114 protein-coding genes, 1 other RNA gene, 1 riboswitch and 2 other annotated features (2 of these 118 running past the window's edge) are annotated in these 115,343 nt (G+C 33.9%); of the genes, 16 read left to right on the forward strand and 99 right to left on the reverse strand.

Annotated features, from left to right (window positions below):
• The 8 genes from alaS to EQM13_RS10860 all read right to left on the reverse strand — a co-directional run.
• Positions 1 to 560, reverse strand: partial view of an alanine--tRNA ligase gene (alaS, locus tag EQM13_RS10830; protein ID WP_128752670.1) — the beginning only. It extends 2,080 nt beyond the left edge of the window; the window shows 560 of its 2,640 coding nt (coding positions 1-560); the start codon lies at positions 558 to 560; its stop codon lies beyond the left edge, outside the window.
• A gap of 126 nt (positions 561 to 686) precedes the next feature.
• Positions 687 to 1,856 carry an AI-2E family transporter gene (locus EQM13_RS10835; RefSeq protein ID WP_071139098.1) on the reverse strand — a complete coding sequence of 390 codons (1,170 nt, stop codon included), beginning with the start codon at positions 1,854 to 1,856 and terminating at the stop codon, positions 687 to 689.
• Between the two features lie 73 nt (positions 1,857 to 1,929).
• Positions 1,930 to 2,094: a hypothetical protein gene (locus EQM13_RS18255; RefSeq protein WP_161567228.1), complete on the reverse strand. Its 165-nt coding sequence runs from the start codon at positions 2,092 to 2,094 to the stop codon at positions 1,930 to 1,932.
• Positions 2,095 to 2,135: 41 nt separating this feature from the next.
• The gene (locus EQM13_RS10840) at positions 2,136 to 2,663 is read right to left on the reverse strand and encodes a PRC-barrel domain-containing protein (RefSeq protein ID WP_071139096.1); all 528 of its coding nucleotides are present in this window, start codon (positions 2,661 to 2,663) and stop codon (positions 2,136 to 2,138) included.
• A gap of 336 nt (positions 2,664 to 2,999) precedes the next feature.
• On the reverse strand, positions 3,000 to 6,101 hold the full coding sequence (locus tag EQM13_RS10845; protein WP_128752671.1) for a type I restriction endonuclease subunit R: 3,102 nt from the start codon (positions 6,099 to 6,101) through the stop codon (positions 3,000 to 3,002).
• Positions 6,098 to 7,237: a restriction endonuclease subunit S gene (locus EQM13_RS10850; protein ID WP_128752672.1), complete on the reverse strand. Its 1,140-nt coding sequence runs from the start codon at positions 7,235 to 7,237 to the stop codon at positions 6,098 to 6,100. The genes EQM13_RS10845 and EQM13_RS10850 overlap by 4 nt, the downstream gene beginning before the upstream one ends.
• The gene (locus tag EQM13_RS10855) at positions 7,234 to 8,802 is read right to left on the reverse strand and encodes a type I restriction-modification system subunit M (protein ID WP_128752673.1); all 1,569 of its coding nucleotides are present in this window, start codon (positions 8,800 to 8,802) and stop codon (positions 7,234 to 7,236) included. The genes EQM13_RS10850 and EQM13_RS10855 overlap by 4 nt, the downstream gene beginning before the upstream one ends.
• A gap of 4 nt (positions 8,803 to 8,806) precedes the next feature.
• Positions 8,807 to 9,028, reverse strand: a complete 222-nt coding sequence (locus EQM13_RS10860; protein ID WP_013810668.1) for a helix-turn-helix domain-containing protein — start codon at positions 9,026 to 9,028, stop codon at positions 8,807 to 8,809.
• 837 nt (positions 9,029 to 9,865) lie between these two features.
• On the opposite strand from EQM13_RS10860, the gene EQM13_RS10865 reads away from it, so the two are divergent.
• From EQM13_RS10865 to EQM13_RS10880, 4 genes are all read left to right on the forward strand, one after another.
• Positions 9,866 to 12,160 (forward strand): phage/plasmid primase, P4 family, encoded by a 2,295-nt coding sequence (locus EQM13_RS10865; RefSeq protein WP_240663031.1) that lies wholly within the window; start codon positions 9,866 to 9,868, stop codon positions 12,158 to 12,160.
• Between the two features lie 265 nt (positions 12,161 to 12,425).
• Positions 12,426 to 13,325, forward strand: a complete 900-nt coding sequence (locus EQM13_RS10870) for a phage major capsid protein (protein WP_128752675.1) — start codon at positions 12,426 to 12,428, stop codon at positions 13,323 to 13,325.
• 75 nt (positions 13,326 to 13,400) lie between these two features.
• Positions 13,401 to 13,604: a transposon-encoded TnpW family protein gene (locus tag EQM13_RS10875; RefSeq protein ID WP_114217871.1), complete on the forward strand. Its 204-nt coding sequence runs from the start codon at positions 13,401 to 13,403 to the stop codon at positions 13,602 to 13,604.
• Between the two features lie 57 nt (positions 13,605 to 13,661).
• Entirely contained in the window at positions 13,662 to 15,314 is a 1,653-nt protein-coding gene (locus tag EQM13_RS10880) for a recombinase family protein (protein ID WP_128752676.1), read from the forward strand.
• A gap of 107 nt (positions 15,315 to 15,421) precedes the next feature.
• Here the strand turns inward: EQM13_RS10880 and nifU are convergent, their stop codons facing one another.
• Genes nifU through EQM13_RS10900 form a run of 5 tightly spaced genes read right to left on the reverse strand, consistent with a single transcriptional unit; the run spans position 15,422 to position 18,280 of the window.
• Positions 15,422 to 15,856 (reverse strand): Fe-S cluster assembly scaffold protein NifU, encoded by a 435-nt coding sequence (nifU, locus tag EQM13_RS10885; protein ID WP_071139095.1) that lies wholly within the window; start codon positions 15,854 to 15,856, stop codon positions 15,422 to 15,424.
• A gap of 2 nt (positions 15,857 to 15,858) precedes the next feature.
• Positions 15,859 to 17,034: a cysteine desulfurase NifS gene (nifS, locus tag EQM13_RS10890; RefSeq protein ID WP_240662923.1), complete on the reverse strand. Its 1,176-nt coding sequence runs from the start codon at positions 17,032 to 17,034 to the stop codon at positions 15,859 to 15,861.
• Positions 17,034 to 17,489 carry an RrF2 family transcriptional regulator gene (locus EQM13_RS10895; RefSeq protein WP_128752677.1) on the reverse strand — a complete coding sequence of 152 codons (456 nt, stop codon included), beginning with the start codon at positions 17,487 to 17,489 and terminating at the stop codon, positions 17,034 to 17,036. The genes nifS and EQM13_RS10895 overlap by 1 nt, the downstream gene beginning before the upstream one ends.
• Complete coding sequence (locus tag EQM13_RS18260; protein WP_159429029.1) at positions 17,473 to 17,643, reverse strand: hypothetical protein; 171 nt, start codon at positions 17,641 to 17,643, stop codon at positions 17,473 to 17,475. The genes EQM13_RS10895 and EQM13_RS18260 overlap by 17 nt, the downstream gene beginning before the upstream one ends.
• The gene (locus EQM13_RS10900) at positions 17,621 to 18,280 is read right to left on the reverse strand and encodes a hypothetical protein (protein ID WP_071139092.1); all 660 of its coding nucleotides are present in this window, start codon (positions 18,278 to 18,280) and stop codon (positions 17,621 to 17,623) included. The genes EQM13_RS18260 and EQM13_RS10900 overlap by 23 nt, the downstream gene beginning before the upstream one ends.
• Positions 18,281 to 18,383: 103 nt before the next feature.
• Between EQM13_RS10900 and EQM13_RS10905 the strand changes: the two genes are divergently transcribed.
• Positions 18,384 to 19,703, forward strand: coding sequence for a hypothetical protein (locus EQM13_RS10905; RefSeq protein WP_071139091.1), 1,320 nt, complete (start codon positions 18,384 to 18,386; stop codon positions 19,701 to 19,703).
• A gap of 1 nt (position 19,704) precedes the next feature.
• Here EQM13_RS10905 and EQM13_RS10910 read toward each other — a convergent pair whose 3' ends face one another.
• From EQM13_RS10910 to EQM13_RS11110, 41 genes are all read right to left on the reverse strand, one after another.
• Entirely contained in the window at positions 19,705 to 19,977 is a 273-nt protein-coding gene (locus EQM13_RS10910; protein ID WP_071139090.1) for a DUF3343 domain-containing protein, read from the reverse strand.
• Between the two features lie 171 nt (positions 19,978 to 20,148).
• On the reverse strand, positions 20,149 to 21,105 hold the full coding sequence (locus tag EQM13_RS10915) for an L-threonine 3-dehydrogenase (protein ID WP_071139089.1): 957 nt from the start codon (positions 21,103 to 21,105) through the stop codon (positions 20,149 to 20,151).
• A 298-nt stretch (positions 21,106 to 21,403) separates the two neighbouring features.
• The gene (leuS, locus tag EQM13_RS10920; protein WP_128752678.1) at positions 21,404 to 23,815 is read right to left on the reverse strand and encodes a leucine--tRNA ligase; all 2,412 of its coding nucleotides are present in this window, start codon (positions 23,813 to 23,815) and stop codon (positions 21,404 to 21,406) included.
• A 42-nt stretch (positions 23,816 to 23,857) separates the two neighbouring features.
• Positions 23,858 to 24,064, reverse strand: a binding site (T-box leader).
• A 57-nt stretch (positions 24,065 to 24,121) separates the two neighbouring features.
• Positions 24,122 to 25,513 carry an asparagine--tRNA ligase gene (gene asnS, locus EQM13_RS10925; protein WP_128752679.1) on the reverse strand — a complete coding sequence of 464 codons (1,392 nt, stop codon included), beginning with the start codon at positions 25,511 to 25,513 and terminating at the stop codon, positions 24,122 to 24,124.
• Positions 25,514 to 25,577: 64 nt separating this feature from the next.
• Positions 25,578 to 25,817: a binding site (T-box leader), on the reverse strand.
• A gap of 25 nt (positions 25,818 to 25,842) precedes the next feature.
• Positions 25,843 to 27,168 (reverse strand): replication-associated recombination protein A, encoded by a 1,326-nt coding sequence (locus EQM13_RS10930; RefSeq protein WP_114218016.1) that lies wholly within the window; start codon positions 27,166 to 27,168, stop codon positions 25,843 to 25,845.
• 51 nt (positions 27,169 to 27,219) lie between these two features.
• Positions 27,220 to 28,284 carry an ornithine racemase Orr gene (gene orr / locus EQM13_RS10935; RefSeq protein ID WP_128752680.1) on the reverse strand — a complete coding sequence of 355 codons (1,065 nt, stop codon included), beginning with the start codon at positions 28,282 to 28,284 and terminating at the stop codon, positions 27,220 to 27,222.
• A 51-nt stretch (positions 28,285 to 28,335) separates the two neighbouring features.
• Positions 28,336 to 29,703, reverse strand: a complete 1,368-nt coding sequence (locus tag EQM13_RS10940; RefSeq protein ID WP_128752681.1) for a GlmL-related ornithine degradation protein — start codon at positions 29,701 to 29,703, stop codon at positions 28,336 to 28,338.
• Positions 29,700 to 31,916 carry a D-ornithine 4,5-aminomutase subunit OraE gene (gene oraE, locus EQM13_RS10945; protein ID WP_128752682.1) on the reverse strand — a complete coding sequence of 739 codons (2,217 nt, stop codon included), beginning with the start codon at positions 31,914 to 31,916 and terminating at the stop codon, positions 29,700 to 29,702. Before oraE ends, EQM13_RS10940 begins: the two co-directional genes overlap by 4 nt.
• Positions 31,916 to 32,281 carry an ornithine aminomutase subunit alpha gene (locus EQM13_RS10950; RefSeq protein WP_071139082.1) on the reverse strand — a complete coding sequence of 122 codons (366 nt, stop codon included), beginning with the start codon at positions 32,279 to 32,281 and terminating at the stop codon, positions 31,916 to 31,918. Before EQM13_RS10950 ends, oraE begins: the two co-directional genes overlap by 1 nt.
• A 15-nt stretch (positions 32,282 to 32,296) precedes the next feature.
• The gene (ortB, locus tag EQM13_RS10955; RefSeq protein ID WP_128752683.1) at positions 32,297 to 33,715 is read right to left on the reverse strand and encodes a 2-amino-4-oxopentanoate thiolase subunit OrtB; all 1,419 of its coding nucleotides are present in this window, start codon (positions 33,713 to 33,715) and stop codon (positions 32,297 to 32,299) included.
• Positions 33,715 to 34,023, reverse strand: a complete 309-nt coding sequence (ortA, locus tag EQM13_RS10960; protein WP_071139080.1) for a 2-amino-4-oxopentanoate thiolase subunit OrtA — start codon at positions 34,021 to 34,023, stop codon at positions 33,715 to 33,717. The genes ortB and ortA overlap by 1 nt, the downstream gene beginning before the upstream one ends.
• A 35-nt stretch (positions 34,024 to 34,058) precedes the next feature.
• A complete protein-coding gene (gene ord / locus EQM13_RS10965) occupies positions 34,059 to 35,111 on the reverse strand; it encodes a 2,4-diaminopentanoate dehydrogenase (RefSeq protein WP_128752684.1) in 1,053 nt (350 codons plus the stop codon).
• A gap of 209 nt (positions 35,112 to 35,320) precedes the next feature.
• Positions 35,321 to 36,727: a sigma-54 interaction domain-containing protein gene (locus tag EQM13_RS10970; protein ID WP_128752685.1), complete on the reverse strand. Its 1,407-nt coding sequence runs from the start codon at positions 36,725 to 36,727 to the stop codon at positions 35,321 to 35,323.
• Between the two features lie 30 nt (positions 36,728 to 36,757).
• Complete coding sequence (locus tag EQM13_RS10975) at positions 36,758 to 38,065, reverse strand: sensor histidine kinase (RefSeq protein ID WP_128752686.1); 1,308 nt, start codon at positions 38,063 to 38,065, stop codon at positions 36,758 to 36,760.
• 8 nt (positions 38,066 to 38,073) lie between these two features.
• Positions 38,074 to 38,763, reverse strand: a complete 690-nt coding sequence (locus EQM13_RS10980; RefSeq protein WP_071139076.1) for a response regulator transcription factor — start codon at positions 38,761 to 38,763, stop codon at positions 38,074 to 38,076.
• A gap of 15 nt (positions 38,764 to 38,778) precedes the next feature.
• Positions 38,779 to 39,519 (reverse strand): peptidoglycan editing factor PgeF, encoded by a 741-nt coding sequence (pgeF, locus tag EQM13_RS10985; protein WP_071139075.1) that lies wholly within the window; start codon positions 39,517 to 39,519, stop codon positions 38,779 to 38,781.
• Between the two features lie 23 nt (positions 39,520 to 39,542).
• On the reverse strand, positions 39,543 to 40,001 hold the full coding sequence (gene nrdR / locus EQM13_RS10990; RefSeq protein WP_071139074.1) for a transcriptional regulator NrdR: 459 nt from the start codon (positions 39,999 to 40,001) through the stop codon (positions 39,543 to 39,545).
• 66 nt (positions 40,002 to 40,067) lie between these two features.
• Positions 40,068 to 40,313 carry a YlmC/YmxH family sporulation protein gene (locus EQM13_RS10995; RefSeq protein ID WP_114218024.1) on the reverse strand — a complete coding sequence of 82 codons (246 nt, stop codon included), beginning with the start codon at positions 40,311 to 40,313 and terminating at the stop codon, positions 40,068 to 40,070.
• Between the two features lie 94 nt (positions 40,314 to 40,407).
• Entirely contained in the window at positions 40,408 to 41,253 is an 846-nt protein-coding gene (gene sigG, locus EQM13_RS11000; RefSeq protein WP_454665253.1) for an RNA polymerase sporulation sigma factor SigG, read from the reverse strand.
• A gap of 3 nt (positions 41,254 to 41,256) precedes the next feature.
• Positions 41,257 to 41,970 carry an RNA polymerase sporulation sigma factor SigE gene (gene sigE, locus EQM13_RS11005; protein ID WP_071139072.1) on the reverse strand — a complete coding sequence of 238 codons (714 nt, stop codon included), beginning with the start codon at positions 41,968 to 41,970 and terminating at the stop codon, positions 41,257 to 41,259.
• Positions 41,971 to 41,972: 2 nt separating this feature from the next.
• On the reverse strand, positions 41,973 to 42,878 hold the full coding sequence (gene spoIIGA / locus EQM13_RS11010; protein WP_071139071.1) for a sigma-E processing peptidase SpoIIGA: 906 nt from the start codon (positions 42,876 to 42,878) through the stop codon (positions 41,973 to 41,975).
• 159 nt (positions 42,879 to 43,037) lie between these two features.
• Positions 43,038 to 44,129 (reverse strand): cell division protein FtsZ, encoded by a 1,092-nt coding sequence (gene ftsZ / locus EQM13_RS11015; protein ID WP_071139070.1) that lies wholly within the window; start codon positions 44,127 to 44,129, stop codon positions 43,038 to 43,040.
• Between the two features lie 13 nt (positions 44,130 to 44,142).
• Positions 44,143 to 45,384: a cell division protein FtsA gene (gene ftsA / locus EQM13_RS11020; RefSeq protein WP_071139069.1), complete on the reverse strand. Its 1,242-nt coding sequence runs from the start codon at positions 45,382 to 45,384 to the stop codon at positions 44,143 to 44,145.
• A 53-nt stretch (positions 45,385 to 45,437) separates the two neighbouring features.
• On the reverse strand, positions 45,438 to 45,782 hold the full coding sequence (locus tag EQM13_RS11025) for a small basic family protein (RefSeq protein ID WP_071139068.1): 345 nt from the start codon (positions 45,780 to 45,782) through the stop codon (positions 45,438 to 45,440).
• A gap of 1 nt (position 45,783) precedes the next feature.
• Complete coding sequence (locus EQM13_RS11030) at positions 45,784 to 46,512, reverse strand: DUF881 domain-containing protein (RefSeq protein ID WP_071139067.1); 729 nt, start codon at positions 46,510 to 46,512, stop codon at positions 45,784 to 45,786.
• A 15-nt stretch (positions 46,513 to 46,527) separates the two neighbouring features.
• Entirely contained in the window at positions 46,528 to 47,253 is a 726-nt protein-coding gene (locus tag EQM13_RS11035; RefSeq protein ID WP_071139066.1) for a DUF881 domain-containing protein, read from the reverse strand.
• A gap of 10 nt (positions 47,254 to 47,263) precedes the next feature.
• Complete coding sequence (locus tag EQM13_RS11040) at positions 47,264 to 48,034, reverse strand: cell division protein FtsQ/DivIB (RefSeq protein ID WP_161567229.1); 771 nt, start codon at positions 48,032 to 48,034, stop codon at positions 47,264 to 47,266.
• 61 nt (positions 48,035 to 48,095) lie between these two features.
• Complete coding sequence (gene murA, locus EQM13_RS11045) at positions 48,096 to 49,352, reverse strand: UDP-N-acetylglucosamine 1-carboxyvinyltransferase (RefSeq protein WP_071139064.1); 1,257 nt, start codon at positions 49,350 to 49,352, stop codon at positions 48,096 to 48,098.
• Between the two features lie 80 nt (positions 49,353 to 49,432).
• Positions 49,433 to 50,536, reverse strand: coding sequence for an undecaprenyldiphospho-muramoylpentapeptide beta-N-acetylglucosaminyltransferase (gene murG, locus EQM13_RS11050; RefSeq protein WP_128752688.1), 1,104 nt, complete (start codon positions 50,534 to 50,536; stop codon positions 49,433 to 49,435).
• A complete protein-coding gene (gene ftsW, locus EQM13_RS11055; RefSeq protein WP_128752689.1) occupies positions 50,533 to 51,645 on the reverse strand; it encodes a putative lipid II flippase FtsW in 1,113 nt (370 codons plus the stop codon). The genes murG and ftsW overlap by 4 nt, the downstream gene beginning before the upstream one ends.
• Positions 51,623 to 53,002, reverse strand: coding sequence for a UDP-N-acetylmuramoyl-L-alanine--D-glutamate ligase (murD, locus tag EQM13_RS11060; protein ID WP_240662924.1), 1,380 nt, complete (start codon positions 53,000 to 53,002; stop codon positions 51,623 to 51,625). The genes ftsW and murD overlap by 23 nt, the downstream gene beginning before the upstream one ends.
• A 29-nt stretch (positions 53,003 to 53,031) precedes the next feature.
• The gene (gene mraY / locus EQM13_RS11065; protein WP_200795988.1) at positions 53,032 to 53,997 is read right to left on the reverse strand and encodes a phospho-N-acetylmuramoyl-pentapeptide-transferase; all 966 of its coding nucleotides are present in this window, start codon (positions 53,995 to 53,997) and stop codon (positions 53,032 to 53,034) included.
• Between the two features lie 21 nt (positions 53,998 to 54,018).
• The gene (locus tag EQM13_RS11070) at positions 54,019 to 55,488 is read right to left on the reverse strand and encodes a UDP-N-acetylmuramoyl-L-alanyl-D-glutamate--2,6-diaminopimelate ligase (protein ID WP_128752691.1); all 1,470 of its coding nucleotides are present in this window, start codon (positions 55,486 to 55,488) and stop codon (positions 54,019 to 54,021) included.
• Positions 55,489 to 55,562: 74 nt separating this feature from the next.
• Positions 55,563 to 57,749: a stage V sporulation protein D gene (locus tag EQM13_RS11075; RefSeq protein WP_071139059.1), complete on the reverse strand. Its 2,187-nt coding sequence runs from the start codon at positions 57,747 to 57,749 to the stop codon at positions 55,563 to 55,565.
• Positions 57,750 to 57,763: 14 nt separating this feature from the next.
• Positions 57,764 to 58,237, reverse strand: a complete 474-nt coding sequence (locus EQM13_RS11080; RefSeq protein WP_083381758.1) for a cell division protein FtsL — start codon at positions 58,235 to 58,237, stop codon at positions 57,764 to 57,766.
• Positions 58,238 to 58,257: 20 nt separating this feature from the next.
• Complete coding sequence (gene rsmH, locus EQM13_RS11085) at positions 58,258 to 59,190, reverse strand: 16S rRNA (cytosine(1402)-N(4))-methyltransferase RsmH (protein WP_071139163.1); 933 nt, start codon at positions 59,188 to 59,190, stop codon at positions 58,258 to 58,260.
• A gap of 15 nt (positions 59,191 to 59,205) precedes the next feature.
• Entirely contained in the window at positions 59,206 to 59,637 is a 432-nt protein-coding gene (mraZ, locus tag EQM13_RS11090) for a division/cell wall cluster transcriptional repressor MraZ (RefSeq protein ID WP_071139057.1), read from the reverse strand.
• 208 nt (positions 59,638 to 59,845) lie between these two features.
• Complete coding sequence (gene lgt, locus EQM13_RS11095) at positions 59,846 to 60,589, reverse strand: prolipoprotein diacylglyceryl transferase (RefSeq protein ID WP_071139162.1); 744 nt, start codon at positions 60,587 to 60,589, stop codon at positions 59,846 to 59,848.
• Positions 60,590 to 60,614: 25 nt separating this feature from the next.
• Entirely contained in the window at positions 60,615 to 61,883 is a 1,269-nt protein-coding gene (yfmH, locus tag EQM13_RS11100; protein ID WP_206172685.1) for an EF-P 5-aminopentanol modification-associated protein YfmH, read from the reverse strand.
• Between the two features lie 16 nt (positions 61,884 to 61,899).
• Positions 61,900 to 63,165: an EF-P 5-aminopentanol modification-associated protein YfmF gene (yfmF, locus tag EQM13_RS11105; protein ID WP_240663032.1), complete on the reverse strand. Its 1,266-nt coding sequence runs from the start codon at positions 63,163 to 63,165 to the stop codon at positions 61,900 to 61,902.
• A 117-nt stretch (positions 63,166 to 63,282) separates the two neighbouring features.
• Positions 63,283 to 63,747, reverse strand: coding sequence for a YhcN/YlaJ family sporulation lipoprotein (locus EQM13_RS11110; protein WP_128752694.1), 465 nt, complete (start codon positions 63,745 to 63,747; stop codon positions 63,283 to 63,285).
• Between the two features lie 391 nt (positions 63,748 to 64,138).
• Here EQM13_RS11110 and ychF point away from each other — a divergent pair, with 391 nt between their 5' ends.
• Positions 64,139 to 65,230: a redox-regulated ATPase YchF gene (gene ychF / locus EQM13_RS11115; RefSeq protein ID WP_128752695.1), complete on the forward strand. Its 1,092-nt coding sequence runs from the start codon at positions 64,139 to 64,141 to the stop codon at positions 65,228 to 65,230.
• Between the two features lie 72 nt (positions 65,231 to 65,302).
• Here the strand turns inward: ychF and EQM13_RS11120 are convergent, their stop codons facing one another.
• The 3 genes from EQM13_RS11120 to pduL all read right to left on the reverse strand — a co-directional run bounded on the left by EQM13_RS11120 (position 65,303) and on the right by pduL (position 67,073).
• A complete protein-coding gene (locus EQM13_RS11120) occupies positions 65,303 to 65,617 on the reverse strand; it encodes an FtsX-like permease family protein (protein ID WP_071139053.1) in 315 nt (104 codons plus the stop codon).
• A 208-nt stretch (positions 65,618 to 65,825) separates the two neighbouring features.
• Positions 65,826 to 66,479: a deoxyribose-phosphate aldolase gene (deoC, locus tag EQM13_RS11125; protein ID WP_128753488.1), complete on the reverse strand. Its 654-nt coding sequence runs from the start codon at positions 66,477 to 66,479 to the stop codon at positions 65,826 to 65,828.
• A 21-nt stretch (positions 66,480 to 66,500) separates the two neighbouring features.
• Entirely contained in the window at positions 66,501 to 67,073 is a 573-nt protein-coding gene (pduL, locus tag EQM13_RS11130) for a phosphate propanoyltransferase (RefSeq protein ID WP_128752697.1), read from the reverse strand.
• Between the two features lie 658 nt (positions 67,074 to 67,731).
• Between pduL and EQM13_RS11135 the strand changes: the two genes are divergently transcribed.
• Entirely contained in the window at positions 67,732 to 68,385 is a 654-nt protein-coding gene (locus EQM13_RS11135) for a hypothetical protein (protein WP_128752698.1), read from the forward strand.
• Between the two features lie 83 nt (positions 68,386 to 68,468).
• On the opposite strand, the gene EQM13_RS11140 is transcribed toward EQM13_RS11135, so the two are convergent.
• From EQM13_RS11140 to nadE, 7 genes are all read right to left on the reverse strand, one after another.
• On the reverse strand, positions 68,469 to 69,065 hold the full coding sequence (locus tag EQM13_RS11140) for a flavodoxin family protein (RefSeq protein WP_071139051.1): 597 nt from the start codon (positions 69,063 to 69,065) through the stop codon (positions 68,469 to 68,471).
• 4 nt (positions 69,066 to 69,069) lie between these two features.
• On the reverse strand, positions 69,070 to 69,606 hold the full coding sequence (locus tag EQM13_RS11145; RefSeq protein ID WP_071139050.1) for a folate family ECF transporter S component: 537 nt from the start codon (positions 69,604 to 69,606) through the stop codon (positions 69,070 to 69,072).
• 66 nt (positions 69,607 to 69,672) lie between these two features.
• A riboswitch (THF riboswitch) is annotated at positions 69,673 to 69,765 on the reverse strand.
• Positions 69,766 to 69,792: 27 nt separating this feature from the next.
• Positions 69,793 to 70,734 (reverse strand): restriction endonuclease, encoded by a 942-nt coding sequence (locus tag EQM13_RS11150; protein WP_114218047.1) that lies wholly within the window; start codon positions 70,732 to 70,734, stop codon positions 69,793 to 69,795.
• Positions 70,735 to 71,373 (reverse strand): TIGR01906 family membrane protein, encoded by a 639-nt coding sequence (locus EQM13_RS11155; RefSeq protein WP_128752699.1) that lies wholly within the window; start codon positions 71,371 to 71,373, stop codon positions 70,735 to 70,737.
• 70 nt (positions 71,374 to 71,443) lie between these two features.
• Positions 71,444 to 71,617, reverse strand: a complete 174-nt coding sequence (locus EQM13_RS18400; RefSeq protein ID WP_170177313.1) for a hypothetical protein — start codon at positions 71,615 to 71,617, stop codon at positions 71,444 to 71,446.
• 135 nt (positions 71,618 to 71,752) lie between these two features.
• Positions 71,753 to 72,499: a YebC/PmpR family DNA-binding transcriptional regulator gene (locus tag EQM13_RS11160; protein WP_071139047.1), complete on the reverse strand. Its 747-nt coding sequence runs from the start codon at positions 72,497 to 72,499 to the stop codon at positions 71,753 to 71,755.
• A gap of 75 nt (positions 72,500 to 72,574) precedes the next feature.
• On the reverse strand, positions 72,575 to 73,303 hold the full coding sequence (gene nadE / locus EQM13_RS11165) for an NAD(+) synthase (RefSeq protein WP_128752700.1): 729 nt from the start codon (positions 73,301 to 73,303) through the stop codon (positions 72,575 to 72,577).
• Positions 73,304 to 73,550: 247 nt separating this feature from the next.
• Here nadE and pepV point away from each other — a divergent pair, with 247 nt between their 5' ends.
• The 3 genes from pepV to EQM13_RS11180 all read left to right on the forward strand — a co-directional run bounded on the left by pepV (position 73,551) and on the right by EQM13_RS11180 (position 75,796).
• Positions 73,551 to 74,942 carry a dipeptidase PepV gene (pepV, locus tag EQM13_RS11170; RefSeq protein ID WP_071139045.1) on the forward strand — a complete coding sequence of 464 codons (1,392 nt, stop codon included), beginning with the start codon at positions 73,551 to 73,553 and terminating at the stop codon, positions 74,940 to 74,942.
• A gap of 141 nt (positions 74,943 to 75,083) precedes the next feature.
• Complete coding sequence (locus tag EQM13_RS11175; protein ID WP_071139044.1) at positions 75,084 to 75,443, forward strand: sulfite exporter TauE/SafE family protein; 360 nt, start codon at positions 75,084 to 75,086, stop codon at positions 75,441 to 75,443.
• Positions 75,440 to 75,796, forward strand: coding sequence for a sulfite exporter TauE/SafE family protein (locus tag EQM13_RS11180; RefSeq protein WP_071139043.1), 357 nt, complete (start codon positions 75,440 to 75,442; stop codon positions 75,794 to 75,796). Before EQM13_RS11175 ends, EQM13_RS11180 begins: the two co-directional genes overlap by 4 nt.
• Before the next feature lie 43 nt (positions 75,797 to 75,839).
• Here EQM13_RS11180 and EQM13_RS11185 read toward each other — a convergent pair whose 3' ends face one another.
• The 5 genes from EQM13_RS11185 to yunB all read right to left on the reverse strand — a co-directional run bounded on the left by EQM13_RS11185 (position 75,840) and on the right by yunB (position 79,653).
• Entirely contained in the window at positions 75,840 to 76,232 is a 393-nt protein-coding gene (locus EQM13_RS11185; RefSeq protein ID WP_240662925.1) for a CoA-binding protein, read from the reverse strand.
• Between the two features lie 66 nt (positions 76,233 to 76,298).
• On the reverse strand, positions 76,299 to 76,946 hold the full coding sequence (locus tag EQM13_RS11190; protein WP_071139041.1) for a YigZ family protein: 648 nt from the start codon (positions 76,944 to 76,946) through the stop codon (positions 76,299 to 76,301).
• 121 nt (positions 76,947 to 77,067) lie between these two features.
• On the reverse strand, positions 77,068 to 77,526 hold the full coding sequence (locus EQM13_RS11195) for an NUDIX hydrolase (RefSeq protein ID WP_128752701.1): 459 nt from the start codon (positions 77,524 to 77,526) through the stop codon (positions 77,068 to 77,070).
• Between the two features lie 126 nt (positions 77,527 to 77,652).
• Entirely contained in the window at positions 77,653 to 78,951 is a 1,299-nt protein-coding gene (gene hflX, locus EQM13_RS11200; protein ID WP_128752702.1) for a GTPase HflX, read from the reverse strand.
• Between the two features lie 48 nt (positions 78,952 to 78,999).
• Positions 79,000 to 79,653 carry a sporulation protein YunB gene (yunB, locus tag EQM13_RS11205; RefSeq protein ID WP_083381770.1) on the reverse strand — a complete coding sequence of 218 codons (654 nt, stop codon included), beginning with the start codon at positions 79,651 to 79,653 and terminating at the stop codon, positions 79,000 to 79,002.
• 161 nt (positions 79,654 to 79,814) lie between these two features.
• Here yunB and EQM13_RS11210 point away from each other — a divergent pair, with 161 nt between their 5' ends.
• A complete protein-coding gene (locus EQM13_RS11210) occupies positions 79,815 to 82,817 on the forward strand; it encodes a penicillin-binding protein 1A (protein WP_128752703.1) in 3,003 nt (1,000 codons plus the stop codon).
• Between the two features lie 29 nt (positions 82,818 to 82,846).
• On the opposite strand, the gene spoVAE is transcribed toward EQM13_RS11210, so the two are convergent.
• From spoVAE to EQM13_RS11265, 11 genes are all read right to left on the reverse strand, one after another.
• Positions 82,847 to 83,203 (reverse strand): stage V sporulation protein AE, encoded by a 357-nt coding sequence (gene spoVAE, locus EQM13_RS11215; RefSeq protein ID WP_071139036.1) that lies wholly within the window; start codon positions 83,201 to 83,203, stop codon positions 82,847 to 82,849.
• Between the two features lie 13 nt (positions 83,204 to 83,216).
• Entirely contained in the window at positions 83,217 to 84,236 is a 1,020-nt protein-coding gene (gene spoVAD / locus EQM13_RS11220) for a stage V sporulation protein AD (RefSeq protein ID WP_071139035.1), read from the reverse strand.
• A 2-nt stretch (positions 84,237 to 84,238) separates the two neighbouring features.
• Positions 84,239 to 84,688, reverse strand: coding sequence for a stage V sporulation protein AC (spoVAC, locus tag EQM13_RS11225; RefSeq protein ID WP_071139034.1), 450 nt, complete (start codon positions 84,686 to 84,688; stop codon positions 84,239 to 84,241).
• A gap of 20 nt (positions 84,689 to 84,708) precedes the next feature.
• The gene (locus EQM13_RS11230) at positions 84,709 to 85,143 is read right to left on the reverse strand and encodes a stage V sporulation protein AB (RefSeq protein ID WP_071139033.1); all 435 of its coding nucleotides are present in this window, start codon (positions 85,141 to 85,143) and stop codon (positions 84,709 to 84,711) included.
• Between the two features lie 23 nt (positions 85,144 to 85,166).
• A complete protein-coding gene (locus EQM13_RS11235) occupies positions 85,167 to 85,781 on the reverse strand; it encodes a stage V sporulation protein AA (RefSeq protein ID WP_071139032.1) in 615 nt (204 codons plus the stop codon).
• A gap of 223 nt (positions 85,782 to 86,004) precedes the next feature.
• Positions 86,005 to 86,763, reverse strand: coding sequence for an RNA polymerase sporulation sigma factor SigF (gene sigF, locus EQM13_RS11240; RefSeq protein WP_071139031.1), 759 nt, complete (start codon positions 86,761 to 86,763; stop codon positions 86,005 to 86,007).
• Between the two features lie 5 nt (positions 86,764 to 86,768).
• Positions 86,769 to 87,209: an anti-sigma F factor gene (spoIIAB, locus tag EQM13_RS11245; protein WP_071139030.1), complete on the reverse strand. Its 441-nt coding sequence runs from the start codon at positions 87,207 to 87,209 to the stop codon at positions 86,769 to 86,771.
• Between the two features lie 12 nt (positions 87,210 to 87,221).
• Positions 87,222 to 87,557 carry an anti-sigma F factor antagonist gene (spoIIAA, locus tag EQM13_RS11250; protein ID WP_071139029.1) on the reverse strand — a complete coding sequence of 112 codons (336 nt, stop codon included), beginning with the start codon at positions 87,555 to 87,557 and terminating at the stop codon, positions 87,222 to 87,224.
• A 155-nt stretch (positions 87,558 to 87,712) separates the two neighbouring features.
• On the reverse strand, positions 87,713 to 88,756 hold the full coding sequence (locus EQM13_RS18530; protein WP_159429026.1) for a C40 family peptidase: 1,044 nt from the start codon (positions 88,754 to 88,756) through the stop codon (positions 87,713 to 87,715).
• 97 nt (positions 88,757 to 88,853) lie between these two features.
• Entirely contained in the window at positions 88,854 to 91,418 is a 2,565-nt protein-coding gene (gene mprF, locus EQM13_RS11260) for a bifunctional lysylphosphatidylglycerol flippase/synthetase MprF (RefSeq protein ID WP_161567230.1), read from the reverse strand.
• Positions 91,419 to 91,451: 33 nt separating this feature from the next.
• Positions 91,452 to 92,213: a tRNA threonylcarbamoyladenosine dehydratase gene (locus tag EQM13_RS11265; protein ID WP_128752706.1), complete on the reverse strand. Its 762-nt coding sequence runs from the start codon at positions 92,211 to 92,213 to the stop codon at positions 91,452 to 91,454.
• A gap of 163 nt (positions 92,214 to 92,376) precedes the next feature.
• Here EQM13_RS11265 and EQM13_RS11270 point away from each other — a divergent pair, with 163 nt between their 5' ends.
• The 5 genes from EQM13_RS11270 (at position 92,377) to EQM13_RS11290 (ending at position 96,223) form a co-directional block, all read left to right on the forward strand.
• Positions 92,377 to 92,883, forward strand: coding sequence for a DUF2284 domain-containing protein (locus EQM13_RS11270; protein ID WP_128752707.1), 507 nt, complete (start codon positions 92,377 to 92,379; stop codon positions 92,881 to 92,883).
• Positions 92,884 to 93,140: 257 nt separating this feature from the next.
• Positions 93,141 to 93,698, forward strand: coding sequence for an RNA polymerase sigma factor (locus EQM13_RS11275; RefSeq protein ID WP_128752708.1), 558 nt, complete (start codon positions 93,141 to 93,143; stop codon positions 93,696 to 93,698).
• Positions 93,699 to 93,705: 7 nt separating this feature from the next.
• Positions 93,706 to 94,653, forward strand: coding sequence for a DUF4367 domain-containing protein (locus tag EQM13_RS11280; RefSeq protein ID WP_206172687.1), 948 nt, complete (start codon positions 93,706 to 93,708; stop codon positions 94,651 to 94,653).
• An 83-nt stretch (positions 94,654 to 94,736) separates the two neighbouring features.
• The gene (locus tag EQM13_RS11285) at positions 94,737 to 95,168 is read left to right on the forward strand and encodes a cell agglutination protein Mam3 (RefSeq protein ID WP_114218066.1); all 432 of its coding nucleotides are present in this window, start codon (positions 94,737 to 94,739) and stop codon (positions 95,166 to 95,168) included.
• Positions 95,169 to 95,575: 407 nt separating this feature from the next.
• A complete protein-coding gene (locus EQM13_RS11290; RefSeq protein WP_128752710.1) occupies positions 95,576 to 96,223 on the forward strand; it encodes a hypothetical protein in 648 nt (215 codons plus the stop codon).
• 517 nt (positions 96,224 to 96,740) lie between these two features.
• Here EQM13_RS11290 and rnpB read toward each other — a convergent pair.
• From rnpB to EQM13_RS11385, 19 genes are all read right to left on the reverse strand, one after another.
• Positions 96,741 to 97,134: RNase P RNA component class A (rnpB, locus tag EQM13_RS11295), an RNA gene on the reverse strand.
• Between the two features lie 87 nt (positions 97,135 to 97,221).
• Positions 97,222 to 97,947: a zinc ribbon domain-containing protein gene (locus EQM13_RS11300; RefSeq protein WP_161567232.1), complete on the reverse strand. Its 726-nt coding sequence runs from the start codon at positions 97,945 to 97,947 to the stop codon at positions 97,222 to 97,224.
• 17 nt (positions 97,948 to 97,964) lie between these two features.
• Positions 97,965 to 99,065 (reverse strand): Nif3-like dinuclear metal center hexameric protein, encoded by a 1,101-nt coding sequence (locus tag EQM13_RS11305; protein WP_083381755.1) that lies wholly within the window; start codon positions 99,063 to 99,065, stop codon positions 97,965 to 97,967.
• Positions 99,052 to 99,750, reverse strand: a complete 699-nt coding sequence (locus tag EQM13_RS11310; RefSeq protein WP_071139024.1) for a tRNA (adenine(22)-N(1))-methyltransferase — start codon at positions 99,748 to 99,750, stop codon at positions 99,052 to 99,054. Before EQM13_RS11310 ends, EQM13_RS11305 begins: the two co-directional genes overlap by 14 nt.
• Before the next feature lie 55 nt (positions 99,751 to 99,805).
• On the reverse strand, positions 99,806 to 100,921 hold the full coding sequence (gene rpoD / locus EQM13_RS11315) for an RNA polymerase sigma factor RpoD (RefSeq protein WP_071139023.1): 1,116 nt from the start codon (positions 100,919 to 100,921) through the stop codon (positions 99,806 to 99,808).
• Positions 100,922 to 100,945: 24 nt separating this feature from the next.
• The gene (dnaG, locus tag EQM13_RS11320; RefSeq protein ID WP_071139022.1) at positions 100,946 to 102,775 is read right to left on the reverse strand and encodes a DNA primase; all 1,830 of its coding nucleotides are present in this window, start codon (positions 102,773 to 102,775) and stop codon (positions 100,946 to 100,948) included.
• 86 nt (positions 102,776 to 102,861) lie between these two features.
• Complete coding sequence (locus tag EQM13_RS11325) at positions 102,862 to 103,878, reverse strand: deoxyguanosinetriphosphate triphosphohydrolase (RefSeq protein WP_071139021.1); 1,017 nt, start codon at positions 103,876 to 103,878, stop codon at positions 102,862 to 102,864.
• Between the two features lie 145 nt (positions 103,879 to 104,023).
• Positions 104,024 to 104,851, reverse strand: coding sequence for a pyruvate, water dikinase regulatory protein (locus tag EQM13_RS11330; RefSeq protein ID WP_071139020.1), 828 nt, complete (start codon positions 104,849 to 104,851; stop codon positions 104,024 to 104,026).
• Positions 104,852 to 104,862: 11 nt separating this feature from the next.
• Positions 104,863 to 105,510, reverse strand: a complete 648-nt coding sequence (locus tag EQM13_RS11335) for a helix-turn-helix transcriptional regulator (RefSeq protein ID WP_306341338.1) — start codon at positions 105,508 to 105,510, stop codon at positions 104,863 to 104,865.
• Positions 105,511 to 105,666: 156 nt separating this feature from the next.
• Positions 105,667 to 107,748: a glycine--tRNA ligase subunit beta gene (gene glyS, locus EQM13_RS11340; protein WP_128752711.1), complete on the reverse strand. Its 2,082-nt coding sequence runs from the start codon at positions 107,746 to 107,748 to the stop codon at positions 105,667 to 105,669.
• Positions 107,741 to 108,628, reverse strand: coding sequence for a glycine--tRNA ligase subunit alpha (gene glyQ / locus EQM13_RS11345; protein WP_128752712.1), 888 nt, complete (start codon positions 108,626 to 108,628; stop codon positions 107,741 to 107,743). The genes glyS and glyQ overlap by 8 nt, the downstream gene beginning before the upstream one ends.
• A gap of 310 nt (positions 108,629 to 108,938) precedes the next feature.
• The gene (locus EQM13_RS11350) at positions 108,939 to 109,379 is read right to left on the reverse strand and encodes a DUF4342 domain-containing protein (RefSeq protein ID WP_071139017.1); all 441 of its coding nucleotides are present in this window, start codon (positions 109,377 to 109,379) and stop codon (positions 108,939 to 108,941) included.
• Complete coding sequence (recO, locus tag EQM13_RS11355) at positions 109,380 to 110,141, reverse strand: DNA repair protein RecO (protein WP_071139016.1); 762 nt, start codon at positions 110,139 to 110,141, stop codon at positions 109,380 to 109,382.
• 18 nt (positions 110,142 to 110,159) lie between these two features.
• The gene (era, locus tag EQM13_RS11360; protein WP_071139156.1) at positions 110,160 to 111,044 is read right to left on the reverse strand and encodes a GTPase Era; all 885 of its coding nucleotides are present in this window, start codon (positions 111,042 to 111,044) and stop codon (positions 110,160 to 110,162) included.
• 4 nt (positions 111,045 to 111,048) lie between these two features.
• Positions 111,049 to 111,456 carry a cytidine deaminase gene (locus EQM13_RS11365; protein ID WP_071139015.1) on the reverse strand — a complete coding sequence of 136 codons (408 nt, stop codon included), beginning with the start codon at positions 111,454 to 111,456 and terminating at the stop codon, positions 111,049 to 111,051.
• 10 nt (positions 111,457 to 111,466) lie between these two features.
• Positions 111,467 to 112,498 carry a DUF3048 domain-containing protein gene (locus EQM13_RS11370; protein WP_071139014.1) on the reverse strand — a complete coding sequence of 344 codons (1,032 nt, stop codon included), beginning with the start codon at positions 112,496 to 112,498 and terminating at the stop codon, positions 111,467 to 111,469.
• Complete coding sequence (locus EQM13_RS11375; RefSeq protein WP_128752713.1) at positions 112,495 to 113,205, reverse strand: diacylglycerol kinase; 711 nt, start codon at positions 113,203 to 113,205, stop codon at positions 112,495 to 112,497. The genes EQM13_RS11370 and EQM13_RS11375 overlap by 4 nt, the downstream gene beginning before the upstream one ends.
• Positions 113,206 to 113,215: 10 nt before the next feature.
• Positions 113,216 to 113,680 carry an rRNA maturation RNase YbeY gene (ybeY, locus tag EQM13_RS11380; protein ID WP_128752714.1) on the reverse strand — a complete coding sequence of 155 codons (465 nt, stop codon included), beginning with the start codon at positions 113,678 to 113,680 and terminating at the stop codon, positions 113,216 to 113,218.
• On the reverse strand, positions 113,681 to 115,343 hold the 3' portion of the coding sequence (locus tag EQM13_RS11385) for an HD family phosphohydrolase (protein ID WP_128752715.1). Its footprint extends 422 nt past the window's final position; 1,663 of the gene's 2,085 nt are visible here — the last part of the coding sequence; its start codon lies beyond the right edge, outside the window; it ends in the stop codon at positions 113,681 to 113,683.

Below are 115,343 nucleotides of genomic sequence, written 5' to 3' on the forward strand. Positions count from 1 at the left end.
CAATCGGGCTTACCGCAACCATACTCTTCTCCTCTGTCTATATAAATTTCCGAACAAGGGCCGCAAGGTCCTAATTCCAGCTCCCAAAAATTATCCTCTTTATCCAATCTTACAATTCTATCCTCAGGTACATTTATTTTCTCATTCCATATTTTATATGCTTCCTCATCATCTTTATATATGGAAACCCAAATAAGTTCCTTAGAAACTTCCATTCTTTCGGTAATAAATTCCCACGCCCATTTTATCGCATCTTCCTTAAAATAATCCCCAAAGGAAAAGTTCCCCAGCATCTCAAAAAATGTACCATGCCTGTCAGTCTTCCCTACATTTTCAATATCCACTGTTCTGACACATTTCTGACAAGTAACCACCCTTTTCCCCGGAGGAGTTTTGAGTCCGGTAAAATAAGGTTTCATGGGAGCCATCCCTGCATTTATAAGTAATAAGCTTTTATCATCCTTAGGGACAAGAGAAAAGCTTGGTAAAATCAAATGATTCTTTTCTTTAAAAAAATCAAAAAATTCCTTTCTTATTTCATTTAACCCGATATTTTTCATATGAATACACCTCTCATTTTAGCTTTCAGCAATATGTAAATTAAACCAACTACAAAAAACTCGTCCCAAATCAAACGGACGATACGTAAGTTCTGCCTTATAAATAGGATTATAAGTTAAAAGCTATTATTTGTCAATAATCTGATTTTTATTTAACTTCTCCATGAAAAACGAAAATACTATTTTCCCTACGGCTACAGCCGGAACTGCAAGAACCATTCCCCATATTCCCATAATCTCGCCTCCTATTATTAATGAAACAATAACGGTAATAGGATGAATTCCTATGCTTTCTCCGATAATCTTAGGGGTTATAAGATCATTTTCAATCTGTTGAATTACAGTAAAAATTATTATAACCCATAAAGCTTTCAATGGACTATCTAAAAGGGCAAAAATCACTGCAGGAATAATTCCTATTACAGGGCCGAAATAGGGAATTATATCTGCAATTCCGGCAATGAGACCTATAACAAGTCCAAAGGGAATTTTTAAGATCAGCAAAGCAATAGTGGTGGACACTCCAATAAATATTGCCACTATAACCCTTCCTCTTATAAATTCGCCCAAAGCTTTATCTATTTCTTTCGATAATCTTGAAAAATCCTGCCTCTTATCCTTAGGCACCGTAATATATATTTTGTTTTTAATGGAATCCTTATCTAATATCAAATAGAACGTAAATATGGGAACCAAAATAATCGATGTAATTTTAGGGAAAATATCCATCATTGAACTTGTAATCTTTTTTATATTTTCACTCAAAATATTCCCCATATTTTCCGCGTTACCCATAACCGCTTGTTCAACTCCCTGAAGCTGAGGAGGCAAACTATAAATACTTGAATAATATCTATCATAAATATTATTTAAAAAATCAAATATTCTGTTAAGATATAGGGGAAGTATTTCCATGAGTTTTTTAGCTTCTTTTGTAATATTGGGAATAATCGTTAATGATAATATAACTATAACTCCCAGAATTATAGCATAAACAATGAGTATCCCAAGGCTTCTTCGAATTTTCCTTTTTTCAAAAAAATTTACTATCGGGTTAAATAAATATGCCATAATAACAGAAAAGATAAACATTCCAAATAGATTGGATAAAAAGCTATACTTATTCAGTATTTTATATATAAGATATATAAAAGTTATAAATATTAATACAAAAAAAACTTTCCTTACGTTTATTTTAATCCTTTTATCTTCATTAACATATTTATTTCCAATATTTATAAGGTAATATATCAAAAAGAACAGAAATGCCAATAGTAAAATCAATATTCCCGTCATTAAAGGACTTTTTACATTAATTGTTTTTCCTCTCCTTATTAATGTATTTTAAAGGCAGCCCAAAAGCTGCCCGTTACCAAAGGGACATTATCCCGTTTCTTATATTATAAAATGCTCTTCTCGTGCTTCTCATCATTTTTCTCTTATGCATCGGATCCATCCTGTTTACGGCAGCCATTCCAAAAACTGCTCCTAATATGCTTCCTACCCACATACCGGTTTTAAATCCATTATTCATCTTTTTCACTCCTTTTAAATTTATATCCTTAGTTTGCCACACTATCTTCCCTCTAATTCTAACAGTTTTTTGTAATAATCTTTTCCGTTGTCAATTATGTCTTTTATTTCTTCTTTAACTATTATATTTTTATCTTTAACTTCATGGCTTATATTTAAAGGAATAAAGCTTCTTCCATTAATAATATCTTCTATTACTCCTTCAGTAATAATAAAACCGGATATCCCACCGTCTTCTTTATTAAATATATAATCTTTTATATACCCTATAAATTCTCCCTTTTCTGTAATTACCTCTTTATCTATAAAGCAATCAATTTTTATACCCTTTTTTTCTTTATAATCTTCTTTTTCAGCCCTATTTAAATTTATAATCATAGAATCTTTCCCTATATCCTCTATTCCCTCAAAAGGAATTATAATTTTTTTTCTAAATATCTTTCCGTCCTCTATAACGAGGCTATCTATATATTTATTATCCTCAGTACATAATACGTTTTTTAATGTACCTATGGGTACATTATCTCTGTCCACAATTTTTAATATTGAAAATTGGCTATATCTTATCAATTAAATTCCCCTTTTCAATTTCTGTTATATTTTTATTATTTCACTTATTAATAAATTTATTAAAATAAGAAAAATTTCTATTGAAAAATTATAATGTAACTTTTTTTTGAAACTCATTTACAGAAAGCTCTCTTTAATCAATATCTTATAAGCAAGAACTTTCCTATTCGTTATAAAAAAAGCTGCCGAAAGAAGCGTTCACTTAGGGATTGAAGAAAAACTTGAATGAACAGCTTCAAGCGGGGCAAAAAGAGACCAGTCACAATCAGGCATGAATGCTTGAAGTGACTGGTTTTTTATTAAAGATATTTTTTTGAATTAGTGATTGATATTAATCTATATCAAACCTAAATACTTTTCAAAGAATATCATCAGTTTTTCGATAATTCCTTGTTTTTTCGCAGCTCTGCCTCCGCCAAAGCGAGATACAGGTGGCATGATTTTATCAATGGCTGTACCGGTTGTTTTAAGCATTCCATCTCGGAAAGCATTATCGATGAATCGGCGGGTTTCTTCAGGCTTTAATTTCTCTTCTTCTATAATTGCTGAAATATCCGCTTCCTTACGCTCATGGAGGAATTTTCGCCAATCCTCATCCACTTTGGTCGATACATTGACTTGCTCTATAAAACGCTCGATAAGTTCTTTCTTACTTCGAAGTTCAATACTCGAATTGATAGCCTTATCAATGGTCGTAAGAATGGTTTTATCCTTGCAGTTGGATTGTTGATATTTAGCTACAAGCATAAGGATGTAGTCAATATTTACCTCTATCTGCTTGACCAGTTCAATCTCAAAAACTATGTCATCATTGATAGTTTCTTTGTCACCATCAGTACCTTTTCTATATTCCTGATACAGGTCAATATAAATGCTCTGATAGTCCTGAAAATCCCTTTCAGATAAAATCTCATTTCCTTCAAAGTCATCGAAAGAAGTAAGAATATTTCTGAGCCTGAGTATTGCTCCATATAACCTGATAAAGTCTTTTTCCGCTTCTTCTCCGAGAATAGGTTGTCCAAGGGGATACTGTGTTGTAAGAGTTGTAATCAATTCAGCATAGCCCGGCTTATACTCACCTTTGTCATCATAGCCGTTATAGTATTCTTCGTATGTTTTTAGCAGTACAATACCGCCAGCATCCTTATTGCCGAATAGTGCAATAGCTTTATCTGTTTCTTCTTTCAAATCTCGGAAACAAACGATATTACCATAGGTCTTAACGCTGTTTAGGATGCGGTTAGTTCTTGAAAAAGCCTGAATCAGTCCATGCTGTCTCAGGTTTTTATCTACCCATAGCGTATTTAGGGTTGTTGCATCAAAGCCTGTCAGGAACATATTAACAACAATCAATATATCGATCTCCCGATTCTTTACACGAAGAGAGAGGTCTTTATAATAATTCTGGAACTTATCCGAGGAAGTATCGTAATTTGTGCTAAATGTGGAATTGTAATCTCGGATAGCCGCCTCAAGAAAATCTCTGGAGCTCTGGTCAAGGTTTTCCATATTAAAATCCTCTTCAGGCAACAGTCCATCTGGCTCCTCCTCATTTGCACTAAAACTGAAAATAGTTGCAATGGTAAGGTTACGGTTCTTTTCCGCTATCTGCTTCTTAAACTCATTATAGTATCTGATTGCCATTGGGATGGATGCAGCAGCAAATATGGAGTTGAAACCGGCAACTCGCCTTGTTTCACGCTTTTCTATCATCTTTTTAGGGTTATGCTTATCTGCTTCTTCCCATTTCGCAGAGAATGTGTAATAACTGTTGCGCTTGGTCTTCTGATCAAAGTGTTCAAGAACGTAAGAAACAATTTCACTGATTCGCTGTGGATCTGCTAAGGCTTTTTCTCTATCTATGCTATAGACTTTTTTATCATTAACGTAATCAGGCATCTTAATGGTATTGATAAAATCTATTCTAAAAGGCAGAACATTCCCATCATTGATGGCATCCACAATGGTATAGGTATGTAGCTTTTCTCCAAAGGCCTGCTCAGTTGTACGAAGCAGTGGGTTACCTCCTGAACTGGCATTAGCGGCAAAAATCGGAGTTCCCGTAAAGCCGAAGATATGGTAGTTCTTAAAACTCTTCGTGATAGCTTGATGCATTTCGCCAAATTGGGAACGGTGGCACTCATCAAAAATCAGTACCACATGTTTCTTGTAAATATCATGCTGTTTGTTTTTTCGAATAAATATATCCAACTTCTGAATAGTGGTTACAATGATTTTGTATTCATGAGGATTTCCTTTTTCATCCCTGTCTTCCAATTGTCTTTGAAGAACTCTTGTAGACGTATTACCGTTAGCTGCCCCCTTTTCAAAACGGTCATATTCCTTCATAGTCTGATAGTCTAGGTCTTTACGGTCAACAACAAACAATACCTTGTCTATATAAGGCAAGGCAGAAGCTAATTGGGCTGTCTTAAAACTGGTCAATGTCTTACCAGAGCCTGTTGTATGCCAGATATATCCTCCAGCTGCAGTTGTGCCCATCTTCTTGTAGTTGGTTGATACTACAATGCGTGATAATATACGTTCTGCAGCAGCTATTTGATAAGGACGCATTACAAGGAGCAGATCTTCAGATGTAAATATACAATATTTTGTTAGTATATTTAAGAGGGTATGCTTGGCAAAAAATGTTTTAGTAAAGTCCACAAGGTCAGGAATAATTTTGTTATTTGCATCTGCCCAAAAGCTGGTAAATTCAAAGCTGTTGCTTGTTTTTTTGCTTCTTCGACGTTCACTGCTGCTTTGCTCCTTGATATGAGCGTTTCTTGTGGTGTTGCTATAATACTTTGTATGGGTGCCATTTGAGATTACGAATATTTGCACATACTCAAATAAACCAGAAGCCGCCCAAAAGCTGTCACGTTGGTATCTTTTTATCTGGTTGAAAGCTTCACGGATAGCAACACCACGACGCTTTAACTCTACATGAACTAGTGGAAGTCCATTTACAAGGATTGTTACATCATATCGGGTTTCATGCTTGCCACTCGCTTCTTCGTATTGATTAATAACCTGCAAACGATTGTTATGGATATTCTTCTTATCCAAAAGGTATATGTTCTTTGTTGTTCCATCTTCACGTTTTAGAATCTGGATATGGTCATCCTGAATTTTTCTGGTTTTTTCAACAATACCCTCATTTGTATTGGCAATACATTCTGTGAAAAATCTATCCCATTCACTGTCAGTAAAGGTGAAGTCATTAAGCAGTTCAAGTTGCTTTCGGAGATTTGCTATCAATGCAGCTTCATTGTGCACTGAAATATATTCATATCCTTGGGAAGTCAGTTGCCTAATAAACTCCCGCTCAAGTTCTGCCTCGCTCTGATACTTTTCAGGACGGACATTGTATTCAGCTGCATATTCAGCAACAACTGTTGCTTCATCAGTACTTGCAACGATGTTGTATATACTCATGATGTCACCTCCTTGAAAGATAACAGTTTATCTCTGTAATATTCATATTGCTTTTGCCGTGCTTCGATTTCGGCAGGAATGCCGCTGGTTAAGTCGTTGCAGAGAGCGTCAAAGCGATCTAGGATAGCTACGATGCGCTCTTGTTCTTCTAAGGGTGGGACAGGAATTTTAGCCTTTGAAATATTGTCATTATATAGCCTTGCAATAGTTCCCCCAGTAGATATTGACCAAGGCTTCATCGCATAGCAATAATATAGATATTTATTTAACACTTTACTCTCATCATTATCAATCCACACAATATTAGAATCTTGGTAATAAGCTGGTTTTCCATCATAAATTACTGTTCTTCCGATTGTTCCAGCAGCAGATATAAGAATATCGCCTTTTTTAGGGAAAGAAAATGCTTTTCGGTATTCATCATATTTTTCCTGTGAAATAAAAGCATCTGGTTCTTTTCCAAATGTCCCAATTTTAAAGAATGGAACATCACCAACTGGACTTGTTTCTGCTTTCATAATACGCTTACACATACAAACAGGTCCAATTTCCCCCAATGTCATCCACTTGATATCGGGGTTATTACCAAACGTAAGCAGCAAATCTCTATAATACTCATACTGCTTTCTTCTTGCTGTAAGCTCTGCTGTAAGCTCTGCTGTAAGCTCTGCTGTAAGCTCTGTGAAATTATCCAGAATACGGACAATTTCCTCTTGCACTGGCTTAGGAGGAAGAGGGATTGGAATTTTATTTAATACTGTTTGTGTTAAACTAGGTACGCCTCCAGCTGTATTTAGTCTCTCAATTCGTTGGGATTGCAGATAATAAAAAACAAACTTAGGTTCAATAATCTCAGTATTAATTTCTGTGTAAAAGAGTGTATCCACTGTCCAGAATGGTTCCTCAACAAAATATAACTTATCAATTGATCCTTTTCGTGGGATAAGCACTGAAGGTTTGTCATAGGCAAATTGGTTTATGTAAGTAATAACGCCACCCGAACCATAGACGGGTATACTACCTTCCGCAATATGCTTATAGTCTTTGCCATTTCTAATTCTTAAAACTTGTCTTAGTTCTTTAAACTCAACCCCATCTGGACAAAGTTCAGCAATCAATTCATCTAACTTACTCATTTGCCCACCTCAATTTCCGCAATAATCTTATCTATTTCTTCCCTCAAAACCTGCTCTCTCGCCACAATCTTTTCTATCTCAGCATTGAGGGCGACAATATCAATCTTTTCTCTCGTATCCTCTTGTTCAACATAGGTAGAAACAGACAGGTTATAATCCTCTTCAGCAATTTCGCTGTTTGGCACAAGCCTAGCAAAATGCTCAATATCTTTTCTATCTTTGAATGCGTTAAGAATGGTCTCAATATTTTCCTGTGTTAGTTTGTTGTTATTCGTAACCTTGACAAATTCCTTTGATGCATCGATAAATAAGGTACTATTTTCTGATTTAGATTTCTTTAGAACCATAATGCAGGTAGCAATGCTGGTACCATAAAACAAGTTATCCGGTAACTGAATGATACAGTCGATGTAGTTATTATCAATCAGGTACTGCCTGATTTTCTTTTCGGCACCACCGCGATACATTACACCGGGGAAGCATACAATAGCCGCTGTTCCGTTTGTTGCAAGCCAAGAAAGACTGTGCATAATAAAAGCAAGGTCTGCCTTGGATTTAGGAGCCAATACTCCAGCTGGAGAAAAGCGAGGGTCATTAATCAAAATAGGATCATTGTCGCCCTTCCATTTAATGGAGTAAGGTGGATTTGATACAATGGCTTCAAAAGGCTCATCGTCCCAATGGTGAGGATCTGTTAGTGTGTCCCCAAGGGCAATATCAAATTTGTCATAATCAATATCGTGCAGGAACATATTGATTCGGCACAGGTTGTAGGTTGTAATGTTGATTTCTTGACCGAAGAAACCTTGACGTACATTTTCTTTTCCTAAGATTTTTGCAAACTTTAGCAGTAGAGATCCAGAACCGCAAGCGGGGTCATATACCTTGTTGACTTCAGTTTTTCCTACTAATGTTAAGTGGGTAAGGAGTTCGGAAACTTCCTGTGGCGTATAGTATTCACCGCCACTTTTTCCGGCATTGGAAGCATACATACCCATTAAAAATTCATAGGCATCACCAAATGCATCTATGGTATTGTCTTTGTAATCTCCCAGCTTCATTTCTCCAACAGAATTCATTAGCTTAACCAGCTTTTCATTACGCTTTACTACAGTGTTTCCTAGCTTATTGCTGTTAACATCAATATCATCAAACAAGCCTTTGAAATTATCTTCACTCTCTGTTCCTTGGGCAGATGCTTCTATATTACTGAAAATCTGTTCTAGTGTTTCATTTAAGTTTTCATCGTCCTTTGCGCGAGCTCGGACATTTTCAAAAAGCTCGCTGGGTAAGATAAAGAAGCCTTTTGTCTTAACTAAATCCTCTCGTGCCTGTTCTGCTTCTTCGTCGGATAGCTTAGCATAATCAAATTCCGTATTGCCAGCTTCCCATTCTCCGGCGTTAATATAGGCAGTAATATTTTCAGATATGTAGCGGTAAAACAGCATTCCTAGAACATATTGCTTAAAGTCCCATCCATCTACACTGCCTCTTAAATCATTTGCCATATTCCATATCGTGCGGTGCAATTCCGCCCGTTCCTGTTCTTTTCTGTTATTTTCCATAACTCTACTCCCTTTCTTCAACCATATTAGGCACTAATTCCATGATATCTTTAAAATCAACGCCAAGTGCCGTACAAACCTTTACAAGAACGTCCATACTGACATATTCGTTTTTAGAAAGCTTTGAAATTGACGATGGACTTATTCCCGCAGCAGCTTGTAAATCTTTCTTCTTCATATCGCGGTCTATCAACAATTTCCAAAGCTTTTTATAGCTAACGGTCATCTTGGTCACCTCTTTATATCTTTTTTCCATTATAGCACATTTTCTTCAAACATAACATGATAATTCTGTGTTTGTGAAGTAATTTTACAATGTTAACAAAGATAATGATAGTTGTGTATGCCTTTCATTTTTCTCTTTTATTCAAATAAATACTTTTAGACAAAAAAGTCGGAAAGCCCATTGTAAGACTCAAACTATAGCTTTCAGCCTTCTTAAATTAAATATCGCTTTAGCTCAAATTTGAGCAAAAGCATAAGCATTACAGCCGTCTTTACCTTAGAAAAAAGACAGGCTGTTTTTTTATTTTAGGGTTTCGAATCAATAAAATTCTTCGCTTATGAATGAGGAAGAAAGATATTTTTCTAAAATCCTCAACTAATGTGTTCTACCAAGGCTATAAGGTGAGAGGAAAAATAATCCCCATTAGCTTCCAAGTTAGAAATTTAATGAGGTATTTAGCTAAGGGGTTAATAATTTCGGCTATTAGCAGAGGAAAGCAATTCACAGAAATATTTGTTCCGGTACTCAAACTGCAGGCTTGTGTCTTGTGGATGACGAGAGGAAATTACCTTAAATAATACTCTTTGGATTTGCCTTTCTTATGCACTACAAAAGAAAGCATAGTTTTCTCTCACTGCTCCTTGACAACTGAATATCCCGAAATGCAAGAGATACTTCAAGCAGAATATGCCATGACGATAATTCCGAGCGTATTCCTTGAAAGATAACGAGGTTGTGTCAAACAAGGCAAACCCTCTGGAACAGTAGCGTTTCGGGTCATTTATAACAGGCAAGGAGGTGAAGTAACTGAAAACAAAATATGATAACTTGCCACAGGTGCTTAAAGATAAGCCACAGTTTTGCTGTTGGAAATATGAAGAACGAAGTGGTAGAAAAACCAAAGTTCCCTATAACCCAGTAACGGGAAAAAGGGCAAAACCAAATCAACGTGGTACCTTTAAAGATTTTAGTTCGGCGGTAGCTGCTTTAAGTGATTATGACGGTATGGGATTTTTGGTGGGTAATGACATATGTGTTATCGACTTAGATGATTGCTTTGATAGTGGTGGTAAGCTTAAGCCTGTTACCCAAATTGTTGTAGAGGCTTTTAGTGGTTGTTATATGGAACACAGTCCATCTGAAAAAGGGCTTCATATTTTCTTTAAGGCCACAGGCTATGACTTTGACAAAACAAAATACTATATCAACAACAGAAAGCTGGGAGTTGAGGTCTATGTGGCTGGAGCAACGAACCGCTTTGTTACCGTAACAGGCAATGTATATGCAGATGGTGATATAGCGGAGAAATCGAATGAACTACAGATGATACTAGACAAGTATATGCTACGTCCTGCCCCTGTGAGACAACTTCTGGATACAGAAAGTCAATCCTATCTGTCTGACAAGTCTGTTATTGAGAAGGCATTAAAATCGGCAAATGGAGAAAAATTTAAAGCATTATGGCAGGGTGATACATCTGGCTATGCTTCTGCCAGTGAAGCTGATTTGGCACTTTGCGGTATGCTGGCATTTTGGTGTGGCAGGGATATTGGACAGATGGACAGACTTTTCCGAAAAAGCGGCTTAATGCGGGATAAATGGAATAGACCACAGTCCGGCAGTACTTATGGAATGATAACCATAGAAAAAGCAATTGCAAATGCTACTGAAATATACAAACCAGGTGGTAAGCGTTCATCAGCTACAGAGGATTTTGGTGAATGTTCCCTTACTACTTTAAAGCCTGAAAACAATGAGCGTTACCCTTGGACAGACATTGGAGCAAGCAGGCTGTTTGCCGATTATTATAAGTCTTTTGTCCGCTATGTTCCCGAAAGGAAGATGTGGTTTTGCTATGAGAACGGGATATGGATTCCCGATATTGGCAATCTCAAAGTAATGGAAATGTGTAAATCATTGGCTAACCAACTACTAACCTATGCTTTAACGATTCAGGATGAACATCAAAGAAAGGCATACATTGACTATTGCCGAAAGTGGCAGTTAAGAAGATACCGAGAAACGGTGCTTAAGGATGCACAGAGCGTATATCCCATATCAATGGCCGAATTTGACCAAGACCCGCAGGTGCTCAACTGTTCCAATGGAACCTTGTTTTTAACATCCATGGATTTTCATCCCCACAACAGCGAGGACAGACTTACAAAGATATCTGGTGTTAAACATGACCCAGAAGCAAAAAGTGAGCGATGGGATAGATTTATTCATGAGATTATGAGCGGAGATGAGGAAAAGGCAAAATTCCTCCAAAAAGCCTTTGGCTACAGTATCAGCGGAGACACTCGGTATGAATGTCTGTTTGTTCTCTATGGTGCCACAACTCGAAATGGTAAAGGTACGCTATGTGAGAGCGTTCTTAAGGTGTTAGGCAGTTATGGCTGTACCGCAAGGCCGGAGACTATCAGTCTGAAAAAGAACAATAATAGTTCAAGTCCAAGTGAAGATATTGCCCGGCTTGCAGGAGTACGCTTTGTGAATATCTCCGAACCTAGCAGAGGACTTGTCTTAAATGCTGCACAGGTAAAAAGCATGACGGGTGGTGACACCATCAACGCAAGATTTCTACATGAGAATTCTTTTGACTTTTCGCCAAAGTTTAAGCTGTATATCAACACTAATTATCTGCCCGTTATTACGGATATGACGTTGTTTTCCAGTGGCAGAGTGGTAATTATCCCTTTTGAACGACACTTCGATGAAAACGAGCAGGATAAAAACTTAAAACGCGAATTCGCCAAACCGAAGAATCAGAGCGCTATCCTCAACTGGCTAATTGAAGGCTACCAGCTGTTGAAAAAGGAAGGATTGAATTTACCCGATTCCGTCAAGACAGCCACGGATGCTTACAAGCATGAAAGCGACAAGATAGCATTGTTCTTTGAAGATGCCTTGGAAGAAAGTCCAAACAGTGAGGTGCGGACATCCGAAGTGTATGCCCGATATCAGCGGTGGTGTAGTGCCAATGGCTGTTATTCGGAGAATGCAAGAAACTTTAAACAAGCATTAACAGCTATTGCCCGTGTGGAGCGGAAACGACCACGTTCTGGTGGTGGAATGACCACAATGCTTATCGGCTATAAACTGACTGAAGAAGAATTTTTTCTTATTTAAACACAGTGTAGCAGCTTGTAGCAAGAAAAACAGGTTATATAAAAAATCACTCTCGTATAGAGAGTTTAGTTTTTACCTGCTACATCTTGCTACAAAGCTTAAAACCACTGGATACAACTCCATGTGTTAATACCTACCCCCTAGGGGAGTTCAAATCTCCACACCTTTTCATCTGGAAAACGGGCGTGGGGCAATGCGTAAAAAAACGCGGTTTCAAACAGGGTATATACCCCACAATCGAATTAAATTTAGGAGGTAAACGATTATGGCAACATCAACAACTTATAATAGAGCGTTTTGGAACGTTATGAAAGGAAAAGACGAAAATTATCAGAATCTGAACGAGGGGTACGATAATGTCGGAGCATATGTCGCACCAGATGAATTCAGGGAAGGTTTTAACACTGCTTTGGCAAAGGAGAATATATTCCGCAGATTTGCCACTGTTATCAATCTATCTTCTGCAGAAGGTAAAATTCAAGCGGTATCCTCAACGGGTACAGCAGATTGGGTTGAAGACGGGGATCCAATCCCTGAAAGTGCCGATACATTTACACAGTTTCTGGTGAAATCATACAAGCTGGCATCTCTTGTCAAGCTAAACCGCTCATTTGTCACCGATATGAACTTTAATCTTGAAAAATATTTGATGGGTGATTTTGCGAAGCGTTTTGGCAAGGCTGAGGAAAATGCATTGCTTAATGGAAATGGCACAACACAGCCAACAGGTATACTTACGGCAGACGCAGATGTAGCTACAGCAGACAGTGTTACCATTTCTTTTGATGAGATTACTTCTCTGTACTTTTCATTAAAAGATGAATATCGCAACAACGCTGTGTTTATCATGCACGACAATACTGCCATGCTTCTTAGAACTCTCAAGGATACAAGCGGCAGTTATCTGTGGAACTCTTCCGATAATACCATATTCGGAAAGCCTGTAATTACCTCTCCATATATGCCTACGGTATCAGCAGGAGCAAAAAGCATTGTATTTGGAGATTTATCATACTACTGGCTGATTGAGCGTCAGTCAATAACCATAAAGAAATTAAGTGAGTTATATGCATTGCAGGGGCAAATTGGTTTTTCTGCTTACGAGAGATTGGATGGGAAGCTAATTCAACCAGATGCTCTGAAAATATTACAAATAAAAGCTTAAATAATGGATTAGGCACTGGGTCATCAATTCGGCTCAGTGCCAGTTCCTTCAAAACATCGGACAGGAGGTCACGATATGGAAAACCAAATTAACAGCCACACAACCAAATCCGATATCGGAGATACGGTCTATGTGGTGGAATCACGAGTAAGTGATTCAGCAAAGGAAAGTGCATATTCCAAGCTGAAACGGCTGATTACAGTCAACGCAAAAAACCTTTCAAAGTTATCAGATAGTTCAGATAAATCCATGGAAATCAACTCGACTTCTTCAAGGTAGTACGGTAATATACATAGTGCTAAACCGCTTGAAGACTGTCGGAAATGGAGGATAAAAATGAATAGACAGTCAACATTTAGCACTATACGTAAATCAACATTAACATTTGAAGAAGCAAAAATTACTGCTCTGTACTGCAGGCTCTCACGTGATGATGAGCTTGCCGGAGACAGCAACAGTATAGTAAACCAAAAGGCAATTCTAAAAAAATATGCTGAGGACAACGGTTTTCGCAATATCGAATTTTATGTGGATGATGGAGTCAGTGGAACAACTTTTGATCGACCAGACTTTAACCGCATGATTGCAGATGTAGAGTCCGGTAGAGTCGGAACGATCATCATCAAGGATATGTCCCGTTTTGGCAGGGATTACCTCAAGGTAGGCTATTATACAGAGATTATGTTTCCTGAAGCAGATGTGCGATTCATTGCTATTAACAACGGTATTGATAGTGCAAACCAAGCAGACAGTGACTTTACACCGTTTCTTAACATTATTAATGAATGGTACGCTAAGGATACTAGCAAGAAAATCCGTGCTGTGTTCAAATCCAAGGGACAGTCAGGCAAGCCACTCTGCACCAATCCGCCTTACGGTTATATTAAAGACCCTGAAGACAAGTTGCACTGGATTATAGATGAGAAAGCCGCCGAAGTGGTCAGAGATATTTTCCGACTGTGCATGGCTGGCTTTGGACCCACGCAGATAGCAAAGCAACTTGAAAAGCGATGCATTGATACGCCTACGGTTCATCTACGCAAAATGGGTATTAACACTCCAGCAAGACCACCTGAAAACCCATATGCTTGGTCGGCTCGTACCGTAGCAGATATTCTGGCTAAAATGGAATATCTAGGTCACACGGTGAATTTCAAGACTTCTAAAAAATCCTACAAGAGCAAAGTCAAGATATTGAACAATCCAGAAGATTGGATGGTTTTCAAAAATACCCATGAAGCAATTATCGATGAGGGCACTTGGGAAACAGTGCAGAAAATCAGAGATGGCAAGCGAAGACCATCACGATTAGGTGAAATGGGAATGCTTTCAGGTATGATGTTCTGTGCCGACTGTGGGGCGAAGCTGTATCAGGTTAGAGGAAAGGGATGGTCACGCGATAAGGAATACTTCGTTTGTGCTACTTACCGCAAGAAAAAGGGGATGTGCAGTTCACACCAGATACGCAATGTTGTGGTGGAACAGCTTTTGCTGGAGGACTTAAGACGTGTAACCTCCTTTGCCAAAGACCATGAACAGGAATTCATCCGTATAGTTATGAATAATTCAGAAAAGGAGCTTGCCAAAGAACTCCGCCAAATTCAAAAGGAGTACGAACAAGCACAGGCTCGTATTGCTGACATAGACAAAATCATTCGAAAGCTATATGAGGACAATGTGATGGGCAAAATTCCCGAAGAGCGTTTTTACAAGATGTCGGCTGAATATGAAGCTGAGCAGAAGGCTCTGGAAGAAAGGATAACCAAATTAAAGCATACCATTGATACAGTAAATGAACAGTCCCTCAATACCGACCGCTTTTTGGCACTGGTTAAAAAGTACACAGAAATTACAGAATTGGATGCAGAGATTATTCGAGAGTTCATTGACAAAATTATAGTATTTAAGGCTGAAAAGGTAGATGGCCGCAGAACTCAGCGGATTCAAATTTTCTATAACTGCATTGGCGCTATCGACTTACCAAACTAAACGAAAAAACGGCATAGCCGAATATCAACGACTATGCCGAATTTTTCAGGAATTATAAATCCCTATCTGACCGCTCCTAATATCAGCAGTTTTTTTATTTTGATCTATTATTCTATTTTACACCCGTGAAAATCATCATTTTCCGGTACAAAATCCTCCAATCCCTTAATATGGACATTATTTTTTTTCGAATAATCCAATAAAGCAGATTTCACAGCCTGTTCGGCCAAAACGGAACAATGCATCTTCACAGGAGGAAGTCCGTCCAATGCTTCTGCTACAGCCTTATTTGATAATTCCATGGCTTCGTCTATGCTCTTACCCTTAATCATTTCTGTAGCCATACTGGAAGATGCAATGGCTGAGCCGCATCCAAAGGTTTTAAATTTAACATCCTCAATCTTATTGTCCTTAATCTTCAGGTACATTTTCATTATATCTCCGCATTTGGGATTCCCTACTTCTCCGATTCCATCTGCATCTTCTATTTCTCCAACATTCCTTGGATTTCTAAAATGATCCATTACTTTTTCTGAATACATGATTATCTCCCCTTCCTCTCGTCGTATAACGGCGACATAGCTCTCAACCTCGCCACAATTTCTGTCAGTTTCTCAACTACATAATCAACATCCTCTTCCGTATTAAAATCCCCTAAAGTAAGCCTTAAAGAGCCATGAGCAATTTCATGAGGAAGGCCGATAGCTAAAAGTACATGAGAGGGATCAAGAGACCCTGATGTACAGGCTGATCCGCTGGAACCCGCAATTCCTTCCATATCAAGGCTTAGAAGAATAGATTCTCCTTCAATAAATCTGAAACAAAAATTAGCATTGCCGGGAAGCCTTTTTTCCTCATCTCCATTTAATCTCACATAATCTATATTATCAAATATGCCCTTTATGAGTCGTTTCCTCAGCTTAGTTAATTTTTCATTATGTTCGTCAATATTTTCATAGGCTAATTCAATTGCTTTTCCCAAGCCAACTATGTAAGGAACATTTTCCGTTCCTGCTCTTCTATTCCTTTCTTGGGCCCCTCCCGAAATAAGAGGATCAATTTTAACTCCTTGCCTTATATATAAAGCTCCTATTCCTTTCGGTCCATAGAATTTATGAGCAGACAATGACAATAAATCAATATTTAATTCGTTTACATCTATTTTTACATTTCCTATGGCTTGGACGGCATCCGTATGAAAATATATACCCTTTTCTTTTGCTATTTTTCCTATTTCAGCTATAGGTTGAATAGTGCCTATTTCGTTATTGGCAAACATTATTGAGATTAGGATGGTATCATCCCTTATGCTTTCTTTCAGCTGATCTAAATTTATAAATCCATATTCATCAACATCAAGATAGGTTACCCTAAACCCTTGTTTCTCTAAATATTGACATGTATGAAGCACTGCATGATGCTCAATTTTAGAAGTAATTATGTGATTTCCTCTTTTTCTGTTAGCATAGGCTATTCCCTTAATAGCCCAGTTATCCGATTCGGAACCGCAACTCGTAAAAAATATTTCCTGAGGTTTAGCATTAAAAACCTTGGATACCTTTTCCCTCGCTCTTTCTATAGCATTTCTTGATTGACCGCCAATAGAGTAAATACTGGATGGATTTCCGTATTTATCGGTAAAATAAGGCATCATCGCCTCTAATACTTCTCTTTTAATAGGAGTTGTTGCCGCATTATCCATATAAATATATTTTGACATCATACTTCCTCCTGAATTCTCTTTTTCTTTTTTTGTAGTATATTTTCCTGTTCATCAATCATATCCTGTAAAGTAATTGAATCGATTACATTATAGATACTATCTCTGATTCTCTGCCAAATTATTCTTGTAACACAATATTCTTCTTTTTCGCAAACATTCATCTCTTCATCTATGACACATGCTGCAGGCGCTAAATTACCTTCTAAAGATCTAAGTATGCTTCCAACGGTTATATCTTTGGGATGTTTACTTAACATATATCCTCCTTGAGCCCCTCTTACGCTTTGCAAGAGCCCGTCTCTTTTAAGTACCGCAACTAATTGTTCAAGATAATTTTCCGATAGACCTTCCTCTTCGGCAACACTTTTTAAAGATATAGGTCCCTTTCCGTAATTATAAGCTAATTGAAACATCGTTTTAAGACCATACCTTCCCTTAGTTGACAATTTCATTTTCCCGCCCTCCAATTCCAACCAAATAACTTGGCAATTCATTATAAGTATATTCTAACCCTTTATTTTTGTCAACATTCACAGTTCTAAAAATTTTCAATAAAAAAAGAGGAGTCTCTACTCCTCTGTCCTTAACATTCTTCTGAATTTTCATCCTCCAGGTCTTCTTCCCCTTCATCGAAAAGGTCGTCAAACTGAGGTGGAAAGAAATCAGGAAACTCCTCTTCTTCAAAACCATCACAAATATCACCGGGACTAAATTCTTCACATTCCGGAGGTTCTGGACAAAATCCCAATGTAGGTATTAGCAGTTGAACAGTTCCTACAATTTTAATGATTATAAACGTCCCAACCGCAAATGTAACTTTATTTCCAGTCTGCAAAGGCTGCCCTAATAATAATGAACTGGTTTCAACAACAACTCTGAATTCAAATTCATCTCTCGCATCTGGAATAAAGAGAACTACATCTTTATAAATATCAGGCAAAAATCCTTCTACTACACTTCCATCAGTTGTTATTACCTCAAAAGGTATTCTTAAAGTAAACTGTACTCTCCTAAAATGAGGTCTACCCTCTATATCTGTTACTACCAAGGTCCCGGGCACAATAAATCCAGGTCTAAATGATATATGACTAAAAGTTCCGCTTTCCAGTAAAACTTCAACTGTCGGGAAGCACTCCCTTTGTTGGCAGTGTGCATATACTTTGTCCGCTATGATACAATCCACTTCAAAAGCTCTATTCTGTGCATCAGGATCATAAAAACTGGATTTAGTTATTTTTTTCATATATTTCACTCCTTTCAATTTAATAAATACACTTTTACTTTCATATTATGAATTAAGCAGAGTTTTGTGATAATTTTATTTAAATATTAAGGGGGGAATAAATGTGGTTTTAAAAATACAAAATGGCTTTTTAATAAAAAGTCTTCAAGGCAGATATTACTTTTTTCAACTAAGAAAAAACAGAAAACTTGTATGTTCAATATTTGATAACAAAAACAAAAAAAACAGATCCATGTTACTTGTGGAAGATGAACGAATAATTGATTTCGCCGCAGATATTGATGAGGAAGATAGGATTCATCTGATTTACATTAATAATGAAGGACATTTAACTCATTACACATTTAAAAATGAGGAGAATGAAAAACCTAAAAAAGAATATATTACAAAATTAGATACTCGATCCAATATCTATTCAAATTTAAATTTCAAATTACAAAAAAATAATATTATTATTTTATACTCCTGTTCAAACGTAATAAATCCCAATATATGGTCTATTCATCAGATAATAAAAAGTGAAAAAATCAAAAAATCTACTGTTATAAATACTATTTCAGAAAAATTTTTCAGTCCTTTCTTTATGGACTTAGACAATCTGGGAAATATTCATTTAATTTATAGGGCCAAGGACATTAATTCAAACCATATATATTATACCTATTATAACGTATATATAAATAAATGGAATCCTACACCCGAAAAGATATCAACATTAAATAATGACAATATTTTCCCTTATCTTTTTATAGACACTCAAAATAATATTCATATCTTATGGGAAGAATTAATCAATAAAGATTATATTTTAAAATCAAAAATGTTATCTTTAACAAAATCAAACAACTTTAAATGGGTATCAACCTCTATTCCAACTATCAGAAACTGTGCTTATATTCCTATAATGCTGGAGGAAAATGGCATACTTAAAATAATATTTTCTGATGGAGAAAAAATTAAATGTATTTGTTCTCCCGATTATGGACTGTCTTGGAAATATGAAAAAGAAGCTACAGCGGAAAATGAAAATATGTACTTTATATTTTTTAGAAATAATTCTTCTAACTTTAATGAAAAAAATAAGATAAATAATATTTATGTAAAATTAGATAATAGTATATCCTTCTATTTCAGTGAAATACAGGAAGATTTCAATACAGCAGAAAAAAGAGAAATAGATAAAGTACAAAAAGAAGAAACAAATAAAGAGACAGACGAAGAAAAATTTTCATCTGTCGAAGATAGTGCTTTAGAATCTTTTAAAAAAGAAACCGAAATAAAAATAGAAGAAATTTCAAATTATATAAAAGATAATATAAATATACTATACTCAAAAACATCAAGTCTTGAATCCAAAATAGAGGAAATAAAAGAAATCCTAAATAAAAATGAAAAAAAGAAAAGGTTTGGATTGTTCAAATAATTTAATTTATCCTTTTAATAATATTCTTTCCTTCCTTTCTTTCAAAACTAAATGTACCAAAGATTTCGATACTTAATTCTTTAGCTTCATTTTCTATAATGCTTAAATCATTTAAGTTATAGAATTTGATTGAATAACTACATCCAGCCTGTATTTCACAAGGAGTTGATACAAGATGAAATTTATTTGAATCTAATATATCCAATACGTAATGAAGTTTTACAGCATGATTTCTGGATCTGATTACAGTTAAATAATATTTTCTACCTGCCATTAAATGTCCACTCCCTTATGATAAATGCAGAAATAATGTATGACATATATTACTGCAAAATTCTTTTAATATAAATATATTTATTTTTAAAAAAATTGTTACAAAGATGATGATATAAAAAAGGACCAAAAACTTATTTGAATAAGTCTTTAGTCCTTTTTTGATTTATATCTACTTCTTAAGTTTATCAGCTAATTTGGTGAGCATATCCACCGTCATCTTTGGCAAATCATATTCTGGTTTCCATCCCCATTCCTCTCTTGCAGCCGTATCATCAAGGGAATTAGGCCAAGAATCGGCTATAGCCTGTCTTACAGGATCTACATCATAATCCATAGTAAACTCCGGTATATTATTTTTAATTTCACCATAGATATCTTCCGGTTCAAAGCTCATGGCGGAAATATTAAAAGCATTCCTGTGGATTAATTTATCCGGATCGGCTTCCATCAATGAAACTATAGCATGCAATGCATCAGGCATATACATCATGTCCATATAAGTTCCCTTTTGAATATAGCAGGTATACTTTTTGTGTTTTATTGCTTCATAGTATATATGTACTGCATAGTCTGTGGTGCCTCCCCCAGGAAGAGTATCATAGGAAATAAGCCCGGGAAAACGCACTCCTCTTGTATCTACTCCAAACTTTTTAAAATAATAATCGGAAAGTATTTCTCCGGCAACTTTAGTAACTCCGTACATGGTTTCAGGCCTTTGAATAGTATCCTGAGGTGTTTTATCTTTTGGAGTCGACGGCCCAAAAGCTGCTATTGAGCTCGGTGTAAATACGGCACAATTTTCCTCCCGAGCTACCTCAAGTACATTATAAAGACCATTCATGTTAATATTCCATGCCTTTTGAGGATCATGCTCTCCCACGGCAGATAAAAGAGCCGCTAAATGAACTATTGTATTTATTTTATATTTTTTAACAGCTTCCGATATCTGTTTTCCATCTGTTACTTCAACAATTTCAAAGGGGCCCGACTCAATTATCGATTCCTGACCTTCCTTTTTTCTTCTGCTGCTGGCAACAACATTATCCCTGCCATATATATCTCTTAATTTCATAGTCAGTTCTGACCCAATTTGACCAAGAGCACCTGTCACCAAGATTTTTTTCATTATATAACACACCTCCATGAAATAGTAAATACAATTATCTTATTTATATTATAGCATATTTTAATTCATACATATATAAAAACCATAACCATAATAATTAAGAAAAAATAATAATTTATAATATAATCTCCCTATGGATTATAAAAAGGGCTTCAATCGAAGCAAAAATAAACTAACGAAGCCCTTTTTGAAATCCACTTAACGGAAAATATACACTAAGGAAATCATGATTTTCCCATGAAATATAAAACTGATAGCTAAGTATTCACGAAAATAACCTTAGCTATCAGTTTTATATTTATTTTACTACAATATTGTATATTTTACCCGGTACAAAGATTTCTTTCACTACAGTCTTTCCTTCTATAAACTTGCTTATAGTCTCATCCCTTAAAACTTTTTCTTTTACCTTCTCCTGTGAATCATCTAAGCTGATTGTAACCCTGCCTCTCACTTTGCCGTTCACCTGAACTGCTATTTCTACCACAGTATCTATAGTTAATTTTTCATCATATTTCGGCCAAGAAGACTGATTCAACATTCCTCCAAAATTTTGTCCTACCCACATTTCTTCTGTAATATGAGGTGCTACAGGATTAAGGAGAATAAGATAAGTTTTTAATTCCGCCTTATTAATCTTTCCCGCATTATTAATTTCATTAAGAAGTGACATTAGAGTCGCAATAGCAGTATTATATTTAAGGGTCTCATAATCATTGCTTACTTTTTTAATCGCCTTGTGAATACTCTTCTTCATTTTTTCAGAATAGGAGTCCCCTTCAGTCAGTATATCCTGTAGCTTCCATACCCTGTCCAGGAATCTTCTGCAGCCTTTTAATCCGTTTTCAGACCAAGGAACACTTTTTTCAAAATCGCCTATGAACATTTCATAGGTTCTCAACGTATCTGCTCCGTATTCCTTTACGATATCATCGGGATTAACCACATTTCCTCTTGATTTTGACATTTTTTCATTATTTTCTCCAAGAATCATTCCATGAGAGGTTCTCTTTTGATATGGCTCTTTAGTAGGAGCTACTTTAATATCATACAAAAATTTATACCAAAATCTTGAATAAAGAAGATGAAGAGTAGTATGTTCCATTCCTCCGTTATACCAGTCTACCGGAAGCCAATATTTAAGAGCTTCTTTATCTGCCAGCTCTTTATCGTTATGAGGATCGATATATCTTAAAAAATACCAGGAAGAACCTGCCCATTGGGGCATAGTATCCGTTTCTCTTTCAGCCTTCCCTCCGCATTTAGGACAAGTGGTTTCCACCCATTCTTTTATATTGGCAAGAGGCGATTCTCCGGTATCCGTAGGCTCATAGGCTTCTATATCCGGAAGCATAAGAGGAAGTTCTTCCTCAGGTATGGGAACCCATCCGCATTTTTTACAGTGAACCAATGGTATAGGTTCTCCCCAATATCTTTGACGGGAAAATACCCAGTCTCTTAATTTAAAGTTGATTTTTCGAGAACCCAATTTCTTTTCTTCAAGCCATAATGTCATTTTTTCTTTAGCTTCTTTTACATCTAAACCGTTTAAAAAGCCTGAGTTTATCAATTCTCCCGATTCTGTATCAACATAGGCCTCTTTCTCTACATTTCCTCCCTTTACCACTTCCACAATAGGGAGATCAAATTTTTTTGCAAATTCCCAGTCTCTGCTGTCATGAGCAGGAACAGCCATTATAGCGCCGGTACCATAGGAAGCAAGAACATAATCCGATACCCAGATGGGAATTTCCTTTCCCGTTGCAGGATTCACAGCTTTAATCCCCTTTATTTCAACACCTGTTTTTTCCTTTACAAGCTCTGTTCTTTCAAAGTCGGATTTTTTTATGGCATTTTTTCTGTATTCATTTATTTCATCTAAATTTTCAATATCCTCTTTATATTTATCGATTAAACGATGCTCCGGTGCCAAAACCATATAAGTTGCCCCAAACAGAGTATCGGGCCTTGTAGTATATACTTTTAAGTTCTCATCTTTTCCTGCAATTTTAAAATTTACTTCTGCTCCCTCGGATTTTCCGATCCAATTTATCTGCTGAATCTTGGCCCTTTGTATATAATCTACCAAGTCAAGATCGTCTATCAGCCTTTCCGCATAGTCGGTTATTCTTAACATCCACTGATTCTTTACTTTTCTTATAACTTCTCCCCCGCATCTTTCACATTTTCCGTCTACTACTTCTTCATTTGCCAATCCTATTTTACAGGAAGTACACCAGTTTATAGGCATCTCGGTTTTATAAGCCAAGCCGTGTTCAAAGAGTTTCAAAAAAATCCACTGAGTCCATTTATAGTAATTAGGATCTGTAGTATTTATTTCCCTCGACCAGTCAAAGGAGAATCCTAAAGATTTAAGCTGAATCTTAAATCTTTTAATATTCTGTTCGGTAACCTTTTTAGGATGGATTTTATTCTTTATCGCGTAATTCTCCGTAGGCAGTCCGAAAGCATCCCATCCTATGGGGAAAAGTACATTATATCCTTCCAACCTTCTTTTTCTCGCCACAACATCAATGGCAGTATATGGCCTTGGATGGCCTACGTGAAGTCCTTTCCCCGAAGGATAAGGGAATTCAATCAAGCCATAAAATTTTTTCTTACTTCTGTCATTACTTGCTTTAAATGTTTGATTCTCATCCCATATATCATGCCACTTTTTCTCTATTTCCTTTGGATTATAATCCGTCATACAATACAACCTCCTATTATAAAAAATAAAACCTTCCATCTCCATAGAGACGAAAGGTCCGCGGTACCACTCTAATTGACAGATAAAATCTGTCCTCTTATTAAAATAACGGTTTTTTAAACCGGTTAAAGCTAATTTCTTCACCTTAACAACTCAAAGACGAGTTCAACATTTCCATTGCCGCCTTCCACCTTTCAACAGCTCTCTTTAAAACGGAAAAAGTTTACTACTTCTTCTCATCATTTAATATTCATCTAAATATATAATAACAGATATACAGCAGTTAATCAATAGATAAAATACATTTTAAAACTCAGCGGATTTTACTGTTCTCGGGAAGGGTATGACATCTCTTATATTGCTCATGCCGGTAATATACATTATTGCTCTTTCAAACCCCAGACCGTATCCCGCATGTTTTACCCCGCCGAACTTTCTCAGTTCATTATACCACCAATAAGTATCCTTATCTAATTTCAGCTCTTCCATTCTATTTTCTAATATATCCGGTCTTTCTTCCCTCTGGCTTCCTCCTATTATCTCTCCGATTCCGGGAACAAGCATATCTGAAGCCGCAACTGTTTTTCCATCATCATTTAATCTCATGTAAAAAGCTTTGATTTCTTTTGGGTAGTCAATTATAAATACAGGTTTTTTAATTACTTTTTCTGTAATATATCTTTCATGTTCGGTCTGTAAATCCAAGCCCCATTCTACAGGGTATTGAAAGGTTTCCTTTGATTTTTTAAGGATTTCGATTGCTTCGGTATATGTGATATATTCAAACTTTGAGCTGGCCACATGGTTCAGTCTCTCTAACAATTCCTTATCTATAAATGAATTAAAAAATTCCATTTCTTCCTTGGCATTTTCCATAACATAATTGATAACATATTTCATCATATCTTCAGCTAATTTCGTAGCATCGAACAGATCGGCAAAAGCAATCTCCGGTTCAATCATCCAAAATTCTGCCGCATGTCTTCCGGTATTTGAATTCTCGGCTCTGAAAGTAGGCCCGAAAGTATATACATTCCTGAAAGCCAAAGCAAAAGCCTCCGCTTCCAACTGACCGCTTACCGTAAGATTTGTTTCTCTTCCGAAAAAATCTTTGGAATAATCAACTTTTCCTTCATCGTTCAAAGGGACATTTTCCATATCCAAAGTGGTTACATGAAACATCTCTCCTGCTCCTTCCGCATCGCTTCCGGTGATTATAGGAGTATGAACATATACAAACCCTCTTTCTTGAAAAAATTTATGAATTGCATAAGCCGCAAGGGATCTTACTCTGAATACGGCATAAAACGTATTGCTCCTCGGCCTTAAATGGGCAATCGTCCTCAGGTACTCAAAACTATGTCTTTTCTTCTGAAGAGGATAATCATGAGCGGAACTGCCTTCCAGCTTAATCATTTTTGCCCGGATTTCAAAAGGCTGCTGTGCCTCAGGAGTCTCCTTTAACTCCCCCTGGACAGTTATTGCGGAACTTATCTGATATTTTGTTATTTCTTTAAAATTTTCCAAACTTTCATCAAAAACTATTTGAATATTCTTAAAAAAAGTTCCGTCATTTAATTCAATGAAGCCAAAGGACTTTGAGCTTCTTATGGTTCTCATCCACCCCGATATTTGGACGTCCTTATCTAAATACTTTTCCTGTGCTTCAAATATTTTTCTTACTGTAGTTTTCTCCATGAAATTACTCCTTTCTCTTTAAACTGTAAAAATAATATATAAAAAAAACCTTTCATCCTTCTTATGAAGGGACGAAAGGTTCGTGTTGCCACCCTAATTGCTGTCTTAAAAAAACAGCCACTCTTTGCAATATGTTCTATATTGCCTGCCTATAACGGTGCAGCTCCGTCATTCCTACTCTCTTTAAAGGATTTCAGTCAGAAACTCAGAGATGTTCTTCAGCATAAGCTCTGTACCGATCTTCCACCATCATCGATTCGCTTCTTACATTACTTATGTCTACTCTTCTCATCAAAGTCAATATCATATTTATATAATTATAAATTATATTACTTATATTTGTCAAATAATTTTGATAGTCTTTCTTTAATTACTTTTTCATATCCGTTTTCCGTAGGTTCATAATATTTTGCTTCTTTTAACCCGGGAGGAAGATAATCCTGCTCAACAAAGGAATTCTCATAATCATGAGGATATTTATATCCTATGCCGTGGTTAAAATCAGATGCTCCCTTATAATTTGCATCCTTCAAATAATCGGGGACTTCCCCGATTCTCTTATTTTTAACATCATCCAGAGCTTTAAGTATACCGGAAAAAGCCGCATTGCTCTTCGGGGCACAAGCCACATATACTGCTGCTTGAGCCAAGGGGATTTTCCCCTCAGGCATTCCCACCGTCTCTACCGCTCTGAATGCGGATAAAGCGACGGTTAAAGCATTTGGATCGGCGTTGCCTACATCTTCTGAAGCACATATTATTATCCTTCTGGCAATAAATTTAGGATCTTCCCCGGCATATATCATCTTGGCAAGCCAATAAAGGGCAGCATTTGGGTCAGACCCTCTCATGCTCTTAATAAAAGCTGAAATAGTATTATAATGCTCATCTCCGCCCTTGTCATATTTGGCTTGCTTTACTTGAATACAATCTTTAATTACTTCCAGATCAATGTTGATTATTCCCTTATCATCTTTCGGAGTAGTCAACACTCCGAGTTCAAGAGAATTCAATGCAATTCTTCCGTCCCCTTCAGAAATTTCCACAAGGTAATCAACGGCATCTTCTGCTATGTCTACATTAAACATTCCTAATCCCTTTTCTTTATCTTTTAATGCTCTCATCAATATTTCTCTCAATTCCGCCTTGCTGAGCTTTTCAATAGTTATTATCTGACATCGGGAAAGAAGCGCTTTGTTTACCTCAAAATATGGATTTTCCGTTGTGGCACCGATAAGTATTATTATTCCCCTCTCTACATAGGGAAGAAGAGCATCCTGCTGAGTTTTGTTAAACCTATGAATTTCATCGATAAACAATATTGTCCGTTTGGAATAAAGTTTTAAATATTCTTTTGCTTTGTCCACTACTTCCCTTATATCCTTAATTCCTGCAGAAACCGCACTTAATTTTTCAAAATTCATTTTGGTACTTTTGGCTATAACCATTGCCAAAGTAGTTTTTCCCGTACCCGGAGGACCATAAAATATCATTGAGGAAAGTCTGTCTGCTTTTATAGATCTGTATAAGAATTTGTCCTTTCCCAATATATGTTTTTGCCCTATGAAATCTTCTAATACTTTCGGCCTCATCCGTTCCGCCAGAGGAGCATTCTTTTTTAAATTGTTTTCCATATTCATAGTGAAAAGATCCATTTAATCACCTATCTCTATTATTTCCGGAAAATTTCATTTTATAATATAAATCTATACATAAACTTTCTTTACATATTCCGAAGTCATACCTCTAAGTATTCCTCCGTATTTTAATCCGAATTCCAATTTATCTCCGACCTCATATTTTATTTTACTATTTGTTATATCTAATATCAAGTGGTCACTGCTGCTTCCTATAACAGTTATTTCTTTATCATAAGGTGTTATATCGTCGGGTAAAAGATCCTGCCTTCCGATGGCACATATCATTCTTTTTCTTATCCCCTTATCTTCAAATACGGGTACGTTTCCGAAAGCATCCTTTCCTATTTCTCCCACTGGAAGAGAAGGTTTATCTTTAATTTCTATCGCTTCAATTACTAATTTAAATACATCGCTAAATGTTTCTTCAATATTTTTCCCGTAGGCTGTTTCCCTTCCCAAAACAAGGGATTCTCCAAGTCTTAAGTTATTTATTCCTTCCGGTATCGTCCCATCATATAAAAGGGGAATACTTGATGAGTTTCCACCGGAAATAATTTTGAGCTTTATATCATGTTTTTTCTCTAAATTGTTCTTAATTTCAACCAATCTGCCCAGATTTTCCGGAGTCGGAATCACCCCTCCGTAGCAGGTAAGATTAGTACCTATTCCTATTAGTTCCACTCCTTCAAGTTTTTTTATCTCTTCTGCCGATTTATACAAATCATCTTCATAAAAATATCCTTCTCTTAAATCTCCCAAATCCACCATCAATATAATTTCATGTTTTTTCCCTATTTTTACAGCTTCCCTGGAAATGGCCCTGATTGTTTCAATTTCAGAATTCAAAGAGGCATCCGCATACTTTACTACCTCTTCTGCTTCACTTATCATCGGAAGTCTTAAAAGTATCTTGGGAAGAGAAAAATCCTTCAATCTTTGAAAATTTTGCAGCCTGGAATCCGCCAAATATGATACTCCTCCGTCTACATAAGCTTTAACAAGTTTTTTATCGGCACAGAATACTTTAGTAACTCCGGCTACCTTTATTCCATTTTCTTTACATTTATCCGTTATAGTTTTCACATTATGTTGAAGTTTGCTTAAATTTATTTCAATTCTTGGGTAATCCATAATATCCCTCCATATACTTTAAATAAGTCCAACATAAATGTTGGACTTATTTTATTTAATATTTAAACTATTTTTCAGTAACCTCAATGCCGCCTGAGGGTACTCTTTCGACAAAATTCCCAAAGAAGCCATTATATAATCGTTATCAACCAGTATTTCCACATCTTTATTGGGGAGAAGTTCGTGGCCTTTATTGCTCAGGGGAATTTCTCTCATTATATCGACTCTGTGGGGAAGCCTTGTTAAAGCTCCTCCTGTACCTATAATATATTTCACTCTCGTCAAATCTTTTCCTTCCGCAACAGTCGTCCTTCCGCCGGAACCATACAGATATCTGAATATACCTGCATGTCTCTTAACTGCCGTAACTGCTGCATGAAGAGTCAGTTTTTCTACAAAAGCTTTTTCTAAATCCGTTTTGGGTATGGGTTTATGATTGTCAATGAGATTTTGTAATTCTTCAGGGGATAAACTTAATTCTTCTTCCAATTTTTCTTTTCCTACCATGTCAACAACATTATGCATGTTTACATACACTCCCAGATCTCCTTCAACAGTTCTCTTTGCTAATGGTTCAGGACTTATAAGTATTCGGGAGACTTCCTCATTGCCTTCCGTTACAGAATGAACGTCGGTAGTAGCTCCTCCCACATCCAGCGTCATCAAATCTCCGATATCGTCATAAAGAAGCTTTGAGGCAACCATAACCGCACCGGGAGTAGGAATGATTGAGCCGGTAACCATTTCTCTTACTCTCTGCATGCCTGGAGCATGAACAATATGCTTTTCGAATACATCCTGAATCACCTTTCTTGTAGGTTCTACGTTTAATTCATCTATCTTAGGATAAACATTTTCCACTATATATAATTCAGATCTGGAGTTTTTAAACAAATCCTTTACATCATCTTGGTTCTCTACATTTCCTGCATAAATAACAGGTATATCCAAATTCAAATTCGCAATAAGCTCCGCATTATAGAGGGCTGTTTCTCTTTCCCCGTAATCTACTCCTCCTGCTACGAGGATTATATTGGGGTTTATTTGCATCAGCTTATTTAAATCACTCTTCCTCAGTTTTCCGGAAGTTACCTGTTTTATATTGGCTCCAGCTCCCAAAGCAGCTTCTTTGGCCGCTCTTACGGTCATATCATACACGAGGCCGTGAACGGTCATCCTGAGTCCGCCTGCAGCGCTGCTTGTAGCTATTAATTCACCATACTCTATACTGTCTGTCTTTAGATTAAAAGACAAGTTATCAATGGCATTGTGCAGTCCGATATTCACGTCTCCTTCTCCAACGCTGGTTGGGGCCTGCCCCTGCCCTGCAAATACGGGGCAAGGGCTGTTTACCTTATCAAAAGCATTTACAACGGTAGTAGTACTTCCTATTTCAGCTACCAAAACATCAATTTTCATTTTTTCTCTCTCATTTCTCTTCTTTTTTTAACCAAGAATGTAGCTACTTCAGAGCCTTTTGATCCTCTGCCGAAACCTACATCAACGCCGGTTTTAACCGCCAGTTCATTAGATACCTGAGTTCCTCCGGTAGCAATTATTACTTTATCTCTTATACCTTTTTCAACACAAAGTTCATGTATTTTCTTCATATTCTTGTAGTGAACATTGTCATGGCTTATAATAGTTGAAGCGAGGATGGCATCCGCTTTCTCTTCTATAGCGGCATCTACCAGCTTCTCAACGGGCACGCTTGTTCCAAGGTATACACACTTAATACCGTATTGTTCAATTCCTCCGTGTTTGATATCGATAATTTCCCTCAAACCAACAGAATGTTCATCTTCTCCCACAGTAGCAGCTACAATTTTCATAGGATGAGCATCTATTTCCTCTCTGATTTCGTCGTCTGTCATTACTTCTGGTTTAGGCGGAATAACCAACTTACTTGTATCAATGGTGAAAGGAACTTTTCCTTTAATTTCTACTCTCGTTCCTTCTGCTTCCTGCATTATTTCCCTACTGATTGCTTCAACATTTTCAAGCCCTAATTTCTTTCCTATCTCAATTGCGGCAAATTCTGCCGTTCTTGCTTCTGCCGGCAAGAACATTGTTATTAGGATTGTCCCGTCTCCCAGCCATTCCATTTCCGGTTTTATTTTTGTGGAATTTCTTAATTCTTTATTTTCTTCCATTCTTACATTAACATTATCGGTTTCGTCCAGTTCGTCAATATATACTATCTTGTCCGGATCCTCAAAAGTACATCCTCCGATTAACTTGGAAGGATTATCCACAGCGGTTTTGTCGTATTGAGCTACGTTATTATATCCGAATACCGCTGTTACAGGAGTCATATAATCTTTATCTCTTTCAACGATTGTACCTGCTGCAACTCCTCCGTCAATCTGTCTTGCTATTCCGTCTCCGTTTCTTTCAGGATAATATCCCGAGTCCACAAAGAAGCCATCTTGAACAGCCTTGAAATATCCTCCTACTTCCAATATTTCTTCCATGAAAAGAACTGCTCTTTCCTTTATTTCTCTTACCCTGTCTGCAAGTTCTCCTTTATCTCTCTTTATCTCAACCATTTCCTCGAGGCCGTCCATGCCTACAAGGGCTTGTTTAGCAGTATCTACTGCCTCAATATTGTAAATATGCCATGGAACGTTTCTTCCTTCATCAGGTGTAATAGTTGACTGAATATCAGCACTTGTAAGTTTTGAAATCATAAGGTTTAAAACGTGAGTAACTGTAGCTTCTCTTGTTGAAGATTCCATATACTTGGTATTCATCTGGGCACGCATTCTGTATCCCGTAAAAAATTCTCTCAGAGCTACGGCATAAGGTAAGTCCAATCTCATACAAGGAGCTGGCGGTGCCGTAGGCGGTACTGTCGAAAGGCAAATATTCCCCTTCTTCATTCCGACTTTTACTGAAAAAATACTGTTCAGCGCATGCTGTACCATAAGTTCCGGCATTACCTTCCATGCTTCTCTTGCTGTTGCATTGGCATTATGGGCACCATCTATCTGAGCCATATCTGCCCATGCCATAACCTTCTTTGCAGAAGCGGCATCAACAAAGGACCTTATCATATTTATATCCCTGTATAACACGTTATACTGAGGATCCTGATGGGCCCCGTTTACGCCTTCTTCCGCAAACATTACCGCAACCTCCGGGCCTGCCACACCGCTTACATAAGAGTGATAATTTATCGGGCGGCCCACTTCATCTTCTATTAAATCCAATGCTTTTCTCTGAGCACGAACCTGTTTCCTGGTTACCGGTATTCCTCCTATACCTTGAGGAGTCCCTTCTATCAATCCGTCAATATGGCTTTGGCCCGCTGTTCTTATAACCATTATATGATCTGCTCCATGCCATGCGGCCATTCTCATTCTTCTGATATCATCTTCAAACCTTCCCGAAGCAATTTCCGTGGTTATAACCGGTTCAGGCTGAGGATCAATATTATCAAAATATTTTGAGGCAGGCAACGGCTGAGACTGCTTTAAATTTTCTGATGTATCGTGGTATTCAAATTGCCATATTTTTCTCTTTTGTCCTGTTCCCTTTCTCCACGTCCAGCCTCTTCTTCTCGGCCTGTATTTATCGAGGTCCTTTAAAATATTCTCAATGCTCAATTTTTCATTAGGTTTAAGCTCCATTATTTGGCACCTCCCTTGAAAGCTGCAATGGCATCTTCCCACATTTGACCTTCATAGAGTTTTAATCCGGTTTCTCTTATGCCCATATGTTTTTCTTTGGCTAATCTATAAACAATATTTCCCGCACCTTTCCCGAGAAGCCCTCTCTCAACCGCCTTATCAACTATTCCTTTAGCTTCAATGCTTGAAAATCCCATTCTCAACAAAACTGATCTCTCAATAGAAGGACTCGTATTTTTATATGCTAAATCAACCATAGGATCAACAATTTTTCCTGCTAATTCCCAGAATCTTTCTTTTAATTCTTCTTCCGAGAGATTAGCTAAATGTTTTCTTCTTTCTTGAAAATCATCGGCTCTCTTCACTGATTTTACCTCCTACTAATAAATAATATTTAATTCTTTCAATTCTTCCTTAACAAATTCTTCATTTGTCTTTGTTTCTTCAGCTAAAAACTTGATATCCTTGTCAGTTACTTTCTTAGCATCGGAATGTTTAATACAATTTTTAATATAGGACTTTCTCATCTTATTTATATCCGTATCTTTTGCTTTGATATAACTTGGATCCTTGGGAAGAACAATATTCTTTCCCGGTACTTCATCCTCAGGATCTCCTATTTCTACTTTAATCCCGTTCTCCTTAGCGAAACTAAGCTGAGGTTGAATATGCTTTCCGGCTCCCGTATATTCTGTCTCCTGAGCCACTACTATTTTGTCTTCGTCCAATTCCTGTGCCAATGAAAAAGCCACAGCCAAGGATGTGTTCCCTGCAGGTCCTCTTTCTATCCCTTGCACTTGGGCTAAAGCTTCCGTCATATAAAATACGGAACCTTGGTTTATAAGAAGGTATCTGTCCATATATCTTAAAGGTCTTGCTGCAGACCTTGGAACGTCGGATCTGTCCGGCCATGTTGCAAAGGGTACTCCAAATCCTGTATGACCTGTAGTAAATGATTTTTTATTAAACTGCGTATCGCTGGCCATATGAAGTCCGCTTAAATCAACACTTGCTCCCACTATCTGAGTATGGGAAGCTCCTGCCTTTATAAGTCCTCTTGCCGTTCCGGTAAGATTTCCTCCACCTGCATTTGTGATTACTACCGCATCTGGATCCTTCCCTTCTCTTTCCCTGAACTGCATTGATAATTCATATCCTAAAGTTTCGACTCCTGCTATTCCGAAGGGAGTATATAAGGAAGCATTAAAATATCCTGTTTCTTCAAGAATCTTTAAAAATGTATAGAAGAGTTCCGGTCCAACTGTAAGTTGTACTACTTCCGCTCCCAGTGCTTCACATTTTCTTGCTTTCTCTATTATTTCCGGCTGTCCTACTCCTCTTGAATCGTAACACTCCTGAACTATTATGCACTTAAGCCCTCTCATGGCAGCCTGGCTTGCCACCGCTGCTCCGTAATTTCCGCTGGTCGCCGCAACAACTCCCTTATACCCTAATCTCTGAGCATGATAACAAGCCGTTGCCGCTCTTCTGTCTTTAAAACTTCCCGATGGGTTTGCCGCTTCATCCTTAATGAATATCCTTGCTCCTTTTCCTTCCGGTGCATATTTTCTTGCTAATTCGGTCAGATTCTTTAATTCAAGGAGAGGTGTATTGCCGACGCCTGTTTCCTTCTGTATCCTTTCTATCTCTTGAAGACTGTATCCGGTTTCTCGCATCATCTTTTCATAATCAAAAACTATACCGTCTGACTCAAAAGCATCATAATCAATTCCTATAGCTTTTTTCATAATTTCAGACCTTCTGCCCATTACAGCTTCAAAGCTCATATCCTTACTCATTATCGATCACCTTCCTTGCTGATTATTCCTCTCAATTGTCTGCCTATATAAAGTAATTCTGGAACGCATTTTCCAAAGCTATGAGTATAATAAGGATTAACTTCCACCAATTTTCCTTTTTCCCTGCGTCCTATATAAGTCTCAACTTCCACCATATCTCCGATATTTGCTTCGTCGTTAAGAAGAAATCCCTTTACCCACATTTCCAATGGTACCTTTCGAGTATCTTCAGGCAAATGAGGCGATCTTTCTTCCGACTTCAATACAATATTATGAATTCTTACCCATGTACCTTTTTTTGCATCCATTTATATCCCTTCCTCTTCAATTTAAATAAATATTATTATTCTTCTTCAATGAATTCTCTCATATCTCCCATTATTGCTCTCGGTACCGGTAAATCCAACATTGTTTTAAGACCAGGACGTGAATTGATTACCTGAGGTATCATGTTAATACACATTGCAATCGTACCTATTCCTCCGGGAACTTCAGGCTTATTCGACATATTTATATTAGGTGTTCCTTTAATTGTTATATAATCTCCCGTATTTGTTCCTTCCAATTGAGGCTCAACCTGTTGAGGATGAACCATTTCTATCTTCAATTCATTATCAACGTATCCATAGCCTAACATCTTGCATCCGGCCACATCTCCGGGTTGAACTTCAACATAAGGGGTCTTTCTGTATACCTTTGAAACTATAGGAGCCATAGTCTGTTCTACTTTCTTGCTTAATTTCCATCCCAAAGCATCAGCTATCATATTAACTGATTCAGCAAAACCAACATGGCCTGCCAATTTTCCTTCCTTCATTTTCTGGTTGAATTCCTCAACAGTTGTCCCTACTCCTTGTTCATGCATTACAGTAGTTCCAAAAGGTGAAAGGCTGTTAACCCTTTCTGCCTTAATATGATCAACATCAAGGCAAGCTCCGGTTAAAATCACTACAAGTAAATCCATAATAAGTCCTGGGTTAATTCCTGTTCCTAATACAGTAACACCGTTTTCCTTTGCAATTTTATCCAATTCTTTTGTAAGTTCCGGCTCTTTTGCTTTCGGATAGGACATCTCTTCTGCAGTAGTTATGACATTAATTTTCTTTTCCAAGCAAAATTTCATTTTATCAAAAGCATTTCTTGTATAGGAATCCGTTGCAAGAAGTACCAAGTCTGATGCTTTTTCAGTAATAACTTCATCTCTTGTTCCAATGATGACATCTTTTCTGTTTCCTCTCTTTACATCGAGAAAATCATACATGCTCTTACCAACTTTATTACCTCTTCCAACTACTCCTACAATATCAACGCCTTTTTTAGCAAGCAATGCTTCTGCCATGCCTTTTCCCATGGCACCAAGGCCCCAAATAATAATTTTTACATTTTCTTTTCTCATTAAGAGCACCTCCAAATTTTATTAATATTTATTATCCTTTAATATAAATATGCAATAACCTTGCCAACAAATATTGAAAAGGGTTTTAAGATCAGAATTTGGAAATATAGAGGTTTCTCAAAAGAAACTTATGGAAATATTAAAGCAAAAAAATATCGCCATGCAAATATATTGGCGTTAACGCCAATATATTTGCATGGCGATAAATGTTATAATTGATACTTTTTGATTTTATGTTGAAGAGTCTGCCTTTTGATTCCCAACTTTTTAGCTGTTTTTGAAACGTTATAATTACATTTCTCAAATGCAGAGCTTATAACTTTACACTCAATATTATCCATTAAATTAGGAAGAGGTATTGATAAATCCATACTATCTAATACATTTGGATTATCATACTTTTTAAATATATGGGAATTTGTTATAAAATGCTCTTTTTTTAAAGTATGCTCATCATCGGATATGTAATTCATGGCTGACTCGATTACATTTTCCAGTTCTCTTACATTCCCGGGCCATGAATATGTATAAAAAGAATTTAGTACATCATCCGATATTATCCATACATCCTTATTTAAATTTCTATTATATTTATCAATAAAATAATTACATATAACAGGAATATCATCTACCCTCTCTCTGAGGGGAGGAATCTTTATGTACACCACATTTAATCTATAATAAAGATCTTTTCTTAATAATCCCTTTTTTACACATTCATCCGGATCTTCGTTAACGGTAGCAATAATTCTTACATCAATAGGTATATCTTTAACGCCACCAATTCTTCTAATGTAGCCTTCCTGAAGTACTCTTAACAGCTTTGCCTGAAGCATTACAGGCATAGAATTTACTTCATCTAACATTAAAGTCCCTCCACTTGCCTGTTCAAATATTCCAGGTCTCTCTATGGCCCCTGTAAAACCGCCTTTTTCAGTACCAAAAAAGATTCCTTCAAGGAGAGTATCAGGTATAGCAGCACAATTCTGAGCTATAAAAGGTTTTCTTCTTCTGATTCCTCCATAATGTATGCTCTGAGCAAAAAGTTCTTTCCCCGATCCGGTTTCTCCATATATTAATACGCTGGATATGGTATTACTGGCTCTTTTACCTATGTCTACAGCTATTTTCATTTTATCGTTATTTCCTATAATATCGCTGAATTTATATTTTCTGATTCCTATATTTCCTTTAGTTTTGTTTGTTGTAACAAGATCATTTTGAAGATCAATAAGCTGATCGGAGAGCTTTCTGATATGAGTAACGTCCTCTGCTATTTCCAATGCCGCCACAATTTTTTCCTTACAGAATATTGGAATTGTTGAATTCACACTTGTTATTTTTTGTCCTTTATAATTTAAATATGTCTGAGTTTTATTAATAATAGGTTCCTTAGTTTTCATTACGCTAAGGAGTGTACTCGTTTCTTCGTTCAGGCTTGGAAATATAGACAGTAAGTCTTTATCGATTACATTTTGAGATTCTAATCCTTCTATTTTTGCCATAGCCTCATTATAAATTATGGTTTTTCGTTCCTCGTCTATAACATGGATTCCAATATAAGAATACTGCAAAATACTTTGCAGTATTATGTCATTGAGAATATTTTTCTTCATGGTATCATCCCTTGTATTATATATTTATTTTTAGTCTTTCCCATCTAAAGGTATGGTTACAGTAAAAATTGAACCTTCTCCAAACTTGCTGTTTATCGTTATCGTCCCCTTAAACATTAATACTATATGCTTTACTATTGCAAGACCTAATCCTGTTCCTCCCATCTGCTTAGATCTTGATTTATCAACTCTGTAAAATCTCTCGAATATCCTTTTCTGATCCTCCGGCGCTATTCCTATACCTGTATCAATTACATCTATAACAACGTGGCTTCTGATTTTCTGCGCTTTGACAACTACTTTTCCACCCTTTTGGGTATATTTTATTGCATTATCGGTTAAATTTAATATCATCTGCTTAAAATAATTAAAATTTCCATATATAGCAGGTATCCCTTTCTTTATTCCCCGGGACAATACAATATTCCTTTTCTCAGCTTTAATATTCAAAACCTGAAATACCTCATCAATTACTTCTTCTATATGAAAATATTCATCCAGTGCATTCCTTTTTTCACTTTCTATTTCAGACAGCATCAGAAGGTCTTCCACTAAAGCATTCATTCTGTTTACTTCTATGTCCATAATATTTAAAAACTTATCAGATACTGAGGGATCCCCGATTGCACCGCTCTTAAGGGTTTCTATAAATCCTTTCAGAGAAGTCAAAGGAGTTTTTAATTCATGGCTTACATTTGCCACAAAATCTTTTCTTATACTCTCGAGTTTTTTTAATTCGGTTATATCCCGTATTACAAAGATTGTTCCAAGTTTTTCCCTGGAGTTCTTATCTTCAAAAATAAAATTAGAATTGATTTTCATCACCTTGTGATCGAGTCCCGAAATTTCATATTCCCTTTCTTCTCCGTTTTTTGTTAATAATTCATAAAATACCTGCTGTGCTTTCTCGTCTTTAATGATATAATCCAAATTTTTATCTATGCTTTCTTCTTCATCCATTTTAAAAATTTTTTCGGCAGAAGAATTAATAAAAATTATATTCTTATTGTTATCCACCGCAATTACTCCGTCGGTAATACTTGTCAAAATGGATTTAAACTTTATATTATTTTCCCTAAGTTGCAATATAGTACTATTTAATTGCTTGTTTACCTCATTGAATTCCTTAGATAATATTTTAAAATCCTTATTTCTATAAAAATAAGTTAAAAGTGTCATAAGGAATCCTATAAATATAAATACAAAAATATAATAAGCAAGTTTGATGTTTGCTACCGTACCGTAAACAATCCTTTGAGAACTCAAAAATTCAACAAACAAAATCGTTATTGCTATCAAAGACAATAATAAAAGAATTACAAATATCTTCTTTTTCATTTTCCCTCCTATTTAAACTTATAGCCCACTCCTCTTACAGTTTCTATATATTTAGGATTTTTATCATCATCTTCAATCTTTTTTCTTAAGTTTCTTATATGCACATCTACTGTCCTTGTTTCCCCAAAATAATCATAACCCCAGATCATATTTAAAAGCATATCCCGGGAAAATACCTTTCCCTTACTCTCCAAAAGGACTTTCAAGAGTTCAAATTCCTTCAGAGTCAAATCAACTAATTTATCATCCTTATAAACTTCATGCTTATCCAGGTCTATGATTATCCTTTTATCGATGATAACTTTCCCTTTTATTTCCGTTTTCTTGCTGACTCTCCTCAATAAAGCTCTGACCCTTGCCAGAAGTTCTCTCACGCTGAAAGGTTTCGTTATATAATCGTCCGCCCCTATTTCTAAGCCCAAAACCTTATCTATTTCGCCGCTTTTGGCAGTAAGCATAATAATCGGAACATTCGCGGTATCACTATTCTCTTTCAATCTTTTACAAACTTCAATACCATCAATTTCGGGAAGCATTAAATCCAATATTATTAAATCGAATTTTTCTTTCTCTGCCATGTTTAAAGCTTCCCTGCCGCTATAAGTTGATTTTATAGCATAACCGTTAGCTTCCAGATTATATTTAAGAAGTTCAACAATATGCTCCTCATCATCAACAACAAGTATTTTTTCATACATAGTCTATTCTCCTATTCATCCCATTAGTTTAATTCCGGCCGCCATTCGCTCCATTGTCCTCTCTTTTCTGTAGGAATAAAATCTGTCATTATGGCAACTGGTACATAGGCAGCTATTAACAATATTTTGTTTAAGAATTCCTGCTCTTAAAATAAGCAATTCATTACTTCTCCAAAGATTCAAATGATATTTTCCTTCTTTCTTCTCAAAACATTCAATTAAAAAAAGATGTTTACCGACAAATGATTCGTAGATTTCTTCCCCGACTTCATAACAGCAGGGCCCGATAGAAGGTCCAATTCCCACAATAATATCAGAAAGTTCGGAACCGAATTCTCTTTTCATTAAGTTAATCATCTTACCACCAATATCCGATAAAGTTCCTCTCCATCCTGCATGAGCCAATCCTATAATTTTTCTTTTCTTATCAAAGAAAAATAATGGAACACAGTCTCCATGAACAGTAACCAATACTATATTTTTTTTATCTGTGAGAAGTCCATCTACTCCCTTAGGTTTTTCTGTTTCGTTATAAAAATTTATATCCTTAATTATTGATATATTATTCCCATGAACTTGGTTAGAAAATACAATTTTATTTTCAGGTTCATCAAACAGCAAAGCTAAATTATTTAAAATATTCCCTTTATTAAATCCAATTCTTGATGTAAAAATAGTTTTAACATTTTTATTCTCATTAAAAAAAGGTATTTCGTAATAGATCATTTCTTTATAAGATTTTTCTATGAAATCCATATTGAACTCCTCCGAAAGCAGTATTATTTTTCCTTATCCAATATCTTTTTCAATTCATCCATAAAAGTATTCAGATCTTTAAATTGTCTATATACAGATGCAAATCTCACATAAGCCACTTCATCAACTTTTATTAACTCATTCATTACATTTTCCCCTATATATTTACTGGTTATCTCTTTCTCCATAGAATTATACAGCCGTTTTTCTATATCATTTACCATATTTTCTATAACAGCCATAGACACGGGCCTTTTTTCGCAGGCTTTAATTATCCCTGTAAGTAATTTATTTCTATCATAAGCTTGCCTGTTTCCATCTTTTTTTATTACGACCAATGGTATCTCTTCAATTTTTTCATAAGTAGTAAATCTTCTCCCGCATTTTATACATTCTCTTCTTCTTCTAATGGCTTGTCCTTCATCCGTCGGCCTCGAATCCACTACTTTTGTCTCATAGTAATCACAAAAGGGACAATTCATCTTCTCACCTCATTTAATTATTATCTAAGTTGATTATAATATATTAAATTCAAATTGTCTAATCCCTTATTTTCTGCTATATTTTAAGTCCACCAAGATTATATCGGTTCCTATTTTAATTATGTTTTCCCAGGGAATAATCAAATCCTGGCTTTTCCCAAAAAAATTAAGTATCTTTCCCTCTCCCGGTATAATTATTGCCGATACATCTCCCGAATTTAAATCTATTTCAAAATCATATATCAATCCGATTCTTGTACCATTATCAATATTAACTACTTCCTTTTGACGCATATCAGATAACCTCAACATAATACCTCACCAATCCTTTTCTTATTTTCTTTACTATATATATACTTTAATATATAGAAGAAATATTCCTAAAAATGGTGAGGTATTATTTTAATTACACATATTTTTTCATACTTTTAAGAGCATTTTTTTCAAGTCTTGATACTTGAGCTTGAGAGATGCCGATTTCTTCTGCAACTTCCATTTGAGTCTTACCTTCAAAAAACCTTAAATTCAATATCAGTTTTTCTCTGCTGTTTAATTTGCTTAAAGCCTCCCTCAGCGTTATTCCCTGAAGCCAAACTTCATCTTCACTTTTTTCGTCTTTAACCTGGTCCATTACATATATTGCATCTCCACTATCGTGGTATATAGGTTCAAACAAGGAAATAGGCTCTTGAATGGCATCTAAAGCAAAAACCACTTCTTCTTTTGGAATACCTAATTCTCCCGCAATTTCTGTTATAGTCGGCTCCTTTGAATTCTTATATATAAGGTGTTCTCTTGCCTGAAGGGCTTTATAAGCAATATCCCTTAAGGATCTGCTTACTCTTATGGGATTATTATCTCTTAAATACCTTCTTATTTCTCCTATTATCATAGGCACCGCATAAGTTGAAAATTTAACGTTCTGGCTGGTATCAAAATTATCAATAGCTTTTATAAGGCCGATACACCCTACTTGGAACAAATCGTCTACATACTCACCTCTTCTGTTGAACCTTTGTATAATGCTTAGGACCAGTCTTAAATTCCCATTTATAAACTTATTTCTTGCTTCCATATCTCCTTGTTTTATTTTTTTAAATAGTTCCTGCATTTCTTCATTGGTAAGGACAGGTAATTTTGAAGTATTTACTCCACAAATTTCTACTTTATTGGTATGCATCCACTTCATTCCTTTCAATAAGTTTTGCCCCTTTAAAATAAAATTATTACCTGTAGATTTTTTTTTATTCACTAATTAAACCATTCTCATCATTTCTTTTCTAAGCCTTTTTATTATTCTTTTTTCAAGCCGTGATATATAGGATTGAGATATTCCAAGCATATCCGCCACTTCCTTTTGAGTTTTTTCCTTTCCGTTTTTAAGGCCAAACCTTAATTCCACTATTTTCCTTTCCCGATTTGACAATTTGTCGATTGCTTCATTGAGAAGTTCTTTATCCACTTCTTCTTCTAAAAATTTAAATATAGTATCTCCTTCTGTTCCCAATATATCCGAAAGTAAAAGTTCATTTCCATCCCAGTCAACATTTAATGGTTCGTCAAAGGATATCTCCGCCTTTGATTTACTATTTCTTCTCAAAAACATGAGTATTTCATTTTCAATACATTTTGAAGCATAAGTCGCCAATTTTATATTTTTATCAGGATTAAAAGTATTAACTGCTTTTATAAGTCCTATAGTTCCTATGGATATTAAATCCTCTATATTTATGCCCGTATTTTCAAATTTCCTTGCAATATACACTACGAGCCTCAAATTTCTCTCTATCAATACACTTTTAACATCGGCATCTTCTTTTAATTTGGAAACATAATACAATTCCTCTTCCGGTTTTAACGGCGGAGGAAGAACTTCTCCACTTCCAATATAATGTATATTATTGATTCCCAATCTATAAAGTATCTTAAAAAGAAATTTATTAATTTTATATTTGATGTTTATAAACATTTTTATACCCCCTTATATAAGATCTCCGGATGAAGCAATCCTTTATATTTTTCCCCATCTGACATTTTGTTGTTATATATCGCTATTACTATATCCTGAGTTATTCTTCTATTTATCTTCTCATTTAAAATATCCAGTTCATCCGGTTTAAATCCAATCAGTATGCCGTTGTCTTTCCCTATGGATTTAAAAGGTATAAACCTTAATTTTATTTCATCTTTCAATTCCATCATTATATTTGTAAAATCATCTAAATTAAAACCTTTATTTTTCATATAGTAATTTTGTAATTTTAACGGAAGTATATTCTTAATAGCTTCAAATTCCACAATAACTACAGGTTTTTGACTTATAGGCTCTTTAAGAGAATTTCCCGTATCTACCAAAGCGGTAAATATTGCCTTCCTTCCTCTCAAAGTCACGGCTACTTCCGTAAATACATCTTCTTTATTAAGTTTTAAATTAAAATAGTTAAAAACATATCTTATTAATAATACGGAAAATGTTATGCTTATAATAAGAAGTTGAGACGTAAAATCATTTATAAAATATATCTTGTGATAAGTCAAATCACTATTTTTCAAAATATAAAATACAGCTAATCCCGCTCCTGCAAAAATAAATGAAATTATATAAAAATAAGCAAGGAGTTTTATAAACGTTTTAAGCTTTGCCGGATTATAAGCTATAACTATCATCAATATTGAAACAGACACCTTAACTGAAAATTTCGTTAGATAATGGAATTCAGGATAAAATACCACTAGTGCATAAAGGGAACCAACAATTGCCGCAATTAAAATCCTAATTTTATTTGTTTTTGTTCTTGTAACTTTATTTGTAACATATAATATAATAAAATTTATAATTGCATTCTCTAAGAGTAAGTATTCAACATACACATACACCATCAGACCCCCCTTTAAAATATTCATAATATACTTCTATTCACTTGTCTCATAATTTATGTATATTATACTTCTAAGAAGGAAAAAAAAATGTCATATCCTATATAAAGAAAAAAATCGTTTCTCCCTTAAAGAAACGATTTTTAGACAAAATACTATTTATTTATCTTTTCTCCTTAAAAACGTCGGTATATCCAAATCATCTAAATCATACTGAGATGTGGCAGCTTCTTCCTTAGCTTTAACCCTCGAATCTGCTCCGAGTTTATCGGATTTAAGAAACTTTCTTTCGCTTTTCTGATTTTCAAATCCTGTGGCTATAACCGTAATCTTAATTTCATCTTTTAAACTTTCATCTATTCCTGCTCCAAAAATAATATTTGCGTCTTGATCTACGGATTCTCGTATTAAATCTGCTGCTTCATTAACCTCAAATATACCAAGATCTGCTCCACCTGTAAGATTTAAAAGAACCGCCTTTGCTCCTTCTATAGATGTTTCAAGGAGCGGACTCTGAATAGCTTGCTTAGCGGCTTCAACGGCCCTGTTTTCTCCTTGGGCTCTGCCTATACCCATATGAGCAATTCCTTGATTTAACATTATAGTCTTTACATCGGCAAAATCCAGATTAATCAGTGCCGGAACCGCTATTAAATCAGAAATACCTTGTATGCCTTGTTTAAGTATTTCATCTGCCATCATGAAAGCCTGAACCATAGTGGTCTTTTTTTCCGCCACCTGAAGCAGTCTATCATTAGGTATGGTAACTAAAGTATCTACCTTGGTCTTTAAGTCTTCAACGCCTTTTTCCGCATGAATCATCCTTCTTCTGCCTTCAAAAGTAAATGGCTTTGTTACAACCCCTACTGTTAAAATCCCTAATTCTTTTGCTATTTCAGCAACTATAGGTGCAGCTCCCGTACCGGTTCCTCCACCCATTCCTGCTGTAATAAATATCATATCGGCACCTTTGATGGAATCGGAAATCTCATTTCTGCTCTCTTCTGCTGCTTTCATTCCTATTTCAGGGTTTGCTCCTGCTCCCAATCCTCGAGTGAGCTTTTCTCCAATTTGAATTTTCGTATCGGATTTTGACGCAAAAAGGGCTTGTCTATCGGTATTAATCGCAATAAAGTCTACTCCTTTAACACCACATTCAATCATTCTGTTTAATGCGTTATTGCCACCGCCGCCTACACCTATTACTTTTATTTTCGCATATTCTTCTACTTCCATATCAAAGTCAAACACCTCATAAACCCCCTTAAAAATATTCCTCCCAGACTTTTTTTAAAAATGATAATAATCCTTTATTAGAATTTGCTTTACTGCTTGTCTTCTTATTATGTACATTATTATATTCTACATAATAATTAAATTTCCTCTTTAAAGAATAATTTATAAGCCCAGCTGCAGTTGAATAAATAGGCTCTTGTATTCCTATGTAATCCGGTTTGCCTATTCTTACAGGCAGCTCAAACATTTTCTTCGTTAAATCTACTCCTTTTGGAAAATAGCCAATTCCACCTCCCGTCAATACGATTCCGGCCAATATGTCTTTGACAAATCCTCTTTTAAACAATTCCTTATAGATAATTTCAATTATTTCATTAACCCTTGCTTCAATTATTTCACTCAATTCCGCATTAGTAATATTTATTCTTTCATCAGAACCGATAGGAGTTACCTCAATAATCCTTTTTTTATTAACATTCGGATTAAAATTCAAACCATATTTTCTTTTTATATCTTCACTTTCCTTATATGGTATTCTAAAACCGATTGATATATCATTAGTTATGTGGTTCCCGGCTATAGGTACTAAGAAATTATAAATCAGGCTCCCATTTTTAAATAAGGACACGTCAGTAGTTCCTGCTCCTATATCTATAAGTAATACACCTAATTCTTTCTCATCCTCAGTCAGTACCGACTCGGATGTGGCTAATGGTTCAGCTACTATTCCAAGAACTTCCAATCCTGCTCCATTTACACTTTTAACAATATTAAGCACAGTAGTAGCGGAAGCGGTAACAATATCTACATCAGCTTCAAGTCTAATTCCCGTCATTCCTATGGGATCTCTTATTTCATCGTATCCGTCAATTATATACTGTAATGGTATAATATCTATTATTTGCTGATTTTGAGGAATTGATATTATGGTTGCTGAATTTAAAACTCTTTTTACATCATCGGAATTTATTTCTCTATTTTCATTAGAAACAGCTATAACTCCTTTATTTTTTGTAAATTTTGTGTATCCTCCGGCAATATTAACATAAGCATTATCAACTTCTATATCTGCCATATTCTCTGCCTGCTCTAATGCATAAGAAACGGCTTTCGACGTATCTTCTATATCTACCACGATGCCCTTTTTTACACCATAGCAAGGACTGATTCCAACTCCGATTATTCGAATTTGCTTACTCTTATCTATCTCGGCAATTATTACACAAACTTTAGATGTTCCTATATCAACTGAAGTAATCAGTTCCCCCATACAATTCTCCTCCTTTCAGCAAAATTGGCTTATAAAATGTGACCTTTCTATAATTATTCCTCTTTGCGTCTCTTCGATATGATAATTCTTCTCATCCTTGCAAAATTATCAAATAATCTTCCTCCAAAGGTAAAAATCGCCGCATAGTATAATGGGACTCCAAGTCTGTCTCCAACATATGCCAAAAAAGCTGCTAATAGAGCGTTCCCGAAAAAGCCTGAAATAAATATTTTAGTATCAAATTTATTTTCTAAATTTGATCTTATACCTCCAAAAACAGAATCGAGACACGCAAGTACTGCTACAGAAATATAAAGAGCATAAGCGGGATTATAAGTCACAGGCAATAATAAACCAATTATAACTCCAATCAAAATTCCAATTAAAGCAAAAAACATATTATTCACCTTCTTTTTCAGGTTTTGCAAATTTATAATCAACATCTTTAGAATAAGCCGGTATCTCAACCGAATCCTCTATCCGCGATTCAACTTCAATTTTAAAAACATTTTTTAAGTTATAAGCATAACTGTTTGGAGCATTTATAGCGGCATATAGTAATTTAGGATCCCCTATGGCTTTTATCACAAAAGGGGTACCTACGCTTTTCCCGTTTACTCTTATTATAGGACCTCCGCATTTTATCTCCGACGTAGACATAATCCTCTGTCCGTTAATACTGATAGCTTCAGCCCCGGCACTTCTTAAATCATTAAATATATTTAAAATATCCACATCATGAATAATATCATAATCAACTGAGTATCCGACTATTTCTTTATCCTGATTATCTCTCATCTTTATTACTATCCCCGGACCCTCCATATCCGTATATCCGGATTGGGCCTTTGCATCAGATACTTCTTCTGTTAACAGTTCTTCTATGCTTTTATTTCCTTTATCTACACTTTTCACTAAGCTAAGTTCTTTCTTCTTTTTTTCAACCAGTTCTTTCATCTCTCCAATTTCTCCATTAAGAGCAGCTATATCATTCTTAGAAACTTGTATGGACTTCAAAGTAACAGGAGTATAGCTTTCCAGGTGCTGCTTTGCCTGCATAGATAACGCCATTCCGATAGATAGGCATGATACAAAAAATATAACATTAATCTTCGATAATCTTCCCATAATTATCCTCCCATACTAATTAGCTGTCTCCTGAACCGGCTTAGCAAAAGTAAAATTCTTGATTTTTCTATATTTTGGTATTGATACGTTTTGGTCCTGTTTTAATTGAACTTTATAATCCGTATTATTCTCAAGATAATATTTAATTCCGCCTTTTATAGACAATGCAGATTCCAACACGGAAGGATCCCCTATGGCTTTAATAACTATTGGCGGCCCTACGGAAACTCCGTTTATTTCCAAATGATCATTAGCCTGAACTATCTCGGTAAAGGAAGTATATCTTTGATCATTAATTGATATGGCTTCCGCATCCGCAGAGTTTAAAATACTTATGATTTGAATTATTATATCCGTATCATATACTATACTATTTCCTTGACCAAACTGTACATCCATCGGAGGATCATCTATTTCGAATATTACTCCTGGGCCTTTCATATCAATATATCCTGCAAGAGTTCTGTATTTCTCCAACTCATTATATAACCCCTCGGTATATGAGTTATTGTCTGACTCTCCCTTTTCGTATTGTTTTATCTTAGATTCTAAAGTGTCTAATTCCTTCTGGAGATCATCTCTTTCTTTTTGTAATTTTTTAAGATCAGCAGCCAGCTGCTGTGCTCTCTGAGTTGGAAGTACTCCTTCTCCTACCGTCTCAGATACGGTTTTAAATTGAATGGACAATATTACCCCTAACAAAATACAAACCAAACCTATAGATAATTGACCTTTTTTCATTTATATCCCCCTAATTGTTATCGGTTACAATAATAGGATTTTCTCCTTTATTAAAGTAAATGTATTTACACTTAATTTCTTTCTTATTAACATCATTTAATATTTCCAACAAATAGCTTAACTTATATTTTATATTATCTAAGGGTCCAAATGCAACTACTATCCCTTTTTTTAAATTGATAAGAACATTGTTTTCATCAGTAAAATCGAAGCCGGCAACACTTTCTATAATATTTATTTTAATGCAATCATGTATAAAACTGTTAATTTCGGCTGAATTTTTTTCATCTTTAATCTTGTACTTTTCCCCAATTTGGGGTTCCTCAACTGATATCCCCTTTAGAAGAGGAAGTTTGTCTTCCCCCTCTTTTGGGCTTATCCTTAATATATATCCGTCTTCATCCAAATAAATGTAAGAACCCATATAAGGAATAAGAAACTTTTCTTCTCTTTCCACTACATCTATAATAATCCGGTTAGGTAATTTTCGTTTAATTTTAACTTCCTTTATATAAGGCATGCTAAGAAGATTTTTTTTAGTATAACTTAAATTTACTTTCATTATATTCTCCTTAAGGACAATCCCCGAAGCATTAATAATCTGTAAATCGGATAGGTTTTTATTTCCATTGATATCTATATCTTTAATATGAAAAAAATTAGTTTTAAAAGTAATCATTAAAAATATTGAAAGAAATAATATAAATATAATAAATATTATGCCTACTTTTTTCCTTTTAGCTTTCTTTTCAATTTTTTTATTTATTCCTATTTTATTCATATGGTTTTCTGCCTCCAATATAAGGTTGTCCATTTTAACGGAAGCAGCAAAAGCTGCCCTGCTACGATGATACTTTAATAATATCTGCCCCAAGGGCTCTTAATTTTTCATCTAAATTTTCATATCCTCTTTCCATATGGAATATATTATCTATTACTGTAGTTCCCTTAGCTGCTAAACCTGCCAATACCAAGCTGGCACCTCCTCTTAAATCCTTCGCCGAAACATTTGCTCCCGTCAACTCCTTAACTCCCTTTACTACTGCGACTTTGCCTATAATCTTTATATTCGCTCCCATCCTTATTAACTCCTCAGCATGTTTAAATCTATTTTCAAATACAGTCTCCGATATAATACTTGTGCCGCCTGATATACTTAAAAGTGCCATCATCTGAGCCTGCATATCTGTAGGAAATCCCGGGTACGGAAGAGTTTGAATCATCTCTACCGGTTCTATTTTATTAGGACCAATAACCTTCAGCGAAGTACAATTGCTGTATATCAAACACCCTGCTTCTTTAAGCTTAGCCATAATAGCTTGAATATGCTCTATTTCAACATTGTTTATTATTACTTCTCCTTGAGTAATAGCCGCACAGGTCATAAAAGTGCCTGCAACAATTCGATCCGGTATAACCGTATGTTTTACTTCCTGAAATTTCTTCACTCCTTCAATCGTTATGACGCTGGTGCCTGCTCCAAATATCTTGGCACCGGACTTGTTTAAATAATTTTGTAAGTCTATAATCTCAGGTTCCCTTGCTGCATTCCTTATAACTGTAGTTCCCTCTGCCGTAACAGCTGCCAATATAGTATTTTCTGTAGCACCTACGCTCGGATAGTCTAACTGAATTTCACATCCCTTTAACCCATTACTTCTACATAACAGAAAACCATGGGATTCTTCTATTTGTGCCCCCATCTGTCTTAATGCTTTTAAATGTAGATCAATAGGCCTTGGGCCTATTTCACAACCGCCCGGGTAGCAAATATTCACTTCGCCACATCGAGAAAGCATAGCACCCATAAGTATTATGGAAGAGCGCATTTCTCTTACTAATTCCTCCGGTATATCTATTTTATCGAGAGAAGTTGAATCAACATATATAATATTATCTGTCCTTTCTACACGACAACCTATATAAAGTAAAATCTTTTCCATTATTTCTACATCTCTAAGGTCGGGAATATTAAATATTGTACTTGTATTATTTCCTATTACAGTTGCAGCTAAAATCGGCAATACCGAATTTTTCGCTCCGGAAATATTTACCTCTCCCCTTAATCTGCTTCCGCCATTAATAACATACTTACCCATTTCAGCACCTCCGGATGTGTAAACTACTCATATATCTATATATATTATGCATGTGATACGAAGGTGTTACAAATTTGGGTTTATTTAAGTATGGTCTCTACAATATCCACTATCTTAGATGCTGCATTTGTTCTACCAATGTTTTTACTGTTTAATGACATCTCATAAAGTTTATTTTTATCTTTTATTAATTTCATGATGCTTTCATATAATTTTTCTCCCGTCAAGTCTTTTTCAAGAATAAGCAAACCCGCTCCTGCCTTTTCAATGGCTTTGCCATTATATACTTGGTGATTTTCTGCGGTATAACTCTTGGGAATTATTATACTGGGAATGCCTAAAGCTGTCAATTCCGCAATAGCTATTGCTCCTCCGCTGGTAATCACAAGGCTTGCCGTATTTAACCCTAAAGGCATATCGAAAAAATAAGGTAAAATTTTAATATTATTTTTTAATATTATTCCGTCTTTCTTAAGATTTGCAGCAAAATCACTATAAAACCTCTTGCCTGTTACATGCATTATTTGAACGTCAGAATGTGAAGCAACTTTTTTAACCACCCAATACATTGCATCATTTAATTTTTTTTGCCCTCCGCTTCCTCCAAAAGATAATATAAAGGGAATATCGGGATCAATGTTCAACTTCTTAAAAGCTTCCTCTTTATTAACAGATATTATACTCTTACGTATGGGGTTTCCTGTAAAAACTATTTTCCCCGGATACTTAAAATACTTTTCAGATTCATGAAAGCTGACTGCTATTTTAGTAACATATCTTGATAATATTTTATTTGTGATTCCCGGAAAAGCATTTTGCTCGTGAATAATGCTGGGTATCTTTTTCTTGCTTCCAACATAGACCACAGGTCCGCTCACATATCCTCCGGTACCTATTATTATATCCGGTTTAAATTTATTGATGATTTTTCTTGAATCGAATATACCATGTATTAACTTTACAGATGATATAATGCTCTCCTTGGACAGCTTTCTGGGAAGCCCTTCCACCCTTATGGTTTCAAATTTAAAACCTTCCTTCGGAACCAATTCGCTTTCTAAGCCTTCTTTTGTTCCGACATAAAGAATATCGCTATTTTTATATCTCTCTTTGATTTCATTTGCTATAGATAATGCAGGGTAGATATGGCCTCCCGTTCCTCCCCCGGTAATTAAGAACTTCATCTTTTCTCACCTCCACTTAGATTCGTGTTTCTGGATATGTTTAGGAGAATTCCTATTGCCGACATATAAATTGCCAAAGAAGTTCCGCCATAACTTATAAATGGAAGAGGTATTCCCGTTGGGGGTATAGATGATGTCACTACAGCTATATGTATGAGAGTCTGAATTGTGATCAAAGCAACTATCCCCGAAGAAAGGAGGCAGCCAAAAAGATCTTCCACGTTCAATGCTATTTTTATTCCTCTCCATATTACCAGTACAAAAAGAAGTATTATAGTTATACATCCCAAAAAACCCAACTCTTCACCTATAATCGAAAATATAAAATCATTATAAGGCTCGGGGATATAAAAAAACTTTTGTCTGCTCTTTCCCAATCCCAATCCGAAAAGCCCTCCGGAGCCTAAGGCATATAAAGATTGAACTACCTGATAACCGCCTTCCGATTTATAGGCAAAAGGATCTTTAAAAGAAAGATATCTGGCCACCCTATAGGAATGAGACACTATGGAAAAATACAGAGCAGCTGTGCCTCCTATTCCCAAGACAATCATATGGCTGATTCTCATCCCCGCAATAAATAGCATAGCTACTAAAGTAAGTGCCAAAGTAACTGTAGTGCTTAAGGCTTTTTGAATATATATCAGTCCGCAAGATATGCCTATTACAACAAGAGAAGGAATAAGACCCTTTTTTATACTTTTTATATCCTCCTTTCTTTTAGACAGAAATGAAGCAAAAAATATAATAGAACCGAATTTAATCAGATCAGACGGCATAAAGGTAGTAAACCCTAAATTTATCCATCTTCTTGCTCCGTTATATTCTACTCCCAAAGGAGAAAATATTAAAAGTCCTGATATTATGGTAATTAAAAATATCAATTTAGACATCTTATCAAGCCTTTTATAATCAAAGTTCATAAAAAAAAACATTCCCGCAAGCCCTATTAAACCTGCCATCAACTGTTTCTTTAAATAAAAATAACCATCCTTCATTTTGTATATAGCATCAGGCCAGCTTGAACTGAACACCATTATTATTCCTATAAAAACTAACAGCATAGTAGCTAAAAGTAAAGTAAAATCAACGGATTTTTTCTTTGCCATCTGAATCCCCCTTTATTTCCATGACAGCTTTTTTAAAATCCCTTCCCCTAACTTCATAGTTTTCATACATATCCCAACTGGCACATGCCGGAGAGAGAAGTACTTTATCCCCTTTTTGTGAAAGCCGGAAGCTTTTCTTCACTGCCTCTTTCATATTATCTACCATAAATATATTATTAAAATTATATTTTAAAGCAGTTTTTTTTATTTTTTCTTTAGTTTCTCCAAGGAGTACCAAATCTTTTACTCTTCCTTCAAAGGTCTTTACAAAATCATCAAATTCATTGCCTTTATCCATGCCTCCTGCAATAAGTATAATTGAATTTTCCAATGTTTCTACAGCTTTTATACTGGCATCTGCATTAGTTCCTTTAGAATCATTATAAAATTTTACTCCGTCTATCTCAGTCACATATTCTATCCTGTGCTCCACTCCTTCAAAAGTGGATAAAACATCTTTTATAATGTTAAAGGGAATCCCCATTGCCCATCCTATGGAGACAGCTCCCAAGGCATTTTGTAAATTGTGCTTCCCTGGTATATTAACTTCTTTATAAGGCATTATTTTATTAATTGTCTTTCCATCATTTATAACTATATAATCTTCATCAATATATACTCCTCTGTTTAAAATACTGTCCGTACTGAACCATATCAATTTTCCCCTTGCATCCCTGCCGATTTTTCTAAGTATTTCATCATCGTAATTAAGGATTGTATAATCATTTTCATCTTGGTTAATGAATATCTTTTTCTTTGCATTTATATAGTTTTCATAAGATTTATGCCAATTCATATGATCCGGGGTTATATTAAGTATAAGGCTTACTTTGGGTTTAAAATGTTTCGTATTTGCCAATTGAAAACTACTTGCTTCAATGACAAATACGTCATCCTTATTTCCATTAGCTACCTTCCAGAGAATGCCCACTCCAATATTGCCTGTTACATAAGTATTATATCCTGCTTTTTTAAATAGTTCTCCGGTTAAAGTAGTTGTAGTTGTTTTTCCATTAGTCCCCGTTATTGCTATAAAATTGTTATCAGTCATTATCCTATAGGCAAGTTCAATATCGGTTATTACCTCTATTCCTGCCTTTTCAGCTCTTTTTAATACAGGTATATCTGGAAGTATACCCGGACTCTTTATTATCATGTCAATATTGTCCAAGGGTATATCATTAGTTCCTAAACGTAACTCAACAGGATAAGACGAAATCTCCTTTAAATATTTCTCTAATTCCTCTTCTTTTTTCAAATCACTTATGACAACATCAGCACCTAACTTATATAAAGCTTTAATTGTAGAAACTCCTGTTATCCCTAACCCCAAAATTAGTATTTTTTTCCCTTTCAAGTACAAGTCTAATCACCTATCTTTCAAATTTATTTTAAACTTATTGTTCCTATTAAACACAGTATTACTGTTATTGTCCAAAAAACTAATACAACTTTTGTTTCTTTCCACCCTTTTTGTTCAAAGTGATGATGAAGAGGAGCCATCAAAAATACTCTTTTACCTGTTAATTTAAAAGAAACTACTTGAATGATCACCGATAAAGATTCTATAAAATATATGCCTCCTACAATAGGTATTATTAACGGAAGATTTAAAAGTATGGCAATAGCGGAAACTGCTCCTCCCAAGGCCATTGAACCCGTATCCCCCATCATTATCTTGGCAGGATAGGAATTATAAACTAAAAATCCAAGGCAAGCTCCGGCTAATGACGTCGAAAAGACAGCCATGGAATTCATTCCTTGATTGAGAGCTACCATTCCAAAGAAGGACATTACTATCATAGTTATTCCTGAAGCCAAGCCGTCTAATCCATCAGTCAAGTTTACGCTGTTAACCGTACCGACTACTACAAAAGCAATAAACGGAATATAAAGCATCCCTAAATCCAAATATTTGCTTTTTAAAAAAGGTATTATAATTTTTGTCCCCAACTCAGAAGTATATGATTGATATACAGCCAAAATAACAGCTAAAATAATTTGAGCTATTAACTTCTGATGGGCTTTTAACCCTAAGGATCTTTTTTTAACAATCTTTATGTAATCATCCACAAATCCTATTAACCCAAATCCTAAAGTAGAGAGGAGCAATACTATCATATCCTTATTCATTATTCCGGAAGTAACGGAAGTAATAAAAAGTGCTATAATCATTATTATTCCTCCCATAGTGGGAGTCCCCTTCTTTTTAAGATGAGTCTTAGGTCCATCTTGTCTTATATTTTGCCCAATATGAAGTCTTCTTAGCAAAGGAATAAAAATCAATCCTAAAATCAATGTAATAATAAAAGAAATTACTATAACTCTGATAATATCGATATAATCAGCCATCGTTGCTCTCCTCTCTTATAATTATCTTTCGTGATTAAGCTCTTTAAGTGTATCTTCTACTATTTTCCTTTCGTCAAAGGGCAGCTTCTTACCTTTAATAATGGTGTAAGTCTCATGCCCTTTTCCCGCAAGTATTATTATATCATTAGGTTTTGCATTTTCAACCGCATACTTTATAGCTTCTCTTCTATCGATAATCTTTATATAGTTATCAGTAACTTTTTTAACCCCGACTATTACATCATCTATTATTTTTTCGGGATCTTCATCTCGGGGGTTATCCGATGTGACTATAGGCAGATCGCAATGATTTGCTACTACCTCTCCCATAATAGGTCTTTTTGTCTTATCTCGGTTTCCTCCTGCTCCAAAGACCACTACCTTTCTACCCTGAGCAAATTCATCTATTAAAGTAAGTAAATTTTCTAATTCATTAGGTGTATGAGCAAAGTCTATTATAACGGAAAAATCCCTCTTAGTAGGCACTATTTCAAATCTTCCTTTTACACCTTGAACTTTTTCCAGTCCTTTTTTTATATTATCTAAATCTATGTTATAAGCATAAGCGCAGCTTGCTGCAGCAAGAGAATTATATACGCTAAACTTCCCCGGAATATTAAAATTAATAGGGATTGAGCCTTTGGGAGTATTTAACAGAAAATTTACTCCATTTAAGCTGTATTTTACATCTGTGGCAAATATATCTCCCTTGGCGTCAAAGCCATAAGTCAATAAAGGTACTTTCGAATCTTCAATCTTTTCTATCAATCTCCTGCCATATTCGTCATCTAAATTTACAATATTGTATTTGTTTGTTTTATAAAAAAGTCTTGATTTAACTTCAAAATAATCATCCATCGTTTTGTGAAAATCCAGATGGTCCCTTGATAAATTAGTAAATAATCCTATCTCAAACTCACAGTATTCTATTCTTTTAAGAAAAATAGAGTGAGATGATACTTCCATGGCACAGTATTCAGTCCCTGATTTTAACATTTCATATAGATATTTTTGAATTATCAAAGATTCCGGAGTAGTATTGCCTGTCTTTACGACTTCCTTATTTATAATATTACCCATAGTTCCAATAATTCCACACTTTAAACCCGATTCTTCCATAATACTTTTGATTAGATAAGTAGTAGTGGTTTTTCCGCTTGTTCCGGTTATCCCAATCAAATGCATATCATGAGAAGGATTTTTATAGTAATTGGAGCTTAATTTGGCTAAGGCAGTTCTGCTATCCTTTACCTTTATTACCGTAACATGATCCGGTAAGTTCACGCTTTTTTCCGTAACTACCGCTACGGCACCCTTGTCTAATGCAGCATCTATGTAATTACATCCGTCATCTCTATATCCACTTATTGCTACAAATAAATATCCCCTTCCAATCTTCCTGGAATCAGAATCTATTCCTTCAATTTCTAAATCTTTCCTTCCCGTAATAGTCTCACAACTTAGTCCCTTAATTAAATCTCTTAAGTTCATATTTACACCTGCCTTTAATCAAAATCATAAACAATCAATTAAAAGGCAACCTAATCAGCTGCCCTTTAATAAAATCATTCCTTAATTTCTGAAAGTTCAACTTCAACAACTGTATCCGAATTAATTTCTTCTCCTGCCTTAGGTTTTTGATCTTTTACAATCCCATTACCGGTAAACCTGTATTTCAAATTCAATTCATCAAGCTCTTTGACTGCTTCGTCTCTGCTTTTACCTTTTAAATCTATCATTATCATCGCTTCATTATCTTTTCTCTTTTCTTTTAAATATATATCAATTATAGAGCCTTTGGTCACTTCGGTACCGGGAAGGGGAAACTGATCTATTACAACGGAATTTTCCGTTACTTCGGCAACTTCCGTATTATATTTAAATCCTAAATTACTTAAAATCTTTCCTGCCTCCGAAATAGTCTTATTCGTTACATCCGGAACTACTACCTTTGTAGAAAGTTCTTCCTTTTCCTTCTCGGAATATTTAGGTTCTACTCCCAGATATTTTAATGTTTCCTCTACAAGTTCACCAGCAATAGGTGCTGCAACCACGCCTCCATAATATGCCCCATTACTCGGTTCGTCGATTATAAAAAGAACTGCAATCTTCGGATCATCCGTGGGAGCTATTGCCGCAAAAGAAGCAATATATTTCCCCGGAGCATATTTACCATCAATTACCTTTTGAGCCGTACCGGTCTTGCCTCCGATTCTATATCCGGGTATATAAGCACTTTTCCCGGTTCCTTCGGATACTACGGACTCCAATATGCCCAATAAAGTTTTACACGTTTCCTCCGACAACACTTTTCTTTTTACTTCCGGCTTTATTTCCTGCTGGACGTTACCCTTCTCATCTACTAACTCCTTTACTATTCTGGGCTTCATTAAATTTCCCCCGTTAGCTACGGAAGAAATGGCAGTAATAAGTTGCATAGGGGTTACCGCAATTCCTTGCCCATAAGAAATGGTGGCAAGATTTACTTCCTTTATACTGCTTACACTTTTAGGTATGATTCCCGCTTGTTCTCCTGTTAAATCCACACCAGTATTTTCACCAAAACCAAATGCTTTTATGTATTCAAGCATCTTTTCTTTTCCAATTTTCCTTCCTACATTTACAAAGACAACATTGCATGAATTCCGAACTCCTTCAGCAAATGTTTGAGCTCCATGGGGATTATACCACCTGCTGCACTTTAAAACTACTCCCGGAATATCTCTTATAAAACCGTTACAATAAAAAGGAGTGTCAGGAGTTACCACATTTTCTTCCAAAGCTATGGCAGATGTGATTATCTTAAAGGTAGAGCCCGGTTCATAAGCATCATTTATAGAAAAGTTTCTCCACATATCATACCACTTTTTTTGAAGTTCTTCTTGTGACAAATTATCCCATTCTTTTTTTTCTTCCTCATTTAACGGCTCTCTGGGCTCATTGGGATCATAATCGGGTTTTGTTGCCATAGCCAATATATCCCCTGTTTTAGGTTCCATAATTATTACGGAAACATTTTTAGCTTTATTCTGCACAAGAGCTTCCGTAGCCGCTTTTTCAGCAAAATGCTGTATTGTTTCATCTATAGTAAGGACTACACTTAAACCATCTTTAGCATCAAATATTTTTTCTCCTCCAAAGGGTAATTGCCTTCCGGCAACATCAGTAGTTTTTACCCATTTACCAGGAGTACCTTTTAAAAATTTATCATAGGTCTTTTCTATTCCATATAGTCCGTCGTTGTCAATATTCGTAAATCCCAAAATATAACTTGCAAAATTTCCATAAGGATAATATCTTTTATTATCATCTATAATTTCAATTCCCGTAATTTTATCCTTTACTAAACTCTGACGTAATTTTGTTGCCTCGTCATTGCTTATCCACTGTTTAATTTTTTCTGTTCTCTGATTTTTGGTAATCTTATCATATACTGTTTTTTCATCAAGATTCAATATATCCGCAACTAATTTGGCCGTTTTTTCCGGTTCTTTTATATCGGCAGGCCTGGCCCAAACAGTATAAGCACTAATGCTCATGGCTAATTTTTTACCATTTTTGTCGTATATTACTCCTCTTTTAGCTTTTATTTCAATGCCTTTAGTCCATTGTTCAAGAGCTTCCTTTTTTAAATCCTCTCCTCTTACAATCTGCCAAAATCCCAATCTAATAACAAGAACAAATACGATTATTGTTACCGAAAAAAATATTACGACTAACCTTTTCTTAGTAGAATAACTAGGCGTTGTCATAGAAACCAACCCCCTTAAAATAGATTTATTATTGCGCTCAGAATATTCTTAAAGTATTTTTTTACTGCAACGTTACTATCTTCTTTTTGTTCTTCCTTTAACTTATTTTCATTGACATCTAAATATACTATTTGAGCTTCAGTGGGATAATTCATCCCCAATTTAGCTGTAGCATCTTCTTCTATTTTAGCGGAATTTTTCACTTCCTCCAATTCAGAAAGTTTTTCCTGTTTTTCTTTCTCCAATGTATTTTTTTCACTTTCCAATTTAGATATTTCAACTCTCATTTGAGTTAGCTGAGTATATCTGAATAAAATGGACAAACAGGCCGCAAGAAAAATAAATGCATATAAAAATAATTTCAATTTATTTCTGGTCTGAGCTTTTCTTTTAGCTTTTCTCTTTTCTCTTTGTACTTTATTTTCATAAACGCGATCTTCTCCATAATAATACTTTTCTTCTTTTTTAGCTACTAACAATTTATTCATCCCTCCTTTCTTTTAGAACATCAAACTTTCTCGCCGATTCTCAGTTTAGCACTTCTTGCTCTTGGATTTTTACTCAGTTCATCTTCCGTTGGAACAATAGGTTTCTTGGTGATAATTTCTATTTCCTTTTTCCTATTACATACACATATAGGAAAATCTTTAGGGCAAATGCATCCTGTATTGAGTTCTTTAAAATTCTCTTTGACAATTCTGTCCTCTAAGGAATGAAATGTTATTATGCATATCCTTCCTTTAGGTTTTAAAAGATTACATAATGCAGGAATCGATTTTTTTAAAATTTCCAGTTCTTTATTAACTTCAATTCGTATAGCCTGAAAGGTCTTTTTTGCAGGGTGGTGTCCTGACGCTCTGGCCCCTTTTGGAATTGCCTTTTTGATTATTGATACAAGCTGAAAAGTGGTATCAATTGGGCTATTTCTTCTTTCCTCAACTATAAATTTTGCTATTCTCTTTGACCACCTTTCATCTCCGTATTTCCATAAAATATCGGAAAGCTCTTTTTCCTTGTATTTGTTGACTACATCCCAGGCTCTTAAATTATTTTCTCTATCCATTCTCATATCCAAAGGCGCATCTTTTTGATAGGAAAATCCTCTTTCTCTTTCATCGAACTGATAGGAAGATACTCCTAAATCCAGGAAGATTCCATCTACCTTGTCAATATTCAGATTCGATAATATCTGAGGAATATTTTTAAAATTATCATGAATTATTTCTGCTCTTTCTAAATAATCTTTTAGGACATCTTTTGCTTTATTTATAGCATCCATATCCTGATCTATCCCCACTAACTTTCCATTATCAAGTCCTTCAATTATTTTCAAAGAATGACCTGCGCCACCCAAAGTCCCATCAACATAAATTCCGTCTTTTTTTATGTTTAATCCTTTTATTACTTCATTTAACAATACAGGGGTATGTTCGAAATCCAAAATATCAACTCCCATTTATATTCCCAGTTCAGCCATCTTTTCTGCAATTCTTTCATAACTTAAACTGTCATCTTCATTATATTTATTCCATTCTTCTTTGCTCCATATTTCTACCCTGGTTGATACTCCTATTATTACCGCATCCTTATTTAATTTGGCATGTTCCCTTAAACTTAACGGAATAAGTATTCTTCCCTGTTTATCGATTGTACACTCATTGGCCCCGGCAAAGAAAAATCTTACAAAGGCCCTTGCATCTTTATTTGTCAACGGTAGGGATTTAAGTTTGTTTTCTAATTGAACCCAGCCCTCCTGAGGATAAACAAAAAGACAACTATCAAGCCCTTTGGTCATAATAAAATTTTCTCCCAAAGAATCGCGAAACTTAGAAGGAACTATCAATCTTCCCTTACTATCCAGGGAATGCTTATATTCTCCGATAAACATTTTACTCACTCCACTTTAGGAATATTTCTCCCACTTCCATCCACTTTAAACCACATTTATATACTTCTATATATATTTTTAAATTCCTTCTATGAAGTAAAAAAAAAGGCCTATTATTTATAGGCCTTTTGTACTATATTTATACATATTTATTAAACTTTCTTCATATTTCGCCACTGAAATATGAGAACACCTGAACCAAATACTTTTACATGTACTTCATATCAACATTTTTCCTTCTATATCTAAAAATGATAGCCACTCCGATTACGGTGATCACACTTACCAACTGGGCAACTCTTATATTTCCCAACATTAAACTGTCTGTTCTTAAACCTTCTATCCAGAACCTGCCTACCGAATACAACGCCAGATACAAAAGAAAAGTTTCTCCTACCGTTTCTTCCTTATTTCTTCTATACCAAAGTAAAAAGAAAAAAACCGCCAAATCCCATATGGACTCATACAAAAATGTAGGATGTACCTTTTGTCCGTTAATTATTATTCCCCATGGTAAATTCGTAGGCCCTCCGTGAGCCTCCTGGTTAGCAAAGTTTCCCCATCTTCCAATTGATTGTCCCAATATGATGCTTGGAGCACAGATATCTGTAATTTTCCAAAAACTTAATTTTCTTTTTCTGCAAAATATAATTGCAACCAATACGGCCGCAATTATTGTACCATGTATTGCAAGCCCGCCTCCTCTGAAATTAAATATTTCTCTTAAATGGTCCTTATAATAGTACCAGCTAAAAATGACATAGTATATTCTGGCTCCTATTGCAGAAATAGGAACAGCAAATATAAATAAATCTATCAAGGTGTCCTCGTCAATCCCTACTCTTTTTCCTTCCTTTAAAGCTAAATACGCTCCGATTATTACCGCACAGGATATAAATATTCCATACCATCTTATAGGAAATCCAAATATTTCGAAAGCAACAAGATTCAACATAAAGCCTCCTCACCATCCAACGCTATTTTACAGGTTTTATAACAGAAAAAGTAAAGTTATCCTTTCTTAAATGAGATATAAATCTATCTTCTATATCTTTAAAATTAATTTTATTCATAGCATTCAAATAATCTAAAAATATAAAATCAATAAAATAATAGTTTACAAAATTGCTTCCAATATATTCTATGGAATTCAACCCGGTCAAAAAATTTCCAATATATTTTCTCTTAATTCTTTCAAAATCCTCTCTTGAAAGGCCCTTCCTTTTAAGGTCCTCTATATGGGATTCTATTCTTTCAAAAACCAATTTGGGTTTAAGAGTCTGCCCTACTATTATAGAATGCCCATAATCCTTATATCCAGTATAATATGACCCAAAACTGTTGTCAATAAGTCCTTCATTATATAAGGATTGAAATAACAAAGAGCTTTCTCCAAATATCATATTAAGCATTATATTAGTAGATATATCTCTAAGGATCAGTTCTTCTCCACTTTCATTGACTGATTCAAAATTATCCTTAAATCCTATTGAAAAAAGTGGAATGGATATAGGAAGATATTCTTCCATATAGGATTTTTGAATATTTTCCGGTTCGTTAGCCTGCACCCTCTCTATTTTTCCTTCAATACTGCCCTTTTGGGCTTCCCGCTTATTAACAGTTTCCATTATCTTTTCAAAGGAAAGATCCCCGGCAATAACCAGAACCATATTCTGAGGATGGTAAAAAGTATTATAACATTTATACAGTATTTCTTTATTTATCTTTTTAATGCTTTCCACTGTACCTGCAATATCATTTTTCACCGGATGATTAATATACATTCCCTTAAGGCAATTAAAATAAACTTTCCAATTAGGGCTGTCCTCATACATTTTTATTTCCTGCTCTATTATTCCTTTTTCCTTCTCGACGTTTTCATCGGTAAAATACGGGTCTTGTACAAAATGGATAAGAAGTTTCAAATTTTCATAAAAATTATCAGTACAGGAAAAGAGATAAGCTGTTTGGTTAAAATTAGTATAGGCATTAACATTTGCCCCTAAATAAGAAAATTTATCAAATATGTTTTCGTCGGGTTCCTCAAACATTTTATGTTCTAAAAAATGTGCCACTCCTTCAGGTGATTCTCCTATTTTATCATTTGAGCCATAATCAGTTGCAAATATAGCAAATTTTTTGCTATAACCCTCTTTAGGAATATAGTATACCTTTAATCCATTGTTACTTTTATCATACAGAACCTTTTCTTTTATATGAATGTTTTCATAAGTTTTTATACTCAAGCATCTTTCCTCCCATCTATAAATAATTATTCTTTGTTAAAAAATATATGGTATCAAAATATATTCTATTGCAGGCTTCCACTATTTCATCTTTTTTTATATCATCTATACCCTTTAATATATCTTCAAGGTTCCTCTCATCTTTTGCAAGAATTTGACTTAAGAAAAACTCGGAAATCAAATAATTACTGTCTACTAGGGATTTAATTGATGCAGAAACTGATTTTTTGGATATATCAATATCCTGCTCTGTAAATAATCCCTTTTTCATGTTGTCTAATTCACTTCTGATAAGTTCCAACACTCTTTGAAAATCATCGAAGTTAATCCCGGCATCAATGACCATAATGGATTTAAATTTATAAACCGTAGATTTGATATAATAAGCAAGGCTTTCCTTTTCCCTTATATTCCTAAATAATTTGGAATTAGCTCCTCCTCCCAATATGTCACTGGCTAATATCAATCCATTATAAAGGGGATCTTCATAAGGAATACCTGCTCTGCAGCCTACCGCAATTTTCCCTTGATTTACATTCATCTCTTCATGAATCATATTTTTAGTCTGAACAAAATTTAATATTTTTTCTCTCTGAATCGGAACTATTGTCTTTCTTTCTACAGAAAAAAGTTTTTTTAATTCTTCAGCGATATCTTCTTTATAATTTCCCACCATAAATATCTCTATGTATGACGTGTTCAATACATCCAAATAATATTTATATAAAGTGGAGCTGTTTATCTTCTCAATATCTTCTATATAGCCATATTCATAAGTACTGTATTTCTCATTCTTGCACATCTCTTCTATGCATCTTTCTATTGCATACTGACCTTTATCGTTTATCTTTCCTTCTATTATTTTTTTCAGATTTTCCTTTTCCTGCTCTACATAATCTTTCTTAAATACTCCATTTTCGGTTACGGGGTTATATATCAGTTCCTTTAATAATTTAATAACTTCAATAGGATATTCTTTGTCTTCCACATAAGATTCTTCGGGGCTTTCTACAGTGAATCTTTCTATATGCCTTTCTCCCACTTTTCTGACCCCAACGCTTAGACTTGCTCCATACATATTTTCAAGTTTTCTTTCCAATTTTAAATTAGTGTCAAATCTCTCTGTTCCTCTTCTTAGAACCATTGGAAATAAAGCATTTTGTGTGGCCTCTTCTCTGTTTAAGGGCCTTATTATATAGAAACTTATTAAATTGGTCTTAAATTTATCCGTCCTTATTAGGTTTAGATTTATCCCCTTTCCTATATTCTTTCTCTCCTTCATTAAAATCAATTATTCTACCTCCTTTTACACAAATATATTTTTATAATACCCAAATTACCCAAAAAAATATTGTTAATATTTATTATATGAAAAAATCCAGTCCTAAGACCAGATTTTTTATTCCTTTTCAATCTCATTAATTATCTTTTCAATATCACTGCTGAATTTTTCAATATTTTCTCCGTTGCATATATTATCTACTATACCTTCTATTTTGTCAAATTTTTTTCTGTCACTTGTAACAAATGCCTCTTTTAATTTAGTATCGCTTGAAAGACTTGTATCTTTGACTAATTTCTCCTGCTCATCCGAAAAGATAAAATCCTCAGCAGGAACTACTGCCACTACCGCTTTATCCTTGTAAATAAGAACTACCGCATCATCAATGCCGAATAAATCAACAACACAATCAGCTAAATTCTCAATTCTTTCAATGAGTTGAGAATTATTTACTACAGAAAGACTGCTAATGCTTTTATCCTCTTTTAAATCCTCTGCTTCCTTCTCCTTACAGCCGTATAGAGGCAGAGCCATAATTAACACCAAAAACATCAATATAAATCTATTTTGTATTTTTTTCATAATATCCTCCTCCCTTCATCTTTAGTTTTACACTTTCTCCAAAAATTATAATAAAAACTTAAAAATATTATATAAAAAGGGCTTCAATTGAAAATAGTAAATTAAAGTCTTTTGTTGAAACCCATTTGGGCCAAGTGTGAATTAATGGAAATTATGATTTTATTATTGGTTATAAAAATAACTTGCCTCTGTGATTTACAGAGGCATATATTAAGAGGGGGAATGAAACACAAATAGATATTATTTAATTCAATATAATATTACATGTATCATGTTACGAGAATGTTAAAGCAATATTAATTTTGTATTAAATATGCTATATTGAATATATCAAACAGTTGATATATAATTATTTTCATGAATAATATTAATTCTTGAAAGGAAGATTCAAATGAAACTCGGTATAGTTGGACTGCCAAATGTAGGAAAAAGCACACTGTTTAATGCCTTAACATCAGCAAAAGTAGATGCTGAAAATTATCCTTTCTGTACTATAGAGCCAAATGTAGGAATTGTTCCCGTGCCTGACGAACGGTTAAACAAATTGGCCCATTTAATGAAACCGGAAAAAATAACTCCCGCAACGGTAGAATTTGTAGATATAGCGGGATTGGTTAAAGGAGCAAGTAAAGGAGAAGGATTGGGAAACAAATTTCTTTCTCACATTCGTGAAGTTGAAGCAATCGTTCATGTCGTAAGATGCTTTGAAGATGAAAATGTAACTCATGTGGAAGGAAAAATAGATCCTGTAAGGGATATTGAAATCATAACTTTGGAATTAATGCTTGCTGATTTAGATATAGTAGACAAAAGGCTTTCCAAAATAGAAAAAATGTTAAAAAGCGATAAAAGCTACGAAAAGGAAATCAATATTTTAAAGGAAATCAAAAACACAATAGAAAAGGAACTTCCTTTGAAAAACCTCAATCTTAATGAAGAGGAGCTAAATATCATTAAGGGATTAAATTTATTATCTCTGAAGCCTGTTTTATATGTATGTAATGTCTCCGAAGACGATTTGATAAAGGGCGATGAAAATTCATATGTAAAGGAAGTAAAGGAATATGCAAAGAAAGAAAATTCATCTGTTATGGTCATCTCTGCAAAAATAGAATCTGAAATTGCTCAATTGGATAAATCCGAAAAAGAAACTTTTTTGGAAGAATTAAATATTAAGGAATCCGGATTGGATAAACTTATAAAGGTCAGCTATGATCTGTTGGGACTTATGAGTTTTCTTACAGCCGGACCTAAAGAAGTAAGGGCTTGGACTATTAAAAAGGCTACAAAAGCACCTCAGGCTGCCGGAAAAGTCCATTCCGATATGGAAAGGGGATTTATAAGAGCCGAAGTCATTAATTATAAGGATTTATTAGAATGTGAAGGATATACTCGCGCTAAGGAAAAAGGCCTCATTCGTTCGGAAGGAAAAGATTATGTAATGCAGGATGGGGATGTGGTGGTATTCAGATTCAATGTATAAAAAATGAAAACAGCAAATAACCCTCCCTTTCTAAGATGAGGGCTATTTGCTAATCTATTCTCTTTCGCCGGTTTACTCCTCGCTTTTACTTAAAAGTTCAAGGGGTTCCGCTTTTAAGTTATTTTTGATAAATATAAGTGAAATGATAAGTGATACAAAAATCACCGTAAGACATACGAAAACCGGTGTCAGTGGATTCACCGATACACTGATTTCACTTGAATTCGCCATCTTATCGGAATTGTTTACCCAGTTGCTGAAAGCCGTGCTGTACAGTTCCGTTTCCATGTCCGTTGATTTCGACATGACAAAATCCGCTGTCTTAAATCCGGCAAAACTCCCTATAACTGATCCTATAGATATAATTATAAGAATACCGTAGAGCATGGACAATGTACATTGCTGTTTTTCACGGGTTCTGAAGGGATAACCACCGCATTCCTTCCCAGTTCATACCCTGTGGGTTCTGTTTCAGGGTTAGCGGTATTGCTGTAAAATCCTACAATTTTATTGAAGATGTAATTTTCCTATTGGTTATAAAAAGGGCTTCACACTAAATGCTTAGTGCGACACCCCTTTATTTTAAAAATACAGATTATTTTATACTATCTTGTACAATCTTTACAGATGAACTTGCACCTATCCTGTTCGCTCCCGCTTCTATCATCTTTATAGCTGTCTCATAATCTCTTATTCCGCCGGAAGCCTTTATCTTCATCTTATCTCCCACAACACTTTTAATAAGCCTTATATCTTCAACAGTTGCACCTTTGCCATTAAATCCTGTTGATGTTTTAACAAAATTTGCTCCTGCCTCTAAGGATAAATTACACGCCCTAACCTTTTCATCTTCAGTCAATAAACAGGTTTCAATAATAACCTTTACCAATGCATTACCTTTTGCTTTTTTAACCACTTCTTCAATATCCTCTTTTACCTTATCGTAATCTTTATTCTTCAGAGCAGCTATGTTTATGACCATATCCAATTCGTCTGCTCCGTCCTTTATTGATTCTTCGGCTTCCAAAGCTTTAATTTTACCGGTATTGGCCCCTAAAGGAAATCCGATAACCGTTGCAATTTTTACATTGCTGTTCCTAAGAATATTTTTTGCTAATTTTACGTAATAAGGATTAATACATACCGCATAAAAATTATATTTTTTTGCTTCATTGCATAAATTTTCAATCATTTCCTCTGTAGCATCGGGCTTCAGTAAAGTATGATCTATAAATCGGGCAATATCCATCATAATATATAGTACACCCCTTTACTTAATTATTTCTACTATATCTCCGTTTTTAATCCCTGCCGCATTTCCTTCTTCTATATCAACATGCATTTCTAATTTATGCCTTTCTCCTACTCTCACCAGTACATTTTCAAATACAAGTCCCCTTACACCTGAGACTTTAACTCTTACCACATCTTTATCTTCCAGTCCATACTCCTTAGCTTCATCCGTGTGCATATGAATATGTCTGGCTGCAACTATTACTCCCTGGTCAATCTGAATTTCTCCTTTAGTTCCGACTATTTTAGCTCCCGGAGTCCCGACCAAATCTCCGGAGTTTTTAACCATTGGCTTAACGCCCAACACAAAAGCATCCGAAACGGAAATTTCAATCTGCGTCATTGCTCTGACAGGGCCAAGAACTCTTACTCCCCTTAAAGTTCCCTTCGGTCCTATAATATCGACTTTTTCCTCCGCCGCAAATTGTCCCGGTTGAGTCAAATTCTTCTTTTTCGTCAATTCGTATCCGTCTCCGAACAATTTGTTCAAATCATCCTTCGTTAAATGTATATGCCTGTTGGACATAGCTATTGGTAATTTTGTTTTCATAAACTTTTCCTCCCTACTCTACATAAAATAATAATATAAACAATTTAACACATTAATTATATTCCTTTAAAATTTGAAAATCAAACAATTGTGAACTACACCCCACTTATAGAAGTAGGGGCTTAGTATAAAAGATTGATAGTCTAAGCTATCCTTATTCTAACAGGCATATCCACTTCACCACTACCGTATAGTGCTTTTAAGCACACAACGTTACTTTTTTTAGTATATTCAATGCTCCGTTTATACCTGTTTCACTGTTAAATACATCTTTTTCACCTCGATTTTTGTTTATATTATATAATATTTTTTATTAAAATATCAATTTATAAGTAAAAAATATATAGTGAAGTAACTTATGGATATTTTGAAGAGGTATCGAACCTCCTCAAAATATTTGCTATCCATTTCCCACTTATAAAAAATAGAAGTATTCTGCAAATTTTGATAAATTAATTTTATTTAAAATTGATGAAAAGAAGCATCTTCAACACTCACAAAATATTATTATAGATAAATAATTATATTTTATTATTGCAAAATACATTAAAAAATATTATAATAATATGTAGATAATCCTATTTATAGTAAATATGGGCAATAATTCTGACATTGTCAAACCTTTATATACATAAAAAAATAAAAGGAGGTGATTTCTATGAAAAGGATTGTAAATATAATTTTATCGTTTGTATTGATACTTGGATTATGCATACCTGCATATGCTGAAGAAACAAAGACTATCGATGAATTACTCGCACCTTATCAGAATGCTATTGATAAGGTTAATGGAGAACTTGGTTCCAATATATACATTCCGGACAAGAACAAGGAAAAATTTTATAATAATGTTAAACACATGTCTCCCAGCGAAGTCGAAAATTTGCTTAGAAATGAATACAAAGACATTACCAGCGGTAAACCATTTATTACCCAATCTGAACCCAACAGTTATACAAAAAGTTATGCTATGAAAAACGGCCAAAAAAAGCAGGATACCTCACCTATGCACGTAAGACAAGATATCATGCAAACCGCTCCTATTAGTTATAATTCTCAAATGTTTCTTAATTCTACAGTATTTAGTGCAACTGGTGCTTCAGGGACATACATCTATGAAACAATCAACAGTTATGGCTCGAGTTGGCCTTCCGATTATACAGGATATCATTTTGAAGTCGATTCAGGGTCATACTCATTGAGCAGTAACAAGAAAAACTGTACCGTCACTTTGAGAGGCCACCCTGAAGATGCGTATGGATCTGCATTAACATTATCTTTGACTGAAAAAGTTACATTCAGTGTAGATTAGACAATTATTATCTCCAAAAAAGCCGCCACAAAACCGATAGAGTAAACTGGTTTTGTAGCGGCATAAATATTTTAATCCCAGTATCATCTGTAGAGATAAAAACTTTCCTGCCTATCTATATTTTTTCCTATGTTGTAAAGCTCATCCATTACATCGCTTCTATCGGAAACATTCTTCTTATCCGTTCCGGAAATAAAATAGTTTCCTATATACTTAGCGTCAATAACTTTAAACACCAAATCCATAGTAGTCACCATTGCGGAAAATTGATCATGATAAAAGTCAGCACCACCCACGCCTATAAATATACCCATTTTTTTATCTTTGCCTTTATACTTGGTATCATTATGATTGCATTTGAAAGCCCAGACTTTCTGACATCTGTCAATTACTTTTTTCATAAAACTGCTGACCGTATTAAAATAAAGAGGAGATGCAATAACAAAAATATTACTGTTGTCAAATCCCTCATATATTTCGTCCATATCGTCTTTTATAACACATTCCCCTTCTTTTTCACAATATCCGCATCCCACACAAGGAGAAATGTCTTTATCTATGATATTTATCTTTTTTACTTCATGACCTATTTCTCTCATACCTGTAAGCATAGCTTCTAATGCCCTGTCTGTATTTTTATTTTTTCTCGGACTTCCCATTAAAGCTAAAACCTTGCTCATTCCATCACCATCCCGCATAATATTTTTTTGAATATTTAAGATAGGTGGAAACCATCACAGAATCTAAAGGTATAGCTACAACACTGCTTAAAAGTCTGCCCGGGACCAATACCAAAAACCCTTTTCCAAACATAATTGAAAGCCAGTAGGTGTTTAAACATATAGAAACAATAAAATAAGTTATTGAAACTACAATGAAAACACCTTTAATATTAATATTTTTATTATTTCTTTTATAAAAAAATAATCCCGGTAAAATGCCCCAGAGCATTGAACTTAAAGTAAACCCCGGAAAATACGCTCCCTGAGGGTTAACAACTACCCCGATCAGATCTGCAGCTAAGCCACCTAATCCTCCCAAAGCAGGACCATATACCATGCCTGCCATCATCAAAGGTGCTTCTCCCAGGCCGAATCTCAATGCCGGAAGGCCTGCAATAGGTATGATAAAAGAAAAAAATCTTGTAAATATTATACTCATAGCCGTTAAAAGGCTAACAGAAACCAATGCCTTAGTACTAAAAGGCTGTACCTTCTTCATATATATTCCCCCTTCTTTAGTAACAGAAACCTGTTTCACTAAAGAGAAGGAATTCCTCTTTAATGGAACAGCGGACGCAGTAAAAAACCGCAGACATAGTCTTTCGTTTAAAGGCAACTTCCCATCCCTTAACACTTTACGCTTTTTACCTACTCTGTTTTGTTTAATTAATTATATAACAAAAGGTCATTTCTGTAAATTAAAATCGTGATTTTTAATAAAAAAATATAAATTGTAGCTCCCTGAAATTATACTTAAAGCTATACATATTCCTCCAACAACGGTATAGTATTTTGTATATCTTGTTAGATTTGACATCAGAATAAGAATTATCCCAAGAAAGAAAAATCTTAATATATTATGTTTAGAAAAAAATTGTTCTTTCATATTTACCCTTTTGGATAACTTCTCTTTTCTCTTGTTCACTATGATTTCTTCTATTTCCTCTTTTTTAGGTAATTTGCCTATTTTTTTAATAATTTCAATGATTTCGTCAAAATCAACTAACTTTATATGAATATATCCTTTTTCCTTTAATTCTTCGGTAAAATATGAATTTGTAACTATTAATCCTCTACTGGCCTCGGTTTTTTTTAGTTCCTCCATAAAACCGTTTATATCTTTTAATCCTATCCTATCGTCCTGGCTTTTTTTAAAACATGAAACTCCCCATATTTCATTATCAACAGTAAATAAATAGTCCAAATGGTTACTATATTCAAAAAAAGTTGTATTATAATATTCTTCTAAAATATCTTTTATATATTCCTTAAATTCATTGCTGCTTAAATTATTTATATCTTTCAATATCTTCTTTTTAACCAGTTCCTCATTTATTTGAGCAATCTTTTTTTTCATTTTCTTGTTTTTGAAATTATAAATTAACAACGAAAACAATATAGTTATTTGGACTGAAACAACAATGCTGAAAATAAAATACCCCGTTTCTGCATATAAAATGATTATCGTTCCTATGAATATAATGATTCTTAAAAAGAAACCATCCAAAAAATCTGCTTCTGTACTTTTTCCTTTTTTTATTTTGCCTATATAATAATTATTTATATATCTCTTTCTTTTCAAATCTTCTATATATTTTTTTAGTATATCTTTTTTATCGAAATCCAATTAATCTCCCGCCCTCTCATTTTTTATTTCATATATCAGTATTATTGACAAAATTGCAATAAATAATATCCCAATTCTTCTGAAAATATCTATAAAAAATGATTCGGGAAACATTCTAATCAATAAATCTGTCTTAGGATCCAAAAGCCAATAATCATTATCAAAGAGTATTAAATGAAAATAAGTAAAATACCTATTAAAATCATAAATGGATAATATTATCAACAATAATAGAAGTATAATGGAAAAAGCCGAAGACACCTTAACCGTATTTCTTAATAGCTTCTTGTCTTTTTTATGTAAAAAATATCTTGTCCATAATAATATAAACAAAGATAGCCCTTCTAAAAAAATTCCCCTTTGAAATAAAACCCTCACATCTTTAAGATGTGTAATATCATTATTGCTGTACTTTTCAGAATATTTCAATTCTTTTGTAACCCCAGCCAAATACTTCATCAGAGCAACAGTTGTCTTTTCCAATTCTTCCATATTCATATGGGTTTCCTGAGAAATATTATATTTTTCATATTCTTTAAGAAAATATTTAATATTAAAAACATTTATCTGGAAACTAAATAGAAGTATGAATAAAGGCATAAAAATAAATAGTAATGCTGAACAAATTCTTTTTTTCATAAAAGTTTCCCTCCTATATCCAATATTTAAAAAAGATACTGAATAAAAGTAAAGGCCCTATTAGGGCCCTTTATGACATTGCTTTTTCTAATTTGTCTATATACTTTATGGGAAACATCTTTAACAGTTCTTTATACTGTTCCACACTTAATCCTTTTACTGTAGTATAAATATGAATTTTATCGTCTACAGATGCGTTTTTAAATTTTTCTTTTATCTCTTCAAAATTTACATTCTCTGCCATAAATACTCTCCTTTTCTTAGTGCTCTATTAATAGTATTATTAGATTTTAAAATTATATTTATTCAATAAGGAATTACTTTTCATCTTATTCATATTATTCATAAAAAGTTAAATGGTAACATAAATTTTTATATATTATTCAACTTCTAAATCATCAGGTATTTCCCAATTGTAATAAACTTCCTGCACATCATCGTTATCTTCAAGGGATTCTATCATTTTTACCATGTTTTTAATATCTTTTTCTTCGGATAATTTTATTGTATTCTGAGGAATATAAGATATCTCTGCCGTAACAAAATCATATCCATCTTCTTTCAATTTATCTCTTATAATATTAAAATCTTCAGGATTAGTCAATATTTCGAATTCCTCATCATTGCTTGAAAAATCTACTGCACCCATATCAATGGCTTTAAGCATCAATTCCTCTTCATCAATATTGTCTTCCCTTTTTATAACAACAAGTCCCCTTTTATCGAACATAAAAGAAACACATCCCGACTGCCCTAAATTTCCTCCGAATTTGTCAAAAGAATGTCTTACATCCGATGCTGTTCTGTTTCTATTATCAGTAAGGCAAGAAACTAATACTGCTATTCCTGCAGGACCATATCCTTCATAATTTATTGTTTCAAATAAATTTTCATTTTGATCTCCAGCAGCCTTTTTTATTGATCTATCTATATTATCATTAGGCATATTTTCAATTTTAGCCTTTTCAATAGCAGCTTTTAACAATGGGTTATATTCCGGTTCGGAGCCGCCTTCCTTTACTGCCACAGTTATAGCTCGAGCTAATTTTGTGAATACTTTTCCCTTCCTTGCGTCCTCCTTACCTTTCCTGTGCTTAATATTTGACCATTTAGAATGACCTGACATACTATTTCTACCTCCTTTAAATATACCCATTACTATTCTGCCACATAAAATAATATATTGCAATATATTTTAATATTACTTATTGTCTAAAGTAAAAACTTCGGGATTCTTTCTTTTATGTTCGCTTTTTTTATTCATCTCATCAATTCTGTTCTTGAAATTTTCGGGAGCTTTTCCGTACAATATATAATCGTCTAAAATATCATAGCTGAATCCCATTTCCTTTTCATCAGTTTGATTTTCCCAAAGACCCGCTGTAGGAGGCTTAGTAATTATCACTTCCGGAACTTCCAAAAATCTTGCCATTTCTCTGACTTCTCTTTTTACAAAAGAACCTATCGGAGCTATGTCAACTCCTCCATCTCCATATTTTGTAAAATACCCTACTGTCGCTTCACTTTTATTTCCTGACCCTGCTACAAGATAATTATTTAATTGAGCAAAATAGTACAGGGTTATCATTCTCAATCTGGGCTTTACATTGGCCTGTGCCAAATTATTGTCTGTTTTCGAATCCATTTTTGAAATAAATTCATCATATACACTACTTAAATCAACTGTCTTAACATTGATATTAAGTTTCTTGGCAATTAAATGTGCATACTTCTCATCTTCTTTATTGCTATGGCAGGGCATTATAAGTCCTAAAGTGTTTTCAGGAAATGCTCTCTTGGAAAGAGCCGCTACTACAGAAGAATCCACTCCTCCACTTAAACCAAAAATTAACCCTTTTTTATTAGCCTGCTCTACCTTACTTCTTAACCATTTTACTACTTCATCACATACCTGCTCTACATTTTTCATCATAATCCCTCCCAGTTAAATATATTCCTAAATAATATTTCTATTATATCAAATACAATTTATTGAGTAAAGAATTTTATAATTTTCATTGGCTCATTTTCTGGCCTATCTTAATTTCACATGTGTAATATTATCTATCATTTGTTCAATTATATACACCTATGTACATCATTTTCAATATCTTCATAAAAATTTAGATACCAGCAGGATGAAAAAAGAGTTAAAATAATCAGGGAGGTGTTTTTTGATGGATTTAAATAAAAAAGTCGACGAACTTAAAGACAGCCTTATTAAGTCTGTAGAAAAAGTTGTCAAAATTAAGAGTGTTCAAGAAGAGCCAAAAGATGGAATGCCTTTTGGTGAAGGTCCGAGAAAGGTACTTGATTGCGCACTAGATATTTCAAAAGAGCTTGGATTCAAAACAGTAAACATGGACGGCTATATAGGATATGCAGAATATGGCCATGGTGACGACTATGTTGCTGTACTGGGACATCTTGATGTCGTTCCGGAAGGAGACGGATGGAAATATCCACCTTACGCCGCCGAAATACATGAAGGAAAAATATACGGAAGGGGAACTCTGGATGACAAGGGACCTATAATGGCGGCACTTTACGGGCTCAAGGCAATAAAGGACCTTAATATGCCCCTTTCAAAAAGAGTAAGGGTGATATTCGGCACAAACGAGGAAACCGGAAGCAAAGAAGTCGAGTATTATATGAAGAAGGAAAAAGCCCCTGTTTCTGGCTTTACTCCTGATGCCGAATACCCGATAATATATGCAGAAAAAGGCATAACAATATTTGATGTTGTAAAAGATTTAAAGGAAGGATGCCAAAAGGGTTATAACATAAAATCAATTAAAGGCGGTACAGCACCTAATGCGGTTCCTGCTTATTGCGAATGTATCATGGACGGAGACAGCGCTGAGGAGCTTAAAAAACTTGCGGTTGATTTCTCAAATAAGACAGGATTTGACATAAAAGCAGAAATTAGCGGAAAAGATATTGTTGTAAAATCTTACGGTTTTGCAGCTCATGGCAGTTCTCCGGAACGCGGAAAGAATGCGGTAATGCGTATGTTCGCTTTTCTTGCTACTCTTCCTCTTGGCAATTGCGAACTAAAGGATTATATTGATTTCTTCAATAAATATGTAGGGGAAGAAACAGACGGAAAATCATTTGGCGTTTATCTTGAAGACAAGGAGTCGGGCAAGCTTACGTTTAACGTAGGATGCGTTGAAATGAAGGGTAACAGGATAAAGCTCTCTCTTAATGTAAGGTATCCTGTAACGCACAAGGTTGAAGATCTAATAAATCCTTTTAATAAAAAACTTGAAGGTACCGGAATAAATATTGAGAACATGACACATCAAAAACCTCTTTATTTTCCTGCAAGCCATCCGCTTATCAAGGTATTGCAGAAGGTATATGAAGAGCAAACCGGGAAAAAGGCTGACCTTCTTGCAATAGGCGGAGGAACATACGCTAAAGAGATGCCAAATATAGTTGCATTCGGTCCGATATTCCCAGGCAAACCGGATCTTGACCATCAGGCTAATGAATATATTGAAATAGACGACCTTGTCGCTAATGCTAAAATATATGCCCATGCAATTTACGAACTTGCAAAGTAATGCAAATCTATACTTCAAAATCCCATGCTTTTATAGCATGGGATTTTTTATCAATTGGATATTTAATCTTCATGAATAACTAAATTCTTTTAGGAAAAAGTATATAGTGATTAATATTAATTATATAGGTGGCATAATAATGTGAAAAAAGTAAACTTAAAAATTCTCCTTATAGGTCTTATCTCTGGATTTTTAAACGGTTTATTCGGCTCAGGAGGAGGAACCATAGTAGTTCCTGCTTTAGTTTTTCTTCTCGGAGTTGATGACTATAAAGCTCATGCTACCGCAATATCCGTAATACTTCCCTTAAGTATAGTAAGTACCATAATTTATTATACACATAAATCCATCCATTTAAATATAGCATTATTTGTAGCTTTCGGTGGAGTTATAGGCAGTTTTATAGGGTCCAAATTATTAAATAAGATACCAATTAACATATTAAGAAAAATATTCGGTTCTTTAATAATATTTGCAGCTATAAGGATGATGATAAAATGAAATTATTTATTATAGGGTTGTTTTCGGGAATAATCAGCGGTATGGGGATAGGCGGCGGAGTAATACTTATCCCTTCTTTATTAATTTTTACCGAGTTGACTCAGCAGGAAGCTCAAGGAATAAATTTAATAGTGTTTATACCCGTTGCTATCGTGGCCTTGATCACTCATTTAAAAAATAAAAACATAAAATATAAATTATCATTAAAAATAATAGGCTACGGTCTTATAGGAGCGGTTTTGGGCTCCTTTATTGCAGGTAAAATCAATTCTAAAGCCTTAAGCAAATACTTCTCCATATTCTTATTGATAATAGGGATTTACGAACTTTTTTCAAAAACAAAAAAGCAATAATATTAATTGCTTTTTTGTAAACCGTATGAAAGCTCCATTTCCATTAGTGTAAACTTCGTAATACACAATCGTTGTAAACCAGTTTAAATCCCAATTTTTCTCCTTTTTCCACTGTAGATTGCCTATATGAACCCGGTTGAAACCACAGGTTTTCTATTCCCATATCTTTTAGATCCTCCAACATCCCCTCTGTAATCTGGGGAGAAACTACAAAATCCACCACATCAGGCTTTACGGGCAAATCCTTTACGGTCTTATATATCTTCTTTCCATCGACTTTATCAACATTGGGATTTATTCCATAGACATCGTAGCCTTTTTCTTCTAATTTTTTAAATATTTTGTATCCAAATTTTTCTTTATTGGAACTTGCACCTATTACCGCCCATATTTTTTTATTAAGCATTTCATCTTTATGCATATTTGGATATTCCATCATTTCACCGCCTTTAATCCATTATATTCACTTTATTTATACCCTTGGTATCTGATTTTTATCATGCTAATCGATTTTTTTACAGTCCTTTAAGGACAGATATTTCTCTCCCAACTCTTCAATTTCCACCCTTCCGTTACATAAATCAATAACAGATGATATAAAAGAACTCTTTTCAAAAAAACTTACAAATACTTCTATATTAACGGCTTCATTAAATATTACATTTGAAATTATTATTCCCCTGCTTAAAAAAAAATTTTCAACCTTGCCATATATGCTATAATCTATTTTTATTATTAATTTTCGATGAAGTACTTTTTCAACGATTATTCCCGATTCGATAGCAATTTTAGCACTTTTTGTATATGCTCTTATAAGTCCTCCGGCTCCAAGTTTTATTCCTCCGAAATATCTTGTCACTACTACTGCCACGTTTCTTAAATCTTCCTTCTTTATTACCTCTAAAATCGGTATTCCTGCAGTACCCTGAGGTTCTCCGTCATCGCTGTATCTTTGTATATTATTATTTTCCCCAAATACATAACCATATACATTATGAGTAGCGTCCTTATAGATACTTTTTATCTCGTTTAAAAAATCAAGAGCATCTTCTTCGGAAGAAATCGGCAAAACATGTCCGATAAATCTGGATTTATTTATTGTAATTTCATCTTTTCCTTTTTTATGTATAGTTTTATATCGTTCTTCCATTTTCTCATCATCTCCGAAAACAATGTTATCAAAGAACAAAAGGAAAAGCCAATAAAATATTTTAAACAGAAATTATTTATTGATTTTTCCTTTTTAATAAATTTTCATATCCATGTCTATTCTAAACAAGCATCTCTTCTTTTTCTATATCGCCTATTGGGAATTCTTTTAATTTCAGATATTTTTTATAAGACAGTCTAACCAAAGATTTATCCTGACTATAGGTAATTTTTTCAACGGCTTCATCTATGTCAAAGAATCCACCTCCCGTAAATCCCTCTTCTTTATTAATCATAAATTTCTCATCATTACACTCCATAATATACCATATTATCACATTAAACACCGGCTGCTGCCTTGAATAAGAAAAAAATTCGTAATTGGTTTCCCCTGCAGTGGAAATAATCTCGGCATCAACGATACCGCTTTCACATTTCACACGTTCCAATGCAGTTTCCGTAGGAAGAAAACCATTACGAATTTTACCTTTTGGAAGTACCCATTCATCTTTGTCATTCTTGAGGATAAATACCTTATGTCCATGAAAAACCACTCCTCCTGCACAGTTTCTCACTATCATAATAAAACACCTCCACTTTTTTTATTCCTTCTTTATTATTATTAATACCCAATAATAATCCAAATATCAATAATAATTATGAATTAATATTTTAAATAAATAGAATGAATAATTCATTCTATTTATTTAAAACAGAATATATTCCTTATACCTTTCAAAATCTATTGAATTTAGGGATACATTTAAGTAAACTCCATCTTCTTCGTATTTCAAATTTTCAGTATTGTAGTTTTCACATATATTGGATAATAGATTTTGTTTGTCATAAGGAATTTTCAAAGCAACATAAAAAAACTTTTGCGGAATCATCTTCTCTATAGTGTCCATAAGAATACCTAAATTTATTTTCTTTTCTGCAGAGATAAATACTTTTTCCTTAACAATATTCTGATCGTAATAAGTATTATATATATCGACCTTATCTATCTTGTTCAATACGGTTATTATAGGTTTATCAATTACTCCCATCTCTTTAAGTATATTATAAGTGGTTTTTATCTGAATGTCTACATCCCTATTCGAAACATCTACAACATGAAGAAGTAAATCCGCATATTTTATTTCTTCAAGGGTCCCCTTAAACGCTTCGACCAATTTCACCGGAAGTTTATTTATAAACCCAACAGTGTCCGTTATAAGAAAATATTGACCTTTGGGCAATTTAGCTCTTCTATATGAAACATCCAAAGTGGCAAACAACATATCATAAGCAAATACATCTTTAACTGAACTTTCACCGCTTATCTCCAATATTTTATTAAGTAAAGTAGATTTTCCCGCATTTGTATATCCCACCAAAGCTACTATAGGAAGATTAGAAGCAAGTCTCTTTTTCCTTTTTACTTCTCTTATTTTCTCAATACTCTTCAATTGCTTTTCAATATTTGTAATTTCCCTTAAAACATGCCTTCTATCAGTTTCAAGTTTTTGTTCTCCAGGGCCTCTTGTCCCGATTCCTCCGCCTTCTCTGGAAAGATAATCTCTCATTCCTATAAGTCTCGGCAGCATATATTGGAGTTGGGCAAGTTTAACTTGAAGTTTCCCCTCTTTAGTTGCAGCCCTTCTGGCAAATATATCCAATATTAAATTTGTTCTATCAATGACTTTTCTCTCAATGGCATCTTCCAAATTCTTTATTTGAGCACCGGAAAGTTCATCATTGAAAGCCACAGTATCTATTTTTAAATCCTCACAATAATTTCTGATTTCTTCTACTTTTCCTCTTCCAACAAAAAAAGCCGAATCAATGTGATCCTTTTTTTGAATAACTCTTAAAACTACTTCTCCTCCTGCTTCTTCAACTAATTCTTGTAATTCATCCATAGAGTTATTAATGCCAATTTCTTCCTTGTCAAAATATATACCTGCAATAAGTACTCTTTCCTTCTCGTAAATATTTTCTATATCCAAAATTATCACCTTCATTCTTCAAAAAGTATTCTTACTAATTATATCATGTTTTTTAATAGTTATCTAATCAACTATTTCTATTGCATCTTCCTCTTTTGGTAATTCTATATATTGTTCCGGTACGTCTCCTACTATTATGGTTTCCGCTATAGGAATGTTTGTCGTGATTTCAATGTCATCGGAAATTAGCGGTACTATCATACGTATACTGGTATTTATAACCAAATAAATTCTATGTCTCGTTTGGTTTATCCCGGATTGCTTAAATTCCGTGGCAAAATCCACGGAAACAGCACCCTGAGGTACAATTGTTAGCTTAATGCTGGGAAGCCTCAAAATTTGAGTATCAAAAACATTTTTTAATGGTACCTCTATCTTTGAAGCAGATATATCGGTAAGTTCTTTTTGTACTTCCAGAGCCACTTCGGCTGCAATATTATTCATCAATATGGTATTTGCCTGCATTAATGCAACTTTTCCGTCTGTACCATACCTTACAAATATTAGGTCGTTATAATTAATGTCCTTGCCTATTTTTTTCTTAACGGATTTATTTATAGTTTCGGTAGTTATAGCCCGGGCTTTTATCTCCGAAAGCGTAAGAACCGTAGGTCTTATGTTCTTATCAATGAAATTAAAAATATATAATATTATTCCTATTATTATTATGAGCCAAAGTATCCATTGCTTTTTCCTGAAATAAGGATTATATCTCAATATATTTTCCCCCTCTATATTATAAGTATATGCATATAACATATCAGACTTTATTTGTATTTATTAAATTTTCATTATATAACTATTTATTAACAACAATTAATTTCTATGATATAATTAACCTAATTATATATGCCTTTTCGTATTAAGGAGGTATTTACGTGGCTGAAAATAAAAGAACACAAAAAAAGAAAAAGAAAGGAAAAAAACTTAAGATATTTTTATTAATTTTATTTTTACTTATAGTTTCTGCCATAGGCGCAGTAGGAGGTATAGTTATAGCAATAGCAAAAGACGCACCAAAGATCGATCCTACAAATATCGATTCAATTTTAAGTCAGACATCTTTTATTTTAGATCCTGAAGGAAATGAGATTGAAAAAATTCAAACTCAAGAATATAGAACTGTTGTAGATTTAGATAAAATACCAAAAAATTTACAAAACGCTTTTATTGCCATCGAAGATGAAAGATTTCGATCACATATAGGAATAGATCCAAAGGGTATTGTCAAGTCAACGATAGATAACATTAGAGCCGGAGCAATCGTAAGAGGTGCAAGTACTATAACTCAGCAGTTAGCAAGAAACCTATACTTAAATAATGACGTTAAATGGGACAGAAAAATAAAAGAGGCATATTTAGCATTACAAATTGAGAAAGTACTGACAAAAGATCAAATCTTGGAGGCTTATTTAAATAGAATATATTTAGGCCAAGGAGCTTACGGTGCTCAGGGGGCTGCCCAAACATATTTTTCAAAAAATGTGGAAGACCTGACACTTGCCCAATGTGCATTAATTGCGGGAGTAGTTAAAAGCCCTTATAAATATCCCCCATACAAAACAGTAAAGCCGGAAAATTTCGACAGCTCAACTCAATACGAAGTTGGAGAATTGGATATTTTAGGCGAGAAATATATTGCCGTATATAACGAAGACGCAGTTGAAAGGCAAAAAATTGTCCTCATGAAAATGAAAGAATTAGGCTATATAAGTGAAGAAGAATATCAAGAGGCATTAAAGGAGGACATAAAAACCGAGCTCAAGCCAGGAAGAAAAAAAATTACCGGCATCTCTTCATATTTTACTGATTATGTAAAATCCCAGGTAATCGATGCATTAGTAAATGAATTAGGATATTCAAGGGAAGACGCCGAGAATGAGTTATTTACCGGAGGATTACGAATATATTCAACTATGGATGTCGACATGCAGCATAAATTAGAGGAAATATATAAGAATTTTACTGAAGAACTTTTCAATGTAAAAAGTGCTAAAGCACCCATACTTATTGATTGGAAACTCGATAAAAATAAAAACATTTTAGGCGAAAACAATAACATCATATATTATAAACAAGAAAATTTATTTAATAAAAATTATGATTTAATAGTTGAAAAAGGAACTTTTGAATTAGGAGATACAGGGTTAAAAATAAATAATAAAAAGTTCTCCGTTTACAACAATAGCATCACCATCTCTGATTATTACAATATTAATGAAAAGAAAAATCTCGTGACTCATAATGTTGGGGCTTTATCTGTACCTGAAAAAAGTCTCACTAAAGGTGACAATAAAGAATTTCTGATTTCAAAGGAATTTTTAAATGAAAATAAAGATTTTTATTCCATTGATGAAAAAGGAAACCTTCTAATAAATTCAAAATACTTTTTCAGAAGCAGCGATGGAGTTGTACAGCCTCAATCCGCAACGGTTATATTGGATTATAGGACAGGAGAAATAAAGGCTTTAGTTGGCGGAAGGGATATCGAAGGAGCAAAATTGTTAAACAGAGCTACTTCTTCCAGAAGACAGCCCGGTTCTTCCATTAAGCCAATTGCAGTGTATCTTCCTGCTTTAGATAACGGTTATACTGCGGCTACTCCTATCGATGATGTTCCATATTATGATCATAACGGGAATATTTGGCCTAGAAATTCCTATAAGGGATATAAAGGAATAACTACCTTAAGAGCTTCCGTAGAACAATCTATTAACGTAAACTCTGTAAAAACACTGTCTGATATAGGAATAAAAACTTCAATGGAATATTTAACGAAATTGGGGATTATAAACTCGGATGATCCTAAAAATGACAGTTTCGTTTCAAGTGCTGAAAATAAAAAAAATAATGATGAAAATTTATCAGCATTAGGGCTGGGCGGAATGACGAAAGGTCTTACTCCCTTGGAGCTAACCGCGGCTTATGGAGCTATTGCAGACGGAGGTACTTATACAAAGCCCCTGTCTTTTACTAAAATATTGGATAAGGACGGCAATGTGCTTATAGAAAATACTCCTCAAAGAAATAAGGTAGTATCAGAAGGTGTAGCGTTCGTAATGTCTGATATATTGAGGACAACTGTTACTAACGGAATAGCCGGAAGGGCACAAATTCCTAATATGCCTACTGCCGGCAAAACCGGTACTACTCAAAACCAAGCTGATATTTGGTTTGTAGGTTTTACTCCCTATTATGCGGCGGGGGTGTGGATCGGAAATGATTCTCCTCAAATAACTTTAACAAAGGGAAGTTCCATGGCAGCAACATTGTGGCAAAAAATAATGACCGATGTTCACGAAGGATTGGAAAAAAAGAATTTTGAAAAACCTGATAGCATAGTGACCGCTCAAATATGTACCCAATCGGGAAAATTGCCCACAAGTTTATGTGCCCGTGATCCAAGAGGCAGTACCGTCCGCAGTGAAATTTTCGTAAAGGGGACTGTGCCTACCGAGCAGTGCGATGTTCACGTAGAGTTAGACATTGATACCGTAACAAATAAAATTGCTAACAAATATTGTCCTCCCGGAAATGTAGAAAAAAGAGTTTTCATAAAAAGAAATCCTCCGTATAAACCTGCGGAACACGGTGGAATTCTTCCTAATGATTATAAATATACTGCTCCGACGGAAGTATGTGATGTCCATAATCAGGAAAACAGTGTAAATGATTGGTTGAATGATTGGTTTAATAACGGAAACGACAATAATGATAATGGAAATGATGATAATAACGGTAATGAGAACAACAATAACGGCAATAATGAAAACAACAACGGGAATGGAAATGACGATAACAATAATTGGAATGATGATGATAATAACGGCAATAATGGGAACAATAACGGCAATACCGATCAAAATAATGTATCTCCTTAAGAAAAAAAGCTAAGGAAAATTAATTTTCCTTAGCTTTTCGTTTTGGGAGTAAATATTATAGACATAATATACCCAAATATTATAGAGGCTGCTATTCCTCCTGCCGTAGCCTCTGTTCCTCCTGTAAAAGCTCCAATAAAACCTTTTTTGTCCACTCCTTCCATCACTCCTTTACATAAAGAGTAACCGAATCCGGTAATAGGAACAGAAGCACCGGCTCCTCCAAACTTCATTAAGGGTTCATATAAACCCACTGCAGTTAAAATTACCCCCGACGTAACAAACATGACGAGAATATGTCCCGTTGTAAGCCGTGTTGTATCTAATATGATTTGACCTACGACACATATAAGCCCCCCCACAATAAAAGCTCTTATATATTCCATTTGATTTAACCTCCTAATTCTTAAAATTACTTATAGATACGGCATGAGCAATTCCCGGGATAGTTTCACCCTGAAGAGTACTGGTAGATGAATGAAGAGCCCCTGTGGATACAAGAAGTAATTTATCTATGTTTCTTGATTTCAATTCACTATATATATATCCGTTAAATACAGAAGCTGAACATCCACATCCACTGGCTCCGGCATGAACATCCTGTCTTAAATTATCAAATATTTTCATTCCGCAATCATCATATACCTTTGATAAATCATAGCCTTGGCTATCCATAATATCCAATAAAACGCTCTTTCCCACTGCTCCCAGGTCTCCGGTAAGAATCATATCATAATCATCAGGATTAAAACCGGTATCCTTAAAATGTTGCATGATTGTGTCTACTGCCGCCGGAGCCATTGCCGCCCCCATATTGTTGACATCATTAATCCCTGGATCTATGACTTTCCCCGTTGTAACATAATTAATATAAGGACCCTCTCCTGAAGAAGAAAGAAGGCTGGCGCCACAACCGGTTACGGTCCATTGAGATGAGAAAGGCCTCTGAGATCCATATTCCAGCGGAAATCTATATTGCCTCTCAGCTGTACTAAAATGGCTTGATGTAGAACATATAATATTGTTTGCAAAGCCTCCGTCTATTAACATTGCTCCTAAACTTAAAGATTCGGACATAGTCGAACATGCACCATAAAGTCCGAAAAACGGTATGGAAATCTGTCTGGCAGCATAAGCAGATGAGATGATTTGGTTTAACAGATCACCGGAAAAAAGATAGTCTATTTCATTTTCGGTAAGATTTGCTTTAGTTAACACAAGTCTGATTGCTTCCTCTTGCATCTTCTTTTCACATTTCTCCCAGGACTCCTGTTCCCACAAATCATCCTCCAATATTATGTCAAAATATTCTCTTAAAGGACCATCTCCTTCTTTAGGTCCTACTATAGTAGCAGTGTTAATAATTGAAGGAGAATTGACAAGTTTGATTGTGCGTTTCCCCATTCTTTTGTTTTCCATTTCTACAACCCCTTTGTAAGTAATAAATATATTAATCCCACTACAACGGAAGTTCCTATTCCATATACAAGTACCGGTCCGGCTATAATAAACATCTTGGCCGCTACACCAAAAATTAAACCCTCCCTTCTAAATTCCATTGCAGGAGCAACTATGGAATTAGCAAATCCAGTAATAGGAACGGCTGCGCCGGCTCCAGCTTTTTTGCTTATCTTATCATAAACTCCTATTCCTGTAAGAAGAGCTCCCAAAAATATAAGGGTTATGGAAGTAGCCGAACCTGCAATTTTCTCACTAGCACCCATATGAGAAAACCAATTTGTAATTACCTGGCCCAATGTACATATTAATCCGCCTACTATAAAAGCCCAAAATATGTTTCTGGCATATGTAGGTTTCGGTACTTTTTCCTTTACATATTTTTTATATTCCTTTTTATTTAATTTATCCATTTTAAAATTCTCCTCTCCTTTTATATTAAAAATAACCAGTATATCAAAGAACCAAATATTTTTCCAAGTACCATTGAGGTAATTATATAGAACATATAATTTTTTACCCTGAGTTTTCTTGTTGCAACAGGAATTACATTTAATGTTTCGGCAAGAGCAGAGGCTAAAGCCCCTACAAATATTCCCAATACAATTCCAAATATAATACCAAATACAGCACTAAAAAAGACAATAGAATATTTATGTAACTTAAAATCAATTTCCAAAAAATACATAAAACTAAATATTCCGGTAGATACGCTTAAAATAAATTGATATAATTTTATGTGTTTTTCCGTTCCGGATAGTTGGCAAAACCTCGGTATAATCTTAAGCAAAGAGAGTAATGCAGCAAAAGCACCTCCCACTACAATACCTGAAGAAATTCCTACAACAATTAGTAAGCATAGTTGCATCGATATTCCCCCATCAGTTTAAATTACTTTTTATTTTTTATATCTTCTAAAACATAGTCATCTATATCTTTTTCATACAGATGCATTTCCACTTCCATGGCCCCCGGTTCATCTTTTTTTCTCTTACTGTGGCTGATTATCCTGCTAAAAAAAACCGCCATTCCTAATCCTGTACCTAAAGAATAGGGAATTAACAGCATAAGAGGACTTTCATTATGATTTCCCGTTAAAAAATAATATATTTTCTCCATTGTTTCATCCATGTTAACGTCTTCTTGAAAATTAATTATAGTAAAAGCAGTTCCTAAAAAAAGTATTATACATAACATGGTGACTTTTATATAATCTAACAGGACATTTGTCTTGCTGTTTATAATTTTAATCAGCACATCCGGTTCTCCTAACATAACTACATCTATATTATCTTTCCCTTCCATAATCTTTTTAGTTATATCAATTGCGGAAACACTATCAGAAACCTCTCTGTCTCTTCCATCATAAATTTTTAATCCTTCCAGATATTTTTGGATACTGGCATTTTTACAATATACTTCTGCTACATCTCTTAAATAAACATGGGTATTTAAATCGACAGTACATTTTGATTCCAGCTTTATAAATGCCTGTTCCTTATCCATAAATATATTCCTCACTTTTAACAAAAGTAGCTTTTTTAGGAGTTCCCTTATCCGAATCCTTTGCCTTATACATTGTAATTCCTAATATAGATAAGGAAAAAATTATTATCAAAAGGATAAATATGAATTTTTTTGAGATTATTTTCATTATTTTCATCACTCCGTTTCAATATTTATTATTTGCATTATTTGTTTTTTAATTCAAAAAAAATAAGGCATAAAATTATGCCTTAGCCAACATCTCTCTCATATTGTTTAATATCTTCTTTTCGATCCTCGATACTTGCACCTGAGAAATCCCCAAAATTTCAGCTACTTCTACCTGAGTTTTGTCTTTAAAGTACCTTAATATTATTATTTGTCTGTCTCTTGGTTTTAATTCTCTAAGAGCTTCTTTCAATACTATTTTATCTATTAGTTCCTTTTCATCATCAGAATCGTCACTTATTCTGTCAATTAAATACAAAGGTGAGCCATCTTTTTCATGTATAACATCACTGAGATATTCCGGTTGATATGTAGAATCCAAAGCTTCTACTATTTCTTCCTTATCTACAGAAATTTCACAGGCTATTTCCTGAATTGTAGGTTCTCTTCCTAAAACTTTAGATAATTTTTCCTGGGCTATTCTTGCTCTCATGGAAATCTGTTTTAAAGATCTACTGACCTTTATAATTCCGTCATCTCTTAAAAATCTTTTTATTTCTCCTATTATCATTGGTACGGCATAAGTTGAAAACTTCACATCATAAGACAAATCAAATTTATTCACGGCCTTTAGAAGTCCGATACATCCTATTTGAAATAAATCTTCCGTATCATATCCTCTATTGGTAAACCCCCTTAATACACTCTTTACAAGCCCAATATTTTTATCTATAAGGATGGATTTTGCTTCTTCATCTCCTGCTTGAGCCAGTTTAATAAGATTAACAGATTCTTCATGACTAAGCAAAGTATTCCCTTTATTACCCTTTTCCATAATATCTACTCCTTATTAATAGAATTATTGAGCACTTTAGTCATGATTACTTTTGTACCCTTTCCGGTTTCACTATATACTTCCAGGCTATTCATAAATGTTTCCATAACCGTAAAACCCATGCCTGATCTTTCAAGCTCCGGTTTTGAAGTATAGAAAGGTTCCATGGCTTTTTTTACATCCTCAATTCCTTTCCCATAATCTTCAACAACTATTTCGATCTTATTTTCTTCTATAGTGGTCTCTATAGAAACTATCCCTTCCTGGTTCTCATATCCATGTATTATGGCATTTGTTACAGCTTCCGATACTGCCGTTTTTATATCCGAAATCTCTTCAAGGGTAGGATCCAACTGAGCCACAAAAGAAGCTACGGATACCCTCGCAAAAGCTTCATTAGTAGATTTGCTAAGAAAAGTTAATTTCATAAAGTTTTTTCTTTCCATATTCTCACTCCCCTAATTATTATCTATAGCACTATCTATGGACGAATAAATCTTCATTATCTTAAAGATCCCCGACATCTGAAGTATTCTGTCCAGATAAGGATTAGAGCTGACAATAAATACTTCTCCTCCGCTTTCCTTAAATAATTTATATCTACCCATTATCAGCCCTATTCCTGAACTGTCCATAAATACCACATCCCTTAAATCCAATATTACCTTTTTTTTATTATCCTTAAAGTAATGGTCATCTATTATCTTTCTTGCTTCCTCCGTGCTATGGTGGTCTAATTCTCCCTTAAATTTGATTATCAGAAATTCATTAAAGGAATCAAATAATAACTGCACAATATCTCCCCTCCCAAGACTTTCATTTTTCTTTTGTTTATTCTATATTAAACAGTTTTTTTCCTTCAAAGAAAAAAGACTAATTTTGTATAAAAATAAAAAATAGAGTCATAATTGACTCTATTTAAAAAAATTTTTATAACCTATAACTAAAATCAGTTGGTTATTATCCTTTTGGCAGAAATATATCTTTTGACATAATAGCTTTCAGATATTGATGTGACTTGAACCTTCTTTGCACCACTGGATGCATGGATCATCTTCCCGTCACCAACATACAATCCTACATGAGATATACCACTTCCTGAAGTATTAAAAAATAGTAAATCCCCCGGAATCAAATCACTTTTATTTACAGATAATCCCATATTTACCTGATCTCTTGAGGACCTGGGCAGTTCAATTCCTATACTCTTCTTATATACCGAATATGTAAATCCCGAACAATCATATCCTCTTTCACCTGTACCTGAATAGGCATAAGGGCTGCCCACCAAACTATATGCAGTGGAAACGATTTTACTTAAACTTGAACTCCTTCTTGAAATCATAGATCTGGAAGAAATATTTGCTTTTTGAGAAATTTCAACGGAACCTTCCGGAGCCTTAAATTCATTCCCATATTCATCAACAACAACGAAACTATTATCTCCGTTTTTCCTTAGTAAAACTTCTTCGCCCTTTGCAAGAACATAATAAACGTTATTGCTCTTTAGCACTGTTGAAACCTTTGAAATCCCCAATAAGGCATCTGCTTTTTGTTCATTATTATACAATTCAAACCCTTTTAATAAAGCAAATCCTTTTGTACCGCTATTAAGGCTGAAATATCCAAAATCTCCAGATATTCTTTCAAGATATGCAATATCTCCTTTTTTCAAAGAAACTAACACTTTTCCGTTAATGTCAGGTTTGTCCACTATATTTATACTATTATCAATAACTATGTAATTTTTATTTACAGGAACCTTAAGGATATATTCTCTTGGAATTTCATAACCTATAGAATTCTTTTCAATTATATATGTACTTTCATTTTCCTCTTTAATTTCTACTTCTTCAGCCTCAGCAAATAAAGGATTATTTTTATTATCATTCGTAAAAAAGTCCTTTACAAAAATCCCTGTGTCAGCCAAACTGGAAATAGAAATCATACCGATTAATACTAAAATCCAAAGATAATTCCTTTTCCCTTGCATTAGCATCACATCCTTAATTTTTGTTTATTAAAAATATTATATTACAAAATCTTAAAGATATCAAGAAAAATACATAATATATATTATGCAAAATTATCTATTTGGTTCTATTTTTATTTACATATGAAGTTAACTTTACAAGCTCAAGAAGAAATATTGTAATATTTAATTCCTTAGGATAAGCTAAATACCTATTTTCCCAATTTGGCTGAAATTTTTCTTTATATTTTCTTAATCCCTCAAAAGAATAAAATTTCTTTCCATGCTGATAAAGAAGCCCTACCAGTTTTTCCTCATTAAAGGAATATACATTCGTGCCTACTCCGGACAATGGAGCCATTCCCAAATTAAACTTCTTATAATTATTATCTTTAGCCCATTGAAAAAGATATATAAATAAAGCATCCATGGTTCCCGAGGGAATATCATTTTTAGATCTCATTAAATCAATGGATATAGTCTCATCATCATAAAGAGGCATAATATTAGCAAAAGCTATAATCTTTCCCTCACGTTTTATAATACTTATAGGAGTACGGTTTAAATATTCTTCATCAAACCATCCCACAGAAAACCCTCTCTCTTTTCTACGGCCAAGCCATTCATCCGATACTTCTTTTAGTTCTTCAACAAAGTCCTGGGAAAATGGAGGATAGATCACTTGAAAATCCAGTTCTCCGTTTTCCACCTTATTTTTAGCAATTCTTAAATCCTTTTTCTTCTTTCCTGAGAGATTGAAGCTAATTAAATCGATAGTCGCTTCTTCTCCAAGTTTAAAAAACTCATATCCTAAATCATGATAAACGGAATAATTTCTATCGGATATTTCATAAAAAGTAGGAACTAATTTGTAAGTATCCGCAAATTTTCGGAATTCCACTATGGATTCTTTCAGTTTATCCTGATTACCTATAGGTTCTCCCAACACTACCAGCTTATCTTTAGCCGCGGCAAATGGTATAAGCATCTCCCTATCTGTTGTATAATAAAAATATTTATCCTTTAAAAACAATAAATGAGTCATTATATTTCCTTTATGATTTTTTAAAAATTCTTTTAAATTATCCAGGTCTTCTTCTGTAGGGTAATAAAACTTTCTTCTTTTAACTCTGGTCAGTAAATAAATTCCCAATATAACCCATGCTACAGAAAGAATGACTGCTGTTTCAAAAAGTATTCTGAATTTATATACTCTATGAATAAAAGGAAGATGTCTATGGAAAGAATAGGCTATAAATACGTATATAAAACTCACAACCACAGTTCCGATAAATAAGCCAAGAACTTCTTTAAATTTTACCGGAGCAGTTTCTCTGTAAAAACAATCTCTGGACAAATAAAGCATTACAGTTATGACAATCAATATTGTAGCCTCTTCATAATCCAACCCCTTTATGAAAGTCATCAATGCTCCTAATATCAAAAAAGAAAGGGTAAGATTATATGAAATTTTCACTTTATCCTTTATTCCCCTGGAAAGTACTAAAAGTATAATGCCGATGGTTACGGATGTTTCTTTAGAAAATCTGAGAACATGCATAGACAGAAAACTTCTGACTATTTTAAATCGGGTCATTACTGCGGGAGTTGCCGCAGATAATATCAAAACCATACCTGAAAAAATAACCATACCCGATAAAGCTTTTACTCCAAGATCTCCTCCAATTTTTTTTGTTCCATTCTTCTTATCCTTTCTTTTATTTGGAACAATCCTTGTTATAAATACTAAAGTGGAAAAAGCCCAGGGCAATACATAATAAAATAGTCTATATAATAATATTGCTGCCAAGGCATTTTCAGGACTTGCTCCAATCTGTTTTAATCCGGCAAGTACCGTTAAATCAAATGTTCCGACTCCGCTTGGCAAGAAACTGATAAGTCCTACGGTTATTCCGATTAAATACAAAGGAACTATCTTCATCATAGAAATATTTCTTGAAAAATACATATTAATTCCGCAGAAAAAAACTGTGGCTGCTATCCAATCTACTACGGAAGAACATATCATAAGAAATTTAAATTTATTTGAAACTGGTTCGTTATCTTCAAATATTTTTTTCTTTAAAAAAGGAATTTTATCGATAAAAAAATATAAAGGTATGTACATTACAAAGGCTAATAAAATTAAAAAATACCACTTTCTTCCCTCTAAAAATTGAGAAAAATCATAAACTTTGAAAATTCCCAGAAGAATCAACACTGAAAGTCCCGTTATGTTAGATATAAGGATATAAGCATTTGACTTTATAATTTTCTTTGTTTCTATACCTTCTTTTTTATATAATACGCTTCTTACGCTCATTCCCGGTAATCCGCCCATCCCTATGAACAAATTTATTGAATTGGAAATCCAACTTATTTCAAACATCTTCTTAAAATTTATTCCTAAGGAAAAATATTTATTTACCATAAAATCGTATAAAGTCGTAAAACAAATAGCTCCCACACCGGACAAAAAAATTAATATTATCGCCGAATCATCAAGGTTCCTTAATATTTTAAGAGTTTGAAGAAAATTTATTTTTCTTATTTCTCCCTTAAGTTCATAGATCAATACCACCAATATTGTCACAGCAAATAAACCTTTTAAAAGTTTCCCCTTAGGACCTTCTATAATTTCTTTAAAAACAAATTTCTTTCTATTCTCATCCTTATTATTCAAAAAATCACCCCTGCCACTATATATAAAGTTTGTTTAATCTTCTTTTATTATTCCCAAAATATCTTTTACCACTTCGGAAGCAATAATCAGTCCTGCTACCGACGGAACAAAAGATATGCTCCCAGGAATTTGTCTTCTTGCTGCACAAGTTCTTTTCTTATTGGGACATATACATTCCGTTTTACAATTTCCCCCCTCATTTCTGGGAACTAAAGGAATTTCTTTAGAATAAACCACCTTTAAGCTTTCGATATTTCTTCTTCTAAGTTCTCGCCTCATTACTTTTGCCAAAGGACATATCGAAGTACTATAAATATCACTGACCTCTAACATTGTAGGATTTAATTTGTTTCCTACTCCCATACAGCTTATTATATCTATACCCTTTTTTTTACAGTTTTCAATCAAATCCAATTTTGACGAAACCATATCTACAGCATCTACTACATAGGAATAATCCCCTTTAAGAAGTTTTTCATTGCTATCTTTATTATACAGTTCCTTATAAACCGTAACATTGGCTTTAGGATTTATATCCTGAACCCTTTCCTTCATAACTTCTACTTTTGCTTTTCCTACCGTCTTTATAGTTGCATGAATTTGCCTGTTTATATTGGTTAAACAAATATCATCATCATCAATAAGTACTAAATTACCAACTCCACATCGTGCAAGAGCTTCCACCGTATAGGAACCGACTCCTCCTATACCAAACACAGCTACTTTACTATTTTTAAGTGTTTTTATTCCTTCCGTTCCTATAAGCATTTCCGTTCTGGAAAACAAATTCAACATAATTACAACTCCTTACGTCTATTATGATTTCAGTTTATTAGCATATAAATAATAACACAATTCCTAATATGTATCAATATAGATTGTCTTTACACCCTTCTTGCATGATTAAATATTAGTATGTTAATATGATAGTAGTTATTTTTTTTAGGAGGCATGTTATATGGGAAAAAACTTATTTCGATATATTGAAGATGCAAAAGAACTGGGGGCCTATGATGCAAAGGTAATCAATACAAATACCATAAAAACTGCTCCATGGACCATAATGAAATGTAAATACGGCTGCAGTAATTACAATTCAAATCTCTGTTGTCCCCCAAATACTCCAACCTATAAGAAAATGCAAGAAATAGTCGATTGTTATGATTGGGCAATACTCGTTCAATGTAAATCTGATCTCTCTTCCACAGCCAAAATTATAGTGGAATTAGAAAAAAAATTTTTCTTGTCGGGATATTACAAGGCTTTGGGATTCGGCGCAGGTCCTTGTCAACTATGTGAAAAATGTAATATGGAAAAATGTAAGCATCCTTCAGAAGCAAGACCTTCAATGGAATCCTGTGGCATAGATGTATATGAAACCGTAAAGATGAACGGCTTTCCGATTGGTGTTTTAAAAAATAGAGAAGGTGAAAAAAACTGCTATGGATTAGTTTTAATAAAATAATATGTTTTAAATAAATTAATGGATTAAAAGGCAAATAAGGCTTGTTGACTATATGCAACGGCTTTAAAGTTAAAAACGAACAAAACTCGGGTTGAAAAAGTTTATTTTCAGTCTGAGTTTTTGTAGGTAACAAACTATTCAGTACCTAAACTTTGAAAAAGGAGAATTTTCTGATACAATAAAATTATCCAAAATATGGAGCACTGTTTGGTAGGCAATAATTAGTATATGACTGATTTTACAGGAGGTGAAATATTTTGATAGTTATACTTTTAGGTGTAATATCAAACGATGAAAAAGATCTGATCAATAGGATTTTTTCAAAAATGAATGTGAAAATGTATAATATTTCTTTTAATATATTGAGGTCTCATTGTGATGCGGAAGAAGCCGTAGCACAAACATTTTTAAAGATTACAGATCATATAGAAAAAATTTCTGTTTTACCATGTCCCCAAATAGAACCCTACTGCGTTATAATATTGAAGAATGAAACCATGAATATTATAAGAAAACGTAAGAAAACCGTTTATGTAGAAGATGTGGATTATTTTGATCACAATAATAAAAGTTGTGATACCGAAGAAGAATACTTAAAAACAGCAAATAAAGAAAAATTACTTTCTTGTGTTAATAGGCTTTCTGATGAAGAGAAAAATCTTATTTACTTACGTTTTGTTAATAATATGAGTTTTAAACATATTTCGGAGCTTTTAGATATTACCGAGGAAGCAGCAAAAAAACGCGGTCAACGTATTTTAAAAAAATTACGTTTATATTATGAGGAAGGTGAGAACAATGCCCAATACAACTGAAAATATTATGAAAGATGTGTGCGAATTATCTTTGCAGGTTGAACTGCAAAAGATAGCCGAATTAGATGTTAGCAAAATAGTATATCAATCATTATCTGCTGAACAAATTAATCAGTTAGCTCGGAAAATAGGCCTATTGCCCTTTGAATATCGCAGCATTCTTTTCTTTCGATATTGTTTTAATAATACCCCTTCTGAAACAAATAAGATACTGGAAATAGAAAATGCTAAAAGCAAATTACGTTATATACAAAAAATGTTATCACGCTTTATGGGCTTGGAAAATTCATGGGTTGATGATAAATCTATGAAAGAGGCTTGTCAATTAGCACTTACCGAAAACATGAAAGGCTATGATAATATGGAAATATTACACAAACCTAACTATTCTAATACTTTCAGGCGAAAACTGAAAGATATTAAGATTACACAAAGTCTTCCCAGAATATTCAGATTAATAGCTAAAAGAGCAGCTATTTTTATACTGGTATGCATCATAAGTTTCTCTGCTGTTTTGGCAGTTAATGCAGAAGCACGTGAAAAATTCTTTGATTGGGTAATTGAAACATTTCCGAAATTCAGCATATTTACACATCAAGGTGCAGAAGAAGATAATAATTCAGTCGAACTAACGTCACTTAAGATTAATTATATTCCCAAAGGATTTGAACTGGAAGATACTAAAAAAGGAAGAAAAATGTTAATTTATAATTACTCAGCAAAGGATAATCAAAAGTTAACTATATTATTTACTTCATCCGGTTATGGCAAATCGTATTATGATACGGAAAATGTTAGAATGGAAGAATTTAACTTTAAAGAATCTAAAGCATATACATGGCAAACTGATAAAATGACCTACTTAATATGGCAACAAGACAGAATTGAATGCCGCATTTCAGGGAATTTAAATAAAGATGAGATACTAAAAATTGCAGAAAATATTTCAAAATAATTAAAAAAACATGTCCCTTTTTTCCTCTCCATACGTTATATAGATAAGAAATTAAAAATAAATAACAATGGGGGGGATTTTTTATGAAACTAAAAAAAATTGGAACAATAGCAATAGCCATTATTTTAGTATTAGGAAGTGGTGTAGCAAATACCGCTTATGCAATAGAACCGCAAGAACAAACGTTAACAAGTGTAAGCTCTCGGGTGATTACTCCACTTTGGGCCAATATCAGTGATATTTCGCCATACATTTCAGTAGATGGTACTACTCTTTACCCAGAAGTATACATAGAAGCTAAAAGTTCTTCAGGATCAATTAGGGGAACAATGTATTTAGAAAAATACAGCTCTGGAAGTTGGACAAGTGTAACTTCATGGAGTTTCAGTGGAACCGGTAACGTGTTTTTATCGAAGAGTTACACAGGGTCATCGGGTGTTAGATACCGTACTAAAGTTGTAGTAACTGTAGATGGTGAAAGGGCTGTAGCTACTTCCGAAAGCTGTAGAGTTTAAAGATTTGAGTTAATAAAAGAGAAGAAACGGTTACAGAATTAAGTTCATGTGAATCGAATGGCACGTCTTGGAACAAGTGAAATAGAATATAGATTTAAATCCTTAGTAGAAATTAAGGGCTCTGAAGGTAATGTTTTATAAAGTCCTGCTGTTACTTCGGATTATATAACTTATTAGTATTAGTACTAATACTACAAAATTTATAAAAGCACGCCATAAATGATTTGTACCTATAAAATAACTGCAAACAAAAACTAATTATGGAGGTGAAAATTATGTTATATATTAGAGCAAAGCCCCATGAATTTAAATAAGATAATTATTATGTAAAGATTCAAAACAAGGTTTGATACCTAAATAAGTTTTTATGTTTGACACACTACTATTATATTATAGGAGGAGATAGTTTGAAAGTTAAAAAAATATCATTGTTATTAGCATTAACTTTACTGCTTACAACCATTACCACTGTTAATGCAACCAATATACTAAATAATGATAAGTCGGAAAGTGAACAAAAAAAAGCGGCTTATACATTAACAAACGATAAAGGGCGAAGCATAAAGGTTTATAAGGGAATAGTTTATGAAAATGAAAAATCAGGAAGTCCGGAAGAAGAAAAGATAAAATATACGTTAAGAGACAAAAAAACAGGTCATTTTATAAATGTATATAAAGGTGATACAGATGTTGAAAAGGTGGAAGATAATTTTGAGATTATAATTCCTGATGCAACCAGTAAACCGACGGAAATTGAATGGGAAAATTATACCTGGGATTGGAGCGGAACTGTTAATTTTACTTATACTAACTATGCATTCCCCAGTGGAAGTTTTGTAGCATGGGCAGACCAACCATTTTCCGTGGTTTTGTATGATTACGAATATGATACTTCTTTTCCAAGGGTATATGCAGAATATGTGAATGGACGTTATGAAGTGGAAACAGGCGGAGGAGATTTTACGTATTATTGCATACTTTCTAATAAGAATAAAGGTGTACCTATGACAAATGCCATTTACAAATCAATTCCATATGAGTGGCATGATAATTAGAACATTATAATGGTTATTGTTTCAAGTCCTTGGAGCTGTATCTCTTTAAAATTATACAAGGAGTGGAAGGAATGAGTGGTACATCTCATAAGAAATTGAATTCACATATTCGGGTTAATTACGATATGAATTCTAAATAATAAGTATTTTTGATAATATTAGGCTATAGTTAAAACACTTACACTATAGCCTAATATTAAATATAATTAAATCATACCTGAATTTACAATTTGTAATAAAAAATAGAAAGGAGACTTAGATGTATATAGAGCTAACAGGAGGCATAAAATGATTAATTGTTTATATTCTGAAATTAAGAAGTTTTTATCATTAAAAAAGATATTATATATTTTAATAATATTAGTAAAAAATTAAAATTAATAAGATGAATGTAAACATGTTTTTGCAAGTTGAAAACTGCATTTATTATAACAATTTTAATTAGAATTTATTAAAGTTAGCTTTACTGCAACAAAAAAATAGCACAAGAGAACCGTCCCCTTGTGTTGTGTTTTATAATTCGAGTAAGTCTGTAAGCCGAGTTCTGTATTAGATAGCCATCTATCTATGACCTATTGTTGCCAATAGGTTCTTGCGACCTACCATTAGGAAAGCAGCGGGCCACTGCTCTATTTATCCTTAACTTGGTCTTGCTCCAGATGGGGTTTACAGAGCCAATTAGTCGCCTAATTGCTGGTGAAGCTTTTAACTCGCCTTTCCATCCTTGCCAGTCAGTCTCACATTTCACTGCTCTCACCACAAATTCAGTATGGTTGCCGAAAAAGGGCTCTGGCGGTATATTTCTGTTGCACTTTCCTTGGGGTCACCCCCACTGGGTATTGCCCAGCATCCTGCCCTAAGGAGCTCGGACTTTCCTCATGTAAATTACACGCGACTATCTGACTTACTCAAATTATTTAATTTATTAGCATTAACACTATAGCACAAAATCATGCTTAATGCAAATATAATATATGGAAATTTTTATTTTTTATTCTTTATATATCCTCGTTAATTCCGTTATAATACAGTATTCTCCCACAATTTTCACAGCAAACTATGTTTATTTCACCTTTAAGTTCTTCTAATATATAAAAGGGGATTATCATATGACATCCGCTACATTCATTTTTTGAAACCTTTGCTACTGCATACCTTTTATTTTTCTTTATCAAAGCATATTGATCATAAATATTTTTTTCAATTTTTGATGTTATGTTATATATAATATCCATTTCTTCTTTAGCTTCTTTTCTTAGTTGATCAGTCGCAGCATTATATTCCTTAACCTTTTCTTCAAAGTCTTTTTTAACTGACGCATATTGGTCCTCCATATTCTTTATATCTTGCTTAAATTCTTCGATGGCTTCCATCATTTCCAAAGTATCCGTTTCCAATTTATTAATTTCTTCCCTTATTCTTTTGCTTTCCATATCCATATAATGAAGTTGCTTTAAATCGGTAATAGTTCCGTTATACAAATTTTTCTCAATTTCATCTTGATTAAAAGTCAGCTCTTTTAACTGATTATTGCTCTTATTAATTCTTTTTTCATTTTCAAATATGGTAATTTTCTTTTCCTTTAAGCTTGATTCTATACCCTTTAGTTCAATTATTATATTATTAATATGGCCTTTTCTCGCTAAATCCTCCAATTTCTTCTTTATGGAGTTAAATTTATGTTCATGCTGTTGTAATTCCCACAAAAATTCAATTTGTTTCATACATTTCACCTCCATATTTAATACTCTTGAAAACCATAACTGTTAATATCACTAATATCAACTTCTATTTTTTCATTTGTATGTTCTAAAATATATTCTTTTATAACGGGGAGTATTATTTTTTCAGTATCATAATGATTACTATCTATTAAAATCAATCCCAATTCTTTTGCCAGCTGTGCTTCATGATATTTAATATCTCCCGTTATATAAACCTGTGCATTTTTTCTATAGGCATCATAGATAAAATCTCCTCCACTTCCTCCGCATACTGCAATTCTATTTATTTTCTTATTTTCACCTCCATATACTCTGATATTTTTCACAGTCAGTTTTCTTTTAATTTCTTCAATTAACGCCTTCATTGATATCTCTTCTATATCTCCTACTCTTCCATAACCATAATCCGCTCCCTTGTTTTCTAAAGGATACAAATCATAAGCAACTTCCTCATAGGGGTGTGCTTTAATCATCTCTTCAATTATCCTGTCAGCTTCTCTTTCCCTTACTATTGTCTCTATTCTTTTTTCCTTAACCCTTTCCAAAACATTTTTCTGACCTATAAAGGGATGAGTATTTTCTAAGGGTAAAAAAGTTCCCATACCGTCAATATTATAAGTGCAATTACTATAATTCCCTATCCATCCTGCTCCTGCCTTTCCTAAGACATCCCTTATTTTTTCCTCACACCCTTCGGGGACAAATACAACTAATTTATAAAATTTTTCTTGATATAAAGAAGACAGCACCTCAGAATTTTTTAAGTTAAGAATACCTGCCAGTCTATCATTTACTCCGTTTTTACAAATATCCAAATTTGAATGAGCATTATATACAACTATATCTGATTTAATTATATTCATTATTAATCTTCCTTTATAATCTGAAGAAATTATATTATTTATAGGCTTAAAAATAATCGGATGGTGAGTTATTATCATGTCTGCCCCTGCACTCTGAGCCTTTTCCAAAAGAACATCATCTATATTCAAGGATAAAATTATTTTTTTTATTTCTTTATTCCCGTCTCCGATTTGAAATCCGGTATTGTCCCATTTATCAATATAGTAAGGTTTCGCCCATTCATCCATCAGATTAATTATTTCATAAGCTTTCATAATAATTGATCACTTCCTTATAATCTTCGATTTTATTTTGAAGAAATTTTTCCCTTTCCCGACTTTTTTCAGAGGACCCTAAATTCAAGTATTTAATTATCTTTTCATATTCTTCTATTTTTTTTATTATAAATTCTTTTAACAAGGGATCCTTATTTATAAAAAGCTTTTCTCCTATTTCATAATATATATCTTTGCTAATATAAGATTTGCCTCTTTGCGCAAATATTATTTCGTAATATTTATCTCCTTCTCTTGCCAATCTTTCATCTATTATCTTAAAATTGTTATTGATCAGATACTTTCTCAGTTCATCAGAAGCACCCATAGGTTGAAATATAAAATTTATTACACTATCCGTTATCTTCTTTCCCTTATCCAATATCTCATTTATAAGAAGCCCTCCCATACCTGCTATTATTAAAGTATCAACTTCAAAGGGTTTTAATATTTCCAGCCCATCTCCTACCCTGGTCTCAATATCCTTTTCGAGTCCGCATTTCTTTGAATAATCTTTGGCCTTATCAAGGGAATCCTTACTTATATCTGTAGCTATCACCTTCTTACTTATTCTGTTATAAATCAAATACACAGGTATATATCCATGATCCGTGCCTATATCCCCTACTATTGAATTATGGGGAACAAAGTTTAATATAGTAGTAAGTCTTGGGGATAATTTCATATTTTTCTCCTTTCACTAGTTATAAAATTAAAGATTCGCTATAGCGAATCTTCAATTATTCCAAAAAATCCTTCAATTTTTTGCTTCTGCTGGGATGTCTTAATTTTCTTAAAGCTTTGGCTTCAATTTGTCTTATTCTCTCTCTTGTAACGTCAAATTCTTTTCCCACTTCTTCTAAAGTCCTTGCTCTTCCATCATCTAACCCAAATCTCAATCTTAAGACTTTTTGCTCTCTCGGCGTCAAAGTATCCAAAACATCTACCAATTGTTCTCTTAAAAGAGTATAAGTAGCCGCTTCGGCTGGTGCTTGTGCTTCATCATCCGGTATAAAATCGCCTAAATGGCTATCTTCCTCTTCCCCTATAGGAGTTTCCAATGAAACAGGTTCTTGAGCAATTTTCATAATTTCTCTTACCTTTTCCACATCCATATTCATTTCTTTGGCTACTTCCTCTGGAAGAGGATCTCTCCCCAATTCCTGAACCAACTGTCTTGAAACTCTTACCAGTTTATTTATGGTTTCTACCATATGAACAGGTATCCTGATAGTCCTTGCCTGGTCGGCAATAGCACGTGTTATAGCTTGACGAATCCACCAGGTCGCATAGGTACTGAATTTAAATCCCTTTCTATAATCAAATTTTTCAACTGCCTTCATTAAGCCCAGATTGCCTTCTTGTATCAAATCAAGGAACAACATTCCTCTTCCTACATATCTCTTGGCTATACTTACTACAAGCCTCAAATTAGCTTCTGCCAGCCTTTTCTTAGCTTCTTCATCTCCTTCTGCCATTCTCTTAGCATAATCTATTTCCTCCTCCGCAGTCAAAAGAGGAATTTTACCTATTTCTTTTAAATACATTCTCACAGGGTCATCTACGCTAACTCCTTTGGGAAGGGATAAATCTTCTTCTTTCAGTTCTTCAGCATCTTCTCCTACATCATCCTTTTCTAAGAGCAAATCTGCTTCTTTATCGCCGACTATATCTATCCCCATATCTTCTAATCTTTGATATATCTCATCAATTTGCTCCGTATCTATATCTATATCTTCTAAACTATCCATTATTTCCTTATAAGTGAGCATCCCATTTTTTTTACCTTTTCTTACTAATTTTTTAACAGCTTCCAAGCCATTTTTTTTGTTTTCTTCCTTTTCTAAATGATTCATCGCAATTCCCTCCTTTCAACAAAACTATTGATGTAGCTTCAATTCCCTGTCCAATTCCAATAATTCTTTGCATAATTTTTTCACTATCTCTTTATCATTTTCTTTTTTATCATTTTTAGAATCCAATTTACTAATCCTTTCTATTAAATAACTTCTTCTCATTTTTAATTTAGAAGTAACAATAGTTTCAATTAAATCTTCAACTATCGTTCCCATGTTTTCAGGTAAAATCTTAGGGTCCATATGAATTATCTTTTGTATATTTTCTATACGAACATCCGTTTTTCCTTCTAATTTTTTAATAATTTCTTTGGTATTTATATCCTTTTCCTTTTCATAAACTTCAAATAAGAAAAAAGTTAATTTTTTGCAATCTTCATCAACAAAATCTTCCGGTTTTAAAAAATTCTTAACTCTTTCATATACCTTTCTATTATTAACCATTAATTTGACAATAGTACGCTCAGCTTCTAAACGAGCTGGTTGAAGCATACTTACAACAGGAACAATATTATCCTTATTATTTTTATATTTTTTATTAATATACCTATTATTAACAATTGATTTGTTCTCAATATTTAAATTGTATCCAAAAATTTCTTTTTTAATAGCTTCTTTTAATATACCGGTCCTTTGAGATATTTTTTCCATATAAGCATCCAATTCAATGGGACTTTTTACATCCTTTAAAAATTTTCCTACATCCCTTGTAAAAGCTATTTTTTCTTCGGTATCATTTAAATTATATTTTCGTTCATAAAAAAATATTTTATATTCAATATAGTCCAAAGCATTTTCAAACAAAGATTCAAATTTTTCCTTTCCATAACTTTTAATGTAGTCATCTGGATCTTTTCCATCGGCAAGGACAATTACTTCTGCCTTTATATCTTCTTGCTTCAATATATCTATAGCCCTATCTGCTGCTTTAAGACCTGCTTCATCTCCATCGTAGCATATATATATATTATCCCCAAGTTTAGATAATAGCTTTCCTTGATCTTTCGTCAGGGCTGTTCCTAAACTTGCTACAGCATAAAAAATTCCTTTATTGAATAAAGAAACAACATCCATATATCCTTCAACCAATACTATCCTTTCATTATGTGATTTTTTCTCCAACAGATTTGCTGCAAATAAATTATGTCCTTTGGAAAATATTAAAGAATCCGGAGAATTTAAATATTTAGGTTGACTGTCATCGATAACTCTTCCTCCAAAGCCTATTATCCTATTTTTTCTGTCATATATGGGAAAGATTATTCTATTTCTGAATTCATCATAGTATCCTGATTTATCTTTTCTTTTAATTATTAAACCCGATTTTTCAATTTCATATTCCTTATACCCCTTGCTTTTTAAATACTTCTCTAAACTATCCCAGCTTTTAGGAGCAAAGCCTAACTTAAATAAATTAATAGTAGTGTCAGATATGGATCTTTTATATAAATATTTCCTGGCATCGGTGTTATTCATTAAATTTCTGTAAAAGAAATAAGCAGATTCCCTATTTATTTGAAATAATCTATTCCTTTCCTTCTCCATTGGTTTATCTTTTTCTTCAATATAAATTCCTGATTTGTCAGCTAAGAATTTTACCGCTTCAACAAAAGACAGATTTTCTATTTTCATTATAAAACTGATTACATCTCCCCCTTCCCCACACCCAAAACAGTGAAAGATTCCTTTAGATGGAGATACTGTAAAAGATGGAGTCTTTTCGCTATGAAAGGGACAGAGTCCTACATAATTAGAGCCTGTCCCTTTTAGATGGACATATTGAGAAACCACATCTAATATATCATTATTTTCTTTTATCTTTTCTAATATATTTTCATTTATGAAATCTGACATAATTATCACCCTAATTTTCCGATTTTTCGTGGAAAAGCAAAAAACCCTTATTTATATTCGACATAAAGATTTATATTCCTTCTTTTTTAAAGTTTTTCCCAAGGTTTCGGTATAAAAATACTGTAAAACACATTCAATATATACTTATCAGTCATTCCGGCAATATAATCACATACTCTGTCCTCTATGGGATTTAGGCTATTCTGGTATATTCCCATTTTATCTTCTGGAAGTTCTTCCGAATGTTTTAAATAATATCTATATATTTGAGTAATTATATATTCTACCTTATTCTCTTCAGATTTAGCATCTTTATTTAAATATACCCTTTGAAACATAAAATTTCTCAATTTTTCGGTAGCTTCCCCTATATTCTTACTCATAGAAATCTCATCTTTACCAATGCTATTATTAATAATATCCACAATCATAGTATTTATTCTTTCTCCATGGGTTTTACCGAGAACATCAATAACATCTTTCGGTAAATCTTCATCCGATATGATATTTCCCCTTATGGCATCGTCAATATCATGATTTATATAAGCAATTCTATCGGCAAACCTCACCGTCTTTCCTTCAAGAGTCATAGGCAATTCTTCTCCCGTATGATGTAGTATCCCATCTCTTACTTCAAAAGTTAAATTTAATCCTATTTTCTTTCCCTCATGTTCCAGATAGTCTACCACTCTGAGGCTTTGGACGTTATGTTCAAATCCTTTAGGATGAAGAAAATTCAGCACTTTCTCTCCTGTATGACCAAAAGGGGTATGCCCTAAATCATGACCCAATGCAATAGCTTCTGTCAAATCTTCGTTTAATCTTAACGCTCTGGCAAGAGTTCTCGATATTTGGGAAACTTCTAAAGTGTGGGTAAGTCTTGTCCTGTAATGGTCTCCTTCCGGTGCTATAAACACTTGAGTTTTATGTTTAAGCCTTCTAAAAGACTTCGAATGGATAATTCTATCCCTGTCCCTTTGAAAATCCGTTCTTATCTCACATTTCTTTTCTTCATATTTTCTTCCTTTTGTGTTAATGCTAAGAGTTGCATATTGAGATAATATTTTCTTTTCAATATTTTCTGTTTCCATTCTAATATTCATAAAATTATATACCTCATTTATAAATATTTTTAAGATTATATTATATAAATATATACAACATAATTATCCATAATCCTCTATTATTTATACCATTTTAATGTAAATTTTTTTAAAAAAACAATGAAGTGCTGATTTTTTCAGCACTTCATTGCTCTAATTCTTCTCCAAAATTTTTTCTCATTATATCAATTATAAAGCCTGATGTTTCTTCTACTGCTTTATCGGAAACATTTATTACTTTACATTGAATCATTCCCATTATCCTCTTAGAATATTCAAGTTCTTCTTTTATTCTCTCAAGGTTGGCGTAATTGGCATTATTATTGAGGCCTAAAGTCTTTAATCTTTCCTGGCGAATTTTATTCAATTTTTCCGGATTTGCAATAAGTCCAAATACTCTTCTTGGATCCTTCTCAAATAATTCATCAGGTGGAGGTACTTCAGGAACTAAAGGAACATTTGCAACTTTGAAATTTTTATGAGCCAAATACATACTTAAAGGAGTCTTCGATGTCCTCGAAATTCCAATCAGTACTATATCGGCTTTTTTAATTCCTCTGGTATCTTTTCCATCATCATATCTGACTGCAAATTCCACTGCTTCTACTTTTTTAAAATATTCTGCATCTAACCTACGTATTAATCCCGCTTGTCTTTTCGGATTGTATCCCAATACATCTTCAATAGAATCCAAAACAGGGGTCATCAGATCCACTGCAGGAATATTATTTTCAGCCGATTTTTCCATTACAAATTTTCTTAATCTTTCGATGACAATAGTAAAAATAATAACACTTTTTTCTGATTTCGCTTCATCAATTATTTCATTTATTTGATCCTCGTCATTTATATATGGAAATCTTCTCACTTCATATTTTACCGGACTAAATTGACTTATACTTGCCTTTGCCACCTGCCCCGCCGTCTCTCCTACGGAATCTGACAAGACATACAGAACTATATTATTTTCCATTAATTTTCCTCCTAAATATCCTTTCCCAGTTCAACAAAAATCCTTGTAATTGTTGTCTTAGATATTCTTCCCACAACCTTAAATTTCTTTTCTCCCTTTTCAGTCCTCACTTCTTCAACCACCGGTAAACAGTCTATTTCATGTTCTATTATATTTGACGCCGCTTCCAATATGCTATCATTTGAAAAAGTCACTATGATATTAGGCATTCGAGTCATTATCATTCCTACAGGTATCCTGTTTAAATCAATTCCCCCTATTGCATTTTTTAAAAAATCCTTTCTTGATATTATCCCGGATAAAAATCCGTCGGAAGTAACAAATAATGTTCCAACATCTTCAACCATAAGAGTAACTATAGCATCATATACACTTGTATTTTCATCAACTACCACAGGAACGGATTTCACTTTCGATACTTTGATCTTTTCTATTCTTTCAGATATAAAATTCAACGCAGTTTTCCCCGTATAGAAATACCCGACTTTTGGGCGTGCATCTAATATTCCTGACATAGTAAGTATGGATAAATCAGGTCTTAAAGTAGACCTTGTAAGCTTTAATCTTTTTGCTATTGCCTCCCCAGTTATTGGCTGACTTGTTTTCACGATATCTATTATCTTTTCTTGTCTTTCATTTAATTGGATATAAACCACCACCCATCAAGATACACACCCATTAATATATATAAAAAAGGCTTCTATTAAAATATTAATAAATTAAGGTAGCCTTTTTTGAAATCCATTACGGAAAATATAAACTAAGATAAATTACGATTTCCCCATTGTTTATAAATAAATTTCCGATTTGGAAATTTATTTATAAACAATCTTGGATAAATCACATATAGTAAGCATCGTATCAGAAATACGCTTTATCAGACCCAATCTATTATTCCTTATTTTTTCATCTTCAACCATAACCATAGTATGATCAAAGAAATTATCAATGGGCTCTCTCAAAACACTTAATTGTTCCAAAGCTTTGTCATACTCTTTTTTTCTTAAGAAATTCTTAACATTGTCTTCAATGCTATTAAATTTTTCAAATAATTGTATTTCTTCCTCATCTGTAAACAAATCTCTTTTTACATCCTTAGATACAGCTTTTTCAGCCAAGTTAGAAATTCTGTTAAACGCAAATAGCATTTGTTCAAAATTATCCTTCTTAATCCAGTTATTCAGCTTATCTGCCCTAATTCTTAAATCATACACATCGTCAATTCCTGTGCCCAGTACTGCATCCACTATATCATATCTAATTCCCATATCGATAAACATATTTTTAATTCTTCCATTAAAAAATTCTATTATCTCATCTTTAACTTTTTTATAATCAAAGGCCAATCCATTTTCCTCAACATATACATAAAGAGAAAAATCTATTAATTCCTTTAAAGATAAATTAAGTTTTTTATCCAAAATAATGTTTATAATCCCAATTGCTTGTCTTCTCAGGCCGTAAGGATCCTGCGAACTTGTGGGCTGAACTCCTATAGCAAAACAACCTGATATATTATCAAGTTTATCAGCAATACTTAAAACTGCTCCTGCTGTAGTAGTGGGAAGTTCGTCTCCTGCAAACCTCGGAAGATATTGTTCGTATATTGCCAGGCTTATAATCTCGTTTTCCCCGGAAGAAGCGGCATATTCTTTTCCCATAAATCCCTGGAGCTCTGTAAATTCTCCAACCATTTTAGTTACCAAATCCGCTTTTGAAAGATAGCCTGCTCTTTCAATATTTTTCTGAGTTTCATCTCCCACTTCCAGATAATCCCCTATTTTTACGGCTAACTTCTGTATCCTTAAGGTTTTATCATATAAATTCCCCAGTTTTTCCTGATAAACTATTCCCTTTAATTCCCCTACATAACTTTCTAAAGATTTTTTTACATCCTCCTGGTAAAAGAATTTGGCATCTTCCAGTCTGGCTCCAAGAACTTTCTCATTACCTTTTGTCACCACATCTATATAATCTTCATTTCCATTTCTCACTGTAATGAAATAAGGCAGCAATCTTTTTTTGTCATCGACCACCGGAAAATATCTTTGATGGTCCTTCATTGGAGTGACTATAACTTCTCTTGGTAATCTCAAATATTCTTCCTTTATTTTACCTATCAGAGGAGTAGGGTATTCCACTATGTCGGTAATCTCATCCAATAGTCCTTCATCCGGAAGGATATTGCCTCCCTTTTCTCTTGCTAATCTTTCACAGCCATATTCTATAATCTCTTTTCTCTTATTTCTATCAACTATTACATAATTATCATTAAGTTTGTCAACATATTCATCTACGTTATTGATAACTATAGAACTGCTTCCCAAGAATCTATGACCTCTTGTGATATTGGAAACTTTAATTCCCTCTAAATCAAAGGAAAGAATATTATCATTAAAAATTGATAAAATCCACCTTATAGGTCTTGCAAATCTCAAATTTTTCCCTCCCCATTTCATGGACTTGGGAAAAGTTATTCCTCTTATTATATTTGGAATAGTTTCAATAAGTATTTCCTCTACCGGTCTGCCTTCACTTTTTTTATTCAAATACATGTATTCTTCTCCATTGTATTCTCTTACAAAGGAGTCCTCTATCTTGGATTTATGTCCTCTAAGAAATCCTTCAAAGGCTTTAGTGGGTTTTCCCTCCTCATCAAAAGAAATTTTCTTTGAAGGCCCCTTAATCAATTCAACGGAATCTTCCTGCCTATCCTTTAATCCTTCCAATACAAAAGATAGTCTTCTTGGAGTAGAATAAAGACTAATTTTTTCAAATTCAATCTTCTTATTCTTAAGCATATTCAATACTTCATCATTAAGTTGATTTAGTCCTATCTGTACAAACCTTGCCGGCAGCTCTTCTACTCCTATTTCCAATAGATATTTATTATTCATTTGAATTTCCTCCTTCATTTAGAAAAGGAAAGCCCATTTCTTTTCTCTGTTTTAAATATTGAGAAGCCACTGAATTGGCAAGATTTCTAACTCTGCTCATATAATGAGTTCTTTCGGTAACACTTATAGCTCCCCGAGCATCAAGAATATTAAAAACATGAGAACACTTCAATACATAATCATAACTTGGCAAAACCAATCCCTCTTCCAATATTTTAGTAGCTTCTTTTTCATATATATTGAATAGGTTAAGCAAAGCATCCACATCACCGGATTCAAAACTATAGACAGAATGTTCATATTCTGCAGTCCTGAATAAATCCCCATAATTTATGTCTTTATTCCATTTAATATCAAATATATTGTCCACATCTTGCAGATACATAGCAATTCTTTCAAGTCCATATGTTAATTCTGCGGACTCCAATTCACAATCTATGCTTCCTATCTGTTGAAAATATGTAAATTGAGTAATTTCCATTCCATCAAGCCACACCTCCCATCCTAACCCCCATGCTCCAAGAGTAGGCGCTTCCCAATTATCTTCTACAAATCTTATATCATGTTTCAGAGCATCTATCCCCATGGCTTTTAAACTGTCCAGGTATAAATCCTGAACGTTTTCGGGAGATGGCTTTAATATAACTTGTAATTGGTGATGCTGATATACTCTGTTGGGATTTTCTCCATACCTGGCATCTGCCGGCCTTCTGCAAGGCTCTGCATACACGACTCTCCAAGGTTCAGGCCCCAAAGATTTCAGAAACGTACGGGGATTCATAGTCCCCGCGCCCTTCTCTACATCATAGGGCAGCGAAATAAGACAACCTTTTTCCCCCCAATATTCAAGTAATTTCAGTATTAAATCCTGAAAATACATTTTGTTTACCTCCTTAAAATTTAAATTTCATCATATAACAAAGAGCAAAAAAAAACCTTTACATCCCTTTTAGAGACGAAAGGTTACTTCAGCACTCTGATACTAAGCAGAATAAGCCTTCATCCACAGCTAAAGCAGCAGGCTTTCGGCTATGTTACTCATAACTCTTACCCACAATAGATTACTAAGAAGTGCCTTTCGTAAACTATTAGGCACCTATTAAATAATTAGGTACTCCTGTAGTTTATAAAATATTCTATGATTAATAATTTAGCAAAAAATCATTAATCTGTCAATAAAAAAACTAAGGTCAGTTATTTTTTAAATTATCTTTTACCTTATCTACTTTCTTTTCTACTTCTTCATTTATATTTACGATCTCTCCGTCTTCTTTTATAATCTCAAAGGTACACTTGGAAAGCAAAGCAACACTTACCCCCAAAATTGCAAGAGGAGGCGAAAGAATAGTTCCTACTGCTCCGGCAGTAACGGGGATATTCATAATTACATTCCCGTCTTTCCTGACAATTATTTTAATTACATTTCCTTTTTTTAATACTTCTTTTATCCTGTCAAGTATCTGTTCTCCCTTACTTGCCACATCTTCTCCTATGGTCTTTTTGTTACTTTCAAGATATATAACAGCTTCTATTACATTTCCATCTTTTAATTCCAATGCTTCCTTAGCTTCCTTAAAACTTACTCCTGTTCTTTCCACTACAGAGTCGATTTTTTCAAGGGTAATTTCCATCTAATTTCCTCCTCTATTTTCAATAGATTTAAATAAATTTAGAGAATTAAAGCTATTTTTTTCAATACTATACAGTATATATTTTACCATAATATCATGTAAAATAAACATTATATCTTTGTTAATTTTAAAATCCGTTAGCTTGTCAAGAGGGGTGTACAACAACAATTTTAAAGTCTTTAACATGGAAAGATTAATACGAAAACCGTTCAAATCCTCATAAACACAATTTCCGCACAATATCCCGCCGGAAATTATACTGAATATCATATCCCTTCCTTCCAATTTTTGTCCACACAGTACACATTTATCTAAATATGGTTTATATCCCAAAAAAGAAATATATTTAATTTCATAAGCCAATATAAACTTTAAATAATCTCCCTTCAAATCTGAAAGAACAGTCAAGCCTTTTAAAAGAAGCTGAAATAATTTTTCGTTTGATTCATCCTCGACTATTGAAGAATCTGCTAATTCCAACATATATGAACCGTAAAAGAGCTTATATATATTTTCTCTTAAAGGATAAAAGGAATTTTTTAAATCTCCCTGATTTATATGATAAAAGTTTTTTCCCTTAAAAAATGAAAAATCACTATAGGAGAAAGGCTGAGTAATACTTATAAGATTATTTTTCGGCCTATAGGCTCCCTTGGCCATGCCATGTACTTTTCCGTATTCTTTTGAAAAAATAGTAACTATCTTGCTTGTTTCTCTGAACCTGATTTCTTTCAGCACTATGCCCTCGGATTTTACAAACATTTATTCACTTCCTATACACTATTGATATCCAAAATATTTAATTTTATTTTCCTTATCCCGCCAATTCTTTTCTACCTTTACCCATAGTTGAAGATTGATCTGGCTGCCCAAAAGTTTTTCAATATCCTCTCTGGCAGATTTCCCTATACCCTTCAATTTTCTTCCGTTTTTCCCTATTACTATTCCTTTATGTGATTCCTTCTCACAATATATCGTAGCATAAACATCAATCAAATTCTTTTCCTTTCTTTCATTAATCATATCAACTGCTACAAATATTCCATGAGGAACTTCTTCATCTAAATAATAAAGAACTTTTTCTCTGATCAGTTCAGAAATTATAAGCCTTTCGGGTTGATCCGTAATCATATCCTCAGGAAAATATTGAGGTCCTTCCTTTAAATATTTTTTAACAGCATCCAGATATGAGGAAACATTTAAATTTTCAGAAGCCGATATTGGAATTATTTCCTGAAAAAGGCCCATTTTATCATAAGTATTGATTATATCCCCTAATTCTTCTTTATTAATTTTATCTATCTTGTTTATAAGAAGAATTTTGGGAGTAGAAATATCCTTTATATCCTTTATTATTTTATCATCAAGAGAGCCGATATATTTACTATCATCAACCATAAATGTAATGATATCCACTTCCTCTAACGTACTCCTTGACATCTTAACCATATATTCTCCCAATTTATTTTTAGGATTGTGTATTCCCGGGGTATCTAAAAAAACAATCTGCAGGTTTTCCTCAGTATAAACGCATTGAATTTTATTTCTTGTTGTTTGAGGCTTATCAGAAATAATAGATACTTTTTCACCCAAGATGGTATTCAATAATGTTGACTTACCGACATTTGGTCTTCCTATAACTGTTACAAATCCTGATTTATACATTTCATCACTCCATCTTTTTATCATTAAACAAATTTTCCGGTCCAAAACTATAGGGGAGGAGTTCTTCCAGTGAATATTCCTTGTACTCCTTCTCCGATTTGGCAACTATAATAATAGCATCTTCTCCGAACTCTTTAATAACTTGTCTGCATACCCCACAGGGATATGTAAATCCCGCGTCTCCCACAATAGCTATTATCTTTATTTTCCTTTGACCGTCAGATACAGCCTTTGATATTGCTGTTCTTTCCGCACATATGGTAGGAGTATATGAAGCAGACTCTATATTACAACCGGTGTATATTTTATTGTCCTCAGTAAGAACCGCAGCTCCGACATGAAAATGAGAATAGGGAGCATAAGCATTTTTTTTAGCTTCAAATGCAAGCCTGATTAATTCCTCTTTTATCAAAAAATCACTCCTATTCTATAGTTATATCCGGATTGGTATTAACAACTTGTATCCATGTAACTCCAGTATTTAAAACAAGTTCTTGGCCTTTTTCATCATAAAAATAAGTTTTGGAACTTCTGTTTTTCTTAGACCAAGTAATATCAACAGTTTCCCCGTTTGTAATATAAATTCCCTTTCCGTTTCCCACTAAATCTATTTCAACTCTCCCTGCATCATCTATAGTTTTAGTTTTAGCCTCTTGTATAATAATATTCTTAGCAGTAATAGGAGAGTTGTCAAATTCGTCAACATGAAGTTTCCCGTCTTTATATCTTATATAATTCTTTTCACCTTCATCATATACATAATTCGTACTGTTATCCTTATTATATTTTATTAAAATATTTTTAGCAATCCTTCCATTTAAATCTGTATCATTCTCATTAAATTTAAATCCTTCAAAATCTCCTTTTTCACGATATCCTCTTTCTATTCCCGTTTTTCTTATTATATCCATATTTGAATATAAATTGTGAGGAGATTTTTTATTAGTCTTAGAATATCTGTAAAAAACTTCATTAGAACTTGTAAGACCATCTATATCTGCAACTTTTAAATTTTTAATATCGTTTTTTGCTTGTTCACTTCCTCCCACCCTTACATATAAAGGATCATATTCTAAAAGAGTTGTAACAAAACAAGGTCTTGAACTTCTTATAGGCCCTAAAAGAACAGGATCATTAATCAAGTATATTGCCATATATCTCGTATAAGGATATTCAACTACCATCTCATATACTATCTCCGCATCCTTCAATCCAGACTGCCACCTAGCGCCGGGATGATTGTCAAACATTACCGCTACAGGTCTCCTGTCAACTTTTTCTTCAGAAGAATATATTCCGCTTAGGGGAGACGGTATTCCATTTTTAACATATTCGTCTTTTTCGGTTTGTTCATCCTTATTGTTTTTCCCAATTTCCGGATCATCTTTGCCACATCCTATCATATTAAAGACCAAAAGGATTATCGTTACTGCTATTAACCAATTTCTTTTCATAAAATATCCCCCTTTGTGATTTGAAATATAATTATACCTATAAAAATCCCCAATATTGCCCCTGAGATTACTTCATAAGGACTATGTATTTTCCCCTCTACTCTGCTTTCTCCCACTAAAACCGCCATGAAATAAGACAAAGCGGAAATCAGTACGTTATCTCCAAGAAAAGAAATCACTGTTGCGCATAAAAAGGAAACAGCAGAATGTCCGCTGACTTTTCCTCCTTGAAACGGCGTACCTGTCTCTGTCTTTGTCTTTATCACCACAATTATAATTATTGTGATTACCAAAGCAATAAAAGTAAGATGTACAGGAGAATTTTTAATTCTTAAAATCAATTTATGAGAATAAGGATTCAATCTGTCAAAAAATAAAAGGTACCCCACTACTATGGAATTTATGGCTGAAATAAGCACTGCACCTGCAGCCACATCTTTGGCTATTTTGGCCAGCCAATTATATTCCTTCGTGATTAAATCCACAGTTGCTTCAACGGCAGTATTTATCAGTTCACATATTATAACTAATGCTATGGTAAAAAACAGCAGAATCATTTCCATTCTGCTTATATTTAAAAATAAACTTATAAATAGTACCAAAATTGCAATAGAAAAATGGATCCTCATATTTCTTTCGGTTTTTAAAGTATGGATGATACCTTGAACAGCATAATTAAAACTACTTATCAGACTCTTTGATTTCATTATATCCACCTTATTCTTCTTTGGTTTCTTTAAATATCCCTAAGGATCTCATTACTTCTTTTTCTTTAGCTCTCATAATCTTCTTCTCTTCTTCCGTTTCATGATCATATCCCATAAGATGAAACATGCTGTGAGCTGTTAAATATGATATTTCTCTTGAAAAGGAATGTCCGTACTCTTTGGATTGCTGGAATGCCCTGTCTGTGGAGATTACTATATCCCCCAGCATAGGAATATAAAATCCGTTGCTGTCTTCTTCCATGGGAAAAGAAAGAACATCAGTAACAGCATCCACATTTCTATACTCTTTGTTTAAATTTTTGATTTCTTCATTAGTCACAAAAGAAAGGCTTATTTCATAATTTAAATCTCTGCCTTCTACTACTAAACATTCTTCAATTACATCTTTCAATAAATCTATTGTTTTTTCATCAATTTCTTGAGTATCTTGTCTATTATCAATATATACTTTCATTTACTCCGCTCCTTTAATATCCTTTAATTTTATATCGGGATATTCTATCCTGTCATGAAAAATTCCCAAAAGTATGTTACAAAAAGTATTAGTAATCGTGTTTAGATCCTTAAATGTCAAATCACATTCTCTTAACTGCCCATCATCTAATTTCCCTTTTACTATATTTCTCACCATCTCTTCAATTTTTCCTTTATTAGGTTCCTTTAAGGATCTTACGGCAGCCTCGCAGGAGTCAGCCAGCATCACAATGGCAGCTTCTTTAGTCTGGGGTTTCGGTCCCTTATACCTAAAATCCTGAACCTTTATATTCTTAGGGTCTCCTTCTTTTAATGCCTTATAATAAAAATATGCTACTATAGTATCTCCATGATGCTGAAGTATAATATCCTTTATTTCCTTAGGAATATTATATTTTTCAGCTAAGGCAAGACCGTCCTTCGTATGGTTCGTTATTATCATGGTACTCAATGTGGGATTCAGTTTATCATGGGGATTATCCATCCCTATTTGATTCTCCTTAAAAAAATAAGGCCTTTTAAGTTTTCCCACATCATGATAATAAGCTCCTACTTTTGCTAACAATCCATTTGCTCCTATAGCTTCCGCAGCCCCTTCGCTTAAATTGCCAACCACTATGCTATGATGATAAGTCCCAGGTGCTTCCATAAGAAGCCTTTTCAATAAAGGCTGATTTAAATTTAAAAGTTCCAATAGTTTAAGAGGTGTCAATATCTTAAATACATTTTCCCATATGGGCAAAGTTCCGATCGTAAGTATCGCGCAAAGAATCCCATTTAAAAGCCCATAGCCGCATCTTATAATAATATCTATAACTTCAACTTTCTTAATCAAGGAAAAGGATACAATTGCTAATATATTAACTACACCTATTATCAATCCGCTTAAAAATATATTATATCTTTGAGCAGGTTTCATGGCGCTGAATGCTCCCACACTTCCCCCAATCATAAACATAAACATTATGCTTTCATCAGTTCCCATTACTAACCCGATAAGAAAGGAAAGAAGCAAATTAACTATTAAGGCCAACCTGGAGTTTATAACTATTGATATAAGCATAGCGGCAGTGGCCACCGGCATAATATAATGGGAGATATTGTTGACTCCCGTTGAGATTATTACTGTTAATATTATTATTAATATTAAAATAAACCCCTTGGAAGTATTCAACACATCTTTGTCAAAATAATAAAGGTATATGCCAATTATTCCTTCCATAAGAAGAATTAAAAGCAAAGTTCCTATTATAGTACTAACCTGGAAGTTCCCTTCTTCTTTCAAAAGGTCTGCCTCTTTAATTACATTATAGGCATTTTGACTTACTTTTTCTCCTTTTCTGACTATTATCTGCCCTTCTTTAACTATTATAGGCTCTATTTTTTCAGCCTCTTCAGCTTTTGCCTTCTGAGTTTCTTCGGCATCCAAATATTTGTTAGGTTTCATTGTGTTATTTACAATAGCTATCCCCAGATTCATCTCATCTGTTCCCATATCCAAAGATTTAAATACATCAATTACATTTTGCTTTTCATAATCCAATGCATCTTCTTTTACTCCAAGACTCATTATCTGATTGATTATATCATAAATATTATTTTCCAAAGAATTTAATGTCTTATTATCCATCCTGACTGCTGTT

Source organism: Acidilutibacter cellobiosedens, from assembly GCF_004103715.1.
Classification (GTDB): domain Bacteria; phylum Bacillota; class Clostridia; order Tissierellales; family Acidilutibacteraceae; genus Acidilutibacter; species Acidilutibacter cellobiosedens.

What these genes read in the sequence shown, in the direction of transcription:
- EQM13_RS10835 (WP_071139098.1), bottom strand. Translation starts at nt 1,856, where the DNA reads ATGACGGGAATATTGATTTTACTATTGGCATTTCTGTTCTTTTTGATA.
- EQM13_RS18255 (WP_161567228.1), bottom strand. Translation starts at nt 2,094, where the DNA reads ATGAATAATGGATTTAAAACCGGTATGTGGGTAGGAAGCATATTAGGA.
- EQM13_RS10845 (WP_128752671.1), bottom strand. Translation starts at nt 6,101, where the DNA reads ATGAGTATATACAACATCGTTGCAAGTACTGATGAAGCAACAGTTGTT.
- EQM13_RS10850 (WP_128752672.1), bottom strand. Translation starts at nt 7,237, where the DNA reads ATGAGTAAGTTAGATGAATTGATTGCTGAACTTTGTCCAGATGGGGTT.
- EQM13_RS10855 (WP_128752673.1), bottom strand. Translation starts at nt 8,802, where the DNA reads ATGGAAAATAACAGAAAAGAACAGGAACGGGCGGAATTGCACCGCACG.
- EQM13_RS10860 (WP_013810668.1), bottom strand. Translation starts at nt 9,028, where the DNA reads ATGACCGTTAGCTATAAAAAGCTTTGGAAATTGTTGATAGACCGCGAT.
- EQM13_RS10870 (WP_128752675.1), top strand. Translation starts at nt 12,426, where the DNA reads ATGGCAACATCAACAACTTATAATAGAGCGTTTTGGAACGTTATGAAA.
- EQM13_RS10875 (WP_114217871.1), top strand. Translation starts at nt 13,401, where the DNA reads ATGGAAAACCAAATTAACAGCCACACAACCAAATCCGATATCGGAGAT.
- EQM13_RS10880 (WP_128752676.1), top strand. Translation starts at nt 13,662, where the DNA reads ATGAATAGACAGTCAACATTTAGCACTATACGTAAATCAACATTAACA.
- nifU (WP_071139095.1), bottom strand. Translation starts at nt 15,856, where the DNA reads ATGTATTCAGAAAAAGTAATGGATCATTTTAGAAATCCAAGGAATGTT.
- nifS (WP_240662923.1), bottom strand. Translation starts at nt 17,034, where the DNA reads ATGTCAAAATATATTTATATGGATAATGCGGCAACAACTCCTATTAAA.
- EQM13_RS10895 (WP_128752677.1), bottom strand. Translation starts at nt 17,489, where the DNA reads ATGAAATTGTCAACTAAGGGAAGGTATGGTCTTAAAACGATGTTTCAA.
- EQM13_RS18260 (WP_159429029.1), bottom strand. Translation starts at nt 17,643, where the DNA reads ATGAAAATTCAGAAGAATGTTAAGGACAGAGGAGTAGAGACTCCTCTT.
- EQM13_RS10900 (WP_071139092.1), bottom strand. Translation starts at nt 18,280, where the DNA reads ATGAAAAAAATAACTAAATCCAGTTTTTATGATCCTGATGCACAGAAT.
- EQM13_RS10910 (WP_071139090.1), bottom strand. Translation starts at nt 19,977, where the DNA reads ATGGCAGGTAGAAAATATTATTTAACTGTAATCAGATCCAGAAATCAT.
- EQM13_RS10915 (WP_071139089.1), bottom strand. Translation starts at nt 21,105, where the DNA reads ATGAAAAAAATCTTGGTGACAGGTGCTCTTGGTCAAATTGGGTCAGAA.
- leuS (WP_128752678.1), bottom strand. Translation starts at nt 23,815, where the DNA reads ATGACGGATTATAATCCAAAGGAAATAGAGAAAAAGTGGCATGATATA.
- asnS (WP_128752679.1), bottom strand. Translation starts at nt 25,513, where the DNA reads ATGGAGAAAACTACAGTAAGAAAAATATTTGAAGCACAGGAAAAGTAT.
- EQM13_RS10930 (WP_114218016.1), bottom strand. Translation starts at nt 27,168, where the DNA reads ATGGATCTTTTCACTATGAATATGGAAAACAATTTAAAAAAGAATGCT.
- orr (WP_128752680.1), bottom strand. Translation starts at nt 28,284, where the DNA reads ATGGATTACCCAAGAATTGAAATAAATTTAAGCAAACTTCAACATAAT.
- EQM13_RS10940 (WP_128752681.1), bottom strand. Translation starts at nt 29,703, where the DNA reads ATGAAAATTGATGTTTTGGTAGCTGAAATAGGAAGTACTACTACCGTT.
- oraE (WP_128752682.1), bottom strand. Translation starts at nt 31,916, where the DNA reads ATGGAGCTTAAACCTAATGAAAAATTGAGCATTGAGAATATTTTAAAG.
- ortB (WP_128752683.1), bottom strand. Translation starts at nt 33,715, where the DNA reads ATGAGTAAGGATATGAGCTTTGAAGCTGTAATGGGCAGAAGGTCTGAA.
- ortA (WP_071139080.1), bottom strand. Translation starts at nt 34,023, where the DNA reads ATGGATGCAAAAAAAGGTACATGGGTAAGAATTCATAATATTGTATTG.
- ord (WP_128752684.1), bottom strand. Translation starts at nt 35,111, where the DNA reads ATGAGAAAAGAAAATGTAAAAATTATTATTTGGGGCCTTGGTGCCATG.
- EQM13_RS10970 (WP_128752685.1), bottom strand. Translation starts at nt 36,727, where the DNA reads ATGAAGAAAAATATTCTCAATGACATAATACTGCAAAGTATTTTGCAG.
- EQM13_RS10975 (WP_128752686.1), bottom strand. Translation starts at nt 38,065, where the DNA reads ATGAAAAAGAAGATATTTGTAATTCTTTTATTATTGTCTTTGATAGCA.
- EQM13_RS10980 (WP_071139076.1), bottom strand. Translation starts at nt 38,763, where the DNA reads ATGTATGAAAAAATACTTGTTGTTGATGATGAGGAGCATATTGTTGAA.
- pgeF (WP_071139075.1), bottom strand. Translation starts at nt 39,519, where the DNA reads ATGGATTTCATAGAAAAATCTTATAAAGAAATGATCTATTACGAAATA.
- nrdR (WP_071139074.1), bottom strand. Translation starts at nt 40,001, where the DNA reads ATGAATTGTCCCTTTTGTGATTACTATGAGACAAAAGTAGTGGATTCG.
- EQM13_RS10995 (WP_114218024.1), bottom strand. Translation starts at nt 40,313, where the DNA reads ATGTTGAGGTTATCTGATATGCGTCAAAAGGAAGTAGTTAATATTGAT.
- sigE (WP_071139072.1), bottom strand. Translation starts at nt 41,970, where the DNA reads ATGTTTATAAACATCAAATATAAAATTAATAAATTTCTTTTTAAGATA.
- ftsA (WP_071139069.1), bottom strand. Translation starts at nt 45,384, where the DNA reads ATGGGGGAACTGATTACTTCAGTTGATATAGGAACATCTAAAGTTTGT.
- EQM13_RS11025 (WP_071139068.1), bottom strand. Translation starts at nt 45,782, where the DNA reads ATGTTTTTTGCTTTAATTGGAATTTTGATTGGAGTTATAATTGGTTTA.
- EQM13_RS11030 (WP_071139067.1), bottom strand. Translation starts at nt 46,512, where the DNA reads ATGGGAAGATTATCGAAGATTAATGTTATATTTTTTGTATCATGCCTA.
- EQM13_RS11035 (WP_071139066.1), bottom strand. Translation starts at nt 47,253, where the DNA reads ATGAAAAAAGGTCAATTATCTATAGGTTTGGTTTGTATTTTGTTAGGG.
- EQM13_RS11040 (WP_161567229.1), bottom strand. Translation starts at nt 48,034, where the DNA reads ATGAATAAAATAGGAATAAATAAAAAAATTGAAAAGAAAGCTAAAAGG.
- murA (WP_071139064.1), bottom strand. Translation starts at nt 49,352, where the DNA reads ATGGGTAAGTATGTTATTAATGGCGGAAGCAGATTAAGGGGAGAGGTA.
- murG (WP_128752688.1), bottom strand. Translation starts at nt 50,536, where the DNA reads ATGAAGTTCTTAATTACCGGGGGAGGAACGGGAGGCCATATCTACCCT.
- ftsW (WP_128752689.1), bottom strand. Translation starts at nt 51,645, where the DNA reads ATGGCAAAGAAAAAATCCGTTGATTTTACTTTACTTTTAGCTACTATG.
- mraY (WP_200795988.1), bottom strand. Translation starts at nt 53,997, where the DNA reads ATGGCTGATTATATCGATATTATCAGAGTTATAGTAATTTCTTTTATT.
- EQM13_RS11070 (WP_128752691.1), bottom strand. Translation starts at nt 55,488, where the DNA reads ATGAACTTAAGAGATTTAATTAAGGGACTAAGTTGTGAGACTATTACG.
- EQM13_RS11075 (WP_071139059.1), bottom strand. Translation starts at nt 57,749, where the DNA reads ATGACAACGCCTAGTTATTCTACTAAGAAAAGGTTAGTCGTAATATTT.
- EQM13_RS11080 (WP_083381758.1), bottom strand. Translation starts at nt 58,237, where the DNA reads ATGAATAAATTGTTAGTAGCTAAAAAAGAAGAAAAGTATTATTATGGA.
- mraZ (WP_071139057.1), bottom strand. Translation starts at nt 59,637, where the DNA reads ATGTTTATCGGAGAATATAAGCATTCCCTGGATAGTAAGGGAAGATTG.
- yfmF (WP_240663032.1), bottom strand. Translation starts at nt 63,165, where the DNA reads ATGAAGGAGAGAAAGAATATAGGAAAGGGGATAAATCTAAACCTAATA.
- EQM13_RS11110 (WP_128752694.1), bottom strand. Translation starts at nt 63,747, where the DNA reads ATGAAAAAAATACAAAATAGATTTATATTGATGTTTTTGGTGTTAATT.
- ychF (WP_128752695.1), top strand. Translation starts at nt 64,139, where the DNA reads ATGAAACTCGGTATAGTTGGACTGCCAAATGTAGGAAAAAGCACACTG.
- EQM13_RS11120 (WP_071139053.1), bottom strand. Translation starts at nt 65,617, where the DNA reads ATGCTCTACGGTATTCTTATAATTATATCTATAGGATCAGTTATAGGG.
- deoC (WP_128753488.1), bottom strand. Translation starts at nt 66,479, where the DNA reads ATGGATATTGCCCGATTTATAGATCATACTTTACTGAAGCCCGATGCT.
- pduL (WP_128752697.1), bottom strand. Translation starts at nt 67,073, where the DNA reads ATGAAAACAAAATTACCAATAGCTATGTCCAACAGGCATATACATTTA.
- EQM13_RS11135 (WP_128752698.1), top strand. Translation starts at nt 67,732, where the DNA reads ATGAAAAGGATTGTAAATATAATTTTATCGTTTGTATTGATACTTGGA.
- EQM13_RS11140 (WP_071139051.1), bottom strand. Translation starts at nt 69,065, where the DNA reads ATGAGCAAGGTTTTAGCTTTAATGGGAAGTCCGAGAAAAAATAAAAAT.
- EQM13_RS11145 (WP_071139050.1), bottom strand. Translation starts at nt 69,606, where the DNA reads ATGAAGAAGGTACAGCCTTTTAGTACTAAGGCATTGGTTTCTGTTAGC.
- EQM13_RS11155 (WP_128752699.1), bottom strand. Translation starts at nt 71,373, where the DNA reads ATGAAAAAAAGAATTTGTTCAGCATTACTATTTATTTTTATGCCTTTA.
- EQM13_RS18400 (WP_170177313.1), bottom strand. Translation starts at nt 71,617, where the DNA reads ATGGCAGAGAATGTAAATTTTGAAGAGATAAAAGAAAAATTTAAAAAC.
- EQM13_RS11160 (WP_071139047.1), bottom strand. Translation starts at nt 72,499, where the DNA reads ATGTCAGGTCATTCTAAATGGTCAAATATTAAGCACAGGAAAGGTAAG.
- nadE (WP_128752700.1), bottom strand. Translation starts at nt 73,303, where the DNA reads ATGAAAAATGTAGAGCAGGTATGTGATGAAGTAGTAAAATGGTTAAGA.
- pepV (WP_071139045.1), top strand. Translation starts at nt 73,551, where the DNA reads ATGGATTTAAATAAAAAAGTCGACGAACTTAAAGACAGCCTTATTAAG.
- EQM13_RS11180 (WP_071139043.1), top strand. Translation starts at nt 75,440, where the DNA reads ATGAAATTATTTATTATAGGGTTGTTTTCGGGAATAATCAGCGGTATG.
- EQM13_RS11185 (WP_240662925.1), bottom strand. Translation starts at nt 76,232, where the DNA reads ATGGAATATCCAAATATGCATAAAGATGAAATGCTTAATAAAAAAATA.
- EQM13_RS11190 (WP_071139041.1), bottom strand. Translation starts at nt 76,946, where the DNA reads ATGGAAGAACGATATAAAACTATACATAAAAAAGGAAAAGATGAAATT.
- EQM13_RS11195 (WP_128752701.1), bottom strand. Translation starts at nt 77,526, where the DNA reads ATGATAGTGAGAAACTGTGCAGGAGGAGTGGTTTTTCATGGACATAAG.
- hflX (WP_128752702.1), bottom strand. Translation starts at nt 78,951, where the DNA reads ATGAAGGTGATAATTTTGGATATAGAAAATATTTACGAGAAGGAAAGA.
- spoVAE (WP_071139036.1), bottom strand. Translation starts at nt 83,203, where the DNA reads ATGGAATATATAAGAGCTTTTATTGTGGGGGGGCTTATATGTGTCGTA.
- spoVAD (WP_071139035.1), bottom strand. Translation starts at nt 84,236, where the DNA reads ATGGAAAACAAAAGAATGGGGAAACGCACAATCAAACTTGTCAATTCT.
- spoVAC (WP_071139034.1), bottom strand. Translation starts at nt 84,688, where the DNA reads ATGGATAAATTAAATAAAAAGGAATATAAAAAATATGTAAAGGAAAAA.
- EQM13_RS11230 (WP_071139033.1), bottom strand. Translation starts at nt 85,143, where the DNA reads ATGCAACTATGCTTACTAATTGTTGTAGGAATTTCTTCAGGTATTGTA.
- EQM13_RS11235 (WP_071139032.1), bottom strand. Translation starts at nt 85,781, where the DNA reads ATGGATAAGGAACAGGCATTTATAAAGCTGGAATCAAAATGTACTGTC.
- sigF (WP_071139031.1), bottom strand. Translation starts at nt 86,763, where the DNA reads ATGGAAAAGGGTAATAAAGGGAATACTTTGCTTAGTCATGAAGAATCT.
- spoIIAB (WP_071139030.1), bottom strand. Translation starts at nt 87,209, where the DNA reads ATGGAAAGAAAAAACTTTATGAAATTAACTTTTCTTAGCAAATCTACT.
- EQM13_RS18530 (WP_159429026.1), bottom strand. Translation starts at nt 88,756, where the DNA reads ATGCAAGGGAAAAGGAATTATCTTTGGATTTTAGTATTAATCGGTATG.
- EQM13_RS11265 (WP_128752706.1), bottom strand. Translation starts at nt 92,213, where the DNA reads ATGTTGAATTTGTTTTCCAGAACGGAAATGCTTATAGGAACGGAAGGA.
- EQM13_RS11270 (WP_128752707.1), top strand. Translation starts at nt 92,377, where the DNA reads ATGGGAAAAAACTTATTTCGATATATTGAAGATGCAAAAGAACTGGGG.
- EQM13_RS11280 (WP_206172687.1), top strand. Translation starts at nt 93,706, where the DNA reads ATGAAAGATGTGTGCGAATTATCTTTGCAGGTTGAACTGCAAAAGATA.
- EQM13_RS11285 (WP_114218066.1), top strand. Translation starts at nt 94,737, where the DNA reads ATGAAACTAAAAAAAATTGGAACAATAGCAATAGCCATTATTTTAGTA.
- EQM13_RS11300 (WP_161567232.1), bottom strand. Translation starts at nt 97,947, where the DNA reads ATGAAACAAATTGAATTTTTGTGGGAATTACAACAGCATGAACATAAA.
- EQM13_RS11305 (WP_083381755.1), bottom strand. Translation starts at nt 99,065, where the DNA reads ATGAAAGCTTATGAAATAATTAATCTGATGGATGAATGGGCGAAACCT.
- EQM13_RS11310 (WP_071139024.1), bottom strand. Translation starts at nt 99,750, where the DNA reads ATGAAATTATCCCCAAGACTTACTACTATATTAAACTTTGTTCCCCAT.
- rpoD (WP_071139023.1), bottom strand. Translation starts at nt 100,921, where the DNA reads ATGAATCATTTAGAAAAGGAAGAAAACAAAAAAAATGGCTTGGAAGCT.
- dnaG (WP_071139022.1), bottom strand. Translation starts at nt 102,775, where the DNA reads ATGTCAGATTTCATAAATGAAAATATATTAGAAAAGATAAAAGAAAAT.
- EQM13_RS11325 (WP_071139021.1), bottom strand. Translation starts at nt 103,878, where the DNA reads ATGAATATTAGAATGGAAACAGAAAATATTGAAAAGAAAATATTATCT.
- EQM13_RS11330 (WP_071139020.1), bottom strand. Translation starts at nt 104,851, where the DNA reads ATGGAAAATAATATAGTTCTGTATGTCTTGTCAGATTCCGTAGGAGAG.
- glyS (WP_128752711.1), bottom strand. Translation starts at nt 107,748, where the DNA reads ATGAATAATAAATATCTATTGGAAATAGGAGTAGAAGAGCTGCCGGCA.
- glyQ (WP_128752712.1), bottom strand. Translation starts at nt 108,628, where the DNA reads ATGTATTTTCAGGATTTAATACTGAAATTACTTGAATATTGGGGGGAA.
- EQM13_RS11350 (WP_071139017.1), bottom strand. Translation starts at nt 109,379, where the DNA reads ATGGAAATTACCCTTGAAAAAATCGACTCTGTAGTGGAAAGAACAGGA.
- recO (WP_071139016.1), bottom strand. Translation starts at nt 110,141, where the DNA reads ATGTTTGTAAAATCCGAGGGCATAGTGCTGAAAGAAATCAGGTTCAGA.
- era (WP_071139156.1), bottom strand. Translation starts at nt 111,044, where the DNA reads ATGTATAAATCAGGATTTGTAACAGTTATAGGAAGACCAAATGTCGGT.
- EQM13_RS11370 (WP_071139014.1), bottom strand. Translation starts at nt 112,498, where the DNA reads ATGAAAAGAAATTGGTTAATAGCAGTAACGATAATCCTTTTGGTCTTT.
- EQM13_RS11375 (WP_128752713.1), bottom strand. Translation starts at nt 113,205, where the DNA reads ATGAAATCAAAGAGTCTGATAAGTAGTTTTAATTATGCTGTTCAAGGT.
- ybeY (WP_128752714.1), bottom strand. Translation starts at nt 113,680, where the DNA reads ATGAAAGTATATATTGATAATAGACAAGATACTCAAGAAATTGATGAA.